Annotated in this window: 112 protein-coding genes (1 of these 112 running past the window's edge); 47 read left to right on the top strand and 65 right to left on the bottom strand. The window is 74.0% G+C overall.

All coding sequences use genetic code 11. The annotated features are described in order from the left end of the window. Positions 1 to 138 precede the first annotated feature (138 nt). A complete protein-coding gene (locus CLV37_RS23610) occupies positions 139 to 1,662 on the bottom strand; it encodes an alpha/beta hydrolase family protein (protein WP_106215166.1) in 1,524 nt (507 codons plus the stop codon). Beyond that, positions 1,659 to 1,913 (bottom strand): hypothetical protein, encoded by a 255-nt coding sequence (locus CLV37_RS23615; RefSeq protein WP_106215168.1) that lies wholly within the window; start codon positions 1,911 to 1,913, stop codon positions 1,659 to 1,661. The genes CLV37_RS23610 and CLV37_RS23615 overlap by 4 nt, the downstream gene beginning before the upstream one ends. Before the next feature lie 161 nt (positions 1,914 to 2,074). Between CLV37_RS23615 and CLV37_RS23620 the strand changes: the two genes are divergently transcribed. Genes CLV37_RS23620 through CLV37_RS23640 form a run of 5 tightly spaced genes read left to right on the top strand, consistent with a single transcriptional unit; the run spans position 2,075 to position 6,095 of the window. Continuing rightward, a complete protein-coding gene (locus tag CLV37_RS23620) occupies positions 2,075 to 2,830 on the top strand; it encodes a fructosamine kinase family protein (protein ID WP_106215170.1) in 756 nt (251 codons plus the stop codon). Further along, entirely contained in the window at positions 2,830 to 3,393 is a 564-nt protein-coding gene (locus tag CLV37_RS23625) for a molybdenum cofactor biosysynthesis protein (RefSeq protein ID WP_106215306.1), read from the top strand. The genes CLV37_RS23620 and CLV37_RS23625 overlap by 1 nt, the downstream gene beginning before the upstream one ends. Before the next feature lie 37 nt (positions 3,394 to 3,430). After that, on the top strand, positions 3,431 to 3,631 hold the full coding sequence (locus CLV37_RS23630) for a hypervirulence associated TUDOR domain-containing protein (protein ID WP_106215172.1): 201 nt from the start codon (positions 3,431 to 3,433) through the stop codon (positions 3,629 to 3,631). Between the two features lie 31 nt (positions 3,632 to 3,662). Further along, on the top strand, positions 3,663 to 5,066 hold the full coding sequence (gene purB, locus CLV37_RS23635) for an adenylosuccinate lyase (RefSeq protein ID WP_106215174.1): 1,404 nt from the start codon (positions 3,663 to 3,665) through the stop codon (positions 5,064 to 5,066). A gap of 3 nt (positions 5,067 to 5,069) precedes the next feature. Then, on the top strand, positions 5,070 to 6,095 hold the full coding sequence (locus tag CLV37_RS23640) for a zinc-binding dehydrogenase (RefSeq protein WP_106215176.1): 1,026 nt from the start codon (positions 5,070 to 5,072) through the stop codon (positions 6,093 to 6,095). On the opposite strand, the gene CLV37_RS23645 is transcribed toward CLV37_RS23640, so the two are convergent. Together CLV37_RS23645 and CLV37_RS23650 are read right to left on the bottom strand one after the other, a co-directional pair. Then, entirely contained in the window at positions 6,076 to 7,083 is a 1,008-nt protein-coding gene (locus CLV37_RS23645) for a BtrH N-terminal domain-containing protein (protein ID WP_106215307.1), read from the bottom strand. The genes CLV37_RS23640 and CLV37_RS23645 overlap by 20 nt on opposite strands. Then, the gene (locus CLV37_RS23650) at positions 7,080 to 7,589 is read right to left on the bottom strand and encodes a GyrI-like domain-containing protein (RefSeq protein ID WP_211298895.1); all 510 of its coding nucleotides are present in this window, start codon (positions 7,587 to 7,589) and stop codon (positions 7,080 to 7,082) included. The genes CLV37_RS23645 and CLV37_RS23650 overlap by 4 nt, the downstream gene beginning before the upstream one ends. A gap of 211 nt (positions 7,590 to 7,800) precedes the next feature. Here CLV37_RS23650 and CLV37_RS23655 point away from each other — a divergent pair, with 211 nt between their 5' ends. Together CLV37_RS23655 and CLV37_RS23660 are read left to right on the top strand one after the other, a co-directional pair. Beyond that, positions 7,801 to 9,681, top strand: coding sequence for a cation:proton antiporter domain-containing protein (locus CLV37_RS23655; RefSeq protein WP_106215178.1), 1,881 nt, complete (start codon positions 7,801 to 7,803; stop codon positions 9,679 to 9,681). A gap of 52 nt (positions 9,682 to 9,733) precedes the next feature. After that, entirely contained in the window at positions 9,734 to 10,360 is a 627-nt protein-coding gene (locus tag CLV37_RS23660; RefSeq protein WP_106215180.1) for a hypothetical protein, read from the top strand. On the opposite strand, the gene cls is transcribed toward CLV37_RS23660, so the two are convergent. Genes cls through CLV37_RS23675 form a run of 3 tightly spaced genes read right to left on the bottom strand, consistent with a single transcriptional unit; the run spans position 10,341 to position 13,513 of the window. Next, entirely contained in the window at positions 10,341 to 11,816 is a 1,476-nt protein-coding gene (gene cls / locus CLV37_RS23665; protein ID WP_106215182.1) for a cardiolipin synthase, read from the bottom strand. The genes CLV37_RS23660 and cls overlap by 20 nt on opposite strands. A gap of 7 nt (positions 11,817 to 11,823) precedes the next feature. Beyond that, positions 11,824 to 12,474 carry a VOC family protein gene (locus CLV37_RS23670; RefSeq protein WP_106215184.1) on the bottom strand — a complete coding sequence of 217 codons (651 nt, stop codon included), beginning with the start codon at positions 12,472 to 12,474 and terminating at the stop codon, positions 11,824 to 11,826. A gap of 13 nt (positions 12,475 to 12,487) precedes the next feature. Further along, positions 12,488 to 13,513, bottom strand: a complete 1,026-nt coding sequence (locus CLV37_RS23675) for a ketopantoate reductase family protein (RefSeq protein ID WP_211298896.1) — start codon at positions 13,511 to 13,513, stop codon at positions 12,488 to 12,490. A 140-nt stretch (positions 13,514 to 13,653) separates the two neighbouring features. Here CLV37_RS23675 and CLV37_RS23680 point away from each other — a divergent pair, with 140 nt between their 5' ends. Then, positions 13,654 to 14,241 (top strand): DUF459 domain-containing protein, encoded by a 588-nt coding sequence (locus CLV37_RS23680; protein WP_211298897.1) that lies wholly within the window; start codon positions 13,654 to 13,656, stop codon positions 14,239 to 14,241. Positions 14,242 to 14,303: 62 nt separating this feature from the next. Continuing rightward, the gene (locus CLV37_RS23685) at positions 14,304 to 16,448 is read left to right on the top strand and encodes a RecQ family ATP-dependent DNA helicase (RefSeq protein ID WP_245885770.1); all 2,145 of its coding nucleotides are present in this window, start codon (positions 14,304 to 14,306) and stop codon (positions 16,446 to 16,448) included. Between the two features lie 10 nt (positions 16,449 to 16,458). Here the strand turns inward: CLV37_RS23685 and CLV37_RS23690 are convergent, their stop codons facing one another. Together CLV37_RS23690 and CLV37_RS23695 are read right to left on the bottom strand one after the other, a co-directional pair. Next, positions 16,459 to 17,577 carry an alpha/beta hydrolase gene (locus CLV37_RS23690; RefSeq protein WP_106215188.1) on the bottom strand — a complete coding sequence of 373 codons (1,119 nt, stop codon included), beginning with the start codon at positions 17,575 to 17,577 and terminating at the stop codon, positions 16,459 to 16,461. Positions 17,578 to 17,688: 111 nt separating this feature from the next. After that, the gene (locus CLV37_RS23695) at positions 17,689 to 18,804 is read right to left on the bottom strand and encodes an FAD-dependent oxidoreductase (RefSeq protein ID WP_106215190.1); all 1,116 of its coding nucleotides are present in this window, start codon (positions 18,802 to 18,804) and stop codon (positions 17,689 to 17,691) included. A 264-nt stretch (positions 18,805 to 19,068) separates the two neighbouring features. On the opposite strand from CLV37_RS23695, the gene CLV37_RS23700 reads away from it, so the two are divergent. From CLV37_RS23700 to CLV37_RS23710, 3 genes are all read left to right on the top strand, one after another. Beyond that, positions 19,069 to 19,794: a response regulator gene (locus CLV37_RS23700; protein WP_211298899.1), complete on the top strand. Its 726-nt coding sequence runs from the start codon at positions 19,069 to 19,071 to the stop codon at positions 19,792 to 19,794. Continuing rightward, entirely contained in the window at positions 19,791 to 20,924 is a 1,134-nt protein-coding gene (locus CLV37_RS23705) for a sensor histidine kinase (RefSeq protein WP_106215194.1), read from the top strand. The genes CLV37_RS23700 and CLV37_RS23705 overlap by 4 nt, the downstream gene beginning before the upstream one ends. 83 nt (positions 20,925 to 21,007) lie before the next feature. Then, complete coding sequence (locus CLV37_RS23710; RefSeq protein WP_211298900.1) at positions 21,008 to 21,628, top strand: DUF6518 family protein; 621 nt, start codon at positions 21,008 to 21,010, stop codon at positions 21,626 to 21,628. A gap of 22 nt (positions 21,629 to 21,650) precedes the next feature. On the opposite strand, the gene CLV37_RS23715 is transcribed toward CLV37_RS23710, so the two are convergent. After that, complete coding sequence (locus CLV37_RS23715; protein WP_106215196.1) at positions 21,651 to 23,138, bottom strand: glucose-6-phosphate dehydrogenase; 1,488 nt, start codon at positions 23,136 to 23,138, stop codon at positions 21,651 to 21,653. A gap of 161 nt (positions 23,139 to 23,299) precedes the next feature. Here CLV37_RS23715 and CLV37_RS23720 point away from each other — a divergent pair, with 161 nt between their 5' ends. The 3 genes from CLV37_RS23720 to CLV37_RS23730 all read left to right on the top strand — a co-directional run bounded on the left by CLV37_RS23720 (position 23,300) and on the right by CLV37_RS23730 (position 26,097). Beyond that, on the top strand, positions 23,300 to 23,824 hold the full coding sequence (locus CLV37_RS23720) for a hypothetical protein (protein WP_146149560.1): 525 nt from the start codon (positions 23,300 to 23,302) through the stop codon (positions 23,822 to 23,824). A gap of 345 nt (positions 23,825 to 24,169) precedes the next feature. Then, positions 24,170 to 24,424 carry a hypothetical protein gene (locus CLV37_RS23725; RefSeq protein ID WP_106215200.1) on the top strand — a complete coding sequence of 85 codons (255 nt, stop codon included), beginning with the start codon at positions 24,170 to 24,172 and terminating at the stop codon, positions 24,422 to 24,424. A 260-nt stretch (positions 24,425 to 24,684) separates the two neighbouring features. Continuing rightward, positions 24,685 to 26,097, top strand: coding sequence for an NAD(P)/FAD-dependent oxidoreductase (locus CLV37_RS23730; protein WP_106215202.1), 1,413 nt, complete (start codon positions 24,685 to 24,687; stop codon positions 26,095 to 26,097). Positions 26,098 to 26,110: 13 nt separating this feature from the next. Here the strand turns inward: CLV37_RS23730 and CLV37_RS23735 are convergent, their stop codons facing one another. Together CLV37_RS23735 and CLV37_RS23740 are read right to left on the bottom strand one after the other, a co-directional pair. Further along, a complete protein-coding gene (locus tag CLV37_RS23735; protein WP_211298901.1) occupies positions 26,111 to 26,518 on the bottom strand; it encodes a (R)-mandelonitrile lyase in 408 nt (135 codons plus the stop codon). A 41-nt stretch (positions 26,519 to 26,559) separates the two neighbouring features. Beyond that, positions 26,560 to 27,582, bottom strand: a complete 1,023-nt coding sequence (locus CLV37_RS23740; protein ID WP_106215204.1) for a zinc-dependent alcohol dehydrogenase family protein — start codon at positions 27,580 to 27,582, stop codon at positions 26,560 to 26,562. Between the two features lie 150 nt (positions 27,583 to 27,732). On the opposite strand from CLV37_RS23740, the gene CLV37_RS23745 reads away from it, so the two are divergent. Further along, positions 27,733 to 28,605 (top strand): helix-turn-helix transcriptional regulator, encoded by an 873-nt coding sequence (locus CLV37_RS23745; RefSeq protein WP_106215206.1) that lies wholly within the window; start codon positions 27,733 to 27,735, stop codon positions 28,603 to 28,605. Between the two features lie 12 nt (positions 28,606 to 28,617). Further along, a complete protein-coding gene (locus CLV37_RS23750) occupies positions 28,618 to 29,889 on the top strand; it encodes a multidrug effflux MFS transporter (protein WP_211298902.1) in 1,272 nt (423 codons plus the stop codon). Here CLV37_RS23750 and CLV37_RS23755 read toward each other — a convergent pair. Continuing rightward, a complete protein-coding gene (locus tag CLV37_RS23755) occupies positions 29,840 to 30,484 on the bottom strand; it encodes a hypothetical protein (RefSeq protein ID WP_106215208.1) in 645 nt (214 codons plus the stop codon). The genes CLV37_RS23750 and CLV37_RS23755 overlap by 50 nt on opposite strands. 200 nt (positions 30,485 to 30,684) lie before the next feature. On the opposite strand from CLV37_RS23755, the gene CLV37_RS23760 reads away from it, so the two are divergent. From CLV37_RS23760 to CLV37_RS23775, 4 genes are all read left to right on the top strand, one after another. After that, the gene (locus CLV37_RS23760) at positions 30,685 to 32,115 is read left to right on the top strand and encodes a ferredoxin reductase family protein (RefSeq protein WP_211298903.1); all 1,431 of its coding nucleotides are present in this window, start codon (positions 30,685 to 30,687) and stop codon (positions 32,113 to 32,115) included. A 105-nt stretch (positions 32,116 to 32,220) separates the two neighbouring features. Next, positions 32,221 to 32,652, top strand: a complete 432-nt coding sequence (locus CLV37_RS23765; RefSeq protein ID WP_106215313.1) for an FMN-binding protein — start codon at positions 32,221 to 32,223, stop codon at positions 32,650 to 32,652. Positions 32,653 to 32,670: 18 nt separating this feature from the next. Then, on the top strand, positions 32,671 to 33,432 hold the full coding sequence (locus tag CLV37_RS23770; RefSeq protein WP_211298905.1) for an FAD:protein FMN transferase: 762 nt from the start codon (positions 32,671 to 32,673) through the stop codon (positions 33,430 to 33,432). 76 nt (positions 33,433 to 33,508) lie between these two features. Beyond that, a complete protein-coding gene (locus CLV37_RS23775) occupies positions 33,509 to 34,198 on the top strand; it encodes a cysteine hydrolase family protein (protein ID WP_170127469.1) in 690 nt (229 codons plus the stop codon). Between the two features lie 22 nt (positions 34,199 to 34,220). Here CLV37_RS23775 and CLV37_RS23780 read toward each other — a convergent pair whose 3' ends face one another. Beyond that, positions 34,221 to 35,054, bottom strand: a complete 834-nt coding sequence (locus CLV37_RS23780) for a hypothetical protein (RefSeq protein ID WP_106215212.1) — start codon at positions 35,052 to 35,054, stop codon at positions 34,221 to 34,223. After that, the gene (locus CLV37_RS23785) at positions 35,051 to 35,620 is read right to left on the bottom strand and encodes a SigE family RNA polymerase sigma factor (protein WP_106215315.1); all 570 of its coding nucleotides are present in this window, start codon (positions 35,618 to 35,620) and stop codon (positions 35,051 to 35,053) included. The genes CLV37_RS23780 and CLV37_RS23785 overlap by 4 nt, the downstream gene beginning before the upstream one ends. Before the next feature lie 1,081 nt (positions 35,621 to 36,701). On the opposite strand from CLV37_RS23785, the gene CLV37_RS23795 reads away from it, so the two are divergent. Then, on the top strand, positions 36,702 to 36,917 hold the full coding sequence (locus CLV37_RS23795) for a hypothetical protein (protein WP_146149562.1): 216 nt from the start codon (positions 36,702 to 36,704) through the stop codon (positions 36,915 to 36,917). Positions 36,918 to 36,956: 39 nt separating this feature from the next. On the opposite strand, the gene CLV37_RS23800 is transcribed toward CLV37_RS23795, so the two are convergent. Next, positions 36,957 to 37,283, bottom strand: a complete 327-nt coding sequence (locus tag CLV37_RS23800; RefSeq protein WP_106215218.1) for a hypothetical protein — start codon at positions 37,281 to 37,283, stop codon at positions 36,957 to 36,959. Positions 37,284 to 37,410: 127 nt separating this feature from the next. Here CLV37_RS23800 and CLV37_RS23805 point away from each other — a divergent pair, with 127 nt between their 5' ends. Further along, complete coding sequence (locus tag CLV37_RS23805) at positions 37,411 to 37,767, top strand: hypothetical protein (protein ID WP_106215220.1); 357 nt, start codon at positions 37,411 to 37,413, stop codon at positions 37,765 to 37,767. A gap of 103 nt (positions 37,768 to 37,870) precedes the next feature. On the opposite strand, the gene CLV37_RS27170 is transcribed toward CLV37_RS23805, so the two are convergent. Further along, positions 37,871 to 39,694 carry a helix-turn-helix domain-containing protein gene (locus tag CLV37_RS27170; protein ID WP_170127470.1) on the bottom strand — a complete coding sequence of 608 codons (1,824 nt, stop codon included), beginning with the start codon at positions 39,692 to 39,694 and terminating at the stop codon, positions 37,871 to 37,873. A 156-nt stretch (positions 39,695 to 39,850) separates the two neighbouring features. Between CLV37_RS27170 and CLV37_RS23820 the strand changes: the two genes are divergently transcribed. Genes CLV37_RS23820 through CLV37_RS23830 form a run of 3 tightly spaced genes read left to right on the top strand, consistent with a single transcriptional unit; the run spans position 39,851 to position 42,165 of the window. Beyond that, a complete protein-coding gene (locus CLV37_RS23820; protein WP_106215317.1) occupies positions 39,851 to 40,654 on the top strand; it encodes an N-acyl homoserine lactonase family protein in 804 nt (267 codons plus the stop codon). A 9-nt stretch (positions 40,655 to 40,663) separates the two neighbouring features. Then, complete coding sequence (locus CLV37_RS23825) at positions 40,664 to 41,065, top strand: FmdB family zinc ribbon protein (protein WP_106215222.1); 402 nt, start codon at positions 40,664 to 40,666, stop codon at positions 41,063 to 41,065. Continuing rightward, on the top strand, positions 41,062 to 42,165 hold the full coding sequence (locus tag CLV37_RS23830) for an alcohol dehydrogenase catalytic domain-containing protein (protein WP_106215224.1): 1,104 nt from the start codon (positions 41,062 to 41,064) through the stop codon (positions 42,163 to 42,165). Before CLV37_RS23825 ends, CLV37_RS23830 begins: the two co-directional genes overlap by 4 nt. Positions 42,166 to 42,258: 93 nt before the next feature. Here CLV37_RS23830 and CLV37_RS23835 read toward each other — a convergent pair whose 3' ends face one another. The 8 genes from CLV37_RS23835 to CLV37_RS23870 form a co-directional block, all read right to left on the bottom strand. Further along, complete coding sequence (locus CLV37_RS23835) at positions 42,259 to 43,644, bottom strand: NtaA/DmoA family FMN-dependent monooxygenase (protein WP_170127471.1); 1,386 nt, start codon at positions 43,642 to 43,644, stop codon at positions 42,259 to 42,261. Continuing rightward, complete coding sequence (add, locus tag CLV37_RS23840; protein ID WP_106215228.1) at positions 43,626 to 44,606, bottom strand: adenosine deaminase; 981 nt, start codon at positions 44,604 to 44,606, stop codon at positions 43,626 to 43,628. The genes CLV37_RS23835 and add overlap by 19 nt, the downstream gene beginning before the upstream one ends. A gap of 11 nt (positions 44,607 to 44,617) precedes the next feature. After that, complete coding sequence (locus CLV37_RS23845) at positions 44,618 to 46,003, bottom strand: NtaA/DmoA family FMN-dependent monooxygenase (protein WP_170127472.1); 1,386 nt, start codon at positions 46,001 to 46,003, stop codon at positions 44,618 to 44,620. After that, positions 46,000 to 47,076: an ABC transporter substrate-binding protein gene (locus CLV37_RS23850; RefSeq protein WP_106215232.1), complete on the bottom strand. Its 1,077-nt coding sequence runs from the start codon at positions 47,074 to 47,076 to the stop codon at positions 46,000 to 46,002. Before CLV37_RS23850 ends, CLV37_RS23845 begins: the two co-directional genes overlap by 4 nt. Before the next feature lie 21 nt (positions 47,077 to 47,097). Beyond that, on the bottom strand, positions 47,098 to 47,844 hold the full coding sequence (locus CLV37_RS23855; RefSeq protein WP_106215234.1) for an ABC transporter permease: 747 nt from the start codon (positions 47,842 to 47,844) through the stop codon (positions 47,098 to 47,100). Continuing rightward, positions 47,844 to 48,599, bottom strand: a complete 756-nt coding sequence (locus CLV37_RS23860) for an ABC transporter permease (protein WP_106215236.1) — start codon at positions 48,597 to 48,599, stop codon at positions 47,844 to 47,846. Before CLV37_RS23860 ends, CLV37_RS23855 begins: the two co-directional genes overlap by 1 nt. Further along, a complete protein-coding gene (locus CLV37_RS23865) occupies positions 48,596 to 49,417 on the bottom strand; it encodes an ABC transporter ATP-binding protein (RefSeq protein ID WP_106215238.1) in 822 nt (273 codons plus the stop codon). Before CLV37_RS23865 ends, CLV37_RS23860 begins: the two co-directional genes overlap by 4 nt. Positions 49,418 to 49,525: 108 nt before the next feature. Continuing rightward, positions 49,526 to 50,125 carry a TetR/AcrR family transcriptional regulator gene (locus CLV37_RS23870; protein ID WP_106215240.1) on the bottom strand — a complete coding sequence of 200 codons (600 nt, stop codon included), beginning with the start codon at positions 50,123 to 50,125 and terminating at the stop codon, positions 49,526 to 49,528. A 350-nt stretch (positions 50,126 to 50,475) separates the two neighbouring features. Between CLV37_RS23870 and CLV37_RS23875 the strand changes: the two genes are divergently transcribed. Further along, complete coding sequence (locus tag CLV37_RS23875) at positions 50,476 to 51,093, top strand: RNA polymerase sigma factor (RefSeq protein ID WP_245885772.1); 618 nt, start codon at positions 50,476 to 50,478, stop codon at positions 51,091 to 51,093. Next, positions 51,090 to 51,554 (top strand): hypothetical protein, encoded by a 465-nt coding sequence (locus CLV37_RS23880; protein ID WP_106215243.1) that lies wholly within the window; start codon positions 51,090 to 51,092, stop codon positions 51,552 to 51,554. The genes CLV37_RS23875 and CLV37_RS23880 overlap by 4 nt, the downstream gene beginning before the upstream one ends. 11 nt (positions 51,555 to 51,565) lie before the next feature. On the opposite strand, the gene CLV37_RS23885 is transcribed toward CLV37_RS23880, so the two are convergent. The 15 genes from CLV37_RS23885 to CLV37_RS23955 form a co-directional block, all read right to left on the bottom strand. Then, on the bottom strand, positions 51,566 to 52,063 hold the full coding sequence (locus CLV37_RS23885) for a hypothetical protein (RefSeq protein WP_106215244.1): 498 nt from the start codon (positions 52,061 to 52,063) through the stop codon (positions 51,566 to 51,568). 52 nt (positions 52,064 to 52,115) lie between these two features. Further along, positions 52,116 to 52,616 carry a hypothetical protein gene (locus tag CLV37_RS23890; protein ID WP_106215245.1) on the bottom strand — a complete coding sequence of 167 codons (501 nt, stop codon included), beginning with the start codon at positions 52,614 to 52,616 and terminating at the stop codon, positions 52,116 to 52,118. Between the two features lie 73 nt (positions 52,617 to 52,689). After that, positions 52,690 to 53,823, bottom strand: a complete 1,134-nt coding sequence (locus tag CLV37_RS23895) for a substrate-binding domain-containing protein (RefSeq protein WP_106215246.1) — start codon at positions 53,821 to 53,823, stop codon at positions 52,690 to 52,692. Positions 53,824 to 53,882: 59 nt separating this feature from the next. Beyond that, on the bottom strand, positions 53,883 to 54,641 hold the full coding sequence (locus tag CLV37_RS23900) for an SDR family NAD(P)-dependent oxidoreductase (protein WP_106215247.1): 759 nt from the start codon (positions 54,639 to 54,641) through the stop codon (positions 53,883 to 53,885). Beyond that, a complete protein-coding gene (locus tag CLV37_RS23905; protein WP_106215318.1) occupies positions 54,638 to 57,154 on the bottom strand; it encodes an ATP-binding cassette domain-containing protein in 2,517 nt (838 codons plus the stop codon). The genes CLV37_RS23900 and CLV37_RS23905 overlap by 4 nt, the downstream gene beginning before the upstream one ends. 68 nt (positions 57,155 to 57,222) lie before the next feature. Continuing rightward, a complete protein-coding gene (locus CLV37_RS23910; RefSeq protein ID WP_211298908.1) occupies positions 57,223 to 58,323 on the bottom strand; it encodes an ABC transporter permease in 1,101 nt (366 codons plus the stop codon). A gap of 61 nt (positions 58,324 to 58,384) precedes the next feature. After that, complete coding sequence (locus tag CLV37_RS23915; RefSeq protein ID WP_106215248.1) at positions 58,385 to 59,299, bottom strand: NAD(P)-dependent oxidoreductase; 915 nt, start codon at positions 59,297 to 59,299, stop codon at positions 58,385 to 58,387. Continuing rightward, complete coding sequence (locus CLV37_RS23920; protein WP_211298909.1) at positions 59,290 to 60,396, bottom strand: zinc-dependent alcohol dehydrogenase; 1,107 nt, start codon at positions 60,394 to 60,396, stop codon at positions 59,290 to 59,292. The genes CLV37_RS23915 and CLV37_RS23920 overlap by 10 nt, the downstream gene beginning before the upstream one ends. Further along, the gene (locus CLV37_RS23925) at positions 60,393 to 61,370 is read right to left on the bottom strand and encodes a zinc-dependent alcohol dehydrogenase (protein ID WP_106215249.1); all 978 of its coding nucleotides are present in this window, start codon (positions 61,368 to 61,370) and stop codon (positions 60,393 to 60,395) included. Before CLV37_RS23925 ends, CLV37_RS23920 begins: the two co-directional genes overlap by 4 nt. A gap of 82 nt (positions 61,371 to 61,452) precedes the next feature. Next, positions 61,453 to 62,241, bottom strand: a complete 789-nt coding sequence (locus CLV37_RS23930) for an SDR family NAD(P)-dependent oxidoreductase (protein ID WP_211298910.1) — start codon at positions 62,239 to 62,241, stop codon at positions 61,453 to 61,455. Continuing rightward, positions 62,238 to 63,476: a metabolite traffic protein EboE gene (gene eboE / locus CLV37_RS23935; protein ID WP_106215250.1), complete on the bottom strand. Its 1,239-nt coding sequence runs from the start codon at positions 63,474 to 63,476 to the stop codon at positions 62,238 to 62,240. The genes CLV37_RS23930 and eboE overlap by 4 nt, the downstream gene beginning before the upstream one ends. 27 nt (positions 63,477 to 63,503) lie before the next feature. Next, positions 63,504 to 64,928, bottom strand: coding sequence for a M24 family metallopeptidase (locus CLV37_RS23940; RefSeq protein ID WP_106215251.1), 1,425 nt, complete (start codon positions 64,926 to 64,928; stop codon positions 63,504 to 63,506). A 44-nt stretch (positions 64,929 to 64,972) separates the two neighbouring features. Continuing rightward, the gene (locus CLV37_RS23945; RefSeq protein ID WP_106215252.1) at positions 64,973 to 66,034 is read right to left on the bottom strand and encodes a 2,3-butanediol dehydrogenase; all 1,062 of its coding nucleotides are present in this window, start codon (positions 66,032 to 66,034) and stop codon (positions 64,973 to 64,975) included. 57 nt (positions 66,035 to 66,091) lie between these two features. Continuing rightward, on the bottom strand, positions 66,092 to 66,886 hold the full coding sequence (locus CLV37_RS23950; RefSeq protein WP_106215253.1) for an SDR family NAD(P)-dependent oxidoreductase: 795 nt from the start codon (positions 66,884 to 66,886) through the stop codon (positions 66,092 to 66,094). 61 nt (positions 66,887 to 66,947) lie between these two features. Then, entirely contained in the window at positions 66,948 to 67,733 is a 786-nt protein-coding gene (locus CLV37_RS23955) for an SDR family NAD(P)-dependent oxidoreductase (protein WP_106215254.1), read from the bottom strand. A gap of 210 nt (positions 67,734 to 67,943) precedes the next feature. On the opposite strand from CLV37_RS23955, the gene CLV37_RS23960 reads away from it, so the two are divergent. Together CLV37_RS23960 and CLV37_RS23965 are read left to right on the top strand one after the other, a co-directional pair. Continuing rightward, positions 67,944 to 69,017: a ketopantoate reductase family protein gene (locus tag CLV37_RS23960; RefSeq protein WP_211298911.1), complete on the top strand. Its 1,074-nt coding sequence runs from the start codon at positions 67,944 to 67,946 to the stop codon at positions 69,015 to 69,017. Beyond that, on the top strand, positions 69,014 to 69,760 hold the full coding sequence (locus tag CLV37_RS23965; protein ID WP_211298912.1) for a helix-turn-helix domain-containing protein: 747 nt from the start codon (positions 69,014 to 69,016) through the stop codon (positions 69,758 to 69,760). Before CLV37_RS23960 ends, CLV37_RS23965 begins: the two co-directional genes overlap by 4 nt. 61 nt (positions 69,761 to 69,821) lie before the next feature. Here CLV37_RS23965 and CLV37_RS23970 read toward each other — a convergent pair whose 3' ends face one another. Then, on the bottom strand, positions 69,822 to 70,961 hold the full coding sequence (locus CLV37_RS23970) for a substrate-binding domain-containing protein (protein WP_106215256.1): 1,140 nt from the start codon (positions 70,959 to 70,961) through the stop codon (positions 69,822 to 69,824). A gap of 305 nt (positions 70,962 to 71,266) precedes the next feature. Between CLV37_RS23970 and CLV37_RS23975 the strand changes: the two genes are divergently transcribed. Next, complete coding sequence (locus CLV37_RS23975; RefSeq protein WP_106215257.1) at positions 71,267 to 72,340, top strand: SDR family oxidoreductase; 1,074 nt, start codon at positions 71,267 to 71,269, stop codon at positions 72,338 to 72,340. Between the two features lie 45 nt (positions 72,341 to 72,385). Here CLV37_RS23975 and CLV37_RS23980 read toward each other — a convergent pair whose 3' ends face one another. Continuing rightward, positions 72,386 to 73,051: a GntR family transcriptional regulator gene (locus CLV37_RS23980; protein ID WP_106215258.1), complete on the bottom strand. Its 666-nt coding sequence runs from the start codon at positions 73,049 to 73,051 to the stop codon at positions 72,386 to 72,388. 47 nt (positions 73,052 to 73,098) lie between these two features. Next, positions 73,099 to 73,629, bottom strand: coding sequence for a VOC family protein (locus CLV37_RS23985; protein WP_106215259.1), 531 nt, complete (start codon positions 73,627 to 73,629; stop codon positions 73,099 to 73,101). A 119-nt stretch (positions 73,630 to 73,748) separates the two neighbouring features. Here CLV37_RS23985 and CLV37_RS23990 point away from each other — a divergent pair, with 119 nt between their 5' ends. From CLV37_RS23990 to CLV37_RS24000, 3 genes are read left to right on the top strand one after another with little or no spacing between them, the layout of a single operon-like run. Then, the gene (locus tag CLV37_RS23990; protein WP_106215260.1) at positions 73,749 to 75,926 is read left to right on the top strand and encodes an alpha-ketoacid dehydrogenase subunit alpha/beta; all 2,178 of its coding nucleotides are present in this window, start codon (positions 73,749 to 73,751) and stop codon (positions 75,924 to 75,926) included. 34 nt (positions 75,927 to 75,960) lie between these two features. Next, a complete protein-coding gene (locus CLV37_RS23995) occupies positions 75,961 to 77,352 on the top strand; it encodes a dihydrolipoamide acetyltransferase family protein (protein WP_106215261.1) in 1,392 nt (463 codons plus the stop codon). 11 nt (positions 77,353 to 77,363) lie between these two features. Continuing rightward, positions 77,364 to 78,284 (top strand): hypothetical protein, encoded by a 921-nt coding sequence (locus CLV37_RS24000; protein WP_106215262.1) that lies wholly within the window; start codon positions 77,364 to 77,366, stop codon positions 78,282 to 78,284. Positions 78,285 to 78,358: 74 nt separating this feature from the next. Here CLV37_RS24000 and CLV37_RS24005 read toward each other — a convergent pair whose 3' ends face one another. The 6 genes from CLV37_RS24005 to CLV37_RS24030 all read right to left on the bottom strand — a co-directional run bounded on the left by CLV37_RS24005 (position 78,359) and on the right by CLV37_RS24030 (position 84,414). Further along, on the bottom strand, positions 78,359 to 78,772 hold the full coding sequence (locus CLV37_RS24005) for a hypothetical protein (protein ID WP_106215263.1): 414 nt from the start codon (positions 78,770 to 78,772) through the stop codon (positions 78,359 to 78,361). A gap of 15 nt (positions 78,773 to 78,787) precedes the next feature. Further along, the gene (locus tag CLV37_RS24010; protein WP_106215264.1) at positions 78,788 to 79,516 is read right to left on the bottom strand and encodes an SDR family oxidoreductase; all 729 of its coding nucleotides are present in this window, start codon (positions 79,514 to 79,516) and stop codon (positions 78,788 to 78,790) included. Positions 79,517 to 79,603: 87 nt separating this feature from the next. Continuing rightward, complete coding sequence (locus CLV37_RS24015; RefSeq protein ID WP_106215265.1) at positions 79,604 to 80,500, bottom strand: carbohydrate ABC transporter permease; 897 nt, start codon at positions 80,498 to 80,500, stop codon at positions 79,604 to 79,606. Then, positions 80,497 to 81,462 (bottom strand): carbohydrate ABC transporter permease, encoded by a 966-nt coding sequence (locus CLV37_RS24020; RefSeq protein ID WP_106215266.1) that lies wholly within the window; start codon positions 81,460 to 81,462, stop codon positions 80,497 to 80,499. The genes CLV37_RS24015 and CLV37_RS24020 overlap by 4 nt, the downstream gene beginning before the upstream one ends. Continuing rightward, positions 81,462 to 82,757 (bottom strand): ABC transporter substrate-binding protein, encoded by a 1,296-nt coding sequence (locus CLV37_RS24025; protein ID WP_245885779.1) that lies wholly within the window; start codon positions 82,755 to 82,757, stop codon positions 81,462 to 81,464. Before CLV37_RS24025 ends, CLV37_RS24020 begins: the two co-directional genes overlap by 1 nt. An 82-nt stretch (positions 82,758 to 82,839) precedes the next feature. Beyond that, a complete protein-coding gene (locus tag CLV37_RS24030; RefSeq protein ID WP_342762307.1) occupies positions 82,840 to 84,414 on the bottom strand; it encodes an alpha-N-arabinofuranosidase in 1,575 nt (524 codons plus the stop codon). A 270-nt stretch (positions 84,415 to 84,684) separates the two neighbouring features. On the opposite strand from CLV37_RS24030, the gene CLV37_RS24035 reads away from it, so the two are divergent. Further along, positions 84,685 to 85,698, top strand: coding sequence for a LacI family DNA-binding transcriptional regulator (locus CLV37_RS24035; protein WP_245885785.1), 1,014 nt, complete (start codon positions 84,685 to 84,687; stop codon positions 85,696 to 85,698). 23 nt (positions 85,699 to 85,721) lie between these two features. Here CLV37_RS24035 and CLV37_RS24040 read toward each other — a convergent pair whose 3' ends face one another. From CLV37_RS24040 to CLV37_RS24065, 6 genes are all read right to left on the bottom strand, one after another. Next, on the bottom strand, positions 85,722 to 87,668 hold the full coding sequence (locus tag CLV37_RS24040; protein ID WP_211298913.1) for a DUF6807 family protein: 1,947 nt from the start codon (positions 87,666 to 87,668) through the stop codon (positions 85,722 to 85,724). A gap of 70 nt (positions 87,669 to 87,738) precedes the next feature. Beyond that, a complete protein-coding gene (locus CLV37_RS24045; RefSeq protein WP_211298914.1) occupies positions 87,739 to 88,791 on the bottom strand; it encodes a M24 family metallopeptidase in 1,053 nt (350 codons plus the stop codon). Continuing rightward, positions 88,788 to 89,915, bottom strand: a complete 1,128-nt coding sequence (locus CLV37_RS24050; protein WP_211298915.1) for a mandelate racemase/muconate lactonizing enzyme family protein — start codon at positions 89,913 to 89,915, stop codon at positions 88,788 to 88,790. Before CLV37_RS24050 ends, CLV37_RS24045 begins: the two co-directional genes overlap by 4 nt. After that, on the bottom strand, positions 89,912 to 90,838 hold the full coding sequence (locus tag CLV37_RS24055) for an NAD-dependent epimerase/dehydratase family protein (protein ID WP_106215270.1): 927 nt from the start codon (positions 90,836 to 90,838) through the stop codon (positions 89,912 to 89,914). Before CLV37_RS24055 ends, CLV37_RS24050 begins: the two co-directional genes overlap by 4 nt. Then, positions 90,835 to 92,049 carry a DEAD/DEAH box helicase gene (locus CLV37_RS24060; protein WP_106215271.1) on the bottom strand — a complete coding sequence of 405 codons (1,215 nt, stop codon included), beginning with the start codon at positions 92,047 to 92,049 and terminating at the stop codon, positions 90,835 to 90,837. The genes CLV37_RS24055 and CLV37_RS24060 overlap by 4 nt, the downstream gene beginning before the upstream one ends. Then, a complete protein-coding gene (locus tag CLV37_RS24065; RefSeq protein ID WP_146149565.1) occupies positions 92,046 to 92,801 on the bottom strand; it encodes an alpha/beta fold hydrolase in 756 nt (251 codons plus the stop codon). The genes CLV37_RS24060 and CLV37_RS24065 overlap by 4 nt, the downstream gene beginning before the upstream one ends. Positions 92,802 to 93,176: 375 nt before the next feature. Here CLV37_RS24065 and CLV37_RS24070 point away from each other — a divergent pair, with 375 nt between their 5' ends. From CLV37_RS24070 to CLV37_RS24090, 5 genes are read left to right on the top strand one after another with little or no spacing between them, the layout of a single operon-like run. Next, positions 93,177 to 94,493 carry an ABC transporter substrate-binding protein gene (locus tag CLV37_RS24070; protein WP_106215273.1) on the top strand — a complete coding sequence of 439 codons (1,317 nt, stop codon included), beginning with the start codon at positions 93,177 to 93,179 and terminating at the stop codon, positions 94,491 to 94,493. Positions 94,494 to 94,552: 59 nt separating this feature from the next. Continuing rightward, the gene (locus CLV37_RS24075) at positions 94,553 to 95,506 is read left to right on the top strand and encodes a carbohydrate ABC transporter permease (RefSeq protein ID WP_106215274.1); all 954 of its coding nucleotides are present in this window, start codon (positions 94,553 to 94,555) and stop codon (positions 95,504 to 95,506) included. Continuing rightward, entirely contained in the window at positions 95,499 to 96,434 is a 936-nt protein-coding gene (locus tag CLV37_RS24080) for a carbohydrate ABC transporter permease (protein WP_106215275.1), read from the top strand. The genes CLV37_RS24075 and CLV37_RS24080 overlap by 8 nt, the downstream gene beginning before the upstream one ends. A 29-nt stretch (positions 96,435 to 96,463) precedes the next feature. Continuing rightward, positions 96,464 to 97,855 (top strand): Gfo/Idh/MocA family protein, encoded by a 1,392-nt coding sequence (locus CLV37_RS24085; protein WP_245885781.1) that lies wholly within the window; start codon positions 96,464 to 96,466, stop codon positions 97,853 to 97,855. Then, positions 97,852 to 98,679, top strand: coding sequence for a sialate O-acetylesterase (locus tag CLV37_RS24090; protein ID WP_106215277.1), 828 nt, complete (start codon positions 97,852 to 97,854; stop codon positions 98,677 to 98,679). Before CLV37_RS24085 ends, CLV37_RS24090 begins: the two co-directional genes overlap by 4 nt. Here the strand turns inward: CLV37_RS24090 and CLV37_RS24095 are convergent. Beyond that, complete coding sequence (locus CLV37_RS24095; protein WP_106215278.1) at positions 98,647 to 100,203, bottom strand: pectinesterase family protein; 1,557 nt, start codon at positions 100,201 to 100,203, stop codon at positions 98,647 to 98,649. The genes CLV37_RS24090 and CLV37_RS24095 overlap by 33 nt on opposite strands. Positions 100,204 to 100,299: 96 nt before the next feature. Between CLV37_RS24095 and CLV37_RS24100 the strand changes: the two genes are divergently transcribed. The 3 genes from CLV37_RS24100 to CLV37_RS24110 are packed head-to-tail and all read left to right on the top strand — an operon-like array spanning position 100,300 to position 103,783. After that, positions 100,300 to 101,832 carry a glycoside hydrolase family 43 protein gene (locus tag CLV37_RS24100; protein WP_211298916.1) on the top strand — a complete coding sequence of 511 codons (1,533 nt, stop codon included), beginning with the start codon at positions 100,300 to 100,302 and terminating at the stop codon, positions 101,830 to 101,832. Then, entirely contained in the window at positions 101,829 to 102,647 is an 819-nt protein-coding gene (locus CLV37_RS24105) for a DUF6807 family protein (RefSeq protein WP_106215279.1), read from the top strand. Before CLV37_RS24100 ends, CLV37_RS24105 begins: the two co-directional genes overlap by 4 nt. Continuing rightward, positions 102,644 to 103,783 carry a Gfo/Idh/MocA family protein gene (locus tag CLV37_RS24110; RefSeq protein ID WP_106215280.1) on the top strand — a complete coding sequence of 380 codons (1,140 nt, stop codon included), beginning with the start codon at positions 102,644 to 102,646 and terminating at the stop codon, positions 103,781 to 103,783. Before CLV37_RS24105 ends, CLV37_RS24110 begins: the two co-directional genes overlap by 4 nt. A gap of 70 nt (positions 103,784 to 103,853) precedes the next feature. Here the strand turns inward: CLV37_RS24110 and CLV37_RS24115 are convergent, their stop codons facing one another. From CLV37_RS24115 to CLV37_RS24140, 6 genes are all read right to left on the bottom strand, one after another. Continuing rightward, on the bottom strand, positions 103,854 to 104,444 hold the full coding sequence (locus CLV37_RS24115; protein ID WP_106215281.1) for a DUF3618 domain-containing protein: 591 nt from the start codon (positions 104,442 to 104,444) through the stop codon (positions 103,854 to 103,856). After that, positions 104,420 to 104,857, bottom strand: a complete 438-nt coding sequence (locus CLV37_RS24120) for a phage holin family protein (protein ID WP_106215282.1) — start codon at positions 104,855 to 104,857, stop codon at positions 104,420 to 104,422. The genes CLV37_RS24115 and CLV37_RS24120 overlap by 25 nt, the downstream gene beginning before the upstream one ends. After that, complete coding sequence (locus CLV37_RS24125; protein WP_106215283.1) at positions 104,854 to 105,705, bottom strand: hypothetical protein; 852 nt, start codon at positions 105,703 to 105,705, stop codon at positions 104,854 to 104,856. Before CLV37_RS24125 ends, CLV37_RS24120 begins: the two co-directional genes overlap by 4 nt. A 46-nt stretch (positions 105,706 to 105,751) precedes the next feature. After that, positions 105,752 to 106,522 carry a hypothetical protein gene (locus CLV37_RS24130; RefSeq protein ID WP_106215284.1) on the bottom strand — a complete coding sequence of 257 codons (771 nt, stop codon included), beginning with the start codon at positions 106,520 to 106,522 and terminating at the stop codon, positions 105,752 to 105,754. Positions 106,523 to 106,656: 134 nt separating this feature from the next. Continuing rightward, a complete protein-coding gene (locus CLV37_RS24135) occupies positions 106,657 to 107,571 on the bottom strand; it encodes a PRC and DUF2382 domain-containing protein (RefSeq protein WP_106215285.1) in 915 nt (304 codons plus the stop codon). A gap of 293 nt (positions 107,572 to 107,864) precedes the next feature. After that, positions 107,865 to 108,692, bottom strand: coding sequence for an alpha/beta fold hydrolase (locus CLV37_RS24140; protein WP_106215286.1), 828 nt, complete (start codon positions 108,690 to 108,692; stop codon positions 107,865 to 107,867). A 100-nt stretch (positions 108,693 to 108,792) separates the two neighbouring features. Between CLV37_RS24140 and CLV37_RS24145 the strand changes: the two genes are divergently transcribed. After that, on the top strand, positions 108,793 to 109,359 hold the full coding sequence (locus CLV37_RS24145; RefSeq protein WP_106215287.1) for a TetR/AcrR family transcriptional regulator: 567 nt from the start codon (positions 108,793 to 108,795) through the stop codon (positions 109,357 to 109,359). Positions 109,360 to 109,407: 48 nt separating this feature from the next. On the opposite strand, the gene CLV37_RS24150 is transcribed toward CLV37_RS24145, so the two are convergent. After that, a complete protein-coding gene (locus CLV37_RS24150) occupies positions 109,408 to 110,004 on the bottom strand; it encodes a TetR-like C-terminal domain-containing protein (protein ID WP_211298917.1) in 597 nt (198 codons plus the stop codon). Between the two features lie 58 nt (positions 110,005 to 110,062). Between CLV37_RS24150 and CLV37_RS24155 the strand changes: the two genes are divergently transcribed. Next, positions 110,063 to 110,491: an organic hydroperoxide resistance protein gene (locus CLV37_RS24155; RefSeq protein WP_106215288.1), complete on the top strand. Its 429-nt coding sequence runs from the start codon at positions 110,063 to 110,065 to the stop codon at positions 110,489 to 110,491. Between the two features lie 274 nt (positions 110,492 to 110,765). Next, a complete protein-coding gene (locus CLV37_RS24160; protein WP_146149566.1) occupies positions 110,766 to 111,083 on the top strand; it encodes a hypothetical protein in 318 nt (105 codons plus the stop codon). 6 nt (positions 111,084 to 111,089) lie between these two features. On the opposite strand, the gene CLV37_RS24165 is transcribed toward CLV37_RS24160, so the two are convergent. Continuing rightward, the gene (locus CLV37_RS24165) at positions 111,090 to 111,659 is read right to left on the bottom strand and encodes a TetR/AcrR family transcriptional regulator (RefSeq protein ID WP_211298918.1); all 570 of its coding nucleotides are present in this window, start codon (positions 111,657 to 111,659) and stop codon (positions 111,090 to 111,092) included. Between the two features lie 168 nt (positions 111,660 to 111,827). On the opposite strand from CLV37_RS24165, the gene CLV37_RS24170 reads away from it, so the two are divergent. Continuing rightward, complete coding sequence (locus CLV37_RS24170; protein WP_106215290.1) at positions 111,828 to 113,015, top strand: epoxide hydrolase family protein; 1,188 nt, start codon at positions 111,828 to 111,830, stop codon at positions 113,013 to 113,015. Here CLV37_RS24170 and CLV37_RS24175 read toward each other — a convergent pair. Next, on the bottom strand, positions 112,999 to 113,234 hold the 3' end of the coding sequence (locus CLV37_RS24175; protein WP_106215328.1) for a TetR/AcrR family transcriptional regulator. 418 nt of this gene lie beyond the right edge of the window; only the last 236 of its 654 coding nucleotides appear in the window; its start codon lies beyond the right edge, outside the window; it ends in the stop codon at positions 112,999 to 113,001. The two genes, CLV37_RS24170 and CLV37_RS24175, sit on opposite strands and share 17 nt — an antisense overlap.

Genomic DNA, 113,234 nt, shown 5'->3' on the forward strand with positions numbered 1-113,234 from the left:
CGCGGTCCCGGCGCCGGGGTTGTACCTGATCGACACCGACGCCGAGGCCCACGGGGCGCAGACCCCGGCCCTGGCCGCCTACGTCGAACGCTGGGCAGCGACCGTGCGCGCCTGCGCCGCCGCCGGAGCCGGCACCCGTCAGGGCACCCTGACGACCTCGTAGTCGACGACGTCCACGCGGGCTCCGGGAGCGTCGAAGAAGGCGCTCCCGGAGCGACGGAACCGTTGCAGGGCAGGGTCGTCGGAGGCGTCGGCGAGCCGGGCGGTCTCGAGGTAGGAACGCCAGCCGTGGGCCCGCAGCGGGTGGGCGGGGTCCTCGCCGGCGTCGCGGGAGACGACGGTGCGCACGGCGGAACCGCGTGCGGCCTGCCCGTCGAGCGCGGGGACGACGTCCCCGGTGTGCTCGAGGGAGACCACCTGGACGCCGTCGGCGACGTCGAGCCCGTCGACGGGTGATCCGGCCGTGAGGACGTGGGTGATGCGGAACTCGCCGGTGACGGCGGGGTCGGCGGCGAGCGAGGCGGCGGTGAGCCCGCCCTGGCTGTGCCCGGCGAGCAGGACCGGCTGGTCGGGGCCGACCCCGGCCCGGCGCAGGGCGGCGACGACCGCGGCCCCGGTGGCGGTGTCCTGCCCGGCGACGGCGCGCAGGTTCGTCGTGAGGTCCATGGGGGTGCCGGTGGCGCCGGGGACCGGGGTCCAGTCCTGGGTGCCGGGGATCTCGACGATCCACGCGACGCGCCCGTCGGCCTGGGTGACGCGTTCGAGCCGGACGCGTCCCGGTGGTGGGGCGCCGGCCGGGGCCAGCCGGCCGCCCACCGAACCGGCCGCGGCGGTGTAGCCGGTGGACTGGTGGGCGACGCCGTCGAGGACCTCGGCGAGCCCGCGCGGGGGGCGGCTCGGGGTGGCGCGGGGCGCGGCCACGGGGCTGACCCGGATCCCGGTCTCCCGGAACAGCGGGGTCACGGCGCCGAGGCTCGTGAGGGCCGCCGCGGCACCGGCGACGTCGCCCACCGGCAGACCCGCGGCGTCCAGGACGTCGGGGACGGCCGCGACGAGCTGCTCGGTGACCTCGGGGTGGGCGGCGAGGAACGACCCCACCCCGGCGACGTCGTCACGGACCCGGTCGTCGACGGCACCGAACTCCGTGCTCGCGGTGCGGGCGAGCGCGTCGAGGTCGAGCCCACCCGTGACGGCCTGCCCGGCGGCGGCGCGCAGCACCCGGTGGTTCGCCTCCTGCAGGCGGTAGGCGGTGTCGGCCGCGAGCGCGGTGGCGGCGACCCCGGCGATCTCGGGGGCGTGCTCGACGACGACCCGGGCGAGGGCCCGGCGGGCCAGGGCCACCACGGCGTCGGCGGCCTCGTCCCCGACGCGGTAGCGCAGCGCGGCGAGCTCGACGTGCCCGGCCAGGGCCAGGACGGCCGCGGCCGCGGCGGTCGCCGAGCCCGCACCGGTGACGACCTGCGCGAGGGCGGTCCCGGCCCGGGCGGCGCTCGCCGGGGCCGGGAGCGCGCTGAGCGGCAGCACGGGGTCGGTCGCGGCGGCCAAGGCGCTCGCGCCGGCGGCGGTCACGGCGGCGGCGACGCCGACGAGCCGGGCCGCGACCGCGTCGAGCTGGTCGGGGTCGGCCGCCAGTCCGGAGTCGATCGTCAGGGGCCCGCTCACCGCAGCGCCCCGGCGCCGGCCAGGGCCGCGGCGTGCGCGTGCAGGCTGCCCGCCGCGTCGTCGCAGCGGGCGGCGAGCCCGCCGACGAGGCGGTCGGCGTCGGTGAGCCGGGCGCGGAACCGGGCGGCGCTCGTGCCCGTCCAGTCGACGTCGCCGGTGGCGGCCAGGCGCCGCCGCGCGGCGCGCACGTCGTCGGCCCCGGCGGCGACCCGGCGCGCCAGCGTCTCGACGTGGGCCTGCCCGAGATCCATGGGGAACCTCCTGATCGGTGGGGTGTGGTGATCGCGACGCTAGGCCGGTCCCGCGCGGGCCCGGGCTGCTCGGTACCCGCCTGTGGACGACACGCCGCAGGACGCCGCTGTGCGGACCGCGGTGACTCGCCGCGCCCGTCGTCCCCAGCGAGGATGGCCCCGTGCCCGAGGTGTTCCGCAAGCGCCAGCCCGGTCCGCTCAGCGCGACGGAGGCCGCGGGTCTGCGCTGGCTCGCGGCGGCCGGCGGGGTGGCCGTCTGCCCGGTGCTCGACGTCGGCCCGGAGCACCTCGTCCTCGAGCGCGTCGTCGAGGTGGGCGCGACACCCGCTGCGGCGGAACGGTTCGGGCGGGACCTGCAGCGGACCCACGCGGCGGGGGCGGAACGCTTCGGCGCCGGCCCGCCCGGCGTCGGTCGGGCGTGGATCGCTACGCTCGACCTCCCCTTGAGCGACGCACCGGTGGCGTGGGGCGAGTTCTACGCCGAACTGCGCCTGCGGCCGTACGTGCGGGCCGCGCGCGACGCGGGCCTGCTGAGCGGGGACGACGCGCAGGTCCTCGACGCCGTCTGCGCCCGGCTGGCCGACGGCGCCGTCCCCGGCGCCGACGCCACCCCCGCCCGGCTGCACGGGGACCTGTGGTCCGGCAACGTGCTGTGGTCGGCCGACGGCGCGGTCGTGATCGACCCGGCCGCGCACGGCGGCCACCCCGAGACGGACCTGGCGATGCTCGCGCTGTTCGGGCTGCCCCACCTCGAGCGGGTGCTCGACGCCTACGCCGAGGCCGCCGCGCTCGCACCGGGGTGGCGCCGGCGGGTCCCGCTGCACCAGCTGCACCCGCTGCTCGTGCACACCGTCCTGTTCGGCGGCGGGTACGCCGGCCAGGCCGTGCGGGCCGCGCGCGAGACGCTGGCCCTGTGATGCCCGAGTACCCGATCGAGGTCGTGCACCTGCTCGTCTCCCCCGAGCACGCCTACTTCGGCCGTCCCCGCGACGGCGCCGCCGACGTCGTCACGCACACCCCGGACGTGGTGGAGGTCGTGGCGGGCAAGGGGATCCGCGGGGACCGGTTCTTCGGCAAGGCCGCGCACATGGACGCCGCCGTGACCTTCCTGGCCATCGAGGCGTGGGAGGCGGTGGCGCACGACCTCGACCTGCCCGGGCTGCCCGACCCGCTGCTCGCGCGCCGCAACCTCGTCGTCCGCGGTGTCGAGCTCGACCCGTTGCGCGGTCACGAGTTCGAGCTCGTCACCGCGGCTGGGTCCGTCACGTTCCACGGTGGGCGGCCCGCCAACCCGTGCGCGTGGATGGACCGCGTGGTGACCGGAGGGGCCCACCGGGCGCTGCGCGGGCGCGGCGGGCTGCGCTGCACGCCCACCACGGACGGTCTCCTCTCGCGCGGGCCCGGGGTGCTGCGCTCCCCCGTCGAGCTCGACCCGGCCCGCGCGGGGGAACCGGTGCTGCGGCGCACGCCGCTGCCCTGAAGTGCGGACCCCGTGGTCACCGCGCAGGGTGTGAGCCATGGTGAAGAAGGGCGATCACGTCGAGTGGAACACCCCCCAGGGCACGACCGAGGGGACGGTGACGGAGAAGAAGACCGACGACTTCGAGCTGTACGGCAAGGAGCGCAAGGCCTCCGAGGACGACCCGCAGCTCGTCGTGGAGAGCGACAAGTCCGGCAAGAAGGCCGCGCACAAGGAGTCCTCGGTCGAGAAGGCCTGACGTCTCCGGGCGGGGGCGGGCTCGTGGGACCATGAGGCACGTGACCGACCTCGTGAGCACTCCCGCCTCCCTCGGAGAACCCGCGCTCGGCCCGCTCGACGGGCGGTACCGCCGTTCGGTGGCGCCGCTGGCCGAGCACCTCTCGGAGGCGGCGCTGAACCGACGCCGCATCCACGTCGAGGTCGAGTGGCTCGTGTTCCTCGGCAGCCACGACGTGGTCCCGGGAGTGCGCCGGCTCACGGCCGACGAGGTCGCGTTCCTGCGGACCCTGCCCCTGGTGTTCGACGCGGACGCCGTCGTCGAGCTGGGCGAGATCGAGCGCGTCACCGTCCACGACGTCAAGGCCGTGGAGTACTGGATCAAGCGCCGTCTCGAGGGGACGTCGCTGGCCGACGTCGCCGAGCTCACGCACCTGTTCTGCACGAGCGAGGACATCAACAACCTCTCCTACGCACTCATGGTCCGCGACGCCGTCGCCCGGGTGTGGCTGCCCGCCGCGACGAGCCTGGTCGACGACGTCGTGCGCATGGCCCACGAGCTGCGCGACCTGCCGATGCTGTCGCGCACCCACGGTCAGCCCGCGACGCCAACGACGCTGGGCAAGGAGCTCGCCGTCCTCGCGCACCGCCTCAAGCGCCAGCTGAAGCGCATCGCCGGGGCCGAGTACCTCGGCAAGTTCAACGGCGCGACGGGCACCTACGCCGCCCACCGCGCCGCCGTCCCCGGCACCGACTGGCCGGCCGTGTCCCGCGAGTTCGTCACGGGCCTGGGCCTGACGTGGAACCCGCTGACCACGCAGATCGAGTCCCACGACTGGCAGGCCGAGCTGTACGCCGACGTCGCGCGCTTCGGCCGGGTGCTGCACAACCTGTGCACCGACGTGTGGACGTACATCTCCTACGGGTTCTTCGCCCAGGTCCGCGGGCAGGGCACGGTCGGTTCCTCGACGATGCCGCACAAGGTGAACCCCATCCGGTTCGAGAACGCCGAGGCGAACCTCGAGGTCTCCGGCGGGTTGTTCCGCGTGCTGGAGGAGACCCTCACGACGTCGCGGATGCAGCGCGACCTCACCGACTCCTCGATGCAGCGCAACATCGGTGTCGCGTTCGGGCACTCGCTGCTGGCCATCGAGAACGCCCAGCGCGGGCTCGCGGGCCTCGACGCGGTGCCCGCGGCCCTGGCCGCCGACCTGGACCAGAACTGGGAGGTCCTCGGCGAGGCCGTCCAGTCCGTCATGCGCGTGCACGGGCTGCCCGAACCCTACGAGCGCCTCAAGGAACTGACCCGCGGCCGCAAGGTCGACCAGGCCAAGCTGCAGGAGTTCGTCGCGGGTCTCGGCCTGCCCGAGGGCGAAGCGGCGCGGTTGTCGCTGCTGACCCCGGGCGACTACGTGGGCGACGCCGCGCAGCTCGTCGACGTCCTCGACGAGGACTGAGCGGTGCGCGCGGTCCTCGTCACCGAGTTCGGCGGAACCCCCGTCCTGGCCGACGTCGAGGACCCCGCGCCCGCCCCGCACGGCGTGGTCGTCGCCGTCGAGGCGACCGGCGTGTGCCGCAGCGACTGGCACGCCTGGCAGGGCCACGACGACGACGTGACCCTCCCCCACGTCCCCGGTCACGAACTCGCCGGGACCGTCGTCGCCGTGGGTGCCGACGTCCGGAACTGGTCGGTGGGGCGGCGTGTCACGACCCCCTTCGTCACCGCCTGCGGCGTCTGCCCGGAGTGCGCGGCGGGCGCGCAGCAGGTGTGCCGGAACCAGACCCAGCCGGGTTTCACCGGCTGGGGCTCCTTCGCCGAGCTCGTCGCCCTCGACCACGCCGACGTGAACCTCGTCGCCCTGCCGGAGGGTTTCGCCGCGTCCACCGCCGCGGCCCTCGGGTGCCGGGTCGCGACGGCGTTCCGCGCCGTCACCGACGTCGCGGCCGTCAAGCCCGGGGAGTTCGTCGCCGTCCACGGCGCCGGCGGGGTCGGGTTGTCGGCCGTCGCGATCGCCGCCGCGGCCGGGGCCCGGGTCGTCGCCGTCGACCCCTCCGAGGCCGCGCGGGACCTCGCACTGGCCTTCGGGGCCGAGCACGCCGTGGCCACCGACGTCGTCGAGACCGTCCGGGAACTCACCCGCGGCGGCGCGCACGTCTCGATCGACGCCGTCGGGCTGCCCGTGACGTGCGAGAACTCGGTGCGGTCCCTGCGCCGCCGCGGCCGGCACGTGCAGGTCGGGCTGCTGCCCGCCGCCGCCGGGCGGCCCGCAGTGCCGATGGACCTCGTCATCGCCCACGAGCTGCAGGTGCTGGGTTCGCACGGCATGGCCGCCCACGACTACCCGCGCCTGCTGGACCTCGTGGGTTCCGGGCGGTTCCCGCTGGCCGACCTCGTGACGCGGGAACTGCCGCTGGAGGCCGGCCCCCGAGCGCTCGCGGAGGTCGCCGACGCCACCACGGCGGGGATCACCGTCCTGCGTCCCTGACGCCGCTGAGCACCCGCATCGCCTCCTCCTCCCGGTCGGCGAGGTCGCGCAGGACCTCGGCCGCGCGCACGAGGTGACGGGCCTCGCCCGTGGCGGCGGCGGTGGCGAGGTGCTGCGAGACCTCCGTCCACCGCTGCGCGACCGTCGCGTACACCCGCTCGGCGCGGCGCAGGTCGTCGCCACCGCCGGCCTCCCCGAGCAGCACCGCGCACTCGGCGAGGAAGTCTCGGTACAGGACGCGGAAGAACCCTCCCCCGGTCCCGCCGCGTTCCATGAGCTCGGCCACGGCGGCGATCCCACCGGCCGGGTCGTCCCCCCGCTCGAACCACCCCGGTACCCGCGTCGCGGCCGTCCGGATCCCGCGGTGCCCGAGGTTCGCGATCGGCGGGTCCAGGAAGGCGTGGGCGGTCGCGCGCACGGCCTCGCCGACGACGTCGCGCACCGGCGGCACCTCGCCGTCCCGCGTGAGGGTGAAGGACAGGTTCCGGGCCGTCATCGGTCCCCGCGCGCCGCGCGCCCGCTCCAGGCTCGCGCCCGACGTCGTGACCGGGCCCCCCTGCTGGGCGGTGTCGACGAGGTGGACCGACGTCTCGTCGTAGCCGTGCGCCGCGACGACGTGCCCGCCGAAGTGGACCTTCGTCGTGAAGTGGTCCAGGTGGTAGCAGTCCAGCTGCAGCCCCACGGGCCGGCCGGCGTCCAGCGCCGTGACGAGGTTCCGCCAGGCCGTCCGCGGCGAGGTCGTCTCCCGCTCCTGCAGCCGCAGACCCAGCCTCGCGGCCAGGACGCGGGTGATGGTCATCGGCTTGCTCCGCCCCCCGAGGAACGGGAACGGCAGGTTCTTCGCGTCCCAGAGCACGAACCCCAGGCCCTGCCCGAGCCCGAACCGCAGCGGCTCGGACAGCTCGATCCCCTCGTGGCGCAGCAGGACGCCGAGGGCCGTGGTCTCGCAGTGCCGCCCCGCGTCGGGGGACACCTCCAGGAGGATCACCCCTGCCCCCGCACCGGCCACGCGATCTCCGTCCGGTGGGCGTGCGCCGGGACCCCGGCACCGGGTGCCACGAGGTGCAGTTCCTCCGCGGGGCCGTCCAGGACCCGGCCCTGGTCGTCGGTCCAGCGCCCCAGCGAGCGGCAGGCCGCCTCGACACCGTCGTACCCGCCCTCGTGGACCGTCGCGGCGAGCAGACCCGCGGGCAGTTCCCCCGCCTCCACCGGCCCGGACGGGAGGGGGCCCCGGTCCACGGGGACGGACAGCTCCTCGGACAGCTCCTCGGACGGCTCCTCGTCGAGGTCGTCCCCGAGGTAGCGGGCCCCCGGCGGCCCCGCGGGGGTCAGTCCCTGCGCGGCCACCTCCGTGGACGGGCGCGCGACGCCGGGCCTGAGGTGCCCGGCCAGACCCGGCAGCGACGGGCCGTCCAGGGCGGACCCCAGCTGCGCCGCGACCACCGCCGGCTCCCGCAGCCGCCGGATCAGCCCCGCCCGGGCGAACCGGTCCACGCCGCACTCCGGTACCCCGCCGAGGGGGCGGTCGAGGCCGGGACGAGCAGCCCCGGGCCGTCGTCGGCGCGCGGCGCGCGGACGGACGACCGGATCGCCCGCGCGAAGACCCCGGTGGACGTCAGCTGCATCGTGTTCGCCTCACGGGCTCAGCGTCGGGCCTGCCCCAGGAGGAGGGTCGAGCCCGCGCGGGCGCCGTAACCTGCCCGACGTGGAGATCGCGATCGCCCTCGTGGCGCTGACGGTCGGGGTGTGCGTGGTCGCCGCCGCCTGCGACCGGTTCGGGTGGCCGACACCCCTCGTCCTCGTCGTCGTGGGCGCCGTCGTCGCCCTCGTCCCGGCGGTGCCCGAGGTCACCCTCGGGCCCGAGCTCGTGCTCAACGGCCTGCTGCCCCCGCTGCTGTACGCGGCCACGGCGCAGACCTCGCTCGTCGACTTCACCCGCAACAAGACCGCCACCCTCCTGCTGTCGGTGGTCCTCGTCGTCTTCACCACGCTGACCGTGGGCTGGGCGACGGCGTGGCTCCTGCCCGGGGTCGCGCTGGCGGCGTGCGTGGCGCTGGGTGCCGTCGTCGCCCCGCCGGACGCCGTGGCCGCCACCGCCATCGGCCGACGCGTCGGGCTGCCGCGCCGGGTCGCGACGATGCTGGAGGAGGAGAGCCTGCTCAACGACGCCTCCGCCCTCATCGCGCTCGCCGCGGCCACGTCGGCCCTGACGACCGAGCTGTCGCCCTGGCACATCGGCGGGGAGTTCCTGCTGGCCGTCGCGGGGGCGCTCGCCGTCGGCGCGGTGGTGGCCGCGGTCCTCGTGGTGGTGCGCCGCCGGATCCACGACCCGGTGCTGGACACGGCGCTGTCGTTCGTGGCGCCCTACCTGGCGTTCCTGCCCGCCGAGGCCGTCCACGCCTCCGGGGTCCTCGCGGTCGTCACGACGGGCCTGGCGATGGCGCACTTCTCCCCGAAGGTCCAGACGGCCGCGTCCCGCGTCGCGGAGACCCTGAACTGGCGCACGGTCGCGTTCCTGCTGGAGAACGCCGTGTTCCTGCTCATCGGGCTGCAGTTCCCGCTGCTGCTGCGCGGGGCCGCCGACAGCGGGTTCTCCGGGGGCCGGGTCCTGGCGTTCTGCCTCACAGTCCTCGTCGCCACGATCGCCGCCCGGTTCGTCTTCGTCTTCGGCGCGGCCGGGGTGTTCCGCGCGATCCCGCGGCTGCGCCCGAAGGCGTGGTCGTTCGGGGTGTCGTTCCTGCTGTCCTGGGCCGGGATGCGCGGGGTGGTGACGCTGGCGGCGGCCCAGCTCATCCCCGAGGGCACCCCGGGACGCGACGTCCTGCTGCTGGCGGCGTTCACCGTCGTGGTCGGCACCCTGCTCGTGCAGGGCCTGACCCTGCCCGCCGTCGTGCGCCGCCTCGGGCTGCCCGGCCCGGACCCGGCCGAGGACGCGCTGGCGTGCGCGGCCCTGGGCGACGCCGCCGCCCAGGCGGGGACGCGGCGGCTCGACGAGCTCCTCACCGGCGACGAGCCCCGGCACGTGGTGATGCAGCTGCGGGGCAGGTCCAAGGCGCGTTCGCACGCCGCGTGGGAGCGGCTCGGGCGGCCGCTGTCGGACGTCATGACCCCCTCGGCGGTGTACTCGCGGCTGCGCCAGGAGATGCTCACCGCCGAGCGCGGGGTGGTCGTCGAGGCCCGCGACCGCGGCACCGCCGCACCCGACGTGCTGCGCAAGGCCCTGTCCGACATCGACTTCGAGGAGGCGCTGCTGGGCCGCCTGGAGGACCTGGACCCGCTGGACGCCGAACGCCGCCTGGCCCCCCGGCACGGCGGGACCTGCGACCACCTGCGCACGGCCGGGACCCGCGACGACGCCACCGACCGCTGGGGCGAACCGCCCGTGGAGTGCGCCGAGTGCGTCGCGGCCGGGGTCGCCTGGGTGCACCTGCGGACCTGCCTGGCGTGCGGGTACACGGGCTGCTGCGACTCCTCCGAGCTGCGCCACTCCCGCGCCCACTTCACCGAGTCCGCCCACCCGGCGATGGTCAGCGCCGAACCCGGCGAGGCGTGGCGGTGGTGCTGGGTGGACGAGCAGCTCGGCTGAGCCCGTCGGGCCGGGACGCGCACGACCCGCCTGTCCGGGCGAGACTGACCCGGTGCCGTTCTACGCCGACACGCCCGCCCGCCGGACCCGCCAGCTGACCGCCGACGCGGTCTGCGCGCTGCTGGTGGTCCTCGCCGCCCTGGCCGGGCGGGCGGTCCGGTCGGCGGTCTCCGCGGTGGCCGACCCGGCCCGCCGGTTCGCCGAGGGGTCGACGTCGCTGTCCGCGCAGCTGCACGACGCCGGGACGGCGGTGGCCCGCACCCCGCTGGTCGGCGACGACGTCGCGGCCGTGCTGGACCGCTCCGCCGGCAGCGCCGCCTCGCTGGCCCGGGCGGCGGGTGAGCAGCAGGACGCGGTGCTGCGGCTGGCCGCGACGCTGGGGCTGCTGACGGCCCTCGTGCCGATCGCCGTCGTCGTCCTCGTGCGCGCCGTCCAGCGGGTGCGGTGGGCGCGGCGCGTGCGGGACGTCCGGGCGCTGACGGGCTCGGCGGCCGGCGAGCGCGTGCTGGCCCTGCGGGCGTTGCAGCACCGGCCCTCCCGGGCCCTGCTGGGCGTGGACGCCGACCCCGCGGGGGCGTGGCGCGCGGACGACGACCGCGTCGTGCGGGCGCTGGCGGACCTGGAACTGGCCGCTCTGGGCGTGCGCCGGGCCGGCCGCGTCACTGGATCGCGGACGTGAGCCGCGCGAGGTTCTCCTTGATGACCTGCCCGCGCGAGCGGGCCAGCCACTGCCCCAGGGTCAGTTCCGTGCACTTGGCCCGGTAGCCGTCCTCGACGCGGCGCAGGTCGTCGGAGAACTCGCGCCCGCACACCATGAGCGTCAGTTCCAGGTCGAGCAGGAACGAGCGCATGTCCATGTTGGAGGACCCGATGACGGCGACCTCCTCGTCGACGGTCATGTGCTTGGCGTGCAGCACGTACGGCGCCGGGTAGCGGAAGATCCGCACCCCGGCCCGCAGCAGGTTCTCGTAGTAGGAGCACTCCGCGTAGTGCACGAGGGCCTGGTCGCCGAGCTCGGAGACGAACAGCTCGACGTCGACGCCGCGTTCGGCGGCCGTCGTGATGGCCGACAGCATCGACTCGTCGGGCACGAAGTAGGGGCTCGTGATGGAGATGCGCCGCTGCGCGGAGTACAGCAGCGCGTTGAACAGCTTGAGGTTGTTCTCCCCGTCGAACCCGGGGCCGCTCGGGACGACCTGGCACTCCAGCCGGCCGGGGGAACCCACCGGGGAGATCTCGGGGCGCTCGGTCTCCAGGAGCTCGTCGGTCTCGGAGTACCAGTCGGTGATGAACATGGCCTCGACGCCGGAGACGACGGGCCCTTCGAGGCGCACCATGAGGTCCTGCCACTGCAGGCCGCGCTTGATGTTGCCGCGCTTGTTGTAGCTGCGGTCCAGGACGTTCTGCGACCCGAGCCAGGCCACCTCGCCGTCGACCACGAGGAGCTTGCGGTGGTTGCGCAGGTCGGGCCGCTGGTACTTCAGCTTGTGCAGCTGCACGGGCAGCATGGGGTGCCACTCGACGCCGATGTCGTCGAGGTACCGGATCGTCTTGCGGTAGCCGGGGTAGCGCAGGGACCCCACGTGGTCCAGCAGGAGGCGGACCTTCACGCCGCGGTCCACGGCCTTCTCCAGCGCCGTGAAGAACGGTTCGCTCGTCGGGTCCCGGGTCATGATGTAGAACTCGACGTGCACGTACTCGCGGGCACCGTCGATCGTCCTGGCCATGGCGAGGATCGCCTCGTCGTACTCCCCGCACAGGTCCGCGGAGTTCCCGCCCACGAGCGGCATCGCCCCGAGGTTGCGGTTGAGCTCGACGATCCCGGCCATCCACGGCGGCCACGGGTGGTCGGCCGAGACGAGGTCCATGCCCTTCGTCGAGGACAGGATGAGCTCGTTGATCTCCCGCTGCTTGCGCCGGCGGGCGCGCGGCAGCTTGGGGTTGCCGATGAGCAGGAACGCGACGACCCCCACGTAGGGGATGAAGAAGATCGCCAGCAACCAGGCCAGCGCGGAGCTCGGCCGCCGGTTGACGGGCACGACGGCGATGGCCGTCAGGCGCACCACGAGGTCGACCACGAGCAGGACGATCGCGGAGACCGTGATCGAGGGGACCCAGTCGGGCAGCCAGTCCACGCTTCGCTCAGATCTCGACGGTGCCGCGGGACGTCTCGAACGTCACCGAGCGCAGGCCGGTGGCGCGCGGGCTGCCCACGACGTCGAGCCACGTGAACTCCACCCGGTCGGAGGTGAACTCCGGCGGCAGCCCCAGCCACTGGCGCACGCGGGAACGCTGCCCGGCGATCGTCAGCCCGGCCAGCCGCGTCCCCCCGGCCAGGGACAGCGCCGACGGGTGCTGGGTGTCCGTGCCGTCCCAGGAGATGAGCAACGGCAGCTGCGGTTCGCTGCGCAGCGCGGGGGCGCCGATCTGGCGCCAGCGCAGCTCCACCCCGTCGGGGCGGCGGCGGACGCCCTCCTCGACGTCCTCGCCGAGCCGGTCGCGGTAGCTGTCCAGGTCGTCGACCGTCACGGCCCACGCGAACCAGCCCCCGCCGGCCTCGCTGCGCTCGCGCACGGCCCGGCCGAAGAGGGCCTTGTCCGCCACGGGGTGGTCCAGCACCTCGACGACCTCGACGTAGCTGCCCTCGGACAGCGGCAGGACGACGTTGCGGGTGCCGAAGCGGGGGTGCGGGCCGCCGTCGACCACGCGCACGCCGAGCCGCGCCGCGAGGGTCCTGGCGGTCTCCTGCAAACCTTCTGGCCCTGCGGCGAAGCCGACGTGGTCGACACGCATGGGGTTCAGCCTCTCAGGCCCGGCCGGACCCGGACGCCCGGGCCCCGTCCAGGAGCCTGTCGGCGAGCGCCACGACGTCGCCGACGTCGAAGGCGCGCGGCCCCAGGCCGCGCCGCACGGACGTCGCGGCGAGGACCTGCAGGGCCTCGTTGACGGGGGTCGGGACGTCGTGGTCGCGGCCGATCCGGACGATCTCGCCGTTGAGCCAGTCGGTCTCGATGGAGCCGCCGCGGTGCAGGCTCTGCCAGCTGGAGGACCCCAGGCGCTCGGCGCCGGCGACGGGGGCGGCGCCGAAGTCGAGGGCGACGAGCTCGGGCAGGGCCCGGGCGCGGTCGGCGGCGGGGGTCCCGGCGGCGGCGAGGGCGGCTTCGCCCTCGGCGCGCGCGCGGGCGCGCAGGTCGTCCCAGCCGTCGCCGGGACGGCAGACCGCGTCGAGGGCGTTGCCGGTGTTGTCCAGCAGCTTGCCGCGCTTGGCGGCCATGACGTCGTCGCTGACGGTGGCGACGAAGCCGGAGGCGGCGAGGTCGGCGGCGATCCGCTCGACGAGGTCGTCGCGCCCGCCGGGGTAGCGGCCGAGGACCAGGCCGCCGGTGACGGGGGCGCCCTCGGAGACGACGACGCCGGGTTCGAGGTGGCTGGCCGGCATGTACACGCAGGCGCCGACGACGCGGCGGAACCAGCGCAGGGCGAGCCGTTCGCCCTCGACGCCGTTCTGGGCGCACACGACGGGCAGGACGGCCCCGGCGGTGGAGTCCCCGACGGGGGCGGCGGACCACTCGGCGAGCAGGGCGGCGGCGTCCTGGACCTTCACGGCGAGCACGAGGACGTCGTCGGGGTCGAGGTCGACGTCCGCGGGGGAGTTGGCGACGGGGGCGTGCAGCTCGACGGGCCCGGTGGGGGTGAGGAGCCGCAACCCCTTGTCGCGCAGCCGGTCGGCGTGGGCACCACGGGCGACGAGCACGACTTCGTGGCCGTGCTGCCCGAGGCGGCCCCCGATGGTCCCGCCGATGGCCCCTGCCCCGATGACGACGTAGCGCACCGACGCAGTCAAGCACCTACCCGGGACCGGGACCCGGTGGGCGCCGCGCCGGACCGCGGCGCCCGGGCGCGCGGTGAGGTGCCTCACCCGCCCACGACCCGTCCGGTGCAGCCGGACGGGGTCGGTGGACCGTGGCGCGCGTGGACGTCCGGGTGTGCTTCGTGGGGGACTCGTTCGTGGCCGGGGTCGGCGACCCCGGGCACCTGGGGTGGACGGGGCGGGTCGCGGTCCGCACGCCGTTCCCGCTGACCCGGTACGTCCTGGGGGTCCGGCGCGAGACGAGCGCGCAGGTCGCGCGGCGGTGGCGGGCCGAGTGCGGTCCACGGCTGCCGGCGGGGTCGCGCAACGCGGTGGTCCTCTCGTTCGGGGTGAACGACACGACCCTCGAGGACGGCCGGCCCCGGGTCCGGCCGCAGGAGTCGGTGGCGACCCTGGACGGGGTGCTGCGGGAGGTCCCGTGGCCGGTGCTGGTGGTGGGTCCGCCCGCGGTCGACGACGAGGCCCAGAACGAGCGGTCGGCGGTCCTGGACGCCGGGTTCGCCCGGGTCTGCGCCGCGGCGGGGGTCGCGTACGTCCCGGTGCTGGAGCACCTGCGCGCGGACGCGGTGTGGCGCCGGGAGGTCCGCGACGGCGACGGCGCGCACCCGGCCGCGGCCGGGTACGAGCGGCTCGCGCGCCTGGTCGAACCCGCCTGGCGCGGCTTCGTGCACAGGCTCGCGGACGGCTGAGGCTGGGGACGACCGGGGGTGGCGGGCCGGTCGTGTCCGGGGGCGGTGGCAGCATCGACGTCATGCCCTCCCAGTCGCCCGCGCTCACCGAGACGATCGACCGCACCGCCCTGCGCGTCGAGGCCGAGGAGGTCCTGCGCCGCCTGGTCGGCAGCCCGGACGCCTCCTTGCGCGAGGACCAGTGGACGGCGATCGAGGCGCTGGTCGCCGACCGCCGCCGGGCGCTCGTCGTGCAGCGCACGGGGTGGGGCAAGTCGGCGGTGTACTTCGTGGCGACGGCCCTGCTGCGCGCCCGCGGCGCCGGGCCGACGGTGATCGTCTCGCCGCTGCTGGCGCTGATGCGCAACCAGGTCGCCGCGGCCGAACGCGCGGGGGTCCGTGCGGTGACGGTGAACTCGACGAACTCCGAGGACTGGGGGCGGGTCTACGACGAGGTGCGCGCCGGCGCGGTCGACGTCCTGCTCGTCTCCCCCGAACGCCTCAACAACCCGGGGTTCCGCGACGAGGTGCTGCCGCAGCTGGCGGCGACGACGGGGTTGCTGGTGGTCGACGAGGCGCACTGCGTCTCGGACTGGGGTCACGACTTCCGCCCGGACTACCGGCGCATCCGCACGCTGCTGGCGGACCTGCCCGACGGGATCCCGGTGCTGGCGACGACGGCGACGGCGAACGCGCGCGTGACGGCCGACGTCGCCGAGCAGTTGTCGGTGACGGGCACGCGCACCCTGGAGGACGTGCTGGTGCTGCGCGGTTCCCTGGACCGCGAGTCGCTGCGGCTGGCCGTGGTGCGGCTGCCGTCGCACGCCCACCGGCTGGCCTGGCTCGTGGAGCACCTGCCGGAACTGCCCGGGTCGGGGATCGTCTACGTCCTGACGGTCTCGGCCGCGACGGACGTGGCGCAGCACCTGCGCGCGCACGGCGTCGAGGCCGTCCCGTACTCCGGGCAGACGGAGGCCGCCGAGCGCCTGCAGGCCGAGGACGACCTCGTGAACGACCGGATCAAGGTGCTCGTCGCCACGAGCGCACTCGGGATGGGTTTCGACAAGCCCGACCTGGGTTTCGTCGTGCACCTGGGGGCACCGAGCTCCCCCATCGCCTACTACCAGCAGGTCGGCCGCGCCGGTCGCGGCATCGACGAGGCCGAGGTGGTGCTGCTGCCGGGCGCGGAGGACCGCGACATCTGGCGGTACTTCGCCTCCATCGGCTTCCCCGCCGAGGACGACGTGCGGCTCGCGCTGAGCGTCCTGGCCGACGCCGGGGAGCCGTTGTCGACGCAGGCCCTGGAGTCGCGGGTCACGCTGCGCCGCAACCGGTTGGAGATGATGCTGAAGGTCCTCGACGTCGACGGCGCGGTGCGGCGGGTGCGGGGCGGCTGGCAGGCGACGGGCCGGGAGTGGGCCTACGACACCGAACGCTACGCCCGGGTCGGCCAGACGCGGGAGGTCGAGCAGCAGGCGATGGTCGACTACGTCGCCACGACGGGGTGCCGGCTGGAGTTCCTGCGCCGCGCCCTCGACGACCCGGACGCGGCCCCCTGCGGCCGGTGCGACAACTGCGGTGGTTTCGAGGTCCCGCGCGGGGTGGACGACGCGGCCGTCGCGCAGGCCGGGGAGGACCTGAACCGCCCCGGCGTCCCGCTGGAGCCGAAGAAGGTGTGGCCCACGGGCATGACGTCGCTCGACGTCTCCCTGTCCGGGCGCATCGCCCCCGCCGAGCAACCCGGCGTCGGCCGGGCGGTCGCCCGGGTGACCGACCTCGGCTGGGGCGGCGCCGTGCGCGAGCTGTTCGCCGCGGGGGTCCCGGACGGCGAGACCCCCGTCGCGTTGCGGCACGCCGCGGCCGCGGTCCTGGACGACTGGGCCCGCGACCTGGGCCTCGACGGGATCGTCGCGATGTGCTCGGCGTCGCGGCCGCAGCTGGTCTCGCACCTGGCCGGTGGCCTGGCCCGGTACACGGGCCTGCCGCTGGTGACGACGTTCCGGTTGCTGGACGACTCCCCGACGCGCACGGACGTGAACTCCGCGCACCGGCTGGCGCAGGTGGCCCGGCGCTTCGACCTGCCCGACCCGGACCTGGTCCAGGACCGCAAGCTGCTGCTCGTCGACGACCGGGTCCGCAGCGGGTGGACGTTGACGGTGGCCGCGCGGCAGCTGCGGCGGGCCGGGGCCGACGACGTGTTCCCGTTCGTGCTGGCCGCCGGTGAGTGAGAGCGGGTGATCAGCCGCCGAGCGCGAGGGCCGCGGACAGCGCCGGCCCGGCCAGGCGGGACGCGCTGCGCCGCGGCAGGTCCGCGATCCACCCGGCGAGCCGCGGCAGCCCGTGCGCGGCCCCCGCGGTCACGGCCCGGGCGGTGAACAACGCCGCGAGCGGGTGGGTGTCGAGCGCGCTGTGGCCGATCCCGGCGATCGGGACGAGCACGCCGTCGGGCAGCAGGGAGGTCAGGCGCTCGGCGACGGGCCGGGGTGTCTGCAGGTCCCGCTCGCCCGACAGGACCACCGTGGGCCAGGAGAAGCGCGGGAGTTCGGCCGGCAGGTCGAAGGGTTCACCCCGGTAGAGGGGCCGGCCCGGGGCGGCCAGCGCCACCTGCGGGTCCAGCGGCGACCCGTCCGGTGGCAACCCGTAACCCAGCTGGCCGTAGGCGATGCCGTCGACGAGGTCGGGTTCGGTGACGAACCGCAGACCGCCGCGGGTCCCGGCCCCGAGGTCGGCCAGTCGCCGCCACAGCCGCGTCCGGCCCCGCTCCCGGGCGGCGAGCAGCCGGCTGAGGACCCGCGGGCCGCAGAGCTCGTAGACGGCCGGGACGACGACGGCGAGTTCGCGCGCGGGCGCCGCTGACGTGCGGACGGCCCTCGACAAGGCGTCGTCCCCGTCCCACAACCGTTCCCGCCGGAACGCCCGGACCAGCGGCAGGTCGCCGGCGACCGACAGGACCGGGGAGTCCAGGACCATCCCCGCGACCCGCTGCGGGTGCCGCACCCCGAAACCCTGCGCCACGTAGGTGCCGTAGGAACTGCCGAGGACCACTGCCCGCTCGACGCCGAGGTCGTCGAGCACCGCGGCGAGGTCGTCGACGACGTCCTCGACCGTGACGTCACCGGGTTCCAGGTCCCGGCCCCGGTCGTCGTGCCGAGACAGGCCGATCCCGCGGTGCTCCACCATCACCACGTCCACCCCGCGGGCCGAGGCCGTCGCGCGGAACCGCGCGTACGGCAGCACGGACGCCATGCCCGGGCCGCCGGGGACGACGACGAGCGGGACCGGCGTGACGGGTCCGCTGCGGACGTGGGCCAGGGGCAGCGTCCCGCCACCGCGCAACGGCCGGTCGACCCGGCGCACCGCCCTCACGGAACCGCCCGACGGCCGGCCCCCGGGCGCGAGGTGTGCCCCCGGCCCGGTGCGGGGCGCGGGGAGGGCGGGAGGTGTGCCTCGCGCGGGGTCACGGACGGCTCAGCGGGCCACGAGCGCCGGGGAGAACCGCGGGGGCGCGGGTTCGCCCCGCGCCACGTCGAGCAGGGTGCGGCCGACCGCGGGCGCGAACTTGAAACCCTGCCCGGAGAAACCCGCCCCGACGGCCCAGGCCCCGCTGCGGGCCAGCACGAAGTCCGCGGTGTCGGTGGAGGTGTACGTGCAGCTGATCGGGACGGCCGAGTCCGCGTCGACACCCGGCAGCCACTCCCGCGCGTACCGCTGCAGCGCGGCGAGCTGGACCGGGTCGGGCCGGTACGTCCGGGCGTCGGGGTCGGTGACCGGGCCCGTGCCGTGCCAGCCGGCCTTGACGCCCTCACCGGGGGTGAGCATCCCGTAGACGGGGCTGTACCAGTAGGCGTCACCCGGTTCGCCGGGATCGGGGGTGTGGTTGAAGCTCGGCCACGAGAACTCCCCGGCGCGGGGGGCGAAGTGGGCGGGTTGCTCCTGGGTGACGACGAGGCGCGGCAACCCGATCCGCGCCGAGAGCAGCTTCTCGCTCCACGCCCCCACGGTCACCACCCCGTACCGCCCGCGGAACTCCCCCGCGTCGGTCACGACGAGGGCCGTCCCGGCGTCGGTGACGACGTCCCGCACGGCTGTGGAGTACCGGAACTGCGCGCCGCGCGCCGTCGCGACGTCGCGGAAGGCGGCGAGGGCGTCGGCGGCGCGGACCCGCCCGGCGTCGGGGACGAGGAGGACCTCGGTGCGGAACCGCATCCCCGCCCACCGTTCGGCGGCCGCCGCCGGGTGGAGGAAGGAGTGCGCGATCCCCCGGCGCCGCAACGCCTCCGCCGTGGTCCGCAGGGAGGGGTCGAACCCGTGGTTGACGAGCCCGACGAGGTCGAGCAGGACCCGGCCGGACGCCTCCTGCAGCTCGTCCCACAGGCCGCGGGCCTCCAGGACGAGGTCGAGGTGGTCGTCGGTCGCGTAGGCGGTGTTGAAGTTCCGGGTGGCCCCGTGGGAGGCGCCCCGGGTGTGACCGGCCTCGAACCGCTCCAGCAGCAGGACCGACAGGCCCTGCCGGGTCGCGGCCCACGCCGCGGCGGAGCCCATGACCCCGCCCCCCACGACGATCACGTCGGCGTCGAACCTCATGGTGTGCCTGCCCCCGTCCGACGACCGTGGGCGGATGCTACCGCCGGGGTGGACGGCGACGGGCGCCCCCCGAGGTCCGCCCGCCGCACGCCCGGACCGGCCGGGACCCCGGCTCCGGGCTCTCGACACCGCGACCCGCGGCCCTGCCCGCAGCCTGCCTGGCCCGGGCGCCCGTCCGCATCCGACGCAGGGGTGGTCCCGGGCCGCCCCACCCCCTCCGTCGGGAGGGGCCGAGGCGGCCGTCCGTCCTGCGATGCTGGACCGGTGTCAGGTGCGGGGTCGAGCGTCCGGGTCCTCGTGGTCGACGACGAAGCGCTCGTGCGGTCGGGGCTGACCGCCATCCTGGAGTCCGCCCCCGACGTCACCGTGGTCGCCGCCGTCGACGGCCCCGCCGCCCTGGAGACCCTCGCCGGGTTCCGCGTCGACGTCGTCCTGCTCGACGTCCGGATGCCCCGGGTGGACGGCATGGCGGTCCTGGCCGGCCTGGACCGGCTGCCCCGCCGTCCCGCGGTGGCGATGCTCACGACGTTCCACGCCGACGAGCAGGTCGCCGCCGCCCTGGCCGCCGGCGCCGACGGGTACCTGCTGAAGGACACCGACCCCGACCAGCTGATCACCCACGTGCGGGCCCTGGCGCGCGGGGCGTCCGTCCTGTCCTCGGGGGTCACCGCCGCCGTCGTGGAGGGTTTCCTGCGCTCGCGCAGCTCCGCGTCGGCGCGCGGGGCCCTCGCCCGGTTGACGCCCCGGGAGCGCGACGTCCTGGTGCTGGTGGCGCGCGGCGCCCAGAACGCCGAGATCGCGCAGGCGCTGTTCGTCTCGCTGCCCACCGTCAAGGAGCACGTCGGGGCGATCCTCGCGAAGCTGCGGGTGACCAACCGGGTGCAGGCCGCGGTCCTCGCGGTCCGCGCCGGCCTGGTCGACGAGGGCATCGACGACGAGATCCACGAGGGCGTCCACGACGGCATCGACGACGGCGCGGGTGAGGGGTGAGCCGGCTCCGCGGCACCGGGGTGCGCCTGGCGGTGGAGGCGGTGCTCGTCCTGGCCTGCTACCTGGAGGGTTTCCCCAACCAGACGCCGGGGTGGAACCGGCCGTTCGTGCTCTCGGTGCTGGCCCTGGTCGCCGTCGTCGGCCGCCGGGGGTCCCCGCTGGTCGCGTTCCTCCTCGGCGCCCCCGCGCTGGGCTGGGCGCAGAGCTCCCTGGCCCCGGCCGTCCTCGCGTACACCCTCGCCAGCCGGGAACGGCGCGGGCGCGTCGTCTTGGCGGCGCTGACGGTCGCGCTCGCGGTGGACTCCTACCCCCTGCTCGACCTGCGACCCGGCATGTGGCGGGCCGACGTCTCGACGCTGCTCGAACTGGCGGCGCTGCTCGGCGGGGCCGCGGCCCTGGGCGCGTTCCGGGCCGCCCGGGCCGAGGTCGGCCGCCGCCTGGACGAACTGCTGCAGGCCCGCGAGCGCGAGACGCGGCTCGTCGACGCGGTCGCCCGCACCGAGGAACGCACGCGCCTGGCCCGGGAGATGCACGACGCGGTCTCCCACCACGTGTCCCTCATCGCCCTGCAGGCCGGCGCCCTGCGGGTCGGCGCCCCCTCCCCGCAGGTCCGGTCGGCGGCCGAGCAGATCAGGGTCCTGGCCGTGCGGACCACCGACGAGCTGCGGCAGATGCTCGCGGCCCTGCGGGCCCCCGGCGGTCAGCCGCTGCAGGCCCCCGGGCGGCTCGTGGACCTGCCGGGGCTGTGGGCCGGCAGCGGTCTGCACGGCAGTCTGGAGTTCGCCCCGGAGCTGGCCGACGACCTGCCCGACCCGTTGCAGCGCACGTTGTTCAGCATCGCGCAGGAAGGTCTGGCCAACGCCGCCCGGCACGCGCCGGGAGCCCGGGTCCACCTCCGTCTCGAACGACGCCGGCGGCGGGTCTCGATCCGCGTCGAGAACAGCGCCCCCACCGGAGCGGTCACCCACGGCGGCGGGACGGGGCACGGGCTGCTCGGGGTCCGGGAACGGGTGGCCGCCGCCCGCGGCACGGTGCGCTTCGGCCCGACCCCCGACGGCGGGTTCTACCTCGTGGCCGACCTGCCGGCCCCCGTCCCGGCGGACCTCACCTCGGACGAGACCCCGCGCTGAGCCCCCGGTCTCCACCCTGGGACGGAGGCACCCGGTCCCGCCGGTGGAGGCCCCGGCGCGCCCGGGACGGCGACGATGACGGGGTGACCCCCGCCACCCTCAGCCGCCCCCGCTCCACCGCCGCCCGCGCGACCGCCTCCGTCGGGGTCTGCACGGCCGGTTTCGTCCTCGGTGGCGCGACGTCGTTCGCACAGGGGTTCCTCCCGTCCGCGGTCGCCTCGTTCGCGAACTCCTCCAGCGGGTGGACCCTGGTGACGGTGCTGCTCGTCGCGGCCGCCCGCGTCGGGCCCGCCCTGTCCGCCGTCCTGGGGGCGGCGAGCTTCGTGCTGCTGACCGTCGGGTACAGCGCCGCCTCGGCCCTGCGCGGCCTGACGTACGACCCGACGCTGTTCGCCGTCGTCGGCCTCGTCGTCGGTCCCGTCGTGGGGCTCGCGACGGCCTGGCTGCGCACCCGCGACGTGCGGGCCGCGCTGGGGACGGCCGCGCTGGCGGGCATCGGGCTCGGCGAGGCCGCGTACGGGCTGACCGCCGTCGCCGCCAGCACGAGTCCCGTCTACTGGGTGCTGATGGGCTGCGCCGCAGTCACTCTGCTGGTCTCCACGGCCCGCCGGGTCCGCAGCCGGCGCGACGCCGTCCTCGCGGTCGTGCTGACGGTGGTCGTGGCCGGCGCCTTCCTCCTCGCCTACCAGGGCCTGCTGAACTGACGACCGACCGGCGGTGGGCCCCTCACACGGCCGGGAACCACTCCGTCGGTTCCGGCCCGTCGCTGCCGGCCGCGTACGTCTCCAGGGGGACCTCGTCGGCCTTCCACGCCGCGATCACCGGCGCCAGGATCCGCCAGCAGTCCTCGGCGGTGTCCCCGCGCACCGACAGCAGCGGGTCCCCGTCCAGCACCCCGGCCAGCACCTCGCCGTAGGCGGGCAGCCGGGAGTCGGCCAGCTGCGCCGTCAGCGTCGCCTCCTCGAGGTCGAACGGGTCCCCCTCGGCGTTGACCGTGAGGTCCAGGTTCACCGTGTCGGGTTTGAACCCCAGCCGCAGCCGCGTCGGGGCCGGGTTCCCCTTCAGGCCCGTCATGAGGTGCGGGACGGGTTTGTACGTGATGACGGCCTCCTTGCGGGCCCGCCCCAGCGCCTTGCCCGAGCGCAACCGGAACGGCACGCCCGCCCACCGCCACGTGTCGACGTGCAGCACCACCTCGGCGAGGGTCTCCGTCTGCCGCGCGGGGTCCACCCCGTCCTCGAAGGTGTAGTCCGGCAGGTCCCGGTCCCCGATCCGGCCCGCCGTGTACCGGGCCCGGCGGCTCGCCTCGGCGGGCGGGCCGGCCAGCCGGGTCGCCCGCAGCAGCTGCGCCTTGCGGTCGCGGAACTCCCGCTCGTCCAGCGACGACGGCGCGTCCATCGTGAGCACGGACAGCACCTGCAGCAGGTGGCTCTGGATCATGTCGACGAGGGCGCCGGCGTGGTCGTAGTACCGGGCCCGGCCCTCCAGCGCGAGGTCCTCGTCGTAGAACACGTCCACCCGTTCCACGTGCGCGGCGTTCCACGTCGGTTCGAAGAGCCGGTTGGCGAAGCGCACCCCCAGGGTTCCCAGCACCGTCGAGGTCCCCAGGAAGTGGTCGACGCGGTGCACGTGCTGCTCGGGCACGAGCCGGGCGACGACCTCGTTGAGGTGGTGCGCCGACGCCTCGTCGGAGCCGAAGGGCTTCTCCATCACCAGCCGGGTGCTCTCGGGCAGGTCCCGGCCCACCAGCCCCTCGCAGGCCTTCGCCGTGATCGCCGGGGGCAGCGCGAAGTAGGCCGCCACGGGCGCGGTGCACGAGTGCAGCAGGTCCAGCAGGGCGTCGGGGTCGGTCACGTCGACCTTCGCGTACCGGCTGCCGTCGCGCACCGCCCGCGCCGCGCCGTCGTCCTCGGCGGGGTCCGCGCCGTGGTCGGAGAACGCCTCGGTCACCACCTCGCGCCAGTGCGCGTCGTCCCAGTCCTCCGCCCCGGCCCCGACGAGCTGGAGGGAGGACCCGTGCCCGTGGGTCGCGTCCTCGCTGCGTCCTGAGACCAGCAACCGGGCCAGCCCGGGCAGCAGCAGGCGGGAGGCGAGGTCACCGCTCGCGCCGAGGACGAGCAGCGTCGCGACGGGGTCACCGCCGGAGTGCCCGTCCTGACTGGCCCCGGCGGCACCGTGGCCACCGGGCTGGGGGTGCTGGTCGGCGTCGCTCACGGGCCCCACCTTGCCGAGGCGCCGCCGTCCACGCACGGCGAGCCGACGCGCACGCCGTTGACGCGCTCCGACCGGCCGGTGTACCCAGGAGGACCCGGGTCGCCGGCCCGGGGACCGGTCCGCCGAGGGCGCGGAGCGGCGCACGACTCGCCGGAGCACCCGTGAGCACTCCCGTGACGTCCCCGCTCCGAGGGTCGCTGCCCTCGGTCGTCGAACCCGCCGCCGTGATCGCGGCGGCCCACCTGGTGCGCAGCCGGGCCCGCCGGGCGCGCGAACGGGCCCGGCAGGTCCGCGCGGAGGCGGACGGCGCGCGCACCACGGCCACGCTCCTGCGCACCCGCCCGGTGCCGGTAGGCGCACCCCCGCCCAACCGGGCGCTCGCCGTCCGCGGCACCCTGGGCGACCTGTGGGGAGCGGGCGACCCGCCGAGCCCCGACCCCTGGCTGACGCTCGTCGTCGACGCCCTGGCCCTGGACGACACGGCGGGCCGTGAGCACGGTCTCATCGTCCAGGGGGACGCGGTGGCGCGCGCCGAGGTGACCTCCGTGCTCGTCCTGGCCCTCGCCGCCCACCCGCTGCGGTCCGCGCTGCTCGACCGGCTGCCGGGCACCCTGCGGGCCGAGGTCCGGGCCCGCCTGGCGAGCGCCGAGGAGGTGTTCGGGGGCACCCCCACGGGTGCGGTGTGACCCGGGTCGAACACCGCGCCGTCGAACACCGCGCCTCGTCCCCGGAGACCCGGGCCGCTCGCGACGGGTGCTCCCGGCGACCGGTCGGCGGTCGCCGAGCGCCGCCTCGACTCCGCCCACGACGTCGTCCCCTCCAGCGGCGGCGCCGTCCTGGGGCTGCTGGGGTCCGGGGACGTCCTGCGGGTCGTGTGACCGGGCGCACGCGGTGTCCGCCGGTGATCGGGAGCAGAACGGCGTCGTCCGGTGTTGTGCAGGGGGCGAGACCCCCGGTGCAGGGCCAGGACCCTGCCGGCACCGCGCGCGGCGCTCGCCCCCCCGATGGTGACGACGACGGATGAGGCACGCATGACCCGTGATCTCCACGACCTGTGGACGATCGTCCGGACCCGACGCGACGACCCCCGCGCGGTGGACCCCCTGCCCGACCTGCACCGGCTCACGCCCGAGGACCTGCACGACGACGCCGTCCGCGCGGCGGTGGTCGTCGCGCTGCACGGTCTGGGCACCGACCGACTGACGGCCCTGCTCGACCTGCGCGACGACCTCGCGAGCGGGGTGGCGGACACCTGGGCCGACGCGTGGGCGCAGGAGGCCGTCTGACCCGCGGCGCTCACCCCCGCCGACCACGGCGGGGCGGGTGAGCGGGGCGGGTGAGCGGGGTGGGTGAGCGGGGTGGGTCCCCCCGCGGTGAGCACCACGACGCCCACCGCAGCACGACCGGCTGAGTACCACTCTTGACTCATTTGGGACAAAGGTGTGTCATCAGGGACATGGATGTCCCCTGCGTCGTCAAGCCCGGCGCAGACGACCTCTGACACCACCCGCACCACGCCTCGCACCACGTCCCGAGGAGTCCCCCCGTGCGCACCGTCTTCGAACGCCGCCCGGCCGACGCGTCGGCCGTCGCCCACTCCCTCGCCGGCACGCGGCAGGCCGTGTACTGGTGGGAGGACGTGCCCCGGACAACGTTCCCCCGCCTCGAGCACGTGCTGCACACCGACCTCGTCGTCGTCGGCGGCGGCTACACCGGGCTGTGGACCGCGGTCCGCGCCAAGGAGCGCGACCCCGGCACCCGGGTCGTCCTGCTCGAGGGCCAGCGGATCGGCTGGGCCGCGTCGGGTCGCAACGGGGGTTTCTGCGAGGCGAGCCTGACGCACGGCCACGGCAACGGCGCCGCCCGCTGGCCGCAGGACATGCCGACCCTCGACCGGCTCGGCGCGCAGAACCTCGACGACGTCGAACGCACCGTGCGGCGGTACGGGATGGACGTCGACCTCGAACGCACCGGACAGCTCAAGGTGGCGACCGAGGAGTACCAGCTCGAGGACCTGCTCACCGACGCCACCGGCGAGCAGCGGGTCGTCCTCGACGAGGCCGCGGTGCGCGCCGAGGTGAACTCCCCCACCTACCTCGGGGGTCTGTGGGAGAAGGACTCGACCCTGCTGGTCCACCCCGCCAAGCTCGCCGCCGAACTGGCCCGCGTGGCCGCCGGGCTCGGTGTCGAGATCTTCGAGGGCAGTCCCGTGACGGCCGTGCAGGAGGACGGTGGTGGCGTCGTGGTGCACACCGCGGCCGGCAGCGTGCACGCACGGCACGCCGTCCTGGGCACCAACGCCTTCCCCTCCCTGCTGCGCCGCAACACCTTGATGACCATCCCCGTGTACGACTACATCGTCGTCACCGAACCGCTGACCGACGCCCAGACGGCCACGATCGGGTGGGGTTCGCGGCAGGGGCTGAGCGACCTCGCGAACCAGTTCCACTACTACCGCCTCACCGCCGACAACCGGATCGTCTTCGGCGGGTACGACGCGATCTACCACTTCGGCCGCGGCATCGACGTCCGGCACGAGCGCCGGGACGAGACGTTCAGACGGCTGGCCGAGCACTTCTTCACGACGTTCCCGCAACTGGCCGGGGTCCGGTTCACGCACCGCTGGGCCGGGGTGATCGACACCAGCACCCGGTTCTGCGCGTTCTTCGGCACCGCCCACCACGGCCGCACCGCCTACGCGGCGGGGTTCACCGGCCTCGGGGTCGCCGCCACGCGGTTCGCGGGCGACACGATGCTCGACCTGCTGTCCGGGACCCGGACCGAGCGCACCGAACTGGCGATGGTGCGCCGGCGGCCGCTGCCCTTCCCGCCCGAACCCGTCGCGGCCGTCGGGGTGAACCTCACGCGGTGGTCCCTGCAGCGGGCCGACCACCGCACCGGGCAGCGCAACGTCCTGCTGCGCGCGCTGGACAAGGTCGGCCTGGGGTTCGCGTCGTGAACCCGGCGCGGGACTACTGAGCCGCCAGGTACGTCTCCTGCGGGACGGGTTCCAGCCACGTCACCGGGTTCGAACTACCCGCACCGTCGTCGGCCGACTCTTGGATCGCCAGGTGCGCCGCGAAGTGCTCGGCGGTGGCTCCGTGCCAGTGCTCCTCCCCCGGGGGGCACACGACGGTGTCCCCCGCGCGGGCCCGGACGACGGACCCGTCGCGGGTGCCCACCAGCGCGACCCCCTCGGTGACGTGCAGGACCTGGCCGAGCGGGTGGACGTGCCAGTACGTGCGGGCGCCCGGGGTGAAGCGGACGTGCGCGACGCCGAGCCGCGAGGGTTCGACGCCGGTGGCCAGCGGGGTCATGAGGACGGTGCCGGTGAAGGTGGCCGTCGGCGACTGCGTGGGGGCGGGGGTGTTGAGCTGCACGGGGTCTCCTCCGTCGGTCCGGGTGCGGGTCGTCGTCGTGGTCAGGGGCGGAGCAGGACCTTGGTGGCGCGACGCTCGTCCATGGCCCGGTAGCCTTCGGCGGCCTCCTCGAGCGGGAGTTCGAGGTCGAAGACCCTGCCCGGGTCGATCTCCCGCTTCCAGATGCGGTCGATGAGGTCGGGCAGGAAGCGCCGCACGGGGGCCGGGCCGCCGTGCAGGTGGACGTGCGTCATGAAGATGTCGTCACCGGTGATCGTCACGTCGTGCAGCACCCCGACGAACCCCACGTGACCGCCCGCGCGGGTGGACCCGATCGCCTGGTGCATCGACTCGTGGGTCCCCACGGCCTCCACGACGGAGTGCGCGCCGAGCCCGCCGGTGAGTTCCCTGACCCGCGCGATCCCCTCCTCGCCCCGTTCTTCGACGACGTCGGTCGCGCCGAACTCGCGCGCCAGGGCCTGCCGGTCGGCGTGCCTGCTGAACGCGATGATCCGTTCGGCACCGAGCTGCTTGGCCGCGAGCACCGCGCACAGCCCCACGGCGCCGTCACCGACCACGGCGACCGTCTTGCCCGGACCGGCCTCGGCCGCGACGGCCCCGAACCAGCCCGTGCCCAGGACGTCGGAGGCCGCGAGCAGGCTGGGCACGAGATCGGCGTCGGGCATCCCCGGCGTGGCGACGAGGGTCCCGTCGGCCAGCGGGATCCGCGCGTACTCCGCCTGGGCCCCCTCGGGGGCGCCGGGCTGCCGGTGGACGCACCCGGTCTGGTAGCCCGACCGGCAGATCTCGCACGTGCCGTCGGAGGCGAAGAACGACCCGACGACGAACTGGCCGACCTCGACGTCGCGGACGGCGGACCCGACCTCCTCGACGACGCCGCAGTACTCGTGGCCCATCGGCTGCGGCCGGATGATCTCGTCGGCGCCGCGGTAGGGCCACAGATCGGACCCGCAGATGCAGGTGGCGGCCAGCCGGACGATCGCGTCGGTGGGTTCGACGATCCGGGGGCGTTCGACGTCCTCGACCCGGACGTCGCGGGGGGCGTGCATGACGACCTTGCGCACAGGAGCTCCTTCGACGTGGTTGTCCACCGATCAAAACCCACGGGGGCGGCCGCCGCGAGCCACCAGCGGTGCCCTGTCGAGGGGTGCACTGCCGGTACACCCATCAGCCGGAACTCCCTCGACCTCCGGCGAGCGCCTACCGTCGGGGGCATGGACAACCGCGCCGAGGTCAGGGACTTCCTCACCACCCGCCGGGCCAAGGTGACCCCCGCCGCCGCGGGGCTGCCCGACGTCGGCCGCCGGCGCGTCCCCGGGCTGCGCCGGGCGGAGGCCGCGGCGCTGGCCGGCATCAGCGTCGAGTACTACGCGAAGCTGGAACGCGGCGCGCTGGCCGGGGTCTCGGCCTCGGTGCTGGAGTCCCTCGCCCGCGCCCTGCGCCTGGACGACGCCGAACGCACCCACCTGTTCGACCTGGCCAGCACCGCCGACGGCACGAGCGCGCTGGCCCGCCCGCGGCGGCGCTCGACGACGAAGTGGGTCCCCCGCCCGGCCCTGCAGTGGCTGCTGGACGCGTACACCTCCCCGGCGATCGTTCGCAACGGGCGCATGGACCTGCTGGCCGTCAACGCGCTGGGCGCGGCGATGCACTCGGCCCTGTACGCCTCCCTCGACGCCGCCGGGGGCGGGAGGTGGCCGAACTTCGCCCGGTTCACGTTCCTCGACGACGACGCCCACCGGTTCTACCCGGACTGGGAGACGGCGGCCGCGACGTGCGTCTCGATCCTGCGCACCGAAGCCGGCCGCGACCCCCACGACAAGGGGATGCACGACCTCGTCGGCGAACTGTCCACGCGCAGCCCGCAGTTCCGCGGCCTGTGGAACTCCCACGACGTCCGGCTGCACGGCGCCGGGACGAAGCAGTTCCACCACACGCAGGTCGGGAACCTCGACCTGGCCTACGAGTCGCTGGAGGTGGTCGCCGAACCCGGTCTGACCCTCACCCTGTACTCGGCCGAACCGGCCAGCCCCACCGCCCAGGCGTTGACGCTCCTCGCCTCCTGGGCGACCACCCCCGTCTCCTGAACGGAGTTCCCCGTGACCACCGCGCCCGCCGACGCTCCGGAGCCGGTTCCCGCCGCCCTCATCGGCACCGTCGTGCTCCTGACCGGCATCGCCCCGCTGGCCACCGACATGTACGTCCCCGCGTTCCCGGACGTCGCCCGCGACCTCGGCACGTCGGCCACCGCCGTGCAGCTGACGTTGACCACGTTCTTCGTCGGCATGGCCCTGGGGCAGTTGGTGGGCGGCCCGTCCTCCGACCAGCGGGGCCGGCGCAGGCCGCTGCTCGGGGCCGTCGCCGTGGTCCTGCTCGCCTCGGTGGCGTGCGCGCTCGCACCGACCATCGCGACCATGGCGGTGGCCCGCTGCGTGCAGGGTTTCGCCGGCGGGTGGGCCATGGTCATCGGCCGCGCCGTCGTCGTCGACCTCGCGCGCGGCCCGCAGCTGGTGCGTTCCCTCAACCTCGTCCAGGGGGTCGGCGGGATCGCGCCGGTCGTGGCGCCCCTGCTCGGTGGCGCGATCCTGCAGTTCTCCACTTGGCGCGCGCCGTTCTGGGCCCTCGCGGTCATCACCGTCGTCACGGGCGTCGCCGTCTGGGCGATCGTCCCCGAGACCCTGCCGGTCCCCGAGCGTCACGCGGGCGGGTTGCGGACCTTCACCGCCGCGGCCCGCGAGATCCTGGGCAACCGGGACTACGTCGGTCACGTGCTGGTGTGCGCGGGGGTGGTGGTCGCGCTGTTCGCCTACGTCGCGACGTCGGCGTTCGTCCTGCGCTCCATGAACGGGTTGTCCCCGATCGCCTACTCGGCCTCCTTCGCCGCCAACGCAGGCGGCATGACCGTCGCGGCCCTCCTCGCGGCGCGGCTCGCCGGGCGTGTCCGGACCCGCACGGTCGTCCTGGCCGGGCAGCTGCTGGCGCTGGTCGCCGGGCTGACCATGCTCGCCGGGGCGCTCTGGCTGGGAACACCGCTGGTCCTGGCCCTCGGCTGCTTCTTCGCACTCATGGTGGCGGTCGGGCTGGTGCTGGGCAACGCCGGGGCTCTGGCGAACGACGCGGTCCCCCACCACCCGGGGACCGGTTCGGCGGTGCTCGGGCTGGTGCAGTGGGGAACCGCCGGGCTGGCCGCGCCCGTGGCCGGCCTGGGCGGGGAGCACTCGGCCGTTCCGGTGGCGCTGCTCATGACGCTCGGAGCCGCCGCCTCCCTCACCGCCCTCCTGGCCGTGGCCCGTCCGGCGGCGCTCACCACCGGAGCCGGGTTCAGAGGTCGAGCGCGGACGGCTCGCCGGGTCGCCGGTACTTGCTCGTGACGAACGCCCGCTGACGACGCAGGCGCGCCGCCAGCCCGGCCTGCACCTCGCGCCGCAGCGCGAGCACCTCCTGCTCCAGCAGCGCGGCCGTGGCGCGGGCGTCGTCCAGCACCGGACCCTCGACGTCCGAGACCTGCCCGAGGGTGTCGGCCAGGTCGACGAGTTCGGAGCGGACCGCCTCGAGCCGGTGCTCGGCCAGCGCCCGCTCGGGCCACGTCACCTCGGCCGGCGGGAGGTGGGTGGACGCCGCCAGGTCGTCGACCCGGGCGAGCTGACGGCGCAGGTCGTCGGGGGCGTGGGCGACGAGGCCCAGGTCGGGACGTGCGGGCTGCGCCCCCGCAGCCGCGGCGACGGCGGCCGCCGGGGCCTGGGCGGAACGCCCCCGGCCCGCCCGTCGCAACGCGGCGTCCACCACGGGCAGGTGCCGCACCGCCACCAGCCGGGACCGGACCGCGTCGTGGCGCGCCAGCACGACGGCGAGCAGCGCCAGGAGCACCACCAGGAGCACCACCAAGGGCAGTGGCCCCAGGGCGGGGAACCCGTGCTCGTGCCGGTCCGCGAACCGACCGGCGAACGCCCCGTGATCGTGGCCCACGGCCCTCATCTCCTCTGCTCCCCGAACGGTGGGGACTGCTCTACCGCCCCCGGCTGAGGACCGGCTGTGGATCGGCGGTCCCGACGGGAACGTGCTTCCACAGGAGGTGCTCAGCCCCTCTCAGGTCACCTTCAACGGTTCTCGCCGATGGTTGTCGGCAGGCCCGTGCGACGGGCCGCGAGAACCCCTGAGGTGATGACGTGAGCGTGGTGCTCCCTCCTTCCGCCCGACCCGGACCGGCCGCCCCGGCCCCGGCCCCGGCCCGCGGTCCCCGGTGGCCTTCCCGGGCCCGCCGCGACGCGACCGTCCGCGCGCTGGCCGGTGCTGCGCTGTGGGGTTCCCTGCTGCTGGTGACCTGCTGGTGGACCACGGACCGAGGCGTCCAGGACCTGGGGACGTGGAGCTCGGCGCTGACGTCGCTGGGCCGGCTCTCCGGGCTGGTCGCCTCGGTGCTGCTGCTCGCGCAGGTGGTCCTCATGGCCCGGGTGCCGGTGCTGGAGGCCGCCTTCGGCCAGGACCGGCTCGCCCGGGTCCACCGCTGGGTCGGGTTCTGCTCCTTCGACCTGGTGCTCGCCCACGTCGTGACCATCACGTGGGGCTACGCCGCCGGGGAACTCACGCAGGTCCCGGCCACCGCGTGGGACCTCGTCGTGGACTACCCCGGCGTGCTCCTGGCCGCGGCCGGCACCGCGGCCCTGGTCGCCGTCGTCGTCACGAGCGTCAAGGCCGCCCGCCGCAGGATCCGGTACGAGTCGTGGCACCTGATCCACCTGTACGCCTACCTCGGGGTGGGACTCGCGCTGCCGCACCAGTTGTGGACGGGTACCGAGTTCACGGCCTCCCCCACCCGCACGGTCTTCTGGTGGACCCTGTGGGGCGCCGCCGCCGGTGCCGTCCTCGTCTGGCGGATCGGCCTGCCCGTCGTCCGGAACGCCCGGCACCGGCTGCGGGTGGCGGGGGTCGTCACCGAGGCGCCGGGCGTCGTCTCCGTCCACCTCACGGGTCGCGACCTGGACCGGATGCCGGTGCAGGCCGGGCAGTTCCTGGGGTTCCGGTTCCTCGACGGACCGGGGTGGACCCGGAACCACCCCTACTCCCTGTCGGCCGCGCCGACCCGTCACGGGTTGCGGATCACCGTCCGCACCGACGGCGACGGCGGCCGTCGCCTGGCCACCGTCCGCCCCGGGACCCGCGTGCTCGTCGAAGGGCCGTACGGACGCCTGTCGGCCCGCGCCCGCACGAGCCCGAAGGTCACCCTCATCGGCGCCGGGGTCGGGATCACCCCGCTGCGGGCCCTGGCCGAGCAGTTGACCTACGTTCCCGGGCAGGCCGTCGTCCTGCACCGCCACCGCGACCGGCCCCTGTTCGCCGCGGAGTTCGACGCCCTCGCCGCCACCCGCGGTCTGCGGGTCGTGAACCTGCCCGGCCAGCGCCGCGGCGAGGGGTCGTGGCTGGGTTCGGGAACGCCCCCCGTCGACGACGTCACCGCCCTGCGCTGGCTGGTGCCGGACGTCGCCGAGCACGACGTGTACGTCTGCGGCCCCGCGGGGTGGGCGCAGGACGTCCGCGCCGCAGTCCTGGGCGCCGGTGTTCCCGCCGAGCGCCTCCACGTCGAGGAGTTCGGATGGTGAACGACCGTGACCGGTGACCAGAACCCCGGCGCGCTGCCGGCCGGCAGCGCCTTCGGGACCCCGACCGGCGTGGGTGGCTCGACGCGGCGCATCGTCGTCGCCGGCATGAGCACCCTCACCGTCCTCGTGCTCCTGTTCGGCTACCACACGTCCACGGAAGGGGTTGCGGCGCAGGCCGTCACCTCCTCCATCAGCGTCGGGGGTCCCGCCGGGACGAACGGTTCCGGCACCACCGGTTCCGGCACCACCGGTTCCGGCACCTCGTCCACGGTCACCGGTTCCTCGGTCGACACGCGCTGGGGTCCGGTGCAGGTCGCCGTGACGATCACCGACGGCAGGATCACGAACGTGGACGTCGTGCAGTACCCGGACGGCAACGGCCGCGACCAGGAGATCAACGCGCGCGCCCTGCCGGTCCTGGTCCAGGAGACCCTCAGCGCGCAGAGCGCGGACGTCGACATGGTCTCCGGGGCCACCGTCACCAGCACCGGCTACGTCCAGTCGCTGCAGAGCGCCCTGGACCAGGTGTCGGGGTGACCTCGCGGTGACCTCGCCGTGAACACCGTCCGGCGCGTCGAGCAGGTCATGGGTTTCCCGCTCAGCCTCGCCGTCCGCGGTCGGCACGCCGGCGACCGCCGGGGCCTCGACGCGTGGGCCGCGGTGGTCGCCGCCCTGCGCGAGGCCGACCGCGACTTCAGCACCTACCGCCCCGACTCCTGGATCAGCCGCCTGGGCCGCGGCGAGGTCGACGAGCATGACTGCCCCGCACCGGTGCGCGAGGTGCTGGCCCTCGCCGACCGCGCGCGCCGGGAGTCCGGCGGCGCGTTCGACGTCCGCCGCCGCGACCGCGACGGGAACCCCCTGCTGGACACGAACGGGGTCGTGAAGGGCTGGGCGCTGGAACGCGCGGCGGCGGCGTTGCGCGACCTGCCGGACACCGACTTCTGCCTGTCCGGGGGCGGCGACATGACGTGCCGCACCGCGGGGGACCGCCCCGCGTGGCGCATCGGCGTCGAGGACCCGCGGGACACCACGAGGCTGCTCGCGACGGTGGAACTGCGGGACGGGGCGATCGCCACGTCGGGGACCGCCCACCGCGGGCAGCACCTCGTGGACGCCCGCACCGGCCGGGCTCCCGCGCGCGTCGCCCAGGTCACCGTCCTGGCCGACTCGCTGACGTGGGCCGACCTCGACGCGACCGCCGCCTACGCGCGCGGGGGCGACGCGGCGCGGTGGCTGGGTTCGCGGCCCGGGCGGACGGGTCTGGTGGTGTGGGAGGACGGGACCACGCAGACCGTCACCGGCGGGGCGGCCTGACGGCGAACGGGGTCACAGCGGTTCCAGCCCTCCCCGCCGCCACGCCCGCCCGGCGGTGCCGCCCGGGAGGCGGGTGGTGGCCGCCGGGTCTGGCCGCCGCACCGGTCGGGCTGCCATCCTCGTCGTCGTGCAGCACGCCTTCGGAGTGCCGGTCCCGGAGACCCTGACCGAGATGTGCGCCGCCGGGACCAGCGCGGTGCTGGTCTACGACGCCCAGGTCGGCATCCTCGCCCACGTCCGGGAGCGCGAGACGCTCACCGCCCGCACCGGTGAGGTGCTGACCGCCGCCCGGGCCGCGGGGGTCCCGGTGCTGTACGTGCGGCACGTGTCCCTGCCGCCCTCGCACCTGGGGGTGGCCGGGCTGCGCACGGCGATGGCCTGGCAGCGGGTGCCGCAGGCCGCCGACGTCGTGGCCCCCTTCCCGCCCGCGGCGCCCCAGACCCAGCTGGTCGCCGAGCTCGCCCCGGTCGGGGCCGAGCCGGTGTTCGACGAGCTGGGCATGTCGGCGTTCGTGGGCACCCCCCTGGAGGCGGTGCTGCGGGACCGGGGCGTGAGCACCCTGGTGCTGGTGGGGGCGGTGCTGGAGATCGGCGTCGAGCCCACGGCCCGGCACGCCGCGGACCTCGGGTTCCTGCCGGTCGTGGTCGAGGACGCCTGCGGGGTGGTGGACGCCGACGCGGCCCGGCGTTCGCTGCAGGCCCTGGACTACACCTTCAGCTGCTACCGCGGCACGGCCGCGCAGGTCGTGGCCGCCTTCGGCGCCTGAGCCACCCGCGGAGCGGGCCGGGTCACTGCGGCGCTGGGATCGTCAGTGCCTGCAGCCGCGGGTCGGTCGCGATGGCCCTCAGGGCATCCGCCGTGGCCGGTGAGTCCGGCGGGTAGACGCTGTCGACGGGGATGTCGGGAGCGGCGATGGAGGCGACCACGCCGATCTTCCGGCCATCGGGGAGGTCCAACGCCGCGAACGGCTCGACCGGACGGGCGGGCTCGGGCATCGACCCCAGCTGCACGAGGGTCTGCCTCGTACCGACGGTCAGGAAGCTGCCGTCGGCCAGCGTCTGCTGGAAGCAGGAGGCGCTCTCGTGGCACAGCGCGTCCGCGTCGATCGGTTCCCTCGCAGCGTCCCGACTCACCTCGATCTGGAGGGTGACCGCCGGTGAGGTGGCGGTGCTGGTCGCCTTCCAGTTCACGTTCGTGGAGGAAGTCAACCGCCAGCCTTCGACGCTGCTGCCGGCGGACCAGCCCGGCAGGTGAGCTTCGACGACGGTGTCCACGGTGTCGGCGGCCGCGGCGGTCACTGCGGGGTCGACCTGCACCTCGCCGTGCTCGAGGGTCTTCAGCGGTGTCGGGGCAGGCTCGGATCGACCCAGGACGGGACCGGCCACGGACAGGCCCAGGGGCGCCGGTTCCAGCAGGTGCACCCCGCCCACGGCCCCTGCGGTCAGCAGGACAGCGGCCAGGGAGCCGACGCCCCAGCGGGTGCGGCGTTGCCGGCGCAGCCTGCTGCGGCCGCGGCCGGTGGCTTCGGCGATGAAGGCGCAGGAGTCGTGCACGGGTCCGGCGGCGGCGTGCAGGTCGGCGCGCAGGGCGGCGGAGAAGGGGTCGTGGGTCTCGGTGTTCACGAGCGGGTCCAATCCACGAGGGACGCAGCGGAGGAGGGGGTGCCCGGACGCGACGGGTCCGGCGGGGGCCGGTGCTCGACCGCGCGGTCGGGCAGGGTCCGGCGCAACCGGGCCAGGGCCCGTGAGGCTTGGCTCTTGACGGTGCCGACGCTGATGTCGAGCAGGTCGGCGACCTGCTCGTCGCTGCGGTCGTCGAGGTAGCGCAGGACGATCACCGCGCGTTGGCGTGGTGGCAGGGGGCGCAGGACCGCGAGCAGGTCGGCGCGCTGTTCGAGGTCCACCAGCGGCTGGGAGGGTTCGGCCCCGGCGAGGTGGTCGTCGACGTCGCGGACGGCTTCGTGGCGGTGGGCGCGGCTGCGCCGGCGTGAGGTGGCGGCGTTGGCCAGAGCACGGCGGGCGTAGGCGCCGGGATCCTGGATGCGGGGCCAGCGGGCGTACATCTTGGCGTAGACGTCCTGGAGGAGGTCTTCACCGACGTGGAAGTCGCCGGCCAGCAGTCGGGCGATGCGCCGCAGCTGCGGAGTCGCCTCGTGCGCCCAGGAGGTGAAGTGCTCTTCCCGGTTCATGTCGTCCACACTGCCCTGACGCCAGAACCTCGGGATCCGGTTGCACGCCGGGTCGTCGCACCCGGGCAGGTGGTCGGGCTGCGCCTCGTCCGCTCTCACCGCGGTTCCCGGGGTCGCTGATCTCGGAGTCGACGAGGTCCCGGCCCTGCTCTCCCGTCGGGTCCGTGGGACCGGAGAGGAGTTCTTCGACGTCGGTCCAGGTGCGCCAGGACCGCGTGGTGGCGGGAACGAGGTCGAAGGCTCGTCGGCGCAGCTCGCGGAGGCCGACGACGGTCGTGGAGTCGAAGCAGCGCTCGCGCGACGGCCCGTCGTGGTCGCGTCGTGACAGGGGTTGACGACGCCGCGGGAACCGCCTCGCCTGAGCGCGCTGCGTCAGCGGGATGACCGCGAGGTCCGGTGCGAGGTGCCGGGCATGCTGACCGGATGGGTCAGAGGGTGTCGCGCAACCGGGTGCACGGTGACCGCCTGTGGGACGACGGCGGCCGGGTCTGGCGTCGTTCGCCGGGCTCGTGGTTGAGTGCCGCCGAGGTCGATGAGCTCGTCGGAGCCGGGCACGCGGTGGTGGTCCACGGCTTCGGGGGGCCGATGCGGTGGCTGACCCCGCCGGCGACGGGTCAGGAGTGGGCTCGAACGCGGGAGCACTTCCTGCAGCCGGGCGGCGGCGACGGTGCTGCGGTGCCGGATGCGCGGGGGCACGTCTACGCGGGGATCGCGTGGCGTCGCGAGGGTCGGGTGCTGGTGGGGCTGCAGGAGGGTTGCTGAGCCACCACGACAGCGGCGCGACCGTGCGTCCGTCCTGGCACAGTGGTCCGGTGTTCAGCCACCTCGGACGGCGACGGGACCGCCGGCGCGCCGAGCGGGCAGCACGGGCGTTCTACGGCGACTGCCCGCGCTGCCGCCACGACCGGCGCGGACACGACCCCGCCGAGGGCTGCGGCGACTGCCTGTACGGGATCGGGCACGAGGACCCCGACGCCCCACCCGGCCCTGCCGCGCCGCAGCCCCCGGCTCCACGTACGCGGCCGGTGCACCGCTGAGCCCACCCGTCACCGGAGAGCCGGCGGCCCTGCCGGAGTGGATCGTGCAGCGCCGTGCCCGCACGGGAACGGTGACCACCGGCCGGTGGGCCGGCGACACGCTGCACGTCGAACCCGACGACGAGGACCCGCAGGGCTGGCACCTGTACTCGTCCGGTGCCGGACACGGCTGGGACGCGTGGGCGGACGACGGCGACTGCCTGCAGCAGTGGCTGGCCGACCCCGACCACGGGTTCCGTCTGGACGAGGAGAGGGCCTGACCCCGACGGGAGGGTGACCGTGTGCGCGGCCTGCGGATCTCACAGGGGCAGGTCGACCCGGCGCCCGGTGCCGATGTCCTCAGCGTCGTCGCTGCTCACGACGGCGTAGGTCCCGCGGGGAACGCCGTCGCGGGTCGCGATGCGGGACGCGCCCCGGAGCAACCGCTCCTCGGCTCCGCCGGTGATGAAGAAGACGTACTCGTCGTCGATCTCCTCACCGTCGTCGTGGACCTCCAGGTCGCCGGCCTCCTCCAGCTCGGCCAGGTGGTCCTCGACCTCCTCGATCCAGGGGTAGGGGTAGTCGTCGTCCGTGACGGTGGGGGCCGGGGTGAGGGGGACGTGGATCTCCACGACGAGCTGCGACATGCGGACACAGTGGCAGGCGGGGACGACACGACGGGCGCCGCGGGACGATCGTGACCCGCGCCGCGGGGTGACAGCGACGTCTGCGAACCCGCCCGCACCGGGCGGGCCGGGGGGCAGGATCGGCAGCGTGAGCGACGAGACGTTCGATCTCGAGTCGGTGCGCCGCTTCGTCAGCCGGCAGGCTCGTCGTGCCCGCGCCACCCGCTCCTCAGCCGTGGAAGACGTCCCCGGACTCCGCCGCGTGCGGTCGCAGCACCTGGAGGACGGCTGGATGCACCTGATCTTCGACGGCTGGGACTTCACGGCCGCCGCCGAGATCGCGGACCTCGTCCTGGAACCGGACGCCGCGACGTTCCTCGCGCTCGGACCGGTGAGCGTCTTCGACGGGTTCGCACCGGTCGACGAAGGAGGGGCGGGGGTGCCGGCGCTCGTGCGCTCGGACCCACCTCCGCAGCTCGAGGAGTCGGTGGACGAGCCTCGTTGAGGCGTGCTCGCGACGTGCCGCGCCGAGGAAGTGCTGCGGCACAACCCGTCCGCGGTTCGTGAGCGGGTCGGAACGTGCTGCTCCAGCGGGCGGGCGCCGGGCTTCAGGGGCAGTTCGGCTCCGCTACCACCCCCGGCTCCTGCCCCGCGCACGGACCCGCGGTGCGCCACAACCGGACCGCGAACTGGGTGTTGAACCGCCCCTCGGGGTCGCGCCACTGCGCACCGAGGAGTTCGTCGACGCGGTCGAGGCGCTGGCGGACGGTGTTGGTGTGCACGTGCAGCGCGGCGGCCGCGGGCGCGAGCAGTTCACCGCCGGCGAAGTAGTGCCACAGGGTCTCGGTGAGCTGGGTCCCGCGCCGGGCGTCGTAGTCGACGACGGGACCGAGGAACCTGTCGACGAGGGACCGTGCGGTGTCGCCGCTGTGGTCGCGGACCACGGCCCCGGCCGGGCCGACGGCGGCGAAGTCCGCGTGGCCGCTCGTCCAGCCCAGGGCCCGGGCGGAGGCGGCCAGCCGGGACGCCTCCTCGTGGCTGCGGCGCACGTCGTGGGGGTTCCCGCTGACGGCGGTGGCCGACCCGATGGGCGCCGCGAGCCCGGCCGCGGCCAGCGCGTCCCCCAGCCGGGCGGCGAGCGCCGCCACGCCGGTGCCGGCACCCGTGTCGTCGCCGTCGACGTGGGCGAGCAGGCAGAGGTGACGGCCGTGGGCGGAGAGCAGGACGCCGGTGCCGGGGATCGCGCCGCGCAGGGCCTGCGCGGCGCGGCGGACCCGGGCGGCGGGCACGTCGACGACGAGGACGGCCACGGGGGTTCCGAGGTGCAGGCCGTAGTGGGCCAGCCGGCCGGCCAGGGTGGGCCGCGCTGGGGCGCGGGCGTCCAGGAGTTCCTCCACGAGCGTCGTCTGGGCGCTCTCGTCGGCTTCGGCCAGGGCGCGTTCGACGAGCAGGGCGACGCTGAGGAACCCGGCGGTGTGGGAGACCAGCCGGATGCTCTCGGCGTCGGGTTCGGGCAGGAGCAGGGTGGCGAGGTGCTCGCCGACGGCGGTGACGGCCAGCACGGCGTGGGTGCCGTCGACGGTGTGCGCGACGGTCACCCCGCCGCCCTGGTGCGAGGTCCGCACGGCGGCCCGCAGCCGCCAGTCGTCGAGGGCCTCGGCGCCGAGGAGTTCGCGGCCCAGCAGGAGGGCGCCGGCGGGGTCGAGCAGCGCCAGGGGCCGCCCGACGGTCTCCTCGAGGACGGCGAGGACGCCCGCGGCGGTGACCATCCCGACCATGGCCCCCGTCAGCCGTTCGTCGAGCGTGAGCAGGTCCTGCAGCTGGCGGCGTTCGTCGGCGGCGCCCTCGGGGTCGAACTGCGCGTCCCGGTCCCCGCGCAGGCGCGCGATCTCCTCCCCGCGGCGGGTCTGCTCGAGGGCCACGGCGGCCTGCACCGACATCTGCTCCAGGGCCTCGCGCGCCCGGGCCCCGAGGGTTCGGGGGCTGCGGTGGGCGACCACGAGGGCCCCGACGACCCGGCCGCCCAGCCGCATGGGTGCCCCGGCGATGGCGCGGACCCCCTCCCCGCGGACGACGGCGTCGATCGCGGGCAGGTGGTGCAGGTGGGCGTCGGCGAGGTAGTCGGTGGTGTGGACGGTGGTCGCGCCGGCGGCGGCGCTGCCGAGGACGCCCGTGCCGAAGGGCATGCGGATGGCGCGGTACTGCGCCGTCCGCACCCCCTCGGTGAGTTCGACGTACGTGGTGCCCGAGCCGAGGTCGTTGAGGCTCAGGTAGGCCATGTCGGCGCCGAGGAGGTCGCGGGTGCGACGCAGGACCGCACCGAGGACGACGTCGCGGGCCCCGACGTTGGCGAGGTCGACGGCGGTGTCGCTGATGGTGCGCAGCAGGACGTCGGTCGCCGGTTCGTCGAACGGCCTGGCCTCATCGCTCACGGCGCGATCGTAGGGCGGTGGCGGGGCGGCGGGGTGGCTGTCCGGGACACGATCGGGGGTGTGGTTGAGGCTTCGGCAGACATGGTGGTCGCCGGGGCGCGCTGGGAACACTGACGGTTCCGGCTGACGATCATCGAGGAGGCTGCCGTGGCCGACATGAAGCTGCACGTCCTGTCCACCGGTGTGATGGAGACCGACCTGACGTGGCTGCTGCTCAAGGGCGGGCGCACCATCCGGGACCGGCACCACAAGGACGACCCGGTGGTGTGGGGGAAGTGCCCCACCCACGCGGTGCTGATCGAGCACCCCGAGGGGCGGATCCTGTGGGACACCGGAGTCCCGCGCGACTGGGAGCAGCGGTGGGCCCCGACGGGGTTCCACGACTTCTTCCCCGTGTCCGAACCCACCGACGGGCCCGGGTACCTGGACAGTTCCCTCGCCGAGCTGGAACTGACCCCCGACGACATCGACGTGCTGATCCTGTCGCACCTGCACTTCGACCACGCGGCGAACGCGAAGACGTTCCAGAACGGCAGGACCCGGATCATCGCCAACAGCGCCGAGATCGAGGGTGCCCGGGCGATCACGGGGTACTCCGCGGGCGCGCACATCGTCAGCGACTACGCGGGCCTGGACCTCGAGGCGGTCAGCGGGGACACCGAGATCGTGCCCGGCGTGAGCGTCATCGAAACCCCCGGTCACACGTGGGGGACGATGTCCCTGCAGGTGGACCTGCCGCAGGAGGGGACGAAGATCTTCACCTCCGACGCGGTGTACCTGGCGGACAGCTACGGGCCGCCCGCCGTGGGTGCGGCGATCGTGTGGGACAACCTGCGCTGGCTGGAGTCGGTCGAGAAACTGCGCCGCATCGCCGACCGCACGGGTGCCGAACTCGTCTTCGGGCACGACGCCGACCAGGCCGAGGGGCTGCGCTACGCCCCCGACGGCCACTACCTCTAGGAGTTCCACGTGGTCATCCACGACGTGGTGTGCGGCGCCGGTCACCGGCGCGAGGTGGTACTGCGCTCGATGCACGACAGCGTGCCGGACTGCGCGGTGTGCGGGGCGGGCGTGCGCAAGCTGCCGAGCCGGCTGAACATCGGCGGGGCGGCCGACACGGGGCCGTCCCGGGAGGCGATGCCCCGCAGCTGGCGGGGCGTGCGCGGCGGTGACGCCGAGACGGTCCGGCACTGGCACGGGCTGGCGGAGAAGAGGGAGAAGCTGGAGGAGAAGCACCCCGAGCTCGGCGGGGACCGCCGCCCCGTCCTGGCCCACGAGGGGATCTTCCGCGACCGCCCGTTGCGCGCCGGCGACGACATCGGCCGGGCCGTCGGCGACGCCCTGGCCCGCGCGAAGGGTTCCGGCGCGTGAGGATCCGTGGTGCGGTGCTGGAGGAGATCGGACGGCCCCGGCCCTACGCGACGTCGAAGCCGCTGACGGTGTGCGACCTGGAACTCGACGACCCGGGTCCCACGGAACTGCTGGTGCGCATCGAGGCCGCAGGGGTCTGCCACTCCGACCTGTCGGTCGTCGACGGGAACCGCGTCCGTCCCGTGCCCATGCTGCTGGGTCACGAGGCGGCGGGGATCGTCGAGCACGTCGGGTCCGAGGTCCCCGGCGGTGTGGCCGTCGGGGACCGGGTGGTGATGACGTTCCTGCCGCGGTGCGGACAGTGCGCGAACTGCGCGACCGACGGTCGGTTGCCGTGCAGCGTCGGGACGGCGGCCAACACCGCCGGGACCCTGCTCGGCGGGTCCCGGCTGCACCGCGACGGGGTTCCCGTGAAGCACCACCTGGGGGTTTCGGCGTTCGCGACGCACGCGGTCGTGGACCACCGCTCGGTGGTCGTCGTCGAACCGGACGTCCCCCCGGAGGTCGCCGCGGTGCTGGGGTGCGCCGTGCTCACCGGTGGTGGCGCGGTGCTGAACGCGGCCCGGCCCGCCCCCGGGGAGTCCGTGGCGGTCGTGGGCCTGGGCGGCGTCGGGATGGCGGCGCTGCTGACCGCGCTGTCGGTGGCGGCCGGACCCGTCATCGGGGTGGACGCGTTGCCCGAGAAGCTCGAGCGCGCACGCGAACTCGGGGCCCACGAGGTGTACACCCCCGCGCAGGCCCTGGAGGCGGGGGTGAGGGCGAACTGCGTCGTGGAGGCCGCCGGCCACCCGCGGGCGTTCGAGACGGCCGTCGCGCTGACCGCCCCGGGCGGTTCCACCACGACGGTCGGCCTGCCGGCTCCCGACGCACAGGCGACCATCACCCCGCTGGGGTTGACGGCCGAGGCGCGGACCATCCAGGGCAGTTACCTGGGGTCGGCCGTCCCTTCCCGGGACGTCCCGCGGTTCGCGCAGCTGTGGCGCGAGGGGCGGTTGCCGGTGGGCGAGCTCGTCTCGGCCCGCACGACGCTGGAGGGCGTCAACGAGGCGATGGACACGCTCGCGGAGGGTCGCGCCGTCCGTCAGGTCATCGTGTTCTGAGAGGGGCCCCGGCCGCGGCCGGCTCCGTGGAGCCGGCCGCCACGTCCACCCGCCGTGCCCGGTGAGGGCGGGCACGCCCCCCGACGACGGCGATCAGGGTCGGAAGGCGGCACCGGGGTGGACGGCGGGCAGACGGCGGGTGCCCTGCAGCTGCTCGCGCAGGGTCATCCCTTCGGGGGCCGCGTACCGACCACGCTCGCGCAGGTGGGGCAGCACGAAGTCGACGACGTCCTGCAGGGAGGCGATGTCGAAGACGGGTTCGATCATCACCCCGTCGAGGTCGGTGGCGTCGACGAGTTCCTCGATCGCCGTCGCGACCTCCTCGCCGCTGCCGGTGAGGGGGAACCCTCGGGTACCCCGCCCCTTGAGCTGGTCGAGGATCTGGCGGACGGTCGGGGCGTCCGGGCCGAGGAAGCGCTCGATGTTGCTGACGCCCATCTGCCCCGCCCGGGAACCCTCCCGGGAGAACACCTGGTCGATGGTGCCGTCGGGGTCCAGCGACAGCAGGTCGACGCCCGTGTTGCCCGCGTAGTACGCGGCGGCGAACTCGTCGGTCTGCAGCGCGTCGAACTCTGCCCGCTGCCGGTGCGCCTCTTCCGACGTCGCCGCGGTGACGGTGGTGACGCCGACGAAGAGCTTCAGCGACTGCGGGTCGCGACCGTGCGCGGCGGCCCGGGCCCGGATGTCGGCGACGTTGCGGGCGGTGTGCTCGATCGTCGTGCCCTGCACGAACACGCACTCCGCGTACCGCGCGGCGAACTCCCGGCCCGCCTCCGAGGTCCCGGCCTGGAAGAGCACCGGGGAGGTCTGCGGGCCCGGCGGGGCGGTGTTCCAACCGGCGGAGCGGTAGTGCTCACCCTCGTGGACCACCCTGTGCAGCTTCGCCGGGTCGGCGAACTCGCCCTTCTCCCGGTCCAGGACGAGGCCACCGTCCTCCCAGCTGCCCTCCCAGTACCGCAGAGCGAGGTCGACGTACTCGCGGGCGATCTCGTAGCGGGTGTCGTGGGCGACCATCTCGCGGTGGCCCATCATCGCGGCGTGGGTGTCCTGAGAGGAGCCGGTCACGACGTTCCAGCCGATCCGGCCGCCCGTGAGGGTGTCGAGCGTCTGGAACTTGCGCACCGTGAACAGCGGGTGGTCCGCCCCGGTCACCGACGTGAGCACGAACCCGAGCCGCTGCGTCGCCGCGGCCATGCTCGGCACGAAGTAGCTCGCGTCGATGCCTGCCCCCATGCCCGAGCGGACCAGTTCGGTGGACAGTTCGCCGTTCACCGCGGGGTAGGTGAACGGCCCACCGGCGAAGAACAGGAAGTCGAAACCGGCCTCGTCCAGCAGCTGCGCCATCTCGACCCAGTGCTGCAGGGAACGCCACTCGGTCCCGCGGCTGCGCGGGTGGTTCCAGCTGAGCGTCCCGCCGACCTGCGGGCCGCCGACCTCGAAGACCCCGAAGCCGATGCGCTTCACGAGGCGGCCAGCCACGCGTCGACGGCGCCCTTGGAACGCTGCTTGACGTCGTCGGTCGCCGCGCTGCACTCGATCGAGCTCCACGCGCACGCGGCGAGCTGCTCGTCGCTCAGGCCGAGCACCGTCCGCGACAGCTCGTACTCCTCGAGCAGTCCGGGACCGAACAGGGTCGGGTCGTCGGCGTTGATCGAGCACCGCACCCCGGCGTCGAGCAGCTGCGGCAGCGGGTGCGCCTCCAGGGTCGGCACGACCCCCAGCTGCAGGTTCGAGGTGGGGCACACGTCGAGGCAGACACCGCGCTCGGCGATCTCCTCGAGGAGGGAGGGGTCCTCCACCGCGCGGACGCCGTGCAGGATCCGGTCGGCCTGGAGGGCGTCCAGCGCGCCGCGCACCGAGGACGGCCCGTCCAGCTCCCCCGCGTGCGGGGTCGACAGCAGGCCGGCGTCCTTGGCCACGGCGAAGCAGGCGGCGAACGGCCCGGGCGGGAACCCGCGCTCGTCGTTCGCCAGGCCCAGGCCCACGACGCCCCGGCCCGCGTACTTGGCGGCCAGCAGCGCCGTCTCCATCATCGCCTCGGGGTCGGCCATCCTGTTCAGCGTCGGCATGAACCCCACCGACACCCCGTGCTCCTGCGACGATTCCGCCGCCTGGTCGAGCAGGGCGCCCAGTGCCGCTTCGGCACTGCCGAACACGGCGGCGTGGTACAGCGGTGCCCCGCCGAACTCGACGTGCACCGCGCCGTCGGCGGCCGCGTCGGCCACGGCTTCGTCCAGGACGCGCAGGATGTTCTCCTTCACCCCGAAGACGGCGAGCAGCCCCTGGTAGAGCTGCCCGAACTCGGTGAAGTCGGTGAAACCCGACGTGACGGGCGTCGCGACGCCCGCCTCCAGAGCCAGTTCCTCCATGGTCGCCGGGCGCATCGCGGCTTCGAGGTGCAGGTGCAGGTGGGCCTTGGGCAGTGTGCGGAGATCGCGCACGGGTCCTCCGATCAGCGGGTGGTGAGCAGGGCGTCGGCGCGCCGGCGCGCCGCGGGGTGGGCGGCGGGCAGGTGCCGGTGGCCGAAGACGCGTTCGCGCAGCGAGACCCCGCGCTGTGCGGCGCCGAAGAGCCCACGGGCCCGCAGCGACGGCAGCACGTGCTCGACGACGTCGTCGACCGTCCCCGGCGTCAGGTGCGGTTCCAGCAGGAAGCCGTCGACGTCGGTGGCCGCCACGTAGTCGGCCATCCGGTCCGCCACGTCCCCGCCCGCGCCGACGAGGACCAGCCCGCGCAGGGCGCGCACCCGGAACTCGTCGAGGATCTCCCGCACGGTCGGCGGGCGGCTGCCGTCCAGGCCCCGGTAGCGGTCGATGTTGGACTGCCCCTGCTCCCCGACGGCGTCCACCAGCGTGGAGTCCGGGTCCAGGGCCAGCAGGTCGATGCCGGTGTTCGCCGCGTACCGGGCCGCCGCGCCCTCGACCGAGGACAGGTCGTCGAGCTCGTCCCAGCGCCGCTGGGCGACCTCGGCGGTCGCGCCGGTGAAGACGGACAACCCCACGACGATCCGGACGGCGTCGGGGGCACGGCCGTGGGCCACCGCGCGGGCGCGGATGTCGGCGACGGCCGCGGCGACCGCCTCCGGCGTGGTGCCCTGCAGGAACACGACCTCGGCGTGCCGGGCGGCGAACTCCCGGCCGCGGCCCGAACTGCCGGCCTGGAAGACCACCGGGGTGCGCTGCGGGGACGGTGGCGCGGGGTACCTGCCGTGGGCGCGGTGGAAGGGCCCGTCGTGCGCGATCCTGCCGACCTTGGCCGGGTCCGCCCACCGGCGCGTCGTCCGGTCGGCGAGCACGGCGTCGTCCTCCCACGACTCGAACAGCGAGTAGCTGAGGTCGAGGTAGTCGTCGGCCATGTCGTAGCGCTGGTCGTGCGGCGTGAGGGACCGCCCGAACATCGCCGCTGCGGACTCCTGCGCCGACCCGGTGACGACGTTCCAGCCCATCCGGCCCCGGCTGAGGTGGTCCAGCGTCGTGAACCGTCGCGCGTTGGCGTACGGGGTCTCGAACATCGTCGACGTCGTCGTCACCAGCCCGAGGTCGGTGGTCACCCCGGCCAGCGCCGACATCAGCACCAGCGGGTCGAGCCGCGCGAACGTGCCCTCCTCGATGCTGACCGGTGGGACCTCGCCCCCGATGGTCGCGTACCCGTAGGAGTCGGCGAGGAACAGGAAGTCGAACCCGCCCTCCTCGACCCGCCGGGCCAGCGACGTCCACATCGACAGGTCGGTGAACTCGACCTGGTGGTTCTCCGGGTGCGGCCAGCTCGCGCCCGACATCCCGTTCGGCCCGGCGACCTGGAAGACGCCCAGCAGCAGGTTCTTCACAGCCGCCGTCACAGGGTCGTCCCGTTCGCGTAGACCTCGTCGAGCAGGGTCATGTCGATGATCGAGTCGGCGTCGGGCAGGTCGGTGACCTGCGCGGCCCGCAGCGCGTCGTACATCTCCCCCGCCATGAGCGCGGGGTCCATGCGGAACATCCCGGCGGACCGCGTGAGGTCGGACTCGGTCAGCGGGATCTGCAGCTCGTTCTCCTGGACCTGCTGCTCGAGGTCCAGCCCGAGGTCGACGCCGTACTTCTCGACGGCGAGCTTCGCGGCGACCTCGGGGTCCTCCTCGTTGTCGGCCCAGCCCCTGACGCTGGCGCGCAGGAACTTCACGACGGTGTCGCGGTTGCCGTCCAGGAAGGCGCGCTGCCCGAAGATCAGGCTGGCGTACTGCGGGATCCCCATGGCGCTGTAGGGCGTCACGACGTAGTCGGACTCGGCCAGCCCGTAGGACTGCTCCAGGATGATGGGCTGGTTGGTCAGGTAGCAGGTGTAGGCGACGCCCTGCCCCTCGACGAGAGGGCCGGGGTCGTAGGCGGCCGTGACGAACTCGTAGTCCGGTTCCATGCCCGCGAGGCGGAACAGCGCGTCGATCGTGGGCTGGGTCCCTTCCTGCCCCAGGACCTTCTGCCCCTTCAGGTCGGCGGCCGAACGCACCGGCCGCGAGGCCAGCGACAGCAGCGATCCGGGCGCGTCCTGGAAGATCGATCCGACGACGACGAAGTCGTTGCCCTGCGGGATCGACTGCAGCAGCGACTGCTGACCGGCCGCGATGCCGAGGTCGGCGGAGTCGGCGGCGACGCTGGCCATGACGGTCGGCGCGTTCGGGCCGCCCTGCAGCCACTCGATGCTCAGGCCCTCCTCGGCGTAGTAGCCGGCGTCGTCCGCGCGCCACAACCCGGCCCACTCGACGTTCTTGATCCAGCCGAGCGCGACCCGCAGGGTCGTCGTCGTGCCGTCGGCCGCGGACGGCTGCGCCGCAGCGGGTTCACCGCTCTCCTGGCTGCAGGCGGCCAGGGTCGCGAGAGCACCGCCACCGGCGACCGCGCCGAGGACGGAGCGGCGGCGGAGGAGTTCGTGGGTCATCGGGAACCTTTCGCGAGTGGTTCAGGAGAATCGTGCGGTCACGCGGCGCTCGACGCCGCGGGCCAGGACGAAGGTGAGGATGGAGACGACGGTGGCCAGCAGCGCCGTCCCCCAGGCGCGCTCGAGGTCCAGGTAGCTGCGGGAGGTGCTGAACAGGTGCCCCAGCCCGCCGCTGCCCACCAGGTACTCGGCGAGCAGGGCCGCCAGGACCGCGCTCGGAGCGGTCAGCCGGAACGCGACCACGACGTTCGGGACCGCGTGCGGCAGGTGCAGCCGCAGCAGCGTCCGGACCCGGTTCGCGCCGAGCACCCCGAACAGGTCGCGGCCCGCCGCCGGGGTGGCGGCCAGACCGGAGAGGGTCAGCACGAACGCCGGGAAGAACGAGACGACGACGATGATGACGAGGATGGAGGAGTCCCCGTACCCGGCGACGCGGGCGATGATCGGGACCATGGCCGTCACCGGTACCGACCGCAGCACCAGGGCCGCGGGGGTGACGACGCCCGCGACCGCGGCCGACGACCAGACCGCGATCGCCGCCAGGACGCCGACGGCCATGCCCAGCACGAGTCCGACGACCGAGGTCCCCAGGGTCCGCAGGAGGTCCCCGGCGTACGCCCCGGGGTTCCCGGCGATGTCGGCGAGCACCAGCCCGGGGCGCGGGGCGACGACGGTGGTGTACCCGTTGAGCACGATCCACAGGTCCCAGCCGACGAAGACGGCCAGGACCGGCCAGTAGTGGGCCAGGGCGGTCAGGACGCGGCGCATCAGGCGACCCTCCGCACCGCGACGCGCTGCACGGCCGTGGTGAGGCCGTAGGCGAGGAGGGAGAGGACCGTCGCGCAGGCGGCGGCCGACCACAGCAGGTTCACCTGGAAGTTCTGCATGGCGCTGACGATGAGGACGCCGAGCCCGCGCGGGGCGCCGAACCACTCCCCGATCGTCGCGCCCAGCACCGCCGCGGGAGCCGCCAGGGTCAGGCCGTCGAGGACCGTCGGCACCGACTTCGGCAGCTGCAACCGCAGGAGGCGGCGCAACCGGTTGGCGCCGAGGACGTCGAAGACGTCGTCGTGGGTGGACCGCGCCCCCGCCAGGCCCAGGCCGGAGCTGAACGCGACGAACATCACGAAACCCGCGCCGAGGCCGGCGACGACCGTGGGCGTCGTCTCGCGGCCGACCGTGGTGATGAGCAGCGGGGCCAGGGCGATGACCGGGACTGCGTGCAGCAGAGCCGCGAGCCGGTCCAGGCCCGGGCGCAGCGGGGGCAGCAGCAGACCGACGCAGGCGGCCAGCGCGGCGACGACCACTCCCGCGACGAGGCCGCGGGCGGCGGAGGTGAGCGTCGTCTGCGCGGCGCGCACCACGGTGGCCCGGCGGTCCGGGTCGGCCAGGTAGGAGGCGACCTCCGTCAGCGGCGGCCAGCTGGGGCCGGCGATCCCGGTGCGGCCCACGAGCTCGGCGCCCGCGAGCAGCACGACGACGCCGGTGCCGGCCAGGACCGCGCGCCGGGCGGAGCCGGTCACGCGGGAACGCTCTCGGCGTCGAGCAGACCGGTGAGCAGGTCGACGGCGTCGTGGAACTCGGGAGTGCGGGTGATCTCGGCCTCGCGGGGCCGGGCGAAGGTCACGTCGTGGACGTGCCGCACCCGCCCGGGGCGTCCGGTCATGACGACGACGCGGTCGGCCAGGAACAACGCCTCGTCGACGTCGTGGGTGACCAGGATCGTCGTGATGCGCTGCTCGGCCCAGATGCGCGCGAGTTCGCGGTTCATGCGGCGCCGGGTGACGGCGTCGAGGGCGCCGAACGGCTCGTCCAGCAGCAGCACGTCCGGGCCGAGCACGAGCGCCCGCGCGATCGCCACCCGCTGCCGCATGCCGCCGGACAACTGCCGCGGCCGCGCGTTCTCGAAACCCTTCAGCCCGACGAGCTCGACGAGTTCGTCGACGCGCGCGGAGTCGACCGGCCGACCCGCGAGCCGGTAGGGCAGCGCGACGTTGTTCCGGACGCTCGACCACGGCAGCAGCGCGTGCTCCTGGAAAGCCACTCCGAGCCGGTGCGACTTCGCCAGTTCCCTGGGTCGCCTGCCCTCCACCGCAACGCTTCCGGTGGTGGGTTCGTCGAGACCGGCGACCATGCGCAGGACCGTGGACTTCCCGCAGCCCGACGGCCCGACGACGGCGACGAACTCGCCCTCGCCGACGCTCAGGTCGAGTTCGGACAAGGCCGTGACCTCGCGGCCGCGGGACAACGGGAACGACTTCGAGACACCGGTCAGGGAAACCGCGGAGGTTCTCGAGACCGCCAACTCATCGGGCACGGTGGTCGGGGCGTTCCGGGACATGCGACTCCTCGGTGGGGCGAGGTGGGGGGGCGCGCGTGCTGCCGGAGCGGTGGCGGACCGCCCCGTGAACTGTTCAGTTCAACCTAGGACGGTCTCGTTTCATCGGTGTTAAGACTGCGGAGCGACCGTGTTGCGCCCCGCCAGCTCCCTGACCAGTCGACCGGCGGCCGCGTCGTGCACCGCGGTCAGCTCGTCACGGTCGGCACCCGCCAGCAGGGCCAGCTGCAGACCGCGCCACAACGCGACGATCTCCAGCCCCGCCCGCCGCGCGCCGGACGCCTCGACGCCCCGCGCGAGCAGTTCGTCCGCGAGCTCGGTCGGCCAGCCCGTCAAGGCCATCCGGTCGAGGTACCCGGCGTTCTCGGCCGGGTCGCGCAGCGCCGAGCCGTACCGCTCGAAGAACAACCGCAGGAACGGGAGGTTCGCGGGTTCGGTGATGTCCAGCCAGGCCTTCCCGAGACCGGTGCACAGGTCGGGTTCGACGTGCACGTGACCCAGGGCCTGCGCGACCGCCGGGAAGCTGCGGACCGCACGCTGGCACGCCTCGTCGAGGAGGTCCTCCTTGCCGCCGAAGTAGTAGAGCAGCATCCGGTTGTTGGACCCGACCGCGCGGGCGATCCCGCTCAGGCTCTGCCCGCTGGTCCCGTGGGCCAGGACGTGCTCCGCCACGAGGTCGAGCAGGCGGTCCCGCTCCGCACTCCCACTCACCCCGGCATCGTCCCATCCCGGTCAGCGCTCCCGGCACGACCGCGGCGGACCACCGGACGGGCCCCACCCGGTGGGACGGAGCAGGCGTCGCTCGCCTTCGCCCCCCACGGCCGCCCGGTCCCGCCAGGGCGACCGACGACCCGGCTTCTAGACAGTTCTCACTCGCACCGCACAGCCGATGTTCGATTGATTGCCTTGGGCCGCAGTCCTTCTGACGCTCACCACCGAAATGATTCAACTCGCGACCAGTTCGGATCCGTGGTCCTCTCCCTGCAGTGAACCCGTCGGGTCGACCCCGGCGGGTCCGGGGTGGGCCAGGACGAGGACCGGACGAGTCGGGAGTGCACGGCGTGGAGGACGAGGAGGGCTGCGACCCGACCGCGGCCGGCGGGAGGGGCGCCGGCGGCACCGCGGACGGTGGGGCGGGCGACGCCGTCCTCGCCCGCCGGGCGGGGCTGGGGGACCGCGAGGCCTTCGCGGTCCTCGTCGACCGGCACGGGCCGGCCCTGCTGCGCTACTGCCGCACGCTCCTGCGCGGCGGCGACGCGGAGGACTGCCTGCAGGACACGCTCCTCGCGGCCTGGCGGGGCCTCGCCACGTTCCGCGGCGAGGCCGCCGTGCGGACCTGGCTGTTCACCCTCGCCCGGCACGCCGCGTTCGCCCGCCTGCGCCGCTGGCCCGTCTCCGGCAGCCGGCCCCCCGTGCAGCTCGAGGACGTCCAGGACCGCCTGCGCGACCTGCGCGCCGACCCGGAACGGTCCGGCGTCGAGAGCGCCCTGCGCGAGGCCCTGGAGGTGGCCCTGGACCTGCTGCCCCCGCGGCAGCGCACCGCCTGGCTCCTGCGCGAGGTCGAGGACCTCGGCTACGACGAGATCGCCGAGGTGCTCGGCACCACCCCGACGGCCGTGCGGGGTCTGCTCGAACGCGCCCGCACCACGCTGGCCCGGAGCCTGGAGGAGTGGCGGTGACGAACCCTCCGGCCGGGTCCGGCGAGGAACTGCTGGGACGCGCCACCGAAGCCCTGCGGCGGCAACCGCTCCCCGGGTGGTCGCGCGTGCGTTCCGGGCTGCTCGCCGCGGTCCGGCGCACCCAGCAGCCGTCCACCCCGGTCCGCGGCCGGCACGAGCTCGGGGAGTTCCTGCTCGCCGGTGCCGTCGTCGTCTCCGCCGTCCGCGGCGCCCTCGACCAGCTCGCCGGGGTCTCCGTGGTGGGTGTCCGGTGCGCCACCGACGGCGACCGGCTCGACGCGCTGGCCGTGGACGTCGCGGTGACCTTCGGGACGTTCGTCCCCGCGGCGGCCGAGGCGGTGCGGGCAGTGGGTGCCGCGCTCGTCGCCGACCTGCTCGGACCCCGGCCGGGCACGCAGCCGGTCCGGGTCGACGTGCACGTGGTCGACGTCGTGGACGCCACGGGCCGGAGCCGCCCCTGAGCCCGGCGCGCTCAGTGCGTCAGCCACCACTTCAGGACGGCGGCCCCGGCACCCGCGACGGCCAGCAGCACCCCGGCCACGAACGTCCGCAGCGACGGCCGCCCCCCGCGCAAGCGCCCCACGACCCAGCCGAGGACCGCCAGCCGCAGCACCGTGACGAGGACGGCGAGTTCCAGCGCCACCGTCGGCGTCCACACGTGCAGCAGGGCGAGCACCATGAGCGCCGCGGGCCCCAGCCCGGCCGAGGCGATCGGGACCGCGTCCCGCACCTCGTGGAGCAGCGTCGCCGTCGGCACCCGGCCCCCCGAACGGGTGCTCGCGCCCACCGCGTCGGCCAGGACGTGGGCCACGAAGGTCGACACCGTCGTGCCCAGGACGTACGTCAAACCCTTGGCGCTCGCGACGTCCGACGGTTCCAGCGCGATGAGCGCCGCCAGCACGAGGACGTCCCCGTACAGGTACGCCGACGCGCGGGCCGCGGCGCGTTCGGACCGGTCCTCGACCTCCACGTGGGCAGGGTAGGCGCCGGGCCGGGGCCGCAGGACCCACGGGCCGGACGCCTCACCCCCACGGCGAGGAGGGCGGGAGGTCGTTCGAGGCGGGGCGTGGACCGGGCCGCAGGGCCACCACCGCCACGGCACCCCCGCACAGCCCGTCGACCCACCACCACGACCCCACGCCGAACGCGACCAGCGCGCCGACCGTCGCGGCCCACGCCAGGACGACGGTCGTCCCGGGACGTCCGGGCCCCACCGCCGACCGTTCCGACGCGTGCAGGGCCAGCAGGGCGGCGAGCGAGGGGAGCACCAGCGCCGTCAGCGGGGACTGCGCCGCCCACCCCGGCCCGGTCCCCAGGACCAGCCCGGTCAGGCTCACCGACAACGTCCCCACCGACAGGACGACGCCGGCCACCCGCAGGACGACGCGAGCACGCCCGACCGCCGACCCCGCCAGGACGCCGCACAGGCACGCGCTCAGGCCCACGAGCGCCGAGGAACCGCCCACGGCACCGACCGAGCACAGCAGGGCGGTCGCGACCAGGGACGGGAGGGGGCCGGTCACCCCGGTGCGCCTCACCCCTCCCCCTCCGACGTCGGTCGTCACCGCGGCGTGCCGCGGGCGACCGGGCGACCGCTCACTTCAGGGCGGCGATCTGCTGCTCGGCGGTCAGCGTCTGCCCGGCCGACGTGAAGGCGTCCGGCGGCAGCGACTCGTCGCACAGCACCGGGTTGGGGCTGCCCGTGAGGGAGTTCTCCCACGCCGCCTGCGGGTAGGTGGAGGAGTCGGGGACCACCCCACCCGTCGCGCGCGCGACCGCCTGCTGGACGGCCAACCGCACCATGCCGTTCTGGGAGTCCACGGTGAACAACCCGAACTCCTCGTTCGCGGCCTTGGCGTCCGCCCAGTCGCAGGCGAGCTGGTTGGAGTCCTCGGTGGCGATGATGGGGATCTTGCGACCGGCCTGCTGGAAGGCGGGGAAGGCGCTGGCCAGGGCCGAGCCGAAGTCGGTGGCGATGGCGTCGATCTGCGGGTAGCGGGCCAGGGCCGCCGTCACGACCTGCTGGGTCTTGGCCGGGTCCCAGTCGGTGACCTCGTAGGGTTCCTGGCCGATGACCTCGATGTCGGGGTGCTGGGACAGGACCTTCATCATGCCGTCGTGCTCGGCCAGGCTCTGCGAGTTCGCCGCCGGCCCGCCCAGTTGCAGCACCTTCCCGCCCTGGGGCAGGGCCTGGACGAGGAAGTCCCCCCAGAGCTTGCCCGCCTCGGCGAAGTCGGTGTCCACGTAGACGTCGAAGTCCTTGCCCGCCGTCCCCTCGGGGCTGACCCGGTAGGGGACGGTGACGACACCGGCCTTGTAGGCGCTGCGGATCGCCGGGAGCATCGCCTTGCCCTGGTGGGGGAAGACGACCAGCGCGTCGACCCCCTTGGCCACGAAACCCTGGATGTCGGAGATGCCCTTCTGGGTGTTGTTCTGCCCGTCGCTGTAGTCGAACGACGTCACGCTGGGGCACTTCGAGGCCTCGTCGGCCGCCTCGGCCCGCGTCACGCGTTGCCAGTTGTTGGCGCCGAAACCGTCGGCCAGGGCCAGGGAGATCTTCTTCTTCCCGCACCAGGCCGGCGCACCGGCCAGGGACTCACCCTGTCCCGGCGTCGCCGTACCGGCTCCGCCGCCCGAACTGCCGGTACCGGTCGATCCGCAACCGGCCGAGACCAGGACCGCGGTGGCCAGGGCTGCGGACAGGGCGAGTCCTGCACGTCGTCGGGACATCGCTGTCCCTCCTCTTCTCATCGGGGTGACCGCGGGGCGGTCCGGGTCCTGCGGGTGCGTCAGTGGAAGACGACGCCGCCGTTGACGTCGAGGGACGCTCCGGTGACGTACGCGGCGCGTTCGGAGGCGAGGAACACCAGGGCGTCGGCGATGACCTGCGGGGAACCCGCCGCCTTGAGCGGGATCTTCCCCCACTCGACGTCCTGCATCTCCTGCACGCTGATGCCCCGCTCGGCCGCTTCGGACTCCAGGGCCTCGCGGTGCATCCGGGTGTCGATGTTCCCGGGGCACACCGAGTTCACGCGGACGTCCGGTGCCAGTTCGTCGGCGAGCGACTGGACGAGCAGCAGGAGTCCGGCCTTGGAGGCGCAGTACGCCCCGAAGTAGGCGTGCCCGGAGCGGGCCCAGAAGGAGGAGACCGCTCCGATGGTCCCTCCCCCGTCCCGCCTGAGCAGGGGCACCAGGTGGTGGCACAGCAGGAAGGGGCCGACGAGGTTCACGTCCAGCACGCGGCGGAAGTCGACCGGGTCCATCTGGTCGACGGGCGCGGCGCCCTGGTTGATCCCGGCGACCAGGGCCAGGCTGTCGAGGCGGCCGAAGTCCCGTTCGACGTCGGTGGCCAGGCGCGCGACCGCGGCGTCGTCGGTGACGTCCACCGCGTACGGGACGACCCGGCGGCCCGGCGCCAGTCCGGCGAGGGAGTCGTCGCGGCGGACGTCGACCGCGGCGACGTCGTAGCCGGCGGCGGCGAAACCCTGCACGGTGGCCCGGCCGATGCCCCCGGCGGCGCCGGTGACCAGGACGACGGGGGCGCTCACGCGACCACCCGCCGGGTGCTGCGGGCACGGGTGTAGATGGCTGCGGCCACGAGGATCAGCACTCCCTGGAAGACGTACTGGTAGGTCTGCGAGAGGTTCAGGAACGTGGTGGCGTTGAGGATCTGCTGCAGCAGCACCGCTCCCAGGAGGGTGCCGATGAACGAACCCCGTCCGCCCAGCAGGCTGGCCCCGCCGAGGACGACGGCCGTGATGCTGGTGAGCGTGTAGGTGACGCCCTGGGTGGGGTCCCCGACCCCGATCTGCGCCATCAGCAGCAGGGCCCCGCAGAAGGTCATGACGGCGGCACCGACGTAGGCCAGGACGTGGACCCGGTTCACCTTCACCCCGAGCCGCCGGGCCGACTCCTCGCTGGACCCCACGGCCCGCAACGACCGTCCCCAGTTCGAGCGGCGCAGCCCGAACTCGAGGCCGAGCGCGACGACGACGACGACGAGGAAGGCCACCGGGACGGGCCCGACGGTCGTGGTGAGCGCGTCGCTGACCGCGGCGGAGATGAAACCCCCCTGGAACGGGCGCAGCAGCAGCGACACGCCCTGCAGGGCGATGTACAGGGTGAGCGACGCCGCGACGGGGGTGAACCCGCCGTAGCGCACCAGGACCCCGTTGACGACCCCGGAGGCCACCGCGACGGCGAGCATGATCCCGAAGGCGAGGTAGACGAGGGCGTACGGCTTGTTGTCGTTGACGAAGAACGACGCGATGACGACGAGCAAGCCGGCCAGCGGCCCCAGGGACAGGTCGATGCCTCCCGTCATGATGACGATCCCCTGCCCCAGGCTGATGAACGCCAGCGCGGTGAGCAGGATCAGGACCGAGGAGATGTTGAACGCCGCCAAGTACCTGCTGTTCTGGCTGAACACGTACGCGCCGAAACCGACGACGACGGCGGCGAGGATGACGGCCGGTGCGTAGTCGCCGCGCAGGAAGTGCGACCAGCGGCCGGCCGCGGTGGTCCGGGACCTGCCGGTGCCGGTCGTCACCTGCGCCGCGTCCCCGCCGTGGGCCACGCGGTGGTCGGCGCCGACGACGGCGCCGGTGATCGCCTCCTCCGTGACGTCGCCGCCGGTGAGCTCGGCCACGACCCGCCCCCGGGACACCACGACCACCCGGTCGCACAGCCCCTCGAGCTCCTTGGCGTCGGAGGAGACCACCACGACGGGGACCCCCTCCGCCGCGACGGCCCGCATCAGGGTGTAGATCTCCGACCGGGCCCCGACGTCGACGCCCTGCGTCGGCTCGTCCGACAGCAGGATCTTCGGGGAGGACAGCAGGGCCCGGGTCATGACGACCTTCTGCTGGTTCCCCCCGGACAGCGACATGATCCCGGACTCCAGGGACGCCGTCTTGAGGGCGAGCTTGGCGGACTCGGTGCCCACCACGGAGTTCTCGCGGCGGGCGTCGACGAAACCCCGTCGCGCGAGCGAGCGCAGGGAGGCCACGGCGGCGTTCTCCCGCACGGACAGGTTGGGCATGACGCCCTCGCGGTGCCGGTCGGCGGGCATGTAGGCGGTGCGCTCGACCAGCGACCTGCCCTTGAGGGCCGCCCCGTCCAGTTCCACCGTCCCCGCCGTCGTGGACGACAGGCCGCCGAGGGCGCGCAGGAACTCGCTCTGCCCGTTGCCGACGATGCCGGCCAGGCCGACGATCTCACCGCGGCGCGCCTGCAGGTCGACGTCGTGGAACCCCGCACCGCTCAGGCCCCGCACCTGCAGCACGACCGGGGCGTCGGCGGACGTCGTGAGCTTGTCGGGGAACGTGGACGTCAGTTCCCGGCCGATGATCATGCGGAGCATCTGGTCGTCGGTCAGGTCCGCGACCTCGGCGTGACCGGTGACCCGGCCGTCCCGCAGGACGGTGACCTCGTGCGCGATCTCGCGCACCTCCGCCAGGCGGTGGGTGATGTAGACGACCGCGGTGCCCCGCTCGACGGCCCGGCGGACCTGGTCGAAGAGGTCGTCGACCTGGTCACCGCCCAGCGGGGCGGTCGGTTCGTCGAGGATCAGCACGGCGGGTTCGAGCGCGACGGCCTTGGCGATCTCCAGCACGTGCTTCTGGGCGACGCTGAGGTCGTCGACGCGGTCCTCCAGGTCGAGGGCCGCCCCCACCCGGTCGAGCACGCCGCGCAGGTCGCGTCCCCGGCCACCGGCCGGCAGCCCGGCGCGCAGGTTCTCCGCCACGGTGAGGTCGGGCAGCACCGCAGGGTGCTGGTGGACGATGGCGATCCCGCGGCGCCCGGCCGCGTCCGGGGTGAGGACGCCGACGTCCTCGCCCTGCACGAGGATCGCGCCCGTGTCCGGCTGGGTCACGCCGGTGGCCACCCCCATGAGGGTGGACTTGCCCGCGCCGTTCTCCCCGAGCAGGGCGTGGACCCGGCCGGGGCGCACGGTGAGGTGGACGTCGGACAGCGCCTGGACCGCGCCGTAGCGCTTGGAGACGCCGTCGAGCTGCAGCACGGGACGGGTGTCCGTGCGCGCGGCGGTCGGTGTGGTCACATCGGCTCCCGGGTCGAGGTGGGGGGTGTTCTCGTGGGGGTTCACGTCTCCCCCGTCCGGTCGCGACCTCACGAGGCACCGACCGGGCGCGCCGAGCCGACGTTCCGGCTCGGCAGGCGTCCCAGGACGCCGCGCCAGTTCACGCTGTAGACGGCGACGCCGACGGCCAGGGCCACGGCCTGGACGATGTTCTGCACGGCGGTGCTCACCCCGAGGGTCAGGACGAACTGGTCGAGCTGGCTGAGGAACAGGGCCGCGACGGCGCTGGCGACGGCGCTGCCCTTGCCGCCCAGCAGCGACGTGCCCCCGAGCACGACGGCCGCCACCGAGGGCAGCAGCAGGGAATCGCCCTGGAAGGCGCTGGGGGTGGTGACGATGCCGGCCAGCAGGACGCCTGCGGTGCAGTAGAGCAGGGCGGCCAGCACGTAGGCGGACGTGCGGTGGCGGTGGATCCGCAGCCCGGCCAGCCGGGCGGCGAGGGGGTTGTCCCCCACGGCCTCGAACCGCCGGCCCACGACGCTCTTCTTCACGAGGACGGCCACGACGGCGGTGAGCAGCACGGCGGCGACGACGGAGTGCGGGACCCCGAGCGTCGAGCTCGCGACCAGTCGTCGCAGGGCCCCCGTCGTGTTGCGCGGTGAACCACCGGAGATCCCGAGCACGACCGCGTAGAGGAGGGCGTTCGTGCCCAGGGAGGTGACGATCGCCGACATCCCGAGCCGGGCCACGACGAGCCCGTTGACGAGCCCGGCGACCAGGCAGATCCCGTAGGCCAGCAGCACGGCCGGCAGGAGACGGGCGTCGTCCCCGTCCGGGACGTGGGTCACGACCACGACGGTCACGGAGACGAAACCCGGCACCGACAGGTCGATGCCGCCCTGCTGCACCACCAGCGTCTGGCCCAGGGCCAGGACGGCCAGCACCGCGGCGAACGGGAGCATGCCCCGCACGGAACTGCTGCCCAGGCTCTCGGGGGCGGCGACGGCGCTGACGGCCAGCAGGAGGACGGTGCCGACGACGATGGTCGTCAGACCCCGCGACGGCCGGCCCAGGGTTCGGCCCGAGCCCCGTCCGGGGGCGCGGGGCGGACGGTCACCGGGTTCGACGGCGGTCAGGCCCGCGGGACCGGCGGGTCCCCGCGGTGACGTCTTCCGTTCGGGCTCTTGCACGACCGACTCCTTCGTAGGTTCTGCTGCGGGCTCTTCGCGCGGACGGCGGTGTCCTGCGGGGTCAGCGGGGAGGTTCGGCCCCGGCCCGGTCCCGCAGGTGCGCCGCGACGGCGGCCATGTCGGAGGATCCGCGACCGGCCGAGGACACCTCGTCGGCGACGGAGAGGACCCGTTCGGTCAGCGGCAGGGACGAGCCGGTGAGTTCGGCCTGCTCGGCGATCAGGCGCAGGTCCTTGCGCATGAGGTCGACCGACATGGCGACCGGTTCGGCGTCGAGGTCGGCGAAGGCCGCCCGCTTGTAGCGCACCAGGGGGGCTGCGACGGCGCTGGAGGTGAAGATCTCCAGCGCGGTGTCCCGGGGGACCCCGCCGCGTTCGGCCAGGACGAGCGCTTCGGCCACGGCCGCGTTGAGGCCGTAGACGACGGCGTTCACGGCGAGCTTCGCGGCCTGCCCGCTGCCCACCGCCCCGGTGTGCACGACGGCGGCGGCGAACGGCCGGGTCACCTCGCGCAACCGCTCGACGGCGTCCTCGGGACCGCCGGCCAGCACGAGCAGCGAGGCGGAGCGCACGCTGGCCACGCTGCCGGAGACCGGTGCGTCGCAGTAGACGATCCCCGCCGCGGCCGCGGTGGCCGCCAGGTCCCGCGCGGTCGCGACCCCGACGGTCGAGGTGTCGGCGACGACCGTCCCCGGCCGGGCGGCGCCCAGGGCACCGTCCGGGCCGGTGAGGACGTCCCGCAACGCCGCGCCGTCGGCCAGGGAGGTGAGGACGAGGTCGGCCCCGAGCACGGCCTGCGCGGGCGTCGTGGCCCGCTGCGGGTGCGGGGCCCGCAGGTCCAGTTCCCCGGCGAGCCGGTCGTGCCCGCTCTCGCTGCGGTTCCACACGACGACGTCGCGGCCGGCGAGGACGAGCGCGGCGGCCACCGCGGCGCCCATGCGGCCCAGGCCGAGGACCGCGATCCGGTTCACCGCCACGGGTCCACCAGCACCTTCCCCGGCGCGGTGCCCGCCGACAACGGCCGCAGGCCCCGCTCCACCAGGTCGTCGAGCCCGATCACGTCACCGAGCAGGAGGTTCGCGATCCGCCCGTCGCGCAACAGGTCCACGGCCCGGGGCAGGTCCTCGGCGCAGACGTGCGCCAGGGTGGTCGTGATGTCGACCTCGCGCAGGATGGTCGGGGCCAGGTCCAGGGCCTGAGGGGTGTGCGGCAGGCCGACGAACAGCACGCGCCCACCGCGGCGGGTCATGTCCAGCGCCCGCTGAGAGGAGCCGTCGCGGCCCGTCGCCTCGATGGTCACCGACGCGCCCACGCCGCCGGTCACTTCGCGGACGAGTTCGACGGGGTCGGTGCTGCGGACGTCGTGGGTCTCGGTGGCGCCCAGTTCGCGCGCCGTCGCCAGCCGGTGGGCGTCCACGTCGAGGGCGATGACGCGCTCGGCCGACCCGGCCAGCCCGCAGAGGATGAACGAGCCGATGGCCCCGGCTCCCACCAGCACCACGACGTCACCTGCCCCGGCCCCGGAGCGTCGTGCGGCGTGGAGCCCGACGGCCAGCGGCTGGGCCAGTCCCATGGCGTCGTCGTGCTCGGCGCCGGGGATCTCGACGAGCGTCGCCGCCGGGACGGTGACGAAACCCGCGAGTCCGCCGTCGGCGCTGAGGCCGGCGGTCCAGTAGCGCTCGCAGAGGTTCGTGCGACCGGCCCGGCACCACGCGCACGTCCCGCACCACACCCCGGCCCCGCTGGCGAACCTGCGGCCCACGAAGTTCTCCGCGCCGGGGCCGGCGGCGACCGCCTCACCGATGAACTCGTGCCCGATGACCATGGGACCCAGGTGACCGGTGACGGGGTGCCGGCGCTCGACCGGGAACATGCTCGGGCCGTGGGTGAACTCCCCCGCGTCCGTGCCGCAGATGCCCGCCCGGGTGACCCGCAGCAGCACCTCGCCGTCGCGCGGGGCGGGGACCGGGCGCTCCTCGACGCGCACGTCGCCGCGGCCGTGCATCACGGCGGCGCGCATGCGCTCGGGGACGTCCCGTGCGGGCGCCGCCGCGGGGACCGTCGCGGCGCTCACAGCGTGGCCTCGCTCGTGAGGTGGACCTTGACCTGCCCGGTCCCCCGGTGGACCAGGTCGACGGCCTCCTCGGCGCGGGCCAGCGGGAAGCTCGCCGTCACCAGGGGGGACAGGTCGATCCGGGTCCGCTCCAGGAAGCGCAGGGTCCGCGCCCACACCCCGGGCGAACCGATCGTGCCGCGGATGGTGAGTTCCTTGGCCTGGATGAGCCCGAGTTCGGCGCTGGCCGTCCCCCCGACGTCGATACCCACGTTCACCAGCCGGGCGCGGAACCCGGCCAGGCGCAGGGCCGAGGCCATGGCGGCGGTCGACCCGCTCGCCTCGACGACGACGTCGGCGCCCCGTCCGGAGGTGCTCGCGCGGACCCGGTCCTCGAGGTCGTCCCCCGGGGTCAGTCCCTCGTCCGCCCCGAGCTTCCCGGCGAGGGCGAGCCGGTCCTCGTTGCGGTCCACGACGACGACCCGGGCGCCGCGACCGGCGGCGGCGGCGACGACCCCCAGACCGATGGGCCCGGCCCCCAGGACGACGACGGTGTCGCTCGCGTCCACGTCACCGGCCTGGGTGACGGCGTAGTAGCCGCAGCTGAAGGGTTCGACGAGCGCGGCCTGCGTGCTCGTCATGGTGTCCGGGACACGGTGCAACCACGAGGGTTTCGCGAGGAAGAACTCCGCGGCGGCCCCGCTGATGGAGAACCCGAAGTGGTCGGTGCCGATCACGCACTCGCCGATGACCCGGTCGCCCACGGCGAACTCCGTGACGTCCTCGCCCCGGGCGACGACCTCACCCGCCCACTCGTGCCCCGGCACGACCGGGTACTCGAAGGGGATGATGTAGCGGCCCTCGAGCAGTTCGACGTCCGAGTGGCAGATGCCCACCGACCGCGCGGCGACGAGCACCTCGTCGGCCGCCGGCCGCGGGGTGTCGAGGTCCACGACGCGACGGTTCGCGTCCCCGGTGAACTGCAGAGCTTTCACGTTCTCCTCCAACGGCTGCGGGCGGGACGGTGCCCGACGCGGAACCGGCTGCACCGCCGGCGTGCGGGATCGGGGGGCGTCCTCAGACGAGGACCATGCCCCCGTCGATCATGATGACCTGACCGGTCAGGTAGTCGGAGTCCGCCGACGCCAGGTAGACGGCGGTCCCCGTGATGTCCTCGGCGGTGGCGACCCGTCCGCGCAGGATGTCGGACCCGAAGTCCGCCATCGCCTGACCCGGCCGTTCCGAGACCCCCAGGTCGAGCAGGTCCCGGTCCAGGCGGTCCCACAGGGGGGTGCCCACGACCCCGGGGGCGAAGGCGTTGCACGTGATGTCGTGCTCGGCCAGACCGCGCGCCGCCGCCTGCGTGAGGGAGATGACGGCCGCCTTGCTGGCGCTGTACGGGGCGAAGTCCGGGTACCCCTGGCGCCCGGCGATCGAGGCGGTGTTGACGATCTTGCCGCCGCGGCCCGCGGCGATCATGAGGCGCGCGGCCTCCTGGATCCCGATGAGGCACCCCAGGGCGTTGACGTCCATGATGGACCGCCAGTTCTCCTCGGTGACGTCCAGCAGGCGCATGGGACGGTTGAACCCGGCGTTGTTGAAAACGACGTCCAGACCGCCGAACTCGGCGACCAGGCCGTCCAGCGCCTCCACGACCTGCGCGCGCAGGCTCACGTCGGCGGTCGCCGCCAGGGCACGTCCCCCGGCGGCGGCGACCATCCGGGCGGTGCCGGCCGCGGCGTCCGCGTCCAGGTCGATCACCCCGACGGCGGCACCCTCGCGGGCCAGGGCCACGGCGAACGCCCGGCCCATCCCGCTCCCGGCGCCGGTCACGGCGACGACCTTGCCCTCGAGCCGCCCCGTCACGCCCGACCACCCTCCTGCGGGGACCCGGCTCCCCGGGTCACGACGTCGCGGACGAACTCGAGCTCGCGGCTCACGTAGTCGACGACGTCACCCGTCTTGAGGTGGGCCGGCAGGACGTCCCACGTGTACGTCTCGATCTCCAGGTGCGCGGACTGCCGCGTCGCGACGTGCGCGCGCAACGCGTCCTCGATCATCGGCCGCGTCGTGCGGAAGGGGCCGATGGCGTCCATGAACACCGGGACGTGGAAGTGGGTGCGCCACTCGACGTCGTCGCGCGGGTCGGCCCGCCAGGCGGCGATGGCGTCGGAGAGGTTCAGGAACCGCTGCAGGGTGCCGTCCTGGGCGCGCTGGGTGGTCTGGCTCAGGTAGATGGTGTCGGTGAAGCGCTCCAGTTCGGCCACCTCCCGCTCGCCCACCGTCGGCACCCACAGGGCCGCGGCCGCCTGGAGCTTGAAGATCGGCACCCCGTGGTCGGCCAGCAGGTCCAGCGAGGCCGTGAGGTCGTCGAACTCCACGCACTGGTGCCCCATGTCGAGCACGATCCCCAGGTGCCGCCGCAGGGCGGCCGGTGCCTCGGACAGCGGCAGACCCGCTCGGCGGGCGAGGTGCCGGGAGGCCGCGCCGCTGAACAGGCGGGTGTCGAAGTACTCGACGGTCTCGGCGATCGTCTCCAGGTAGCAGAAGGGCTCCGGCTCGATCGCCAGGACCACGCGGCGCCCCGTGCGGCGTTCCAGGTCGACCAGGTGGGCCGCGACGTCCAGCACGTTCCGGGTGAAGGCCTGGACGTACTCCTCGGACGTCACCTTGGGTTTGTAGGCCAGCGGCATGGTCTGGATGCTGGGCACGACGCCGTCGGGGGTGATCTCCGCCAGGACGTCGGCCACCCGGCAGGTGTACTCGGCACGGGCGTCGGTGGACCAGTCCGGTTCGTAGACGTCCTCCATGACGACGCGGTTCTTGAACGCCCCCTGGGGGAAGGCGTTGACCGTGTACACGTACAGGCCCTGGGCGTCCAGCCACTCCTTCAACCGGCGGCGTTCGGCCGCGTCCTCGGACAGGGTCCGCGCCGAGTCGCCCGAGATGCGCAGGGAGACGCCGAAGGGCCGGTCCGGGCTCACCCGGGCCTTCACCTGCGGCACGAAGGTCTCCAGGCTCTCGCGCATCTCGGGCCAGGTGTCGCCCGCGTGGACCAGGGTCGAGTACGTCAGGTCGCCGAGGGCGTCAGGCAGTCGCACGGTCGTCCTCCTCGTGGTCGGTGGTCGTCATGCCGGAGTCACCGCACCGTTGCGCGACGCCCCGGAACCGGCGGCGGTGTTGAGGTGCGACTGGGGTTCGCGGCGGGTCGGCAGGGTTCCGCCGACCGTGTGGTAGCGCGGCCCGGCGACGAGGAGTTCCTCGGCCGGGAACTTGGTGATGACCTCGCACCCGTCGGCGGTGACGACGACCTCCTCCTCGATGCGCGCCGCGCCCAGGCCGTCGGCCGAGGGCCAGTAGGTCTCCAGCGCGAAGACCATCCCCTCCTGGAGGACCTCGGGGTGGTCGAGGGAGACGAGGCGGCTGAAGATGGGTTTCTCCCAGATCGACAGCCCCACGCCGTGCCCGTACTGCAGGGCGAAGGCGGCCTCCTCGTCGGGGAACCCGAACTCCTGCGCGGTCGGCCACACGCTCACGACGTCCGCGGTGGTCGCGCCGGGGCGCACCAGGGAGATGGAGTGGTCCATGTACTCACGGGCCCGGACGTAGGCGTCCTGCTGCGCGCGCGAGGCGCTGCCGACCGCGAACGTGCGGTAGTAGCAGGTCCGGTACCCCATGTAGGAGTGCAGGATGTCGAAGAACGCCGGATCGCCGGGCCGGATGAGGCGGTCGGAGTAAACGTGCGGGTGCGGCGAGCACCGTTCCCCGGAGATCGCGTTGACCCCCTCGACGAACTCCGACCCCAGGTCGTACAGCGTCTTGCTGACCAGGCCGACGCACTCGTTCTCCCGCACTCCCGGGCGCAGGAACCGGTAGAGGTCGTCGTAGGCGGCGTCGACCATCGACGCGGCCTGGGTGAGCAGTCCGATCTCGTCGCGCGTCTTGATGCGCCTGGCCTCGAGGAAGACCTGCTGCCCGTCGACGACCTGCACGCCCGCCGCCTGCAGGGCCAGCAGCACCGGCATCTCGACGACGTCGACCCCCAGCGGTTCGCCCAGGACGCCGGCGGCGTCGAGCTCCTCGCGGACCTTGCGGGCCACCTCCTCGGCGATGCCCGCCTCCGGGGCGATGGCCCCGCGCAACGTGGAGATCCCCGCCCTCGAGCGGCTGACCGTCCCCGGCGCGGTCCCCGCGGCGGCACCGGCCGCCGTCGCCCCGTGGTGGGGGGCGTGCGGGTCGTCGCTGCCCACGGCCGGGGAGTCCAGCCAGGGGCTGTACATCTGGTGGTGCCGGGCGGCCGAGCCGAAGTCCCACACGACCGGTTCGCCGGTCCGGGTGAGCAGGGAGAACCGGATGAGCTTGTCCACGGCCCAGGTGCCGATGTGGGTGGCGGTCATGTACCGGATGTTCGTGAAGTCGAACGCCAGGACGGCACCGAGGTCGGAGCGTTCCAGCTCCGCGCGCAGGCGGGCCAGCCGTTCGGTCCGCAGCCGGTCCAGGTCGAGGCGCTGTTCCCAGTCCACGGCCGACTGGCCGAAGGTCGCGATGGCCACGGGTTTCTCCTTGTCGAAGGGTTCGTCTGAGGGGTGCGGCCCGGTCAGGGGACGCGCACGAGGACCTTCTGGGCGTCGGACGCGGGGTCCAGGAGCCGTTCGAAGCCCTGGGAGACGACGTCGTCGATGGTGACGACGTCGGACAGGACCTTCTCCACGGGGAAGGTGCCCCCGGCGATCAGGCGCAGGACCCGGCCGAAGTCGTTCACGGGGTAGCACCAGGTGCCGACCAGCGTGAGGTCGCGGTTGGACAGGTCCATGGGGTCGATGCTGGCCGGGCGGGTGTGCAGACCCGTCTGCGCGACAGTCCCGGCCGCCCGGACGGCCGCCAGGGCGCTGCGCAGACCCGGTTCGCTCCCGGAGCACTCGACGGCGACGTCGGCCCCCAGGCCCTCGGTGCGCTCACGCACGAAGTCCGTGAGGTCCACGGCGGCCGGGTCGACGACCTCGGCGACACCGAAGGCCTCGGCCAGCGCCCGGCGGCGGGGGTTCGGTTCGGAGACGATGACCCGGGCCGCCCCCGACGCGGCGGCGTACAGCGCCGCGAGCGCCCCGATCGGCCCGGCCCCGGTGACGAGGACCGTGTCACCGGGGACCGTCCCGGCGCGGTCGACCCCGTAGGCGGCGACGGCTGCGGGTTCGACCAGCGCGCCCTGGACGTCGCTGACCTCGTCCGGCAGGCGCGTCACCAGGTGTTCCGGCACGACGATCTGCTCGGCCAGTCCACCACCGTCGTAGCTCAGGCCCACGCACGCCATGACGACGCAGAGGTGGTTCAGGCCCCGCCGGCAGAAGTAGCACCGGCCGCAGGTCACCAGGGGCATGACGACCACCCGGTCCCCGGCCCGGACGGACGTCACCTCCGGTCCCGTCTCGAGGACCTCGGCCGAGAACTCGTGCCCCATGACCTGGGGCAGCACGGAACCGTTCAAGGGGTGCGGCTGCGCCGGCGTCACGATGGGACCGGCGGCGAACTCGTGCAGGTCGGTGCCGCAGATCCCGCACACGATGGGGCGCAGCCGGACCCCGGTGGGACCGACGGCGCCGGGTTCGGGGACCTCCTGCACGCGCAGGTCGTGGGCGGCGTGGAAGACGGCGGCTTTCACGGGTCGTTCTCCTTCGGGTCGGGCTCGTCGGGCGGCGGGCGGGCGCGGTCCGCGCCCTCACACGGCGGTGATACCACCGTCCACGGAGATCGCGGCGCCCGTGAGGTAGTCGACGCCCGGGGAGAGCAGGAAGAGCACGAGCCGCGCGATCTCGTCGGGGGTCCCGTAGCGGCCCAGGGGGGTTCCCTGGAGGAAACGACGTCGTTCGAACTCCGGGTCGTCGGGGTTGACCAGGTGCTCGGAACGGCTCATCAACGGCGTGTCGACCGGGCCCGGGCAGATGCAGTTGACCCGCACGCCCGCAGCGGCACCCTCGGCGGCCGCGACGCGGGTCAGGCCCAGGACGGCGTGCTTGGTCGCCACGTAGTCCGCCCGCGCCGGTGCGCCCTTGAGGCTCAGCAGGGAACCCGTGTTCACGACGGCTCCGCCGCCGGCGGCCGCCATCACGGGCAGCACGGCCCGCAGGCCGAGGAACACCCCGTGGAGGTTGACGTCCACCACGGAGTACCAGGACTCCAGGGACGTCTCCGCCAAGGTGGTGTGCGCCCCTTCGACCCCGGCGTTGTTGAAGAAGAGCGTGGGGGCCCCGAAGACCTCCTGCACCCGCTCCACGTAGGCGGCGACCTGGTCGGCGTCGGTGACGTCCGCCGCGAACGGCTCGACGCGTGCCGCGCCGGTCCCCGCCTCCCCCGCGGTGCGTCGTGCGGCGGCCGCGTCCACGTCGACGGCGAGCACGTTCGCACCCGCTGCGTGCAGCGCCAGCGTCGTGGCGCGGCCGAGGCCGCTGCCGGCGCCGGTCACGACCGCGGTGCGACCCTGCAGGGAGGGTGTGGTCGCGAGGGTTTCGGTCATCGTCGGGACTCCGGTCTGTCGTCGAGCGGGGAGAGCGGTCCGCGGGGGTGCTCAGAGGGACTCAGTGGAAGACGACGCCGCCGTTGACGTCGAGGGAGGCGCCGGTGACGTACTCGGCCCGCGGCGAGGCCAGGAAGCAGAGGGCGTCGGCGATGACGTGCGGCGCACCGGCCACCTGCAGGGGGATCTTGGCCCACTCCTCGACGCGCACCTGCTCGACGTCGATCCCGCGGGCCGCGGCCTCCGAGGCGAGCGCGTCGCGGTGCATCGAGGTGTCGATGTTGCCCGGGCAGACCGTGTTGCAGCGCACGGCGGGCGCCAGTTCCGCGGCCAGCGACTGGACGAGGACGACCAGTCCGGCCTTCGCCGCGCAGTAGGCCGCGAAGTAGGCGTGGCCGGAACGACCCCACCACGACGAGACCGCCGTCAGCGTCCCCCCGCCGTCGGCGGACAGCAGGTCGGCGAAGGAGTGCGCGACGAGGTAGGGCACGGTGAGGTTGTTGCGGAGCACCCGGTCCCACTCCTGCGGGCTGAGGTCGCCGATGCCCGCGGCCGTCTGGACCGTCCCGGCCACGAGCAGCAGGGAGTCCAGCCGGCCGCGCTCGCGACGCACGTCGTCGGCGAGACCCGCCACGGCGTCGGGGTCGGCCAGGTCGGTGCGGTGTCCGCTGACCTGCAGCCCGGTCCGTTCCCGCAGGTCCGCGGCGACCTCGTGCACCGCCTCGACCACGTCGACCAGGACGAGGTCGGAACCCGCGTCGGCGAGACGTTGCGCGGTGGCCCGGCCGATGCCGCCGGCGGCTCCCGTCACGAGGGCGACCTGCCCACGACCCCACTGCTCGGACACACCTGCTCCTCTTCGTCGAGTTCCGCCGTCGGCCTCTGCGCCGTCGACGTCTGGTGTTCACCGTCACTGAACGCCATGCCGGAGCGCGCTGTCAAGACGACGATCGGGCCGATCTTTTGTTCACTGTCACGCGACAAGAACCGACGTGGCGGGCTAGCGTGGATCCCCGGTGCGCGACGCGGCGCACCCGACCGCACGGGAGGCACTGTGGTGGACAGGACCAGGATCGCCGTGCTCGGCACGGGCGCCAACGGAGCCGCGGTGGCGGCCGACCTGACGCTGGCCGGGCGCGACGTCACGCTGATCGACCAGTGGCCGGCGCACGTGGAGGCCATGCAGCGCAACGGCATCACGATCGACGACGGCCAGGGTTCGACGGTCGTCCCGGTGCGCGCCCACCACCTGTGCGACGTGGCCGGGATGCGGGACCGCTTCGACGTGGTCCTCGTCGTCCTGAAGGCCTACGACACCCGCTGGGGCGTCGAACTCGTCCGCAACGTGCTGGCCGACGACGCGATCGTCGTCGCGCTGCAGAACGGGATGACGACGGCCGACGTGTCCGACGTCGTCGGGCCCCACCGGACGATGGGGGCGGTCCTGGAGATCTCCTCGACGCTGTTCACCCCCGGCGTGGTCGAGCGCCACTCCCCGCGCGAACGCTCGTGGTTCGCCGTCGGCGCGGTCGACGACGCCGCCCGCGGGCGTGAGCAGCAGGTCGCGGAACTGCTGCAGCACTCCGGCACCGTGCAGGTCTCCCGGGAGATCCTCTCGGCGAAGTGGATGAAACTGGTGCTGAACGCGGCCGAACTCGTGCCCTCGGCCCTGCTGGACCTGTCGATCGCCGACGCGGCACGCCGACCCGGGATGCCCGAACTCATGGTCCGCGCGGGTCTGGAGGCCGTCGCCGCGTGCCGCGCCGACGGTCACCGACTGGTCGGTATCTTCGGTCTGGACGATCCTGACGAGGACGTCGAGGGCGCAGGACCGGAGGACTACGTGCGGAGCCTGGTGGACAAGCTGCTGGCGGACTACGTCCGTCCCACGACCCTGTCGACGGTCCTGCAGGACTGGCGCCGCGGTCGCCGGTGCGAGGTCGACCAGATCAACGGGCACGTCGTGGACGTCCTGCGCGCGCACGGGCGCGCGGCTCCCGTCAACGCGGCGGTGGTCGAGCTGGCCCACCGGGTCGAGGCGGGCGAACGGGCCCGCGGCCCGGAGAACCTCGGGCCGCTGCTCGACCTGGCCGGCTGCCCGCGCCCGGCGTCCGTGGGCGGTGAGCGGTGACCTTCGACCGCGTCGCCGAGGCCATCCGCGCGCACCGGACGGCGATGGGCTGGAGCCTGCGCGAACTCGGCGCCCGGACCGGGGTGTCGGCCAGCCTGCTCTCGCAGATCGAGACCGGCAAGTCCCAGCCGTCGGTCACCACGCTCTACGCGCTCGTCAACGTGCTGGGTCTCTCGCTCGACGAGGTGCTCGTGGACCCGCCGCCGCACTCCGACGGGCACTCCGGCGGACGCGCGGCCGGGGCCGCTGCGGCGCCGGCCGCGCAGGACACCGCCGGCCCCGCGCTCCCCGGCGCGGGCTCGGAGTTCACGCGGGCCGTCGCGGACCTGGACCAGCACGACCGGCCGCACTGGGACACCGTCATGCGTCCGGGGCTGCGTCCCACGCTGGAGCTGGAGTCCGGGGTCGTCTGGGAGAAGCTGGCCGACTCGTCCGGTTCGCTGGTCGACAGCCTCCTCGTGACGTACCAGCCGGGCGGCAGCTCCTCCTCCAGCGGGAAGCTCAGCCAGCACACCGGCGTCGAGTACGCCTACCTGCTGGAGGGCGAGCTCACGCTGCAGCTGGAGTTCACCCGGCACGTGATCCACCCCGGTGACTCGTTCTCGTTCGACTCCTCGCGGCCGCACCTGTACCGCAACGAGACGGACCGGCCCGCGCGGGGGGTGTGGTTCGTCCTGGGTCGCCGGACCGGTGCCCTGACGCCGGAGGCGTTGCAGGCGCTCGGTCTCGCCCCGGAGCGCTGACACGGGTGCACGGAGGGGGCCGGTCCCGCGGGACCGGCCCCCTCCGTGCACCCGTCTCACCTCACTTCAGGGCGGCGATCTGCTGCTCCGGGGTCAACGTGCTGGACACGAAGGCGTCCGGCGGCAACTGGTCGTCGCACTGCACGGGGTGCGGCTGCCCCGACAGGGAGTCCTCGAACGCGGTCTGCGGGAACTCGGTGGTGTCGGGCAGGACCCCGCCGCTGGCCTTGGCCACCGCGTACTGCACCGCCAGCCGCCCCATGGCGTTCTGGGAGTCGACGGTGAACAGCTCGAAGCCCTTGCCCGCCTCCTTGCGGTCCCGGTAGTCGCACGCGAGCTGGTTGGAGTCCTCGGTGGCGATGGTGGGGATCGGCCGGCCCGCCTGGTCGAAGGCCCCGAAGGCGCTGGCCAGCGCGGACCCGAAGTCCGTCGTGACGGCGTCGATCTTCGGGTTGGTGGCCAGCGCGGCCGTCACGACCCGCTGCGTCTGCGCCGGGTCCCAGTTCGTCACCGCGTAGGGGGTCTGGCCCACGAAGGTGATGTCCGGGTGGTCCTTCAGGACGCGCTGCATGCCCTCGTACTCGGCCTGGCTCTGGGAGTTCGCCGCCGGCCCGCCCAGGTTGAGCACGGTCCCCCCGTCGGGCAGGGCCTTGACCAGGAACTGCGCCCACAGCTCGCCGGCCTTGCTGAAGTCGGTGCTGATGAAGGCGTCGTAGTCCTTGCCCGGCCGGCCACCGGGATCGACGCGGTACGGCACCGTGACGACCCCGGCGTCGTGCGCGCTGCGCAGGGCGGGCAGCATCGCCTGTCCTGCGTCCGGGAACACCACCAGGGCGTCAACCCCCTTGGCGACGAAACCCTGGACGTCCGAGATCGCCTTCTGGGTGTTGCCCTGCCCGTCCGCGTAGGAGAAGTCCGTCACGCTCGGGCACTTCGAGGCCTCGTCCCGCGCCTCGGCCGCCGTCACCTGACGCCAGTTGTTCCCCCCGAAACCGTCGGCGAGAGCGAGGGTGATCTTCTTCGTGCCGCACCAGGACGGGGCACCGGCCAGGGGCGTGCCCTGACCGGAGGCCTCCGCCTGGCCCCCGGCGGTGTCGCCGCTGCCGGTCGAGCCGCAGGCCGCGAGCCCGAGCAGGAGGGTGCCGGCGAGCGCGGAGACCCGGCGGTGCCGGCGGGAGGTGGGCGAGCCGTAGCGGTGCATGGCGGTCCCTTCTGATGCACTCCCCCCACCGTCGGGGGGAGGTGTTTCCACGGGTGGACGACGAGTCGGCAGAGGGTTTCCGGCGCCGACCGGAGGATGCTCGGGCAGTGGGAGGACCGGCGGTCCGTCCGCGTTCAGTTCGACGCGCCTCGCTGCGCGTGTCCAGTATGGTTGAACACGTGGTTCGCCCGCAAGAGTTTCGGTGAACAGGCACCGTGTGAACGGGCGCCGGGGACCGGAGCGGCCGGACCGCGACGACGACTCGACGGCCGGGCGCACGTCCGGCCCCGTTCCCTGGAGGTCGGATGGACAACCACGACGCGCGGACCACGTTGGTCGTCGGCGCGACCGGGATCTCCGGAGCGGCGATCTGCCGCGCCGCCCGGGCCCGGGGCTCGCAGGTGCTCGGCGTCTCCCGACGCGAGCCCACCGTCCCCGGCGTGCAGCACGTGGCCGCCGACCTCCTCGACGACGCGTCGGTGCGCGGGGCGCTGGAACCGCTGCGCCCGTCCACCGTCCACCTGACCGCGTGGGTGCGCCGCGACACCGAAGCCGAGAACATCGAGACCAACTCCGCCGTCGTGCGCCGGATCCTCGACGCCCTCGGGCCCGCGGGCAGCGTCGGGCACGTGGCGCTCATGACCGGCCTGAAGCACTACCTCGGCCCGTTCGAGGCCTACGCCCAGGGGAAGACCCCGGACACGCCGTTCCACGAGGACGAACCCCGGCTCGACCTGCCGAACTTCTACTACGCCCAGGAGGACGTGCTCTTCGAGGCCGCCGCGCGGTACGGCTTCACGTGGAGCGTGCACCGCTCCCACACCGTGATCGGGCACGCGGTCGGCAACGCCATGAACATGGCGCTGACCATCGCGGTGGCGGCCTCGATCGCGCGGGAGACCGGCCGTCCGCTGGTCTTCCCGGGGTCCGCGGCGCAGTGGAACGGCCTGACCGACGTCACCGACGCCGACGTGCTCGCCGACCAGATGCTGTGGGCGGCAAGCACTCCGGCAGCCGCTGACCAGGCCTTCAACATCGTCAACGGTGACGTCTTCCGGTGGCGCTGGATGTGGCCGCGCATCGCCGGCTGGTTCGGTGTGGAGTGGGAGGGCTGGTCCGGTGAGGACCGCCCGTTCCAGACCCGGATGGCCGAGGCGGCCGGGGTGTGGCGCGACGTCGCCTCCCGTCACGGCCTGGTCGAGCAGGACGTGGAACGGCTCGCGAGCTGGTGGCACACCGACAGCGACCTGGGACGCCCCATGGAGGTCGTGACCGACATGGCCCGCAGCCGCGCCGCCGGGTTCACGACCTACCGGTCGTCCTGGGACTCCTTCCGGACCCAGTTCGAGCGGTACCGCGCCGAACGCCTGATCCCCTGACGCCGGCGCCCACCCCGGTCTCCTCCCGCGCGGCCCTGCTCCGCGTCAGGAGGTGAAGAGGTCGGGGTGGCGCATCAGCTCGATGCGCGTGCGCTTGATGTGCCCCGCCAGGACGTGCTCGGCGGACTCCGCGTCCCGGCGGCGCACGGCGTCGATCAGCAGGCGGTGCTCGGCGTTGATCACCCACCGCCGGTCCTGCCCGGCCAGCATCGCGAAGGCGCGGCGGTAGAACTGGGTGGTGTCCCAGTACCGTTCGGCCAGCAGGGTCAGCTCGGCGGACGTGCTGCGGCTGTAAGTGAGCCAGTGGAGTTCACGGTCCAGCCGGAGGAACACCTCGACGTCGTCGTTGTCCTCGATGGCCGCCTGCAACTCCTCCAGGCGCACGACGTCGTCGTCGGTCAGGTGGGGCACGCTCTCGGCCAGGGCCAGGGGCTCGATGCGTTCGCGGATCTTGTAGGCGATGTCGAACGCCTCCGTGTCCATGCTGGTGACCCACGCCCCACTGCTCGAGCGCAGCCGGACCAGCCCCGAGCTCTCCAGGATGCGCAGGGCCTCGCGGACGGGGAGCCGGCTGGTGCCGAACTCCGCGGCGAGCTCGTCCTGGACGATGCGCTGCCCCGGTTGCAGGTGGCCGTCGAGGATGAGTTCGCGCAGCCGTTCGGCGATGCGCCGGCTCACCACGCCGTTGCCCTCGGACGCGGACGACGCCACGGCAAGCCTCCTCCCCCGGCCCGTCGTGCGCGGGCGGCCGGAGCAGTCTACGGTCGCGGCTCGGCCCGCTCCTGCGGTGGCTGCCGGTCGAAGGCCTTGCCCCGGGGGTAGGAGACGAGCTCGAACTGCATCCCCCACGGGGACAGGAAGTAGATCCAGCGCTGCCCGGCGCTTGGACCGCGGCTGGTCGTGGGTTCTCCGAGCACCGTGACGTCCGGGCGCCCGCGCAGGAACGCGACGGCGGCGTCGAGGTCCTCCACGTACAGGGCCACGTGGTGGCCGCCGACGTCGCTGTTGAGCGGGGGTTCCTCGCGCCGCTCGCGGGCCTCGTACTCGAAGACCTCGAAGACGGCTGCGCCCCCGCACCGGAAGAAGTGCAGTTCGCGCATGACCGTGTCGGGAGCCACGTTCATGTGGGTGCGCATCCAGTCGTCCTGGTGGGCGAAGGGCCCGAGCGAGTACAGGTACTCGCAGCCCAGCACGTCCACGAGGAACTCCCGGGCCTGCTCCAGGTCGGGCACGGTGAAGCCGACGTGGTCCAGGCCACGCAGTCCCGGCAGGCTGGTGAGCGGTGCCATCAAGTCCTCCTTCGGATCCGATGGGCCGTCAGCTTACGCAGGATCGCCAGTGATGTCTTGCGATCGGATCCGATCGATGTCACAGTCGTCGTGCACACGAGGCCGTTCGAGGAGGAATCATGGCCACGTCCCGACCGCTCGGCGCCTCGGCGCCCTGGGTGGAACTGCGCACCACCGACGAGGACTGGGACCAGGTGGACGGCGACGTCCTGCTGCGGATGCTGGGGCAGCTCACCTGGATCCGGACCTTCGAGCAGCACGTCCTGGACCTGGCCGGTCAGGGTCTGGTGCACGGTCCCGCGCACTCCAGCATCGGCCAGGAGGGCGGTGCCGTCGGCTCCATCCTGGGCCTGCGCAGCGACGACCAGGTCAACGGCTCGCACCGCGGGCACCACCAGTTCCTGGCCAAGGCGTTCGGGCACGTGGCGAAGACCTCCCCCGGATCGCTGCCGGAGATCACCCCGGAGGTCCGCACCGTCCTGGAGCGCACGCTCGCCGAGATCTGCGGGCTGGCCCGCGGGTACTGCCGCGGCCGCGGCGGGTCGATGCACCTGCAGTGGCAGGAGGCCGGCGCGATGGGCACGAACGCCATCGTCGGCGGCGGTGTTCCGCAGGCCGCGGGCTTCGCGTGGGCGGACAGGCAGGCCGGGACCGACGCCGTCTCCGTCACGTACTTCGGGGACGGTGCCGTCAACATCGGCTCCGTGCTCGAGACCTTCAACCTCGCCGCCGCCTGGAAGCTGCCGATCTGCTTCTTCATCGAGAACAACCAGTACGCCGTCTCGACGCACGTCAGCGAGGCCACCGGGGAACCGCGCCTGTCGGCCCGGGGCCCGGGTTTCGGGATCCCGAGCTGGCGCGTCGACGGCATGGACCCGCTCGCGGTGCACCTCGCCACGACCCAGGCCCTGGAAGTCATGCGCAACGGCGGCGGGCCCACCCTCATCGAGGCGGAGGTCTACCGCTTCTTCCACCAGAACGGCCCGTACCCCGGCAGCGCCTTCGGCTACCGCGGCAAGGACGAGGAACGCGCCTGGCGGGAACGGGACCCCCTGCAGGCCGTCCGCCGTCACGTGGAGCGCCGGAACCTGGCCACCGCGGAGGAGGTCGACCGGGCCGCGGCCGACGTCGAGGCAGTGATGACGGAGATAGAAGCCGAACTGCTGGAACCGGTCCCCGGCGGCAAACCGTCCCAGCGACGCATCCGGGAGTCCGAGTGGCCGAACCGCGACTTCGTCGACATCGGCATCCGCGGTGACCTCAGCGAGTTCGACGGGACGCGGAACGAGGAACTCGACTCCTACGACGGCGACACGAAGCAGTGGAAGTTCATCGACGCCGTGGCCGCCGTCATGGACCGGCGGATGAGCACCGACGAGTCGATCGTCGTGCTCGGCGAGGACGTGCATAAGCTCAAGGGCGGCACCAACGGCGCGACGCGCGACCTGGCCCAGCACCACCCGGGCCGGGTGCTGGGCACCCCCATCAGCGAGAACGCGTTCACCGGCCTCGGCGGCGGGATCGCCCTGGACGGGCGGTACAAACCGGTCGTCGAGTTCATGTACGCCGACTTCATGTGGGTCGCCGCCGACCAGTTGTTCAACCAGGTCGCCCGCGCGCGCCACATGTTCGGTGGTCACAGCGCCGTCCCCTTCGTGCTGCGCAGCAAACTGGCCGCCGGGACCGGGTACGGTTCCCAGCACTCGATGGACCCCGCCGGGATCCTGACGACGTCCGCGGGCCTGCGGGTCGTCGCCCCCAGCAGCCCGTTCGACTACATCGGCCTCATGAACTCGGCCCTCACCTGCCAGGACCCGGTGGTGGTCCTGGAGAGCGTGGAACTGTACGCGACGCAGGGACCGGCTCCCGTCGACGACCTGGACTACGTGCTGCCCGTCGGTCGCGCCGCCCTGCGGCGCAGCGGGCGGGAACTCACGGTCATCTCCTACCTGGGCATGGTCGCCAAGTGCCTCGAAGCCGTCGAGCGCACCGGGGTCGACGCCGACGTGATCGACCTGCGCTGGCTGGACCGGGCGAGCATCGACTGGGACACCGTCGAGGCCAGCGTCAAGGCGACGAACAACGTGCTCATCGTCGAGGAGGGGGCGCTCGGGACCTCCTACGGGGGGTGGCTCGCCGACGAGATCCAGCGCCGCCTCTTCGACTGGCTGGACCAGCCCGTCCAGCGCGTCACCGGGGCCGAGGCGTCCCCCAGCATCAGCAAGGTCCTCGAACGCGCCGCCATCGCCGGCGTCGAGGAGATCGTCCACAAGCTCGAGGAGATCCGGCCCGCATGAGCGCAGCCGTCGAACCGACCCGTGAGGAGGAACGGTGCCCAAGCTCCTGAACATGCCCGAGGTCTCCACCGGGGCGACCGAGGCCGTCGTCTCGGAGTGGCTCGTCCCGGAGAACGGCAGCGTCGAAGCCGGCGACGCCCTGGTGAGCATCGAGACCGACAAGGCCGTCGTGGAGATCGAGGCCGAGGAGGCGGTCACGGTGGCCCGCGTCCTGGCCCCGGCCGGTGCCACCGTCGAGGTGGGGTCCCCGGTCGCCCTGCTGCTGCTCCCCGGGGACACCGTCACCGATCTCGACGCCCTGCTCGTGGAACTGGGGGCAGCTCCCGGCACCGACCCCGCCCCGTCCGCCGGGGAGGACAGTGAGGACGACGCAGACGGTGAGGACGACGCGGACGGTGAGGACGACCCGGGGACGACCACGCGCGTCTTCGCCAGCCCGCTGGCCCGCAAGCTCCTCAAGGACGCCGGGATCGGCCTGGACGCGGTCACGGGAACCGGGCCGGGCGGGCGGATCGTGCGCCGCGACGTCGAGCAGGCCATCGCCGCCTCGGACGGACGGGCGGCCGACCCCGGGACGGACGGGGGTTCGGGCCCGGAGAGCCTGGAGGGCACGAGCCTGACCCAGGCCCCGCCCGAGGCCGACCTGGAACGGCCCGTCCAGGCCAGCGACACCGCTCCTGCCGTCGAGGACGCCGGGGAAGGACCCACCCCGAGCCCGGACCGTCCCGCCCGCGAGGGCGCCGGCGCGACCACGCAGGTCCCGCACAGCCGCCTGCGCCGCGCCGTCGCCGCCCGGCTGACGCAGAGCAAGCGGGAGGCCCCGCACTTCTACGTGAAGGGATCCGTCCGGCTGGACGCCCTGCTCGCGCTGCGCAGCCAGGTGAACGACGTGAGCCCCACCCGGGTCTCGATCAACGACTTCGTCGTCAAGGCCGTCGGGTTCGCCTCGGCCGCGGTGCCCGACGTGAACGTCACCTGGGGCGAGGACGCGATGACCCGTCACACCTCCGTCGACGTCGGGGTCGCCATCGCCTCCTCCCGGGGCCTGGTGACACCGGTGCTGAGGTCGGTCGACTCCTCCACCGTCTCCCACGTCGCGGCGACGGTGAAGGAGCTGGCCGCGCGCGCCGAGGCCGGCAAGCTCGCCCAGCGCGACCTCGAGGGCGGGACCATCGCGGTGACGAACCTCGGCATGCACGGCGTGGAGGAGTTCTCCGCCATCATCAACCCGCCGCACGCGGCGATCCTGGCGGTGGGGGCGGGGCAGCGCCGACCCGTCGTGTCCGACGACGGCGAGATCGTCGCCGCGACCGTCATGACCGTCGTCCTGTCGGTGGACCACCGCGCCGTCGACGGTGCGCTCGCCGCGCAGTGGCTGCGCACGTTCACCGGTGCGCTCGAAGCGCCGATGACGCTCCTGACCTAGAGCGCCGCCGCGTGGTCGACACCACCCCGACGGGGGCGGGGTTCTCGCGGCTGCACCGCGGGACACCCCTCGACGAGGGGTTCGCGTGGCGCGACGTCCTGCCGCCCGTCGTCCCCTGGCACCGGCGCACGCGGGGCGGCCTGGAACTGCCGGCCGTCGGCCTCCGGCTCCAGGGCCCGCCGGCCTGCGGGTCGCCGGGGGCCGGGTTCGGCGCGGCGGAACTGGCGGAGGTCCTCCGCGGGCCGTTCACCCTGCTGGACGTGTCGGACCTGCGGCCCGAGGAGGTCGACGAGGTGGTGGCGCCGGCGATCGGGCTCCTCGGACCCGACGCGGACGCGGTCACGGTGGCCGCGACGGTCCGGGGTGCCCCGGACGTCGAGGCGCCCGGGTGGACGCGGGAACTGGTGGCGCTCGCGTCGCTGCTCGGACGCAGGACCGTCGACGTCGTCCTCGTCGACCTCGGGGACGTACCGGCGAGCCCGCACGCCGTGGACGCCCTGCGGCGCTGGAAGCAGCAGACCTCCGCAGCGGGGGTCTCGGTGATCGCGGGTGCGGCCCGGACGACCGGTGCGTGGCGGCAGCACCTGCCCTTCGACACGGTGGTCCTCGGGGCGGAGACGACGCTCACGGGTGAACCGGGGGACGACCCGCCGCTCCCGGCGGGCACCGACGTGCTGCGGCGCCTGGAGCGCGGACCGCTCGACGCCGGCTCCTCGGACCCCTCCGTCCGACGGCGGGAATCCGTCTGCCGGGAGTTCGGCACCGACCTGCCCACCGCGGTGCTGCACCACCACCTGCACGAGTTCCGGACCACGTCGTGCCTCGTCGACGTGCGGGACGAGGACGACGTGCGTGCTGTCCTGCGGGCAGCGGGGTCCTGGCTCTCCCAGTCGCTCTTCGACCGCCTCGCAGACGCCGACCACCCCTCGTGACCCCTGCGGCGTCCCCGCTCACCGCCGGGGCGGGACGTGCACCAGGGGACCACGGGGGCCGGGGACTGCGGTGCTCAACGCGCCACGATCTCCCCCCGGTCCTGCCGCGCGGGCAGCAGCAGGGGCAACGCGAGGACGAGGGTGCTGGACAGGGACACGACCTGGGCGACCGCGTCGACGGTCGACAGGTGCCCGAGGTGCCGCAGGTGGTAGGCCAGGTGCGGCACCGAGTACACGATCCACGCCACCGCGACGACCCGGGCGGGTGCGGGGCCGGGGTGACGCGCGGCGACGGCGCTCGCCGCGGCCAGGCCCAGGTTGAACGTCCCGACGTCGCGGACCAGGTGCTCGTTGAAGGGTCCGTCCATCGAGATCCAGGAGCCGAACGGTCCCGGGAAGGAGCGGTAGAACGACAGGGGGAAGAACGCCGACCAGATCCCGACGTAGGCCCCCAGCAGGGTCAGGAGCCCCAGGAGCGTGCGACGCACCGCCGGTCCCGCCCCTCAGGCCCGGGCGGAGGCCGGCCAGGAGCGCCCACCCGTCAGGTGGGGTCCGTGCGGGACCAGGGCGTCGAGGGCGTCGGCGAGGACGGCCCCCTCGACGGTGCGGACCTCGCGGGAGTCCCCGCGGGCCCGCAGGAGCTCGCGCAGCAGGTCGTCGAGGGCGAACCGCTGCGGGCCGGCGATCTGCACGGTGGTGCGGGACGGTGCGCCGGTGACCGTGCGGGCCAGCAGGTCCACCACGTCCTGCAGCGCGACCGGTTCGACCAGCGTCCGGGGGGCATGCACCACGCCGCCGGACGTCAGCTGGTCGGCCAGGGCCGGCAGGTGCTCGTGGAACTGCGTGGCGCGCACGATCGAGAACGGCACCCGCCCCCGGCGCACGGCGGCCTCCTGGGCGACCTTGCCGAGCGTGTAGCCGTGCCCCGTCGCCCGGTCGGCGCCGACGACGGACAGCAGCACGTGGTGGCCGACCCCGGCGCGCCGTTCCGCGTCGAGCAGGCGCTCGGTGGTCTCCCGGAAGAACCCGACCGCCCCGTCGCCCAGGTCGCCGGTGTTCAGCACGTCGACGACGGCGTCGGCCCCCGCGAGGGCCTCCCCCAGTCCCGCCCCGGTCAGGACGTCGACTCCGCGGGCCCGGGAGGTCACCACGACCTCGTGCCCCTGCTCGTCCAGGGCCGCGGCCAGCGGTGCGCCGACCTGTCCCGTCCCTCCGGCGATGACGATCCTCACGGTGGCCCTCCCGGGCGTCGGTCCGTCCCGCGGTCCGCGGGCTCGTGGACCTGACGACGGACCGGACCCGGGTGTGAGGCGGCCGGTTCAGCCCTTGAACGCGCCGTCCATGATCCCGGAGACCATCTGCTTGCCGAAGAAGGCGAACAGCACCAGGAGCGGGACGGTGACGAGGAAGGACCCCGCCATCGCGAGCCCCAGGTCGATGGACATGTTGGACTGCAGGGCCTTGATGGCGATCTGAGCCGTGTAGTGCTCGGGGGACTTCAGGACGATGAAGGGCCAGAGGAAGTCGTTCCACGAGTTCACGAAGCCCAGCAGGCCGAGCACCGCGGCCGCCGGGCGCACCACCGGGAACGCGATGCGGGTGAAGATCTGCCACGAGTTGCAGCCGTCCATGCGGGCGGCCTGCAGGAGCTCGTCGTTGATCGTGGCGCTGATGTGCTGGCGCATCCAGAAGATGCCGAACGCGCTCACCAGCCCCGGGACGATGAGGGCCTGGAGGGTGTCGACCCAGCCGAGCTTGGAGATGATGAGGTACTGCGGGATGACGCCGAGCTGGGCCGGGACCGTCATCGTCAGCACCAGCAGCAGGAACAGCACGTCGCGGCCCTTGAAGGTCAGCTTCGCGAACGCGAAACCGGCCAGCGAGCACAGGAACGCCTGCCCGACCCCGATGCAGGCCGCCACGACCAGGCTGTTCGCCAGCGAGCGCAGGAACGGGATCGTGTCGAAGACCAGCTTCAGGAGGTTGAGGAAGTTGCCTCCCGGGATGACCCGGGGCGGCATCTGCGAGGCCGCCTGAGACCCGACCGAGGACACCACGAACATCCAGTAGATCGGGAAGACGCAGGCCAGCGTGGCCAGTCCCAGGACCACGTAGGTCACCGGGCGGACCCGCTGGACCTGGCGGGCGCGGGCGACCTTCGAGGACGGCCGGCGGGTGACGGTGGGCGCGGTCCGGGGGGACTCGGTCTGGCTCATCGGACGGCCTTCCCCTCTCGGTTGCCCAACCGGCTGGACAGCAGGTAGTTGACGAAGGCGATCACGACGATGATGACGAACAGGGCGACCCCGATCGCGGAGCCGTACCCGAACTTGAACGACCCGAAGCCCTGCTCGAACAGGAACAGCGAGAGCGTCTGGCACTGGCGCGCCGAACCGCAGGTGAGCAGGCCGCCGGACAGCAGCAGGGGCTCGGTGAAGATCTGCAGACCACCGATGGTCGACGTGATCACCGTGAAGACGATGACGGGTCGCAGGGCGGGCAGCGTGATGTGCCGGAACTGCTTGACGGGGCCGGCCCCGTCCACGGCGGCCGCCTCGTAGAGGTCGCGGGGCACGGCCTGCAGGGACGCCAGGTAGAGCAGGGTGTTGTAGCCGAACCAGCGCCAGATGACCATGACCGAGATGAGCACGTGGCTGCTGAGCGCGGTCGACATGAAGTCGATGTGCTGGAAGCCGAGCAGGCCGATGAACCAGTTCAGCAGGCCGTAGTCGCGGTCGAAGAGCTGGGCGAACACGATCGTCGTGGCCGCCACCGAGGTGATGTAGGGCAGCAGCATCGACATGCGGAAGAGGTTCGCGAACCGCAGCCGGGCCGAGTTGAGGACCTGGGCCAGCACGAGCGCCAGGAGGAGCTGCGGCACGGTGGACATCAGCCAGATGCTGAAGGTGTTGCGGAAGGCGTTCCAGAACCTCGGGTCGTCGGCCAGCTTCCGGAAGTTGTCCAGGCCGACGAAGGTGTGCGCCCCGATGGGGTTCCAGTCGAAGAGCGAGACGTAGAAGGTGAACAGCAGCGGCATGAGGCCGAAGACCGCGAAGAGCAGGTAGAACGGGGCGACGTAGCCGTAGGGCGCGATCCGCTCCCAGCGGCTCTCCACGGGCCGGGTCGAGGTGGTGGGGGCCGCGGCCCCCACCTGCCCCGGCGTCAGGGTGGCGCTCATCAGGCGCCGATCGCCGTCTTGGCGTTCTTGACGGCGGTGTCCCAGGCCGCGTCGGCGGGGGCGCCGTCCTGCTCGACGCCGGTGAGGGCGTCCAGGAACGCGGTGCTGATCTCACCGGTGTTGGGACCGACCTTGAAGGCCTTCAGGCCGAGCACCGACTGGGTGAAGATCTGCCCCGTCGGGGCGTTGCCGAAGAACGGGTCGGTGTACCCCGTCAGCTCGGGCTTCTCGTAGTTCGACGGGGTGGTCGGCAGCGAACCGCTGGTGAGGAAGTGCTGGAGCTGCTGCTCGGGGGACTGCATCGTCTTGACGTAGTTCCACGCCGCCTTCGGGTTCGCCGCGCGGGCGGGGATGACGAGGTAGCTGCCGCCCCAGTTCCCGCTGCCGCCGGGGATGACGGCGACGTCCCACTTGCCCTTGCTGTCCGGGGCGGCGCTGCGGATGGAACCGAGCATCCAGGACGGTGCGGACATGGCCGCGAAGTCGCCCTTGCCCAGGGCCGCCGTCCAGCCGTCGGTGAACGTGCCCAGGCGGGCGGTCACCTTGGCGGCGATGGCCTTCAGCGCCAGGTCGAAGGACTCGCGGACCGCCGGGTTCGTGTCGTAGACGGGCTGGCCCTCGTCGTCGTAGTACTGCTCCGCGCCCTGGGAGACGGCCTGCAGGAACACCGTGGTGTTCGCGTTGTCCATGAAGGGCTTGCCGGTGGCGGTGGTGTACTTCTGGCCGGTGGCGATGAAGTCGTCCCAGGTCGGCCACAGCTTGCCCACCTCGGTCCGGTCGGTGGGCAGCCCTGCGGCGGCGAAGAAGTCCGTCCGGTAGGCGACGCCCATGCCGCCGACGTCGGTGGGGATGCCGATGAGGACGTCGTCGCTCGTCTTGGCCTGGGAGATGACCCAGTCGAGGTAGTCGCCCTCGAGGTCGTCCGCCCCCAGGGTCCCGAGGTCGACGAAGTTGCCGGCGTTCTCGATGAACTTGGGCAGTTCGGTGGCCTGGATGAGGCAGAGGTCGGGGACCTTCCCGCCGGCCAGGGCCGTGGTGAGGGCCTGAGCGGTCTCGGTGCTGCTGCCGACCTCGGTGAGCTTGACGTTCACCTCGGGGGCGAGCTTCTTGTACGCGGCGACGTCGTCCTTCTGCCCGATCCCGGTGAAGGACCAGAAGTCGAAGGTGTTCGGGTCGCCGGACCCCCCGGAACCTCCCGAGGAGCAGGCCGTCGAGGCGAGGGCCGTGCCGCCGACGGCGGCCGACAGGGCCAGGGCACGGCGACGGGTCATGGACAGCTGGGGCAGCGCGTTCACGGGGGTCCTCTTCCTTGGGGAGTCGTGGTGGGAGTCGTGGTGGGTGTCGCAGCGACGGCCGCCGCTGCGTAGGGGACGGGGATCAGTCCCGGGTGGCGAAGCTGACCGTGGCGAAGCTGTGGGCGGGCAACGTGACCCGCAGGGTCCCGTCGGTGAGGCTGACGTCGTCCAGCGGCCGGACCTGGACGGGCGTGGCCGAGGCGGTGTTGTGGGCGGCGATCTCCGGTGCGGTGAGGAGCCGGCCGACGGGGGTCCCGGCGGCGGCGCCGCGGACGTCGATCTCGACGTCGAGCGGTTCGTCGGCGTCGAGGTTGGTCAGCGAGAGGAGGACCTGACCGTCCTTGGTGCTGGCCGAGGCGGAGAACGTGGGGAGTTCGTCCTGCCCGACGGTACGGCTCGGGCCGTTCCCGCGCACCGTCAGCGGCAACGACGCCGCGTCGTGGTGCCCCTTGTTCATCGCGAACACGTGGTAGCTGGGGGTCAGGACGAGGGCGTCCCCGTCGGTGAGGAGCATGGCCTGCAGCACGTTCACCGTCTGGGCGATGTTCGCCATGACCAGGCGGTCGGCGTGGCGGTGGAACGCGTCGAAGTGCACGCTGGCCACGAGCGCGTCGCGCATCGTGTTCTGCTGGAACAAGAACCCGGGGTTCGTCCCGGGTTCGACGTCGAACCAGGTGCCCCACTCGTCGAGCACGAGGCCGACCCGCTTGTCGGGGTCGTAGGCGTCCATGACGTTCGCGTGCCCGGCGATGATGCGCTCGATCTCGGTGGCCTTGACCATGGTGCGGTAGTACTCGTCGGCGTCGAACTCGGTGGCCGAACCCTTGGCGTCCCAGTTCTCGCCGACGATCGTGTAGTGGTGGAACGAGATCGCCTGGTAGGTGTTCGCACCGTGGCCGCTGACGCGGCCGGCACCCAGGTAGCGCCCGAGGTTCTGCATGAGGACCTCGGTCCACCGGTAGTCCGCGTCGGCGGCGCCGGCGGCGATCCGGTAGAGGTGATTGTCGCCGTGGTCGAGGCTGTAGGTCCCGTACTGGCGCGCGAGCTCGGCGTAGGCGCCCGAGCTCATCCCGCCGCCGCAGCCCCACGGTTCGTTCCCCAGGCCCCAGAACGGGACCTTCCAGGGTTCGTCGCGCCCGTTCTCGCGCCGCAACCGGGCCATGGGTGAGTCGTCGGAGCGGGTGAGGTACTCGATCCACTCGGCGGCCTCGCGGACGGTGCCGCTGCCGACGTTGGCCGAGACGTAGGGGTCGGTGCCGAGGAGTTCGCACAACGCCATGAACTCGTGGGTCCCGAACGCGTTGTCCTCGACGACGTCACCCCAGTGCGAGTTCACCATCGCGGGACGCTGGTCGCGCGGGCCCACCCCGTCGCGCCAGTGGTAGGTGTCGGCGAAGCAGCCGCCCGGCCAGCGCAGGTTGGGGATGTCGAGCGCCCGCAGCGCCTCCACGACGTCGAGGCGGATGCCGCCCTCGTGCGGCACGTCGGAGTCCTCCCCGACCCAGAACCCGCCGTAGATGCAGCGGCCGAGGTGCTCGGCGAAGTGCCCGTACAGGTGCCGGCTGATGCGCGGGCCGGGCAGGTCCGCGTCCAGGACGGCCTGGACGCGCCGGGACGTGCCCGGTCCCGGGTCGGTGGTGGTCTGGGTGTCGTTCAGTCGCTCGTCGTCGATGAGCACAGCGGACCTCGCAGAGTGGTCGGCGGCGATCGCGGCACCTGTTGCGCCGCAACCGTCCTCGAGTCGTCGCACCAGCCCGGCGAGCCCCTCCGTCGGTACTCGCCGCAGTGCGTGTATCGATATAGTGGTGACACCGGCGCACTCTGTCAAGGGACTGTGCGGTCGTGGGCCCGACGACACCGGACCGTTGTAGTTTCTGGCAGGGGCGGATCGCCGCCCCGTCAGTCGAGGAGGTGGGCCGTGGTCACCATGCGCGACGTCGCGGCGGAGGCCGGCGTGTCGGCGATGACCGTGTCCAACGCGCTGACCGGGCGCCGGCCGGTGAGCGAGCCGACCCGCAAGCTGGTCCTGGAGACCGTCGAGCGCCTGGGCTACCAGGTGAACGTGACCGCCCGCAGCCTGCGCCAGGGCCGCACGGGGGTGGTCGGCATCGCGGTCCCCACCCTGGACAGCCACTACTACAGCCGGCTCAGCCACCTGCTCATCCAGGCCTTCGCCGAGTCGGGCACCGCGAGCGTCGTGGAGGAGACGCACGCCAGCCGGGAGGGGGAGATCGCCGCGTTCCGCGACTCCCGGCTCAACGCCTACGACGGCCTGGTGATCGCCGCCCTCGGACTGACCGAGCGCGAGATCGACGCCCTCAGCCGGGACGTGCCGGTGGTCGTGCTCGGCGAGCAGGAGCTGCACCACACCGTCGACCACGTCAGCATGCCCAACGTCGCCGGGGCCGAGGCCGCCACCCGGCTGCTGCTGGACCGGGGCTGCCGGGACCTGGCCCTTGTCGGGTTCCCCTCCCTGGACGACCGCGACGAGCTCACCCAGCCCGAGGGAGCCGCCTTCGCCCTGCGCGCGCGGGGTTTCAGCCGGGCGCTGCAGGGCACGGGCGTCTCGGCGCGGGCCGTGCACGCCGGGGTGACCCAGGCCGCGGGTGCGCAGTGCGTGCAGGACCTGCTCGCCACGGGCGGGGTCCCCGACGGCGTCTTCTGCGTCACCGACACCCTCGCCTTCGGCGTGGTGCGCGAACTGGCGAACCACGGGGTCCGGGTGCCCGACGACGTGCTGGTCGTGGGGTTCGACGACGTCGAGGACGCGCAGTTCCACATCCCGTCGCTGACCTCGGTCGCCCCCGACCTCGACGAGCTCATCGCACGGACCGTGCACCTGCTGCGGCAGCGCATCGCCGACCCCGGCACCCGCCCGCACGAGGTGACGGTCTCGTACCGGCTCGTCGAGCGGGAGTCGACCCGGCGGCCCGGCCGCTGACCCCGCCAGGCCGCGCGGACCGGTCAGGCCCGGCGGGCGAGCGCCTCGTCCGCCAACCGAGCCGCCGAGGCCCGGTCCAGCCCCCGGTCCACCACGACGGTCGTCAGGCCAAGGTCCACGGGGACATGGGCGGGCAGGACGAGGGGTGCGTCCCAGGCGATCGCCGGGCCCCCGGCGACGTAGTCGGAGCAGCGCGCGAACCAGGGGTGCGGGTCACCGGTGGTGGTCTGCACCAGCAGCACGCTCGACAGCGACTGCCCGTGCCGGCGCACGAACGCCAGCCACGGCGTCCGCGAGCCCATGACCCGCGGTTCCCCCTCGCCCGCGTCGGTGAACACGGTGGTCTCGTCCGCCGGGGCCAGCCGCCAGAAGATCCCGCCGTACCCGGCGCCGGGCCGGCCGCGGGCGACCGGACTGGTCAAGGTGGTGTCCCGTTCCGGGACCAGGGTGCTGTGCCAGTGCAGGAACCAGGTCTCGTCCTCGGGGACGACCTGCGCGCCCAGGCGGCGGTCCTCCACGAACTGCACGTCGCCGCCGCGGCCCGTCCAGCGCACCCGGGCGGCCAGGGTGAGGCCGTCGGGGTCCACGCTCAACCCGTCGACCTCCTGCCGGCCGTGGTCCATGAGCAGCATGGGGCCCTGACCGTCGACGTAGGTGCGCCCGCCCCAGTGGTTCGTCCCGTCCACGTCGGGCAGGGCGAGCGAGAGGCCGTTCTGGTGCCGGTGCAGGACCGAGCCCGACGCGGTGACGGGGAACCCGGCGAGGGTGTGCACGGGGTGCAGGAAGGGCCTGGGGCTGTGCACCTTCGGCGTGGCCGAGCCGTCGTTGAGCCGGGCCAGGACCGTGCCCGCGGCGTGCAGCCGGGCGCCGGTCCCCTCCACCACCCAGTGGGCCGGTTCGTGCTCGAGCGCCGCCCGGGGCGCGCGGCTCGCCGGCGGACGCGCGGGACGCCGGGCCGGCGGGACCGGTCCGGTGCTGGACCGGACCAGCAGCCGCGGTTCGAGGACGTCGAGGCCGAAGTCGCCGTCGGTGCGACCGCCGACGAGGTCGAGCAGCCGCGTCATCGCCCGGCGGCCGAGGTCGGCCTGGTCCACGCTGGCGGTGGTCAGGGCCGGGGTCGCGAACGAGCCCAGCTCGATCCCGTCGAAACCGGCGACCGACAGGTCGTCGGGCACCGCGACCCCGGTCTCGTTGAGCCGGGCCAGCACCCCGAAGGCCACGAGGTCGTTGAACGCCACGACGGCCGTCGCGCGCGTCTCCAGGACGTCGTCGGCGACGGCGTACCCGTCGGCCAGCCGGCTGCCCGCGGCCAGCGTCGTGACCCGCACGTCGTCCCAGCGGCGCACGGCGTCCTGCAGGGTCCGTTCCCGCTCGGGGCTCGCGGCCGCCGTCGCCGGCCCGGCGAGGTGGGCCAGGTGCCGGTGCCCGAGCCCGAGCAGGTGCTCGACGAGCAGGTGCAGCCCGAGGCCGTGGTCGACCGAGACCGAGGGGGCCGAGGCGCCCGGCACGGTGCGGTTGACGAGGACGACGGGGGCGACCTCCACGAGGAGCCGGCGCAGTTCCTGGTCCGGCACCGCCGGGGAGACGAGGACGACGGCGTCGCAGCGGGAGCGGGCCTCGCGCACGATCTCGACCTCGCGCTCGGCGCGCCCGGCGGTCTCGGCGACCAGCACCCGGTGCTCGGCGGCCTCGGCCACGTCCACGGCTCCCCGCATGACCTGCTGGAAGACGGGGTTGGCGATGTCGGGGACGACGAGGGCCACCGTCCCGGTGCGCCCCAGCGACAGGTTGCGGGCGGAGTTGCTGGGCCGGTAGCGCAGCTCGGCCGCGACCGCGCGGACCCGGTCGGCGATGTCCGGGGCGACGGTGGCCCGCCCGTTCATGACCCGGGACACGGTCGCCGAGGAGACGCCCGCGGCGGCCGCGACCTGGCTGATGGTCGCGCCGGCGGCCGCGGACCGCCTCGTCACCCGTGGCACGGTCGGATGCTAACCGCCGCGGACGGCGCCCGGTGGTCCCCGCGGGTGCGGTCGGTGCCCGTCACCGCTGGAGTTCCGCGGGCCGGGCCAGACCCCGGACCTCGACGGTGGGCCAGTGCGGGTCGACGGTCAGGACCTCGATCCCGGCCTCGTCCAGGACGACGGTGTCCTCGACCTTCACGGCCGGGGCGGTCGGGTTCCACGCGAAGGCCCCGCCGGCGACGACGCGGTCGGGGACGTGCGGGGTGGCGCGCGGGTCCCGTCCGGCGTACCCGGTGGGCCCGCCCTGGTGGTGGCGGGTCCACTCGTCGGCGGCCAGGCCGTGCCGGGGGTAGGCGGCGGCGACGTCGGCGAGCACGTCGGCGAGCGCGCGCCCGGGGGTGCAGGCGGCGAACGCGTCGGCCTCGACCTGCAGGACCGCGCCGGTGGCCCCGGCGGTCCGCGCGTCGGGCGCGTCGAAGGCGACCCAGCGGGTGAGGTCGGCGATCAGCCCGTGGCGGCGCCCGCAGACGACGACCACCGCCCGGCGCCCGAGCGGCCCCGGGCCGGGCACGGGGTGGCGCAGGCCGAGCCGGTCCTGACCGGCGACGAGCAGGACGAGGACGTCGATCCCCTCGGCCAGCAGCAGCCCCCCGACGCGCGCGGCCAGGGAGTTCTCGGACTCCCCCGGTTCGGCGGTGAGCAGGGCGCGCGTGAGGACGCCCGCGCAGGTGCGGCCCAGGGCGCGGTACCGCGCCCGTTCGGCGGGCAGCAGCCGGGCCCGGGCGGCGCGCAGTTCCGCGGCCAGGGACTCCTCGGGCACGAGGCCGTCCGGGGCGGCGAGCGCGGGAGGCGTCGTCCAGGGCACGGGGTGGACCCGCACGTCGGGCGGCAGTTCCCCGGCCTCGAGGCGTTCGACCTCGTTGAGCGCGCAGTGCACGACGTCGTCGCGACCGTCGGCCTCGACGGCGAGGACCGGTGCGGCCCCGGCCCCCACGTCGACGCGGGTCCCGTCGAGGTACCACGCCAGGGTGGGACCCGTCGTGAGCAGGACCGCGTCGTGGCCGGTGCGGTCGAGGAGTTCGCGCAGCCGTCGCCGCTTCTCCGGGCGGTCGGCGCCCACGGCGCTACTCACCGGGCGACCCCGAACTCGAACCCCAGCCCGGCGCGGGTGCCGCCCCGGAACTCCCCGTCCGCGCACCGCCCGCCGGTGGGCGCCGCCAGGATGCCGAGTTCGGCGAAACCGGCGTCCTCGACGTCCTCGACCCAGGTCCGCTCGGGCAGGGTGAGGGCGAGCTGCCCGGACAGTTCGGGCAGCAGGTGCGGGGCGAGTTCCAGCCCGGCCGAGCGCACGAGGTCGGCGATGCGCAGGAAGGGGGTGATCCCACCCACGCGGACGACGTTGGGCTGCAGCACGTCGGCGGCACCCGCGGCGACGAGGTCGCGGAACCGGTACCACGTGTGGACGTTCTCCCCGACGGCGATGCGGGCCGCGGTCCGCCGGCGCAGTTCCACCAGGCCGAGCGTGTCGTCGGCGCGCAGGGGTTCCTCGACCCACGTGAGGTCGAACTCGGCCAGGGCGCCGAGGGCGGTGGTGGCCCGGTCCAGGTCCCAGCGCTGGTTCGCGTCCACCATGAGGGCCCGGTCGGGTCCGAGCAGCTCCCGCACCGCGGCGACCCGCCGCAGGTCCTCGCGCAGGTCCGGACGGCCCACCTTGATCTTCACGCCGGTGTGGCCGGCGCCGATCCAGCGACGGACCTGGTCGAGCAGTTCGGCGTCGGGGTAGTGCAGGTTCACGCCGCTGCCGTAGGTGGGCTGGCTGTCGCGGCGACGGCCGACGAGGTCGGTGACCGAGGTGCCGGCCGCGCGGGCGCGCAGGTCCCACAGCGCCAGGTCGAGACCGGCCAGGGCGATCGTCGTGACCCCTCCCCCACCGGCTTCGTGCAGGTGTTCCCACGCCTGCGTCCACCACGTCGTCGCGGCGGGCCGGCCGATCGCGAACTCCCGCACGTCCTCGCGCAGCAGGGCCAGGACGGCTCCGGCGCCGATGGTCGGCGTCCAGCTGAAACCCGTCCCCGTGGAACCGTCGGAGGCGTGGACGCGGGTGGTCAGCACGTGGACGCGGGTGACGTCGGGGCCCCACGGCCGGCTCAGCGGGACGGTCAGGTGCTCGACGTCGAGGTCGGTGACGACCGGGGTGCCGGGGCCGGCGAGGCCGTCGGTGGGAGCGGCGTCGCGCGGGACGGGGACCGCGTTCACCCGGCGACCTGCGCCGTCTGCGCGACCGCGGTCAGGTCGGGCGCCCCCCGCAGTTCCGTCCGCCACGTCCGCCGGGGCCGCCAGCCGAGCAGCCGTTCGGCCTTGGCGCAGGAGAAGGCGGCCTGGTGGCGCTCGAGGTTCTGCGCGGGGGCGGCCGCGGCGGGCAGCGTCGCCGTGATCGCCTGCGCGGTGGGTTCCACGGCGAGGGCGTCGGCCGCCCCGACGAAGAAGCACTCCCCGGAGACGCGGGCGTCGGCCACCTCGACCCAGCGGAGCACGAACTCCCCCGCGTCGCGGGCGTCGACGTAGTTGAACAACGAGACCGCGGCCAGGCCGGGGTCGCGCAGGCGGTCGGCCACCGTGTGCCCCTGCTGGGTCGGGGCCCCGTCCCACTCCTCGGGGGCGACGACGAAGCACGGGCGGAAGCTGCCGAGGACCGTTCCCGGGGTGGTCCGCGCGTGCACGCCCACGACCCCTTCGACGACCTGCTTGGACAACGCGTACGCGTTCCACGGGGCCGTCGGGTGGTCCTCGTCCACGGGCAGGTACTGCGGGACCCAGCCCTGCGGCGCGCCGTACCCCAGGACGGTCGGGCTGCCCGCGGCCAGCACCTTCGTGGCGCCGGCGCGCACCGCGGCGGACACGACGACCTGGGCCAGACGGGTGTTGGTGGTCAGGATCTGCAGCTCGGGCGCGCTGAAGGGGACGGCGATGGCGGCCAGGTGCACGACGGCGTCCGGGCGCTGCTCGGCGAACGCCGCCTCGACCGCCGCCTCGTCGAGCAGGTCCAGCCGCAGGTTCGGCACGGCGGGGTCGGGGTGGTCGAGCCGGTCGACGCTGACGACGTGGTGGCCGGCGTCGCCGAGCACGCTGACGACGCTGCGGCCGAGCCGGCCCGCACCGCCGGTGACGAGGATCTTCACGGACGTCCTCCTGGGGAACTGCTCGGGGCGCCCGGCGCGGCGGGCCGCAGCCGGGTGAGCCAGTCGAAGGCCTCGGCCTGCATCGGCGGGTCGAAGCGGTGCGGGGCCTCGTGCACGCTCGCGCGCAACGCCTCGGGGGCGTCGGCGTAGCAGGCGTTGAGGAGCCGGCGGGCGGGGGCGATCCCCTCGGCGGGGAACAGGGCGTCCCGGGCGGCGAACTGGACCAGCAGCGGCGTCGGCGCGATCGAGCCGACCACCTGCGGCCAGTCCGCGACGGTGCCCAGCCCGGGGGTCATCAGCGCCCAGGTGTGCGCGTGCAGGTGGTGCGGCAGCGTCTGCGCCAGCGCGGAGACCATCGCGCTGACCACGACGCCCCGGACGGCACCGGCGAGGTCGGCCTCGTCGCGGGCCAAGGCCGCGGTGATCGCCGCGCGCGCCCCGCCGCCGGACAGCCCGAGCAGGGCGACCCCGCCGGGTTCGACGCCGGGGTCGGCGGCGAGCACCGACAGGGCCAGCAGGTCCTCGCGGGCCAGCACCCCCGCCCACGAGGTGCCCAGGACGCCCAGGGCCTTGGCCACGGCGTCCTCGGCGGCCCCGGCGCGCACGTCGTACTCCTCGGCCTCGTCGAACTCCTCGCCGCGGGCGGTGCGGGCGGCGAGTTCGAACTCGGCGGCCGCGGTGCTGCGCGGCGGCAGGACGTCGAGGGGCGCGCGCCGGCTGCCCCAGCCGAAGCCGTCGTGGACCAGGACGTGGTGGCCGCGGCGCGCGAGGTCCTCGGCGGGGGCGCGGCCGCCGTAGAGGGTTTCGCGGACCCCGGTGAGCAGCGGGTGCGCGGGGCGGCCCTCGGGTCCGTCGGCGAGCTTGTCGAGCCCGAAGCTCTTGACACCGCCGTGGCAGTGCAGGAACAGGGCCCCCGGCAGCGGCCCCGCCTGCCCGGCCGGGCGCAGCACCCGGCCGGCGACCCTGGACCCGAAACCCGCGTCCCAGCTCAGCTCGGCACCGTCGAGCCCGTCCCGGCTCCACTCGTCGTGCACGACGACGTCGGCCTCGGAGACGCTGGGCCGCAGGGGGACACCGATGGCGGCGCGCAGGCGGCGACGGACCGTCGCCGCGTCCGGCGCGTCGGCGCCGAACAAGGGCCAGGACCGCGCCACGAGGTCCACCAGGCCCTCCGGGACGCCGAGGCGGCCCGGTCCCGCACCGGCGTTCACGCGGCACCGGCCACGTCGGTGGTGAACTCCTGCACCAGCCGGGCGAACTCCTCGGGGCGTTCGAGCATGACGAAGTGCCCGCCGCCCTCGACGCGCTCGCACCGCACCCCGGCCGCCCGCAACGCGTCCCACCGGTCGTAGGTGCGGAACCCGGCGACCAGCAGCGTGGGCACGGTGGTGCGGGCGAGGACGTCGTTCAGGGTCCCGCCGAGGGCGTCGCAGATCGCGACCGCGCTGCGCACGACCGCCAGCGGGTCGGCCGTGCGGACCTCCGCGCGGCGTTCGGGGGTCTCCCGCGACAGCAGGCGGTCCCAGCCCCCGTGGGGCAGGTCCGCCTCGGAGTGCGCGGCGAGGTCGCCCGGTTCGACGGCCACCGGGTCGAGACCGGGTTCGACGAGGACGAGCGAGCGCACGAGGTGCGGGTGCCGGTCGGCCAGGACGACGGCGACGGACCCGCCGAGGCTGTGCGCGAGCACGTCCACCGGCGCGCCGACGGTGCTCAGCGCCGCCGCCACGGCGTCGGCGTGCTCGACGAGGGTGTACCCGAAGCTCGCGGGCCGGTCCGACAGGCCGTGGCCGACGAGGTCCACGAACAGGGCCGGCCGGCCCGTCCGGGCCGCGGTGTCCGCCCAGCTGGCGAGGTTCCCGCAGCCCAGGCCGTGCAGGTAGGCGACGGGGGCACCGGTCCCCCACGTGCGCACCCAGCGCACGCACCCGTCCGCCCCCGGCAGCCGAGCTGCCCCCGTCGTCATCGTGGCGTCACCGTCGACACTCCCGCTCCCTCCGGCGTCCTCGCCGGGATCCGTCACCTCGTGGTGCTGAGCAACCGCTTACCCGCACCCTAGACCGGGGGTGCCGGACACCACAACACCTCACCTCTCCTCACTGAGAAGCGCTGCGGTGCAGTACTTGGACGACAGCGGGCGGGTCTGAGAGCGCTGCAGACCACTTCACCCGGTGAACCTCTGGACCTCAGAGAGGAAAGCGATTACCCTCACAGCCACCGACGGCCGAGGACGGCCGACCGAGCGCACGGCACCGCACGCCACCGCACGGGGCGTCGACGACGACCCCCTCACCGAGCACGCCGCACGAACCCCCGCCGCACCACCACCCGAGGAGACAGCGTGTCCACTCACCCCCTCAGCCGCCGGACGGTCCTGGCCGCCGGCACGGCGACCGCCTCGGCCCTCGCCCTCACCGGCTGCAGCCGCTTCGGCGCCTCCTCCAGCGGTGGCTCCGGCGAGGGCGGCACGCAGCTGACCGTCATGGCCTGGGCCAGCGCCGAGCAGGCCGCCATGTACGAGAAGGCGTTCGCCGCCTACCACGAGGCCAACCCCGACGTCACGGTGAAGCTCGAGTGGATGGACGTCAGCAGCTACCAGGACAAGCTCAACACGCGCTTCGCGGCCGGGAACCCGCCGGACGTCATGTTCCTCGTCGGGCGCTGGCTCGGGGAGTACGCCTCGCGCGGCGCCCTCGCCGACCTGTCGACGTTCCCCGACGACCTGCACCTCGACGCCCTCGACGACGGGATCCTGGCCTCCGGCCGGCTCGACGGCAAGCTGCACGGCGTCCCCACCGGGACGACGACGGCGGCCCTGGTCTACAACACGAAGATCCTCCAGCAGGCCGGGGTCACCCTGCCGAACACCGACACCTGGAGCTGGCAGGACTTCCACGACGTCAACGTCGCCATCACCAAGGGCACCGACGGCAAGAGCTTCGGCACGGGCTACAACATCCCCTGGCCGCCCACCGTCGCCCAGTGGGCCGGTCAGCGCGGGGAGACGCTCTTCACCGAGGAGGGCGCCCTGGGCCTGTCCGCCCAGACCCTCGCCGCTTACTTCCAGATGACCGTCGACCTGCGCAACGCCGGCGGCTACGCCCCCGCGGGCAGCCTCGACGACCAGGCGACCACGGTCGAGAACTCACCCCTGGGCAAGGGGTTCGTCGCCTCGCAGAGCATCCCCGCCAACGTCTTCGCCGACTACAACACCGCCCTGGACGGGAACCTCACGCTCGTGCGCTTCCCCGGGGAGTCCCCCACCCACGGGTACCAGATCACCCCGACCCTGCTCTGGTCGCAGGCCGCGCAGTCGAAGAACCCCGAGGCGGCCGCCGCCCTCATCGACTACCTGACCAACGACGCAAAGTCCTTCGAGGCGCGCTCGGCCCTGCTCGGCGTCCCCGTCAACCCGGACGTCGCGAGCCAGGTCGCCACGACGCTGCCCGCGGACGGCAAGACGTTCGTCGACTTCCTGCTCGCGCTCGGCGACGAGGAGCTCCCGGCCTACTACCTCGAACCGGCCGGGGCGGGCGAGATCGCCGACAACCTGGTGAGCATCGCCACCGAGGTCGAGTTCGGCCGCATGACGCCCCAGCAGGCCGGCGAGAAGTTCGTCACCGACGCCCAGGCCAGCCTGTCCCGCGCCGCGTCCTGACCGGACGGGACCACCCAGGACGACCCAGGACCACCCACCACCCAGCACGAGGAGGAACGATGAGCGCCAGTGCCCCCGGGTCGGTGCTGACCGCCGCACCGGGCGGGGCCCCACCGCCCCGCCGGCGACGGCGCAGCTCGGCCGCCGCCGCGGAGGAACGCGCCGCGTACGTCTTCCTCCTGCCCTGGTTCCTCGGGCTGCTGTTCACGGTGGTCCCGTTCGGCGTCTCGCTCTACCTGGCCTTCACCGACTACAACCTGCTGCAGTCCCCCCAGCTGGTCGGCCTGGAGAACTTCACCCGCGTCTTCGACGACCCCAAGGTCTCGAAGTCCGCGAGCGTCACCTTCGGCTACACGTTCCTGGCCGTGCCCATCTCGATGGTGACCGCGCTGGCCGTGGCCGTCCTGCTCAACAAGGGCGTGCGGGGGCTGAAGTTCTACCGGTCGGTGTTCTACCTGCCGTCGCTGATCGGGGCCAGCGTCGCCATCGTCATGCTGTGGCGCTCGATCTTCGGCTACGGGGGGATCGTCAACTCCTTCCTCGGCTTCCTCGGGATCGACGGACCAGGCTGGGTCACCGACCCGGACTGGGCGCTCGTCACGCTCGTGACGCTCAGCGTCTGGGGCTTCGGTGCCTCGATGGTCATCTTCCTGGCCGGGCTGCGCCAGATCCCGGTCATGTACTACGAGGCGGCCTCGGTCGACGGGGCGGGGTGGTGGCGGCAGTTCCGCTCCATCACGCTGCCCCTGCTGAGCCCGGTCATCTTCTTCAACCTCGTGCTCGGGCTCATCGGCTCCCTGCAGACCTTCACGCAGGGCTTCGTGTTCTCCGGTGGCACCGGCGGTCCCGCCGAGTCCACGCTGTTCTACAACCTCTACCTGTACCAGCAGGGGTTCCAGCGCTTCGACATGGGGTACGCCTCGGCCCTGGCCTGGGTGATGTTCATCGTCATCGCGTTCTTCACGGCCCTCAACTTCCTCGTCTCCAAGTACTGGGTGTTCTACGATGACTGACACGACGACCCTGATCGAGAAGAAGCCCGGCATCGCGCGCGGGCTGCGGGCGGCCACCTCGCGCTTCCGCGGCGTCGAGGCCTACCAGGAGGAACTCACCGGGACCGCACGCACCCGGTTCCTGCGCCACGTCGTCCTCGTGGGCGTGGGGCTGGTCATGCTCTACCCGCTGCTGTGGATGGTCTCGGCGTCCTTCAAGCCCAGCGCGAAGGTGTTCTCCGACTCCAGCCTGATCCCCTCCCAGCTGGAGCTGGGCAACTACAGCGCCGGCTGGTCGGCCCTGGAGCACCCCTTCGAGCTCTACCTCGTGAACTCGCTCATCCTGGCCGTGCTCAACATCGTCGGGAACCTCGTGTCCTGCTCGATGGCCGCGTACGCCTTCTCCAGGTTGCGGTTCCGCGGCCGCAAGGCCTTCTTCGCCGCCATGCTGGGCACGATGCTGCTGCCCGCGCACGTGGTGCTCATCCCGCAGTACGTCATCTTCTCCAAGCTCGGGTGGGTCAACACCTACCTGCCGCTGACGGTCCCGGCGTTCCTGGCGACCAACGCGTTCTTCGTCTTCCTCCTCGTGCAGTTCATGCGGGCCCTGCCCATGGAGCTGCAGGACGCGGCGAAGATCGACGGCTGCGGGCCCTACCGCACCTACCTGCAGGTCATCATGCCGCTGACGATCCCCGCCATGGCGACGGTGGCGATCTTCACCTTCATCGCGAGCTGGAACGACTTCTTCGGCCCGCTGCTCTACCTCACCGACTCCGAGCTGTTCACCGTCCCCCTGGCGCTGCGGCAGTTCATGTCGGCCGAGGGTGCCAGCGACTGGGGCCCGATGTTCGCGATGTCGGTGGTGTCCCTGCTGCCGGTCGTCGCGTTCTTCTTCATCGGCCAGCGCTACCTGCTCAACGGCATCGCCACGACGGGCATGAAGTGACCGACACCCACCCCACCGGGAGGATCCCCTTGCAGCCTAGCCCGTCCCGTCGCCGCTACGCCGTCGTCGGTACCGGTGGCCGCTCCCAGATGTACCTGGAGGCCCTGGCCACCACCCACGCCGACGTCGGCGTCGTCTCCGCCCTCGTCGACGGCAACGAGGTGCGGATGGCGTACTACGAGGAGTTCCTCGCCGCCGCGGGGCAGGACGAACCACCGCGCCGCTACCGGCCCGAGCAGTTCGACGACCTCCTGCGCCACGACCGCCCCGACGCCGTCATCGTCACCAGCCCGGACCACACCCACGCCCGCTACGTCGTCGCCGCCCTCGACGCCGGGGTCGACGTCGTCTGCGAGAAGCCGCTGACGATCGACGCGGAGTCGCTGCGCGCCATCGTCGAGGCCGCCCGCACCTCGACGGCGGATCTCGTCGTCACGTTCAACTACCGGTACTCCCCCCGCAACAGCGCGCTGCGGCGGGTCATCACCGACGGGCGCATCGGCGAGGTGACGTCGGTGCACTTCGAGTGGTGCCTGGACACCGTGCACGGGGCGGACTACTTCCGGCGCTGGCACCGTGAGAAGGCGAACTCCGGCGGCCTCCTGGTGCACAAGTCCACCCACCACTTCGACCTCGTGAACTGGTGGATCGACGACGCCCCCGAGACGGTGTTCGCCCTCGGCGGTCTGCGGTTCTACGGCGCGGCCAACGCCGCGCGCCGGGGCCTGGGCCCCCGCCCGGAACTGGGCCGCGCCGCCGTGGGCCAGGGCGACCCGTTCGTCCTGGACCTGGCGGCCGACGACAAGCTGCGCCGGCTGTTCCTGGAGGGCGAGGCGCTCGACGGGTACCACCGCGACCGCGACGTCTTCACCGACGGGATCACCATCGAGGACAACCTGACCCTGGCGGTCGGCTACTCGCGCGGCGCGTCGATGGCCTACACGCTCAACGCCCACTCCCCGTGGGAGGGCTACCGGGTCGCGGTGAACGGCACCCGGGGCCGCGTCGAGCTCGAGGTCGTCGAACGCTCGCACGTGGACGCGGTGGGGCTGACCTCCGGCGGCGACCCCGGCAAGTCGGCGCCCGTCGTCGACCCCAGCGCCACCCCGGACGACTCCGAGGCCGCGGCGCAGTCGCTGCGGCCGTGGGGTTCCCGGCTCCTGCTGCAGGAGCACTGGCAACCGCCGCAGGTCGTCCCGATCCCCGAGGGCGCCGGGTCGCACGGCGGCGGCGACGCGGTCCTGCTCGACGACGTCCTGCGCGGCGCCTCCGACGACCCGCTGCACCGGCGGGCCGGGTACCTCGACGGCGTGCGCAGCGTGCTCGTGGGCGTCGCCGGCAACGCCTCGCTGGCCTCCGGACGCGCGGTCGGGCTGGCCGAGTTCGGACTGCCGCTGCGCGCCGAGGAGGTGCCGGCGTGAGCCTGACCACCCCGGCCGCCGGGTACGACCTCGTCGTCGTGCTCGGGCAGTCGAACGCCAGCGGGACGAACACGGACGGCGACCCCGACGGCGTGGACGCGCGCGACGCCCGCGTCGGGGTCTTCGCCGCGTCCGGACCGGACGCCGGCCGGATCGTGCCCGCCCGCGAGCCGTTCTGGCCGCTGCTGGGCCACCCGCCGGGCGGCGTCGGGCCGGGCGGCCCCTTCGCCTCGCTCCTGCTGCCCACCCTGCCCGCCGACCGCGGGGTGCTCGTGGTGCCCGCGGCCGTCGGCGGCACCGGGTTCCGCACCCACGGGACGTACCCGGGGGTCTGGAAGGTCGGTCTGGAGGTCGAGGGGACGCCGAACCTCTTCGCCCTCGCCACCGAGCACGTCCGCGCGGCCCTGGCCGCCGCCGGTCCCGGCTCCCGGGTGCGGGTCGTCCTGTGGCACCAGGGCGAGACGGACGGCGGCCAGGGCCGCGGCGAGGCCGAGTACGCCGCCGACCTCGACGAGCTCGTCACCGCGTTCCGGGCGCAGGTGCCCACCGCCCGGGACGTCCCGTTCCTGCTGGGCGGGATGGCGCCCGAACGGCTGGCCGCGTTCCCGGACCACGCCGGGGTCGCTGCGGCGCACGCGGCCACCCCGCGGCGGCTGGCGGGCACCGCGTTCGCCCCGACCCGCGCCGGTCACGTCAACGACGTGACCACCCACCTGACGGCGGAAGGTCAGCGGCTGCTCGCCGCCGACCTGTTCGCCGCCTTCACCGCCCTCGAGGGTTCGGCCCCCTCCTCAGCTCAGCAGGCCCAGGTCCCGCAGCCCTGAGGTGACCAGCTCCGCGACCGCGACGGCCCCCGCCCTGGACAGGTGGGTGTCGTCGCGTTCGCCGTCCGGGAACCCCGCGTGGACACCGGGGGCCAGCCACAGGAACGAGTCCTTGCTGCCCTCCTCGCCCTGCTCCTGCCACAGCCGCCGGCTGGCGACCGTCAGGTCGAACCACGCGATCCCGTCGGCGACGGCGAGCCGGCGCACGGCCTCGGGGTACCCGCCGTGGGTGGACCGGGCACGACCTCGGTCGTCGAACGACCGGCGCTCGACGGGCGTCAGGAGGACCGGGTGCGCGCCGCGGGACCGGGCCCCGACGACCATGCGGCGCAGGTTCGCCGGGTACGTGCGGTGCACGTCGGCGAACCGCTCGTCGGGTTTCGCGTCGTTGTGGCCGAAGGCCACGAGCAGCAGGTCCCCGGGTTCGAGACGGTCCAGCGCGGCGTCGAACGCCCCCGTGGCCAGGAAGCTGCCCGAACTCGCGCCGGACACCGCGAGGTCCAGGACCTCGGCCCCGCTCACCTCGGCGAGCACCTGGCCCCAGCCCGTGCGCGGGAACCGGTCGCCCGGGTAGGCCGAGGCGGTGGAGTCGGAGACCACGACGATGCGCCCGGTGGGTTTCGCGGGTCCGTCCCAGCCGGCGAGGAACTGCGCGGGCTCGACCGGGGAACCTTCGGGGACCGCGGGCCAGTCCGGGTTCACGGGACCCGTCCCCCCGCGCACCCCGAACCGGGCGTCGCGCCAGTCGAAACCCCCCATCTCGGTGAACCCCTCGGCGGCGACGTGCGGACCGAACGCGCAGTCGACGAAGAACGCCTGGCCGACGGCGTCGGGTTTGCCGCCCGGGTGCCAGGGGCGGCCCAGGTGCACGCTGCCGGCGGGCAGGCCCGGACCGGTCAGGCGCACCCCGGAGAACAGCAGACCGCGCGGGTTCTCCCGGGCCGTGGAGGGGGCGGCGACCCAGCCGGGACCGTTGCTGCGGACCTCCCCGCCCTCGATGACCGCAGTGGCACGGCCGTACACGAAGTCCACGTCACCCTCGACGTAGCAGTCGGTCAGGTGGACGTGGCGGACGTCGGACCAGCCCGGGGCGTCGAGCAGGAGGGTGTCCTGCCGGCCGATCAGCCGGCACCGTTCGAGGCGGATCCTGTCTCCCAGCGTGCGGATCGCGATCGCCTGCGAGTCAGGCAGATCCGGGTCCACGCGCTTGTCGTAGGTGTTCTCGACGGTGAGGTCGAGCAGGCGCACGTCGTCGGCCGCGACGGTGAGGGTGGCGCAGTCCTGGACGTACGGCAGTCCCGTGCGGTCGCGGTCTCCCTGCCGCAGTCCGAAGGAGATGACGACGTCCTCGGCCCGGCCGGTCGAGGACCTGATCGTCAGCGGGAGTCCGCGGGGTTCGACGCGCAGGTGCTCGACGTACCGGCCGGGACGGACCACGATCTCGGTGACGTCCGGGTCGGCCAGGGCGAGCCCGATCGACGGGACGAGTTCGGCGTCGTCGCCGACGACCACGGTGGAGTTCACGGGACCACTGTAGTTTCCGGAGCCCCGTGAGTAAACGCTTTCCAGTAGGGTGTGGCCATGCCCGCCAAGCCCCCGTCAACGGCAGGACCCCACGCGGTGGAACCCCCCGCGGAGCAAACCCCGACGTACCGCAACCCGGTGCTCGCCGCCGACTGGCCCGACCCGGACGCGATCCGGGTGGGCGAGGACTACTACCTGGTGACGTCGAGCTTCAACCGGTCCCCCGGCCTGCCCGTCCTGCACTCGCGGGACCTGGTGAAATGGGACCTGCTGACCCACGCCCTGCCGCGGGTCGGGCCGGGTTTCGGGTTGCCCCGGCACGGCGGCGGGGTCTGGGCCCCGGCGATCCGCCACCACGCGGGGACCTTCCACGTCGTGTTCCCCGATCCCGACCGCGGCCTCTTCGTCGTCAGCGCGACCGACCCCGCCGGCCCCTGGTCCGAACCGCGCGAACTCCTCGCCGGCCTCGGGCTCATCGACCCCTGCCCGTTCTGGGACGACGACGGGTCGACCTGGCTGGTCCACGGGTGGGCCCGCAGCCGCAGCGGCACGAAGAACCGGTTGTCGCTCGTCCCGGTGGACGCCGCCCTCACCCGCCCCCTGGGCCCGGGCCGGACGCTGATCGACGGTGACGAGGTCCCCGGGTGCACGACCCTGGAGGGCCCCAAGCTGCACCGCCGCGGTGACGACTACCTCGTGTTCGCCCCCGCCGGCGGGGTCGCGACGGGCTGGCAGTCGGTGTTCCGCGCCTCCTCGCTGACCGGCCCGTGGGAGCACCGCGTCGTCCTGCACCAGGGGGACGGCCCGGTCAACGGACCGCACCAGGGGGCCTGGGTCGACACGCCGTCGGGCACGGACTGGTTCCTGCACTTCCAGGACACCGGCGCCGTCGGGCGGGTCGTCCACCTGCAGCCGCTGCGCTGGGGCACGGACGGTTTCCCCGTCATCGGGCGGGCGGCCGAGGGCGAGACCCGCGGCGTCCCCGTGCTGACCCACCCGAGCCCGCACGGCACCGAGCAGGGTTCCCGGCTGCCCGGGGGCAGCGACGACTTCCGCACGGGGATCGGCCCGCAGTGGCGGTGGCAGGCCGACGTCCCCGCCGACCAGGCCCGGTCGGACGACGGGGAGCTCGTGCTGCGGGGCACCGCCTGCGACACGGGGAACCTGCGCACCCTCCCGCAGGTCCTGGGCCAGCCCGTCCCGCTGCTCGCGTGCCGGTTCACGACGTCGGTGTCCCTCGCAGGGCCCGCGGGGGCGCGGGCCGGGGTCGCCGTCCTGGGTCTGGCCTACTCGTGGGCGGGGCTGCGCCGCACCGCCCACGGCGACGACGAGGTCGTCTCGGCCCGCCGCGCGCCCGACGACCAGGACGAACGGGTCGAGGTCCACGGCCGCGTGCCCGCCGGGACCCGCCTGCACGTCGAGCTCGCCGTCGGGGCGGACGCCACCACGACCACCACCCTGAGCTGGCCGGGCCGGGAACCGTTCGCGGTGCTGGAGGGCGAACCGGTCAGCGTCGGACACTGGATCGGCGCCGAGACGGCCCTGTTCGCCGCGGCGCCCCTCGGCGCTGAACCCGGCACGGCCCGTTTCGGGGCCTTCGACCGCCACCTCGCACCGGAGGACTCGTGACGACGACCCCGGCGATCGACGTGCTGGAACTGCGCACCGGGGAGGACCTCGCCCCGGAGAGTTCCCCGCGGCCGTACCTGCACCCCGTCCGCACCCTGGCCGGGACGGTCGTCACGGCCAGCGGCCCGGCCGACCACCCCCACCACCACGGGGTCTCGATGGCGGTCGCGGACCTGTCCGGGACGAGCCACTGGGGCGGGCGGACCCACGTCCGGGGCCGGGGCTCCACCCCGCTGCCCAACCACGGCCGGCAGGTCGTCGTGGACCGCCGGGACCACGAGGCGGACCCGGCGGCCGGCCCGGACCTGACGGTCGAGTGGTCCGACGCCGCAGGGGTCCGCCAGGGCCGGGAGGAACGTCGCGTGCGGGTCCGGCCGCACCCCGCCGGCTGGGTGCTGTCGTGGTCCACGCTCCTGGTCCCCGACCACGACCTGTCGGTGGGTTCCCCGGCGACGAACGGCCGCCCGGGCGCGTTCTACGGCGGGTGGTTCTGGCGCACGCCGTTCCCGGCCGCACGGGTCTGCACCGCCGACGGGGCCGGGACCGACCGCGCGCACGGGTCCTCGTCCCCGTGGTTGCTGCTGAGCGCGCCGGGGGCCTCGCTCCTCGCCGTCCAGCGCGGCCCGGCGCGCCCCTGGTTCGTCCGCACCGAGGGGTACGTCGGTTTCGGCCCGGCGCTGGCCGTGACGGAACGCCTGCCCGTGACACCGGACCGGCCCCTGGTCCAGGAGATCGACGTCCTCGTCAGCGACGATGTCCTCGACGACCCGCGGGCGGCCTCGCTCGCGGCCGAACTCCTGGAGGTGCAGGCATGACGATCACCCCGGTCCCCCGCGTCGCGCTCGTGGGCGTGCACGGCTACGGCGCCAACCACCTCGACCGCCTCGTGACCCGGCACCGCCGGGGCGAGGTCGACCTGGTGGCGCTGGCCGATCCCGCGCCGCTGGCCGAACCCCTCGACGGCGTCCCGCAGTTCGACGCCCTCGACGACGTCCTCGCGGTCCAGGCACCCGACGTCGTCGTCGTGAGCACCCCGCTGCACACGCACGCCGACCTCGCCTCCCGGGCTCTGCGCGCCGGCGCGCACGTCCTCGTGGAGAAGCCCGCCACCGCCGACCTGCCCTCCTTCGAGGCGTTGCTGGCCCTGGCCGCCGAGCGGGAACGCTGGGTTCAGGTCGGTTTCCAGAGCCTGGGATCGGCTGCGCTGCAGCACGTCCGCCGCAGGGTGGCCGAGGGCCGGATCGGTGAGGTCACGGGGTACTCGGCCGCGGGGTGCTGGCTGCGGACCCGCGCCTACTACGACCGGGCCCCGTGGGCGGGGCGGCGCCGGCTCGCGGGCCGCGTCGTCGCGGACGGCGCGCTGACGAACCCGCTGGCCCACGCCGTGGCGACCGTCCTGGCGGTCGCCGGCGCCCAGCGCCTGGAGGACGTGACGGGCGTCGAGACGGACCTGTTCCACGTCAACGACATCGAGGCCGACGACACGTCGGTGGCCCGGGCCCGGCTGGTCTCCGGCCACGAGGTCGTCGTGGCCGTCACCCTGGCCGCCACCGACGTCGGGGAACCCTTCGTGACGGTCACCGGGACGGGCGGCACGATCCGGCTGCACTACGCCGCCGACGTGGTGGTCGAGGAGGTCCCGGGCCGGCCTCCCCTGGTCACGCGGCACCAGCGGACCGACCTCGTCGACGACCTCCTGCGGGCCGTGCGGACCGGCGAGCGCCCGCTGTCCCCGATCGAGGACGCCGGGGGGTTCGCCCGGGTGCAGGACGCCGTCGTGAACGCCCCGGCCCCGCGGCGGATCGACCCGCGGTTCCTGCGGCGGGTGGAGTTCGGCGACGGCGACGTCGGGTTGCAGCTGCCCGGGGTCGAGGAGGCCGTCCAGCGCGCGGTGACGGAGGGGAAGACGTTCACGGAACTCGGGCTGGAGTGGGCGGTCACGGCCCGGTGAGCCGGGGCCGGACGCGACGGAACCCACCACCCGGGCGGGCGGTGGGTTCCGGTCGTGCGCGGGGTACCGGTCAGCGACCCGCGGTGTCCTTGACGTCCTGAGCCGCCTGGGTCCCGTGGTCCTTGACGGTTCCGGCGGCGTCGCGCGCGTCGTCCTGCACCGTCGCCGCCGCGCCCTGGGCGGTCTCCTTGACCGACGCGGCCGCGTCCTTGGCGTGCTCACCCAGGGAGGAGCCGATGTCGGACGTCGTGGCCTTGGCCTCCTTGAGCAGCGGGGAGTCCTTCACCTTCTCGACGAGGGACCCGGCAGCCTCGGTCTCCTTGTCGGAGGCGGGCAGCAGCGAGGAGATGAGCCACCCCGCGCCGAAGGCGATCAGCCCGGCGGCCAACGGGTTGCCCTGCGCCTTGCGGCGCACGGCGGCCTTCCCGTCAGCGGCGCCTCCCCGGGCGTCCCCGGCCGCGTCGCGCACGGAGTCGGCCGCGTCGTGGGCCGAACCGAACACGCGGTCCTTGACGCCCGTCACGCTCGCCTTGGCCTTGTCGACCTGGCGCTGGGCGATGTTCGAGGGGGCCAGGCGGTCGCTCAGCGCGTCGAGGTCGGACGACAGCTGGCTGCGCGTCCCCTCGATGTCGTGCCTCAGCTGTTCCGGTTCTTCAGCCACTGCGCATCCTCCTTCAAGCTCTTCTGGGTCTCTTCCAGGGGCGGCGGGATCTTCTTCAGTTCAGCGCGGCCGCGGGAGGCCAGGATCGCCGCGACCACCGCCCAGACGACCGTCACGATGAGCGCGGACCAGCCGTACCCGATGAGACGGCCGAGGACGATGACCACGAGCGCGCTCAGGGAGATGAGGAACAGGTGCCCTGCGACACCGGCCCCGGCCAGCATCCCCGCACCCTTGCCGGCGACCTTCGCGTCGCGGGTCGCCTCGGCCCGGGCCAGGGTGATCTCCTGGCGCACCAGCGTGGAGAACTCCCCGGTGATGCTGCCGACGATCTCCCCGATGGACCGGTCGTCGGCCGTTCCGCCGTGGGGCGCCCCGCTGGGCGGGGGTACGGCGGTCGCCCCGCCGGTCACGGCCGGAACTCGCGCGGATCAGCGGGGGTGTCCACGGGGACGAACTCGTCGCCGTAGGGCGCCGTGGGGCGGGTCCCCGTGCCCAGCGGTTCCACCGGCGGGGTCAGGGTGGGCACCCCGGCCGGCCCGGAGGTGGCGGTGGTCGTGGGCGCGGCGTAGGGGGCCGGCGTGGTGGTCGCCACGGCCGTCCCGGTGGTGTCCGTGGTGTCGTCGTGGTGCGCCTTGGCCCCGCGCGTCAGACGGCCCGCGGCGACCCCCGCGACGAGGGCCCCGAGGACGAACGCGCCGGGCCGGCGCCGGGCGAACCCGCGGGTCTGCTCCAGCAGGTCGGCCGAGCCGTGGTTGGTCAGGTGCGAGCCCCAGCTCGAGGCGCGGTCCCCGACCTGGCGCACGAGCTGCGTGGCGTAGCCGGACCGTCCCCCGGCCCCGGCCATGTGCTCCAGCTCCGAACCGGCCTCGGTGAGGAACTCGGCGATCCGGTCGCGCAAGGTGTCGGACTGCTCGGCCAGCTGCCGGCGCAGGTCACCGAGGAGGTCGCCGGCCTGGTCCTTGGCCTCGGCCAGGACGTTGCCCGCCTGTTCCTTGGCGGACCCGGCGACGGCGGAGGCCTGCTCCTTCGCGGTTCCCGCGACCGCACCGGCCTGGTGCTTGGCGGCGTCCGCGGTCTCCTGGGCGGTCTCCTTCGCCGAGCCGCCGGTGCCCGACGGGGTTCCCGGCGCGGTGTGGGCACCGGTCTCGGCGTACCCCTGGGTCAGGGGGTCCGCGCCCAGCGGTTCGGTCTCGAGCGGGTCGATGCCCGGGGAGTACGTACCCAGCGGGTCCGACCCCGGTCCCGTGCTCTGCGACATGCGTCGTTCCTCCTGTGTCGATGGTCGATCGGTTCTCGTGGGGCGTTCAGCGCCCCAGGCCGGCCCGGTCCACGCGGCGGTGGAACCTCATGCCGGCCAGGCCCCCCAGGACCGCGCCGAGCAGGGCGACGACGGCCGCGGCGACGACGGTCAGGACCGATCCGGCGGTCAGGTCGCCGGAGTCGACCGGGATCCGGGGGAAGCTGTTGAGCTGCCCGAGGACGTCGTACTGGTTCCCGACGATCGCGGCGAGGACCGCCACGACGACGGCGATCACGACGGCCCAGACCCACACCGCGACGCCCTGCTTGGCGCCGTTGAACCGGGCCATGCGGCCGGCGACGTAGCCGCCGCAGAAGTAGGCGATCAACAGCACCACCAGGACCGCGATCGCGCCGGCGACGCCGATGGTCCCGGCGTTCCCCGCGGCGGTCCGTTGCGCGCTCGTGAGCGCTGCGTCCAGGCCGTTGCTGCCGGCGAGCCCGACGGCCGTACCGGTCGCCGCCAGCAGCGCGGTGAGCAGCACCGCGGTGCCGGTGGCGGTCAGCCAGCCGAAGAAGGCCGACCCGACCTTCACCCCGCCGAGCGCGTTCTTCTCCCGCTCGACGACCGAGCGCCGGTCCATCGGGGGCGCGGCGGGGGCCTTGCGGTTGGCGGCCTCCTGCCCGGGGGTGCGGTGGTGGCCGTCGTGGTCGGTGTCCGCACCACCCGGCCGGTGGATCAGGGACGGGCTGTCGTCCGCCGTGCGCGCCTGCGCACCCGGCGTCCGCCCGTCGTCACCCGCGGCGTGGGAACCGCGGTCCGTCGACTCGCTCATGAGCCCTCTCCGAACTGCTGTGGCGCGCCGCGTGGACGCGCACTGGGTGGCGAACCGGGGCGTTGCGTGGTCCGGAGCCCACCGGGGAGCGGTGGCGGCTCAGCCACTCACCGGCCCCCGGGGCTGGACGGGGATCAGTCGCGGTGGGTGCCGCGGGTGGTCGTCTCCTGGCCGGCGTCGAGGTCGATCTGCTCCTCGCGGACCTTCGCCTCGACGGTCTCGGAGTCCTCCACCGTGCGGGTGCCGAGCTTGACGCGCTCGACCGGGACGGTCTCGGTGGTCACGACCGGACGCTCCTCGGTGAGGACCACCTCGTGCTCCTCCTCGGTGATGTCGCCACCTGAGAGGGCCTCACCGCGGTTGGCCTCGGTGATGGGTTCGCGCTCGACGACGACCTCTTCGCGCGACACGGGGACCTCGCGGGTCTCGGTGTGCGTGACGACGTGCTTGCGCAGCCGCGCACGACCCGCTTCGCGGGTCTCGGTGCCGACGCGGAGTTCTTCCTTGGAACGCGTCATGGCGTCGTCGGTGTTCGGCCCGGAGGTGTCGTGCCCCTTGCCGCGCACGGCGTCCTCACGCAGGCCGTCGCCGCGAAGATCGTCCCCACGCCGATCGTCCCCGCGCAGGTCGGCCGCGTCGTCGCGGACCTCAGACTCGTTGCGGTGCAGGGTGTCCGTACCCCCGGTGACGTTGGTCCCGGTGATGCCGGCGTCCGTGGTGCCGGTGGTGCCTGCGGAAGCACCGAGACCGTAGTAGCGGTAGAGGTCCGCCTCGTCGGTCTCGCTCAGCTCGCGGCCCGGGTCGTGGTGGGGCGCATCCTTGACCATCGACTTGTCGAACGGGACGGTGATGGAGTCGCCGGCGACCTCGGCCTGGGACAGCGGCAGCAGCGAGACGTTCCCGCCGAACAGGCCCGTCTTGACCGAGACCCACTCGGGCTGGCCGCTGGTGTTGTCGAGGTAGACCTCCTCGACCTTGCCGATCTTGTTCCCGTCGCGGCCGGTGACGGTGGCCCCGTAGAGGGTTTCGGGGGTGAGGTTGGACGCCATGGTGTGGTTTACCCTTCGTCGTCTGCGGTGTGGTGCCGGACGTCAGGAGTGCGCTCACGAACGGGACACACCCCGGGAGCCGTTTCCTCGACTGACGCGGGCCTACGGTCGGGCACCCCTGCTGCGGGGGCCGTCGGATCGTCGACCTGAGTCCATCGTGGTGAAGGGCGTGACGGTCCGCGCGCTGAAACTCGGACAACTTTCAGTCACACGTAACTACTCAGAGTTATAGGTGCCGACGCACGTCCGGCCCGGCCCCCGCGAGGGGGACCGGGCCGGCAGACAGGTGTGGACTACCCCTGGACGAAGGGCAGCAGGACGGCGTTCACCTCGTCGGCGTGGGTCCACAGCATGCCGTGGGGCGCGCCGTCGATCTCCTGGTACTCGGCCTCGGGGAAGGCGGCGTGGAACGGGCGGCCGGTGGCGTCGATCGGCAGGATCCGGTCACCCGTGCCATGAGCGATCAACGCGGGCTTGCCGCTGTCGCGCACGGCTGCCACGTCAGCGGTGAAGTCCTCGATCCAGGACGGCACGACGGCGTAGGCCGCGACCGGGGCGCTGCCACTGGCGGTGTTCCAGCTGGCGGTCACGGCCTCCTGCGAGATCCGCTTCCCGAGGTTCTCGTCCAGGTTGTAGAAGTTCGCGTAGAACTCGGTGAACCAGGCGAACCGGTCGGCCTTGGCGTTCGCCGCGATCCCGTCGAACAGCGCCTGGTCCACGCCCTGGCCGAGCATCCCGGGTTCGAGGGAGGCCAGGAACGCGAACTTCGCGATGCGGTCGGTGCCGAACAGCTTCGCGTAGCGGGCCAGTTCGCCGGTGCCCATCGAGAACCCGACGAGGACGACGTCGGTCAGGTCCAGCGCGGTGAGGACGGCGTTCAGGTCGGCCGCGAACGTGTCGTAGTCGTAGCCCGTCTCGACCTTGGAGGAGCGGCCGAACCCGCGACGGTCGTAGGTGATCGTCCGGTAGCCCGCGGCGCGCAGCTCACGCGTCTGGCGTTCCCACGAGGAACCGTCGAGGGGGTAGCCGTGGATCAGGACGACCGCCTGGCCGGTGCCGTGGTCCTCGTAGTACAGCTCGATCGGGGTCGAGTTCTCCTGGCCGACGGTGATGAGGCCCATGACGTCACTCCTTCTCGACAAACCGGAGAACGCTCGTTCTCTGGCGTTGGGATGTACAGTAGAGAACGTTGGTTCTCAGCGCAAGGCCCCTGGGGGAGAAATGTCGGCGACCGACGTGCGACCGGACCGCGAACGCCTCGTCGAGGCCGCCGACCGCCTCTTCAACGCCCGCGGCGTCCAGAGCGTGGGCATGGACGCGGTCCGGGCGGAGTCGGGCGTGCCGCTGAAGCGCCTCTACGCCGCCTTCTCGTCCAAGGACGACCTCGTCCTGGCCGTCCTGCACCACCGCGAGGGCACCTGGGAGCAGGGCATCGCCGCCGCGACGGCCTCGGCGACGTCGCCGCGCGAGCGCCTGCTCGCGGTGTACGACTTCCTGGACTCCTGGTTCCGCAGCGACGGGTTCCGCGGCTGCGGGTTCATCAACACCTTCGGCGAGCTCGGCGGCGTCTCCCCCGAGGTCGCCGACACCGTGCGCGCCCAGAAGGCCTCGTTCCAGCGGTACGTGGCCGGGCTCGTCGACGACCTGGGCGGGCCGCCCGCGCTGGCGGCGCAGCTGGCGCTGCTGGCCGAGGGGGCGCAGACCACCGCGGCGATCGAGGGCCGCCCCGAGGCCGCGGCCCACGCCCGGGCCGCGGCGGAGGTCCTCATCGACACCGCCCTGGCCTGACGCGGGAGACCGGGTCGGCGCCGCTCCCCGGACCTGCGCCGGCGCGGCCTACCCGGCGGCCCGCCCGGGGACGAGGGTCAGACCCAGGACGTGGTCGAGGACCCGTCGCTGACCGTCGGCGTCGACCGCGGCGTCCCCCTGCAGCAGGGCCCGCACGAGCAGCGAGCCCATGAGCAGCTCGGTCGCCCCCGCGGGTGACGTGGAGGCGCTGAGCTCCCCGCGCTCGCGGGCGCGGTGGAACGCGTCCTCCACGACGGCCGAGCACCGGTCGACGTGGTCGCGGCGGAAGCGGTGGGTGATCTCCGGGGCGACGGCCACCTCGTCCAGGCACCGTTGCAGCACCTGCCGCCGGGCCCCGGACAGGGCCGCCGCGATGTCGGGGACCAGGGCCTCGAGGTCGGCGCGCAGGGAGCCGGTCGCGGGTGGCTGCAGACCGGCCGTCAACGTCGCGAGCGCGTCGACGACCAGGTCGTCGGTCCGCGGCCACCGTGCGTGCACACCGCGCCGGTCCACGTGCGCCCGCGACGCCACACCCCGGACGCTGAACTCGGCGATGCCCTTCTCGGCGAGCTCGGCGACCGCAGCCGCCAGGACGCGGGCGTCGATGCGGGGGTCTCGGGGTCGACCTCTCGTGAGCTCGGGCACGGGCGCATACTATTCGTGCACCACCTTGGTACGTGAATCTTCGAGAGAGCGAGCACCCATGCCCACGTTGTACGAAGCCACCGCCACCGCCTGGGGCGGCCGCGACGGTCGCGTCACGTCCTCCGACGACCGGCTCGACCTGAACCTGTCCATCCCGCGCGGGATGGGTGGCGACGACGGCCCGGGGACCAACCCCGAGCAGTTGTTCGCCACCGGGTACGCCGCCTGCTTCCACAGCGCCCTGAAGGCGGTCGCCCGCGCCCGCAAGGTCGACGTCGCCGACTCCGCCGTCTCCGTCACCGTGGGCGTCACCGGCGGCCTGGCCGAGGGGATCGACCTGGCGGTGACCATCGAGGCCCAGCTGCCCGGGGTCCCCGAGGAGACCTCGCGGGAACTGCTCGACCTGGCCCACCAGACCTGCCCGTACAGCCGGGCCACCCGCGGCAACGTCCAGCAGGACGTGCGACTGGTGACCGAGGAGGACTGACGGGCCGGGCCCGATGCGCCCGTCCGGGTGAGCGGTCCGGCGCGGCCCCCCGGAGCGCTCGCCCGGGTCGCCGCACTCCTGCGCCCGCACGCTCCGCCGAGGCGATGGCGTTGCCCCGCAGGGTCATCGCGAGGGCCGCGGCGGAGCGGAGCCGGTGATCACCACCCCGGCACCCGGCCCCGGCCGGGGCCGCGGTGCGGCCCGTCCACCCGGTACCGCGTTCCGGTGCTCGGGACCAGATGCGCGCGCGCCCGGTGCGGGCCACAGTGCGCTCATGACGCCACCCACGACACCCCCCACGACCGTCGTCGACGCGGTGGCGCAGGCCCTCCCTCCGAGCGCACCACTGCCCGTCGCCTCGCCCCACGACGACCTGGTCGCCGGGTGGTGGGCCGGCCTGTCGCCCGCCCGGCAGCAGCAGGTGCGCGGCCTGGAGGGTTCCGAACCGCTGCCCCGCTGGGCGGCCACGGAGCTGGGGCGCGCGGGGGTCAGCTGCCCCCTGACCCTGGTGGACGAGCACGGCCGCCTGGTCCGCAGGGCGCTGGCCCCCGAGGCGCTCGTGCGGCTGCTGTCCACCGACGTCCTGTCCTGACGGAGGTCACACCGACCCTGCGCCCAGCGCGTCGGCGCGGTCCCGGGGGACTCCCAGGACCAGGAGGCTGGTGGTCGTCACCGCCCGCGCACCCGCGGCGTGGTCGGGGTGCTCGGCGTCCGCGACGGCGAACACCACGCCCCAGGCGACCCGGGCGAGGACGTCCGCGGGCAGGTGGCGGCCGAACGCCCCGCTCTCCTGCCCGCGGGACACCAGCCGCGCCAGGACCTCCTCGACCGGCCCCAGCAGGGCGTGGATGTCCTGGCCGTGCTCCCCGCGCCGCAGGGTCACCAGCACCCGGTAGCGGTGCACCAGCGGCCACAGGCGCGTGGTGAACTCCGTCCACGCGGTGTCGGCGTCCCGGCCGGAGCCCTCGACGTCCGCGAGCACGGCGGCGATCTCGTCGACGGCGCGCTGCGCCAGGGTGCGCACCAGCTCGGTGCGCGAGGGGAAGTGCCCGTAGACCGTGCGCCGCACCACCCCCGCGGCCGAGGCGATCTCCCCCATGCCGGCGTCGGCGTCGGCTCCCAGGACCACGAGCGCGACGTCGAGGATGCGTTCTCGCGTGTCGGTCACGCCACCATCCTTGCACAGCGGTGTGCAAGAAACCCTTGCACACGCGTGTGCAATCGATTAGCGTCATCGACGTTCGCCAACTGACGACGACGTCGCGCCGGCGAGGTTCCACGGGCAGGTGCCCGTGACGTCCACCGCGCGACCCCCACGCCCCGAGAGGACGAAGCGATGACCAGGACCACGTCCCCGACCACCGACCCGACCGCCGTCCGCCCGTTCACGGTGGACGTCCCGGACTCCGAGGTCGAGGACCTCCGCCGGCGGCTCCGGAACACCCGCTGGCCCGACCCGGAGACCGTCCCCGACTGGTCCCAGGGCGTCCGGTCGCAGAACCTGCGCGCATTGGTCGACCACTGGGCCCGGGAGTACGACTGGCGCCGGTTCGAGACGGACCTCAACCGCCTGCCGCAGTTCCTGACCACCCTCGACGGCCTCGACGTGCACTTCCTGCACGTCCGGTCCACGAACCCCGACGCGATGCCCCTGCTGATCACGCACGGCTGGCCGGGTTCGATCGTCGAACTGCTGAAGCTGATCGGTCCGTTGACCGACCCCGCCGCGTTCGGAGGGGACCCGGCCGACTCGTTCCACGTCGTCGTCCCGTCGCTGCCCGGGTTCGGCTTCTCCGGCAAACCCGCCGGGACGGGGTGGGACGCCGCCCGCACCGCGGCCGCGTGGGCGGAACTCATGGCGCGCCTGGGGTACGAGCGGTGGGCGGCCCAGGGCGGTGACTGGGGTGCCGCGGTGACCACCGCCCTGGGTGCGCAACGACCCCCCGGGCTGCTGGGGATCCACCTGAACACCCCGCTCGCCGTCCCCGCGCAGGTCTCCGACGCGCTCTCCGCCGAGGAGCGGTACGCCGTGGACGGGCTCGCCCGGTACACCGGTGAACTCGGCGGGTCGAACCACCTGCAGGCGACGAGACCGCAGACCGTGGGGTTCGCGCTGGCGGACTCCCCCGTCGGCCAGGCGGCCTGGATCTACGAGAAGTTCCAGTCCAAGACGGACAACGACGGGCTCGCCGAGGACGCGCTCAGCCCCGACGAGATGCTGGACGTGGTCTCGCTCGCCTGGTTCACCAACAGCGCCGCGTCGTCCGCGCGGACCTACTGGGAGAACCGGACGAGCAGTTTCGCCGGCCCGGGACTGACGCTGCCCGTCGCCGTGACCGTGTTCCCGCGCGACGTCCCCCGGCTGCCGCGCAGCTGGATCGAGAAGACCTACCCGAACCTGGTCCACTACGGGGAGGCGGACCGGGGCGGGCACTTCGCGGCGTTCGAGCAGCCGGAGATCCTGGCCGCCGAGATCCGCACGGGGCTGCGGAGCCTGCGCACCGCGCTCAGCGCGGAGAGCTGACGTCCGGGCCCGTCCCGTAGATCGTCCGCAACCAGACGACGAGCAGCACCTCCACGGCGTCGTCGGCCGCGAGGGCGGGCTGCTCCCCGGCGAAGGCGGAGTGCAGGACGCGTTCGTTCATCCAGTTCAGGGCGACTGCCAGGTCCCGCGCCGGCGGTCCGTCGGGGGCGGCTCCCCGGGCCCGTTCGGCCTCGATCTGCGTCGCCGTCTCGGTGACGA

Origin of the sequence: Kineococcus rhizosphaerae (assembly GCF_003002055.1) — a bacterium.
GTDB lineage: Bacteria > Actinomycetota > Actinomycetes > Actinomycetales > Kineococcaceae > Kineococcus > Kineococcus rhizosphaerae.

Excerpts from the sequence above, each read along its gene's own strand:
- CLV37_RS23615 (WP_106215168.1), bottom strand. The coding sequence starts at position 1,913 with ATGGATCTCGGGCAGGCCCACGTCGAGACGCTGGCGCGCCGGGTCGCC.
- CLV37_RS23625 (WP_106215306.1), top strand. The coding sequence starts at position 2,830 with ATGCCCGAGTACCCGATCGAGGTCGTGCACCTGCTCGTCTCCCCCGAG.
- CLV37_RS23630 (WP_106215172.1), top strand. The coding sequence starts at position 3,431 with ATGGTGAAGAAGGGCGATCACGTCGAGTGGAACACCCCCCAGGGCACG.
- purB (WP_106215174.1), top strand. The coding sequence starts at position 3,663 with ATGAGGCACGTGACCGACCTCGTGAGCACTCCCGCCTCCCTCGGAGAA.
- CLV37_RS23670 (WP_106215184.1), bottom strand. The coding sequence starts at position 12,474 with ATGCGTGTCGACCACGTCGGCTTCGCCGCAGGGCCAGAAGGTTTGCAG.
- CLV37_RS23685 (WP_245885770.1), top strand. The coding sequence starts at position 14,304 with ATGCCCTCCCAGTCGCCCGCGCTCACCGAGACGATCGACCGCACCGCC.
- CLV37_RS23695 (WP_106215190.1), bottom strand. The coding sequence starts at position 18,804 with ATGAGGTTCGACGCCGACGTGATCGTCGTGGGGGGCGGGGTCATGGGC.
- CLV37_RS23725 (WP_106215200.1), top strand. The coding sequence starts at position 24,170 with ATGACCCGTGATCTCCACGACCTGTGGACGATCGTCCGGACCCGACGC.
- CLV37_RS23745 (WP_106215206.1), top strand. The coding sequence starts at position 27,733 with ATGGACAACCGCGCCGAGGTCAGGGACTTCCTCACCACCCGCCGGGCC.
- CLV37_RS23765 (WP_106215313.1), top strand. The coding sequence starts at position 32,221 with ATGAGCACCCTCACCGTCCTCGTGCTCCTGTTCGGCTACCACACGTCC.
- CLV37_RS23785 (WP_106215315.1), bottom strand. The coding sequence starts at position 35,620 with ATGAACCGGGAAGAGCACTTCACCTCCTGGGCGCACGAGGCGACTCCG.
- CLV37_RS23800 (WP_106215218.1), bottom strand. The coding sequence starts at position 37,283 with ATGTCGCAGCTCGTCGTGGAGATCCACGTCCCCCTCACCCCGGCCCCC.
- CLV37_RS23820 (WP_106215317.1), top strand. The coding sequence starts at position 39,851 with ATGAAGCTGCACGTCCTGTCCACCGGTGTGATGGAGACCGACCTGACG.
- CLV37_RS23850 (WP_106215232.1), bottom strand. The coding sequence starts at position 47,076 with ATGACCCACGAACTCCTCCGCCGCCGCTCCGTCCTCGGCGCGGTCGCC.
- CLV37_RS23855 (WP_106215234.1), bottom strand. The coding sequence starts at position 47,844 with ATGCGCCGCGTCCTGACCGCCCTGGCCCACTACTGGCCGGTCCTGGCC.
- CLV37_RS23865 (WP_106215238.1), bottom strand. The coding sequence starts at position 49,417 with ATGTCCCGGAACGCCCCGACCACCGTGCCCGATGAGTTGGCGGTCTCG.
- CLV37_RS23895 (WP_106215246.1), bottom strand. The coding sequence starts at position 53,823 with ATGTCCCGACGACGTGCAGGACTCGCCCTGTCCGCAGCCCTGGCCACC.
- CLV37_RS23950 (WP_106215253.1), bottom strand. The coding sequence starts at position 66,886 with ATGACCGAAACCCTCGCGACCACACCCTCCCTGCAGGGTCGCACCGCG.
- CLV37_RS23970 (WP_106215256.1), bottom strand. The coding sequence starts at position 70,961 with ATGCACCGCTACGGCTCGCCCACCTCCCGCCGGCACCGCCGGGTCTCC.
- CLV37_RS23975 (WP_106215257.1), top strand. The coding sequence starts at position 71,267 with ATGGACAACCACGACGCGCGGACCACGTTGGTCGTCGGCGCGACCGGG.
- CLV37_RS23985 (WP_106215259.1), bottom strand. The coding sequence starts at position 73,629 with ATGGCACCGCTCACCAGCCTGCCGGGACTGCGTGGCCTGGACCACGTC.
- CLV37_RS23990 (WP_106215260.1), top strand. The coding sequence starts at position 73,749 with ATGGCCACGTCCCGACCGCTCGGCGCCTCGGCGCCCTGGGTGGAACTG.
- CLV37_RS24015 (WP_106215265.1), bottom strand. The coding sequence starts at position 80,500 with ATGAGCCAGACCGAGTCCCCCCGGACCGCGCCCACCGTCACCCGCCGG.
- CLV37_RS24020 (WP_106215266.1), bottom strand. The coding sequence starts at position 81,462 with ATGAGCGCCACCCTGACGCCGGGGCAGGTGGGGGCCGCGGCCCCCACC.
- CLV37_RS24035 (WP_245885785.1), top strand. The coding sequence starts at position 84,685 with ATGCGCGACGTCGCGGCGGAGGCCGGCGTGTCGGCGATGACCGTGTCC.
- CLV37_RS24065 (WP_146149565.1), bottom strand. The coding sequence starts at position 92,801 with ATGACGACGGGGGCAGCTCGGCTGCCGGGGGCGGACGGGTGCGTGCGC.
- CLV37_RS24075 (WP_106215274.1), top strand. The coding sequence starts at position 94,553 with ATGAGCGCCAGTGCCCCCGGGTCGGTGCTGACCGCCGCACCGGGCGGG.
- CLV37_RS24080 (WP_106215275.1), top strand. The coding sequence starts at position 95,499 with ATGACTGACACGACGACCCTGATCGAGAAGAAGCCCGGCATCGCGCGC.
- CLV37_RS24110 (WP_106215280.1), top strand. The coding sequence starts at position 102,644 with ATGACGATCACCCCGGTCCCCCGCGTCGCGCTCGTGGGCGTGCACGGC.
- CLV37_RS24125 (WP_106215283.1), bottom strand. The coding sequence starts at position 105,705 with ATGTCGCAGAGCACGGGACCGGGGTCGGACCCGCTGGGTACGTACTCC.
- CLV37_RS24130 (WP_106215284.1), bottom strand. The coding sequence starts at position 106,522 with ATGAGCGAGTCGACGGACCGCGGTTCCCACGCCGCGGGTGACGACGGG.
- CLV37_RS24135 (WP_106215285.1), bottom strand. The coding sequence starts at position 107,571 with ATGGCGTCCAACCTCACCCCCGAAACCCTCTACGGGGCCACCGTCACC.
- CLV37_RS24140 (WP_106215286.1), bottom strand. The coding sequence starts at position 108,692 with ATGGGCCTCATCACCGTCGGCCAGGAGAACTCGACCCCGATCGAGCTG.
- CLV37_RS24145 (WP_106215287.1), top strand. The coding sequence starts at position 108,793 with ATGTCGGCGACCGACGTGCGACCGGACCGCGAACGCCTCGTCGAGGCC.
- CLV37_RS24155 (WP_106215288.1), top strand. The coding sequence starts at position 110,063 with ATGCCCACGTTGTACGAAGCCACCGCCACCGCCTGGGGCGGCCGCGAC.
- CLV37_RS24160 (WP_146149566.1), top strand. The coding sequence starts at position 110,766 with ATGACGCCACCCACGACACCCCCCACGACCGTCGTCGACGCGGTGGCG.
- CLV37_RS24170 (WP_106215290.1), top strand. The coding sequence starts at position 111,828 with ATGACCAGGACCACGTCCCCGACCACCGACCCGACCGCCGTCCGCCCG.